The sequence below is a fragment of the Nostoc sp. genome (genome assembly GCF_036917675.1).
Taxonomy (GTDB): Bacteria; Cyanobacteriota; Cyanobacteriia; order Cyanobacteriales; family Nostocaceae; genus Nostoc.
In genome coordinates, this window is the sequence record NZ_JBALCT010000051.1 from 1 (window position 1) to 115,343 (window position 115,343).

Consider the following 115,343-nt stretch of genomic DNA (forward strand, 5'->3'; position numbering starts at 1 on the left):
GCAAACTGAGAACATCGGGAGCCGTGTACACAGAAATGCGTATGCACGGATCTAACTGAGAGGTGCGGGGAATAATATCCCCCATCGACTCAACCCACCCTTTATCGGGCTTCTAGAGAGCTTACATCATACTGCTAAGATCAGTATGATGTGGGAGTATGTCACTTGATGGACTGCAACAATTGGAGGCTGTGATGGTGGAAGGGTTACAACGAAAACGGGTAGTAGTTGTAGGTGCTGGTTGGGCTGGTTTAGGAGCAACCTACCATTTGGCAAAGCAAGGTTATGATGTGACACTTCTAGAAGCAGGACCCTATCCCGGTGGATTGGTGGCAGGTTGGCAAACAGCCGCCGGAAAATCTGTTGAAGCTGGCATTCATGGCTTCTGGTATCCTTACAAAAATATTTTTTCCCTAATCAATGAATTAGAAATTAATCCTTTTACTACTTGGACTCGTTCTTCGCAATATTCGCCAGCAGGTTTGGAAGTTGAATCACCGATTTTTCAAGACTTACCGCGACTCCCCTCCCCACTAGGAACTTTTCTCTACACTCAGTTTAAACGGCTGCCACTAATTGACCGCCTCAGCGCCCTGCCTTTACTTTATGCTGTCGTTGATTTTGACAATTCTGATGCAGCTTGGCGGCGCTATGACTTTGTAACTGCTCGTGAATTGTTCAAAGACTTTAATGTTTCTGCACGGCTTTACCGCGAGGCTTTTGAACCAATGTTATTGGTGGGCTTATTTGCCCCTGGTGAACAATGTTCAGCCGCAGCAACTTTAGGGATGCTTTACTTTTTTATTCTGGCTCATCAACCGGATTTTGATGTAGTTTGGTGTCGGGGAACTGTTGGAGAAAAGATATTTCGTCCTTGGGTGGAACGCATCGAAAAAGCTGGTGTGCGAGTGCTACCCAAGCGACGGGTTACAGACTTAATTGTTGATAATAATCATCGAGCCAAGGGTGTAGTTTGCGGTGATGAAGTAATTGAAGCAGATGCCGTGATTTTTGCAGTTGGGATCACGGGGATGAAGAAAATTGTCTCAACTAGCCCTAGTTTACAAAGCCGTGAAGAATTCCGTAATTTGAGCAATTTAGGAGCAATTGATGTTTTAGCAACGCGGCTATGGTTCGATCGCAAAATTAATATTCCCCGTCCTTCCAATGCTTGCTTTGGGTTCGACACAACTACAGGTTGGACGTTTTTTGATTTGAATGCTTTACATGATGAATATCGGGATGAGCCGGGAACGGTGATTGAAGCTGATTTTTATCACGCGAATCAGTTTCTCAGTTTGAGTGATGAGGAGATTTTAACAATAGTTCAGGGTTATTTAGCAACTTGTGTACCAGCGTTTCGAGAGGCAAAGGTAATTGATAGCAGTGTAATTCGTTTATCTCAGGCAGTGACTCACTTTGCACCTGGTAGCTATCGTTATATGTTACCCGCTAAGACAAGTTTTGAGAATGTGTTTATGAGTGGGGATTGGATTGTGAACCGTCATGGTTCTTGGTCACAGGAAAAGGCTTATGTTACTGGTTTGGAGGCGGCGAATTTGGTGGTATCTTATTTGGAAGAAGGTCAGCCATCTGAGATTTTAGCTGTAGAAGAGGATGAACTGCATATACAAGTGGCGCGATCGCTCAACCAAACCTGGCGCGACTTGAGCAAATCTATCCTGCCTGACTTTTGGTTGCCATAATCTGTATGATACAACAGCTGTCATCCCTACTGTATGTATATTTATCGCAATAAGAGTCAATTATTAATTGTAATCTAAATTCGGTAAGCTAAAGAAAGCGATCGCGATACCATCCTTATAACGTAAATCAAATTACATAAGCTTATGGAGCCAGACTCTTTACAAACCGAGGTGATTCTGACGCATCCGCGTGAGTCTCTCGGCAGAGTACAACTTGATTGGACACCCCAACCCGGAAACTATCTCGATTTTGAAGGTAAAACCTACGCGGTTTTAGAGCGCCGCCACAAATACCAACTTAAAGCAGGACGTTACCGTTTGCATAATATTGCTATTTACGTGCAGTCTGCTAAACGACCATCTGAGAAAAGTTTGGTAGCGGGACGTTGGGTAATCGGTGATGCTACCTGCTGCTACAATGCTCATTCAGAAATTATTCGTTGTGCAGTCAACCCAGATGGCCCTTGCAAATCTTGCCGCTTTTATGAAAAGAGAGGCGATTAATCGCGTCTGTTATCTACCCGCACTAAAAACTTCTCCCACAGTTAAGCGGGTACCATTAACAAAATCCCATCCCGACTGGGGACGTTTACCAGCTAGCTGAACTTCTCGCAACAGCAACAAACCTTCCCCAGTTTGGACGATCGCCCCAATTCCTTTGGTAATACTCACTACAACTCCGGGTTTGTCTGATATATTTGACAAATCAGGCAATTTATGGATTAATTCTGGTGGGAGATTGCGATCGCCTACAGAACCAAGGGGAGCAGAAGCGGTGATTTTCAGCAGGTTGTTACGAAAGGTAGCCGTGCAGTTAGGGTAAAAGCCTCTAATTTGATTGTGTAATTGGATAGCGCTTTTTGACCAATCCAAAGCATAATCTTGTTTTTTAATCAGAGGTGCATAAGTAGCTGCTAAATTATCTTGGGGAATTGGTTGAATTTCCTGACGTTCCAACTTCAACAGAGTTTCTACCAATAAATCCCCACCAAGAGCAGCTAGTCTGTCGGCTAAATCTTGGGCATTATCTAGTAATCCAATCGGTGTAGTGGCTATTTGGAGCATTGCCCCAGTATCCATCCCCACATCCATTAACATAGTTGTGATCCCCGTCTCCTTCTCACCGTTATACAAACACCACTGAATCGGCGCTGCACCCCGATATTTGGGTAAAATCGAGCCATGCACATTAATGCAGCTCAACTTTGGCATATTTAGGATTTTTGAGGATAAAATCTGTCCGTAGGCGACAACAACAAACACGTCTGCGTCTAATTGTTTGAGTTGGGTTAAAGTTTCAGTGTCTTTTTTCACCCGTTCGGGTTGCCATACTGGTAAATTGTGAGCAGTAGCGATCGCTTTTACAGGTGAAGGGATCAGTTTATTTCCGCGTTCCCGGCGTTTATCTGGTTGAGTAACAACTGCCAACACCTCAAATTCTGAATGATTCAATAACTTTTCCAACGTGGGCACAGCAAACTCAGGTGTACCAAAAAATACAATTTTCATTAATAATTAGTTGTTGATCGTTAGTCATTAGTTAATGGTAAATAATATCGGCTGTTTGGTGGTACAATATTTTCGTATTGGTGAAACTGAAGGCTGCAAGATTTAAGTTAATAGTTAAGTTGACAAGTGTAACAGGTAGTATAAGCTGCATCTGCCTTTAGTTAGCCTTATCGTTTAGTGGTGTCTCGTTACGAGCCGCTAGAGCATCTACCGAGTAAATTTTGTTGTGTTACTGAATTATTTCCCCCAAATTGGCCTTAAATGCAGTTAGGTTTCTAAAACACTATTGCATCTTCTAGCTATTTTTGTAGTTGAGATTGCAATTTATAACTTTAGGTTGCTGACAGCAGTATTTTCTGAGTATAATTTATTATGCGTCCGCTTTCTGAGCTTATTCACGTAACGCCTCACATTTCCCATTATCGGGGTTTGCGCTGTTATATTTAGTGTGTAACCTGGCTTCTTTGTTGCGTACTAGCGATCGCTAGTACGATCCCCAATAACTGGGTCATCTCACTCTAGGTTGCTAGCTTCATGAGCCACAAGTTATACCTTGAATATCCCTCGACTAATACCTGTTTTTGGTGTGGTTGGGTATAGCAACAGCAACATTATACATCGTGTAGTAATTATTGGGTTGTCAGTATAATTACTATACTCGCATATTTTTGAGAAAAATATTCAGTACCTGAGTAAGAAAAGGTGTAGACAATGATACTTAATTTTTGTAAAGCTCTGCAAACTTTGAAGAAAATATCTAGTCATTGCTTTTAATTTCTTGTTATACATATAATTACTGGCTGCCCCATTGCTGCATCGGTATTGCTTCAGACATAGCAACCGCCCCTTCTAGAGAGTCTACAAATGCTTAAACCCCTTTTGCTGTCAGGATGGTTCCGCGCGCAACCATTTTTCAATTATGTTGTCGTTGTGATACTTCTTACACCCTTGCTAGCGGCATCGGGTCACTCAATCCCCGTCAGATCCGAAGTAGCTAAAGTAACTTCGATTACTGAAGGATCTGACTCTGTATCAAAGGAAGTAGCTGTAGTTGGGGAACCTGAGATAGCTGAAATATTAAAAACAGATCAAATCGACTTGTTAACAGAAAAAGTTAACTCTGTGCCAACACAAAATACTGCTGTCCAGGAACCGCAAGTATTACCAACGGATAAAATTGAGTCTTTGGATCAAGCAAATAGTTCTGTGTCAAAGAGCGATTTAACTGTTCCTAATTCTTTGGTAACAGTTGAACTCGCACCATTAGCAGATGTTCCTGTTAGTCAACTTAATTTAATCCGAAAACTCAAAGCTGCTAATGTCAAGTCTTTGAGAGAACAAGAAAATTCTCTTACTAGAGAAAAGTCTTTTAGTGAATCATTGACAGCAACTCAAGTAGCACCAACTCTTAGAGAATCACAACCAACCACGACGACGGAAATACATGTTACTGAACCACGTGATCAACCCCAAGCAGAACAAATAGATCCCATAGGTAGTCCTCATCCTATTCCTTGGAAATGGATCACAGCGACTCAAGAGGCTATTGGTTCCAAGGGTGGTTCGGGAGTGCGTCACTACCGCAGTATACCGGTGGTTTCTCCAGATGGTAAATATGCCGTTTATAGCCGGGTGCAACTAGAAGTAAAACCCCAAATGTATAACAGCCGTGTCACCAGCATTCTGTTTGTCCAAGATATGCAAACCAAGAGGTTGTGGGTGATGGCTTCAACTACTGCTGTTAGCGATCCTTTATTAAATACTAAAGCTGCAAAGGCGGCGTTGTCAGGAGAAACTGATACGAACGGTCAGATTGGGGTATTAGTTCCAGTTAGCTGGTCGGAAAAAGGCGATCGCTTCTTAGCACGCAAGTTTGAAGGTATATTTAATACAGGTGATTCGACAGATAGTGCAGTGATTTGGGATCGGCAAAAAAATCACGCTAACACAGTTGCTCCTGCCCATCAGGAAGATCATGAGCAAATTGCCGTATTGTTAGGTTGGAGTAAAAGCCAACCGGATCATGTGCTATTTCGTGCGGGTGAATTGGGCCAGGAAAACTGGCCACTAATGCAAGTTGCTAATGATGGTAAGACTATCACTACAACAAACGACGATCAGCCGATTACTTTTGGTAAAAAGGTTACGGAAGTTTGGGCAGGCCCACAAGTCGCCTACCGATAGATAATTCATAGAAAAATTTATATACTCCCGTTGTCTTCACTACTGACAACGGGATTTTTTATTATGTCGTAAATATTTTTGGCATTCCTGAGTCATTCCTGAGTTTAGATAGCCTAAGAATAAGTGTAAAAGCGCAGATATGACAACAGCGATCGCACTTTATATACCTGTGCTAAACCATGTTCCCAAGCCTCATAAATTGGCGAAGGTATTGGACTTAATCAGTATTTAGTGGTAGTGTAGTTTTCTAAAAGTCCCCAAACCCAAGCCTTTTGCTCAAAAATAACTCTGGTGATGTTTCGCCCAATTTTTCATCTTGCCTTCCCCGTCCGAGACTTAGAAGAATCTAAGAACTTTTATGTCACCACCTTTGGTGCTAAGGTCGGTCGTGTCCGTGACAAGTGGCTCGACATATTTCTGTTTGAAGCTCAGATTACTTTGCATGAAGCACCCTCTGAGATTTTACCGATGAGAGAACATGGCGTGCGTCACTTCGGTGCGGTTTTGGCGTGGAGTGATTGGGAGACGCTTGCAAATCGCCTTGATGAAATGAGGGTTCAGTTCAAGGTAAAGCCAAATGTTTCTGGTGTCGGTACCGACGCAGAGCAAGCGAAGATGCTATTAAGCGATCCGAATGGAAATGCGATCGAAGTAAAGGCATACAGAAATCTATCTGTCGCCTTGGAAATAAAATGATTTGCAAGAGTATTCAGCCACCAAGGTCTAACTCAACCTAACAAGGAAGGATGATTCAAGGAATTAGTCATATCACATTCATCGTCAAAGACTTGGAGAAAATGACAAAATTCCTTGTATCCATATTTGATGCCGAGGAAATTTATTCTAGTGGTGAGCAAACTTTCTCCATTTCAAAAGAAAAATTCTTCCTGATAAACGGCTTATGGATTGCCATCATGCAAGGGGATTCTTTACCAGAGAAAACTTATAACCATCTAGCTTTTAAAATAACCGAAGAAGACTACGAACTTTATGCTGCCAGAGTTAGGAGTCTTGAGTTAGATGTGAAGGAAGGTCGAAGTCGTGTAGAAGGAGAAGGGCATTCCTTATATTTTTACGACTACGACAATCATTTATTTGAGTTACATACAGGAACTCTAAATCAACGATTACAAAGGTATCTGAGAAACAATGGGACTTACAAAAAATAAAACATTTCCTAAAAGATAATGATTATCATTAATTACACATTTAACTCCCTGATATCAAGTCATACAGAATTAAAATTAAAACTATAAAGACTTATTTATCACCCCTTTCCCACTCAGGTATGACACCTTTCACCCGGCGGATGGGCAAATTAGCAATTAAAGCTGTCGTTCGTTGGTTACTTTCTAAAGAGAACTCCAAGCCCTCTGTCTCAATTTCGACATAGCGACAGACTACATCTAGGATTTCTTTCCGCATTTTTTCCAACGTTTGAGGATCTAAATCAGCGCGATCGTGAGCAATCACCAATTGCAGGCGACGTTTAACTTGAGTTCGGCTGCTATCAGGACCGCGAGAAAAAAGTTTTTCTAGAAGTTCAATCATTACGAATAGGTCTGGGGCGGAGACTGGAAAATAAGTTAAACAATCTTTGTCCACAACAACCTTCGTAGACGGGCGAAGATGCTGTCTTGGGACGAGTCGATCTCCAGAAATTCGACACTTTCCCCTTCTAATCTACGAGCAATGTTCTCAAAGGCTATGGCAGCTAAAGAGGGATTTTCCGCTAACACTAAGGGTTCGCCGCGATTGGTAGATACAATAACACGCTCGTCGTCAGGGATTACCCCGATCAGGGGAATGGCGAGAAGTTCCTGAACATCTTGCACTGACATCATATCATTTGCTTTCACCATTGCGGGTCTGATGCGGTTAATTATTAAATGAACACGCTTGATACCTTGTGCTTCTAGTAACCCTACTACCCGGTCAGCATCACGAACTGAGGAAATTTCTGGCGTGCTGACAATTAGCGCTTCTTTTGCCGGACCGATCGCATTTTTAAACCCATTTTCAATACCGGCGGGGCTATCAATAATTACGTATTGATACTTTTGCGCTAGTGCATTCACCAATAACTTCATCTGTTCTGGTGTGACTGCATCTTTGGAGCGATTTTGGGCTGCCGGTAAGAGTACGAGATTGGGTTGGCGCTTATCTTTCACCAAGGCTTGTTCTAAGCGGCACTCTCTGGCCAAGACTTCCACCGCAGTATAGACGATGCGGTTTTCTAGCCCTAGCAGCAAATCCAAATTTCTCAGACCAAAATCCGCATCAACCAAGGCAACTTGACGCCCCATTTTGGCTAAAGCCATGCCCAGATTTGCTGAAACTGTGGTTTTACCCACTCCTCCTTTACCGGAGGTAATCACAATAATGCGAGTCATGATAGAAATGCGGTCAATGAGGGTTCAGGAAATATAAAACAGTAAATTGCAGTATAAAGTATGAAGTATCGGATCAAGTATGAAGAAATATCTGATCTTCCTGATTCAGGTGAGGTATGAATATTTTTTTGATAGCGATGTCTGACGACAAGCTGCTCCGTGTCTACGCTCGGTTGTGTGCAATACACTTCTCTAGGGGAAAGGAGTTAGGGATTAGAGTAGTGTATTCCATCTACATGAAAACCGCTATATTTCATCCTTCGTATTCTTCATCCTTTAAGTAAATATTCCGGGTTACTGATTGCTCTTAGTAAATTGGTTTCTGGAAAAATCACTAGCCCTAGCAATGCGAATCCCTTGGGGCGTAATATGTGCCACTTCTGGAGAAAATTGCATCGGTAACTTTTCTGGTGCCCTAGCTACAGCATCTGCGATCCGCAATTGGGTTGGTTCCATTTGCAAGGACATAATTAGACATTCACTATTGCCTCCAGCCCCAGCATGAGCGATTCCACGTAGACGCCCCCAGATGATAATATCTCCATCTGCAATTACAATACCACCTGGATTTACATCTCCCAATAGAATTACTGTCCCAGGATGACGAATTTCTACTCCAGAACGGACTGTCATTTCCAGATAGAGGGCATCTGCCTGGGGTATGGCTGTAGCTGTTGGCTCTGAAACCAGAGAACTTACTGGCTGTAGTTGTTCTACAGAATACCCGGATGTGACAGCTGCGATCGCAGTTTGCCGACGACTTGTGGAGACAGATATGAGCCGGAGTTCGACTTCACTCAAAGCTTCGCCAAGTTCTTGCAGTTGTCTGGCATCTACTAGGCGGTCTTGTGCCATCAGATGCACAGGGCTATTCGATATACGGAAGCGATCGCCTGCATTCAGACGCTGTTTTATTTGTTGCCAAATATCAGACCAACTGAGTTCTGAGGCAGATATTTGAGACTCTGGAGGCAAAATTAATAACAGTCGTCCCTCCTTACTCTTTAACTGGACTTGAGTATTGTCATTTAGGCGATGCCCTGGTAATGCTGACTGATCGGGATTTAAATCAGTCAGGATAAAATCTGATGCGGCATCAGGATTTGACTCTACATCTGAGTCAGCAGGATTTGACTCTACAGGAGCAAGGACAGTATTTGATTTTAAATAAAGGAGGACAGATTTTAACTCAGCATCCGGGAGGATAGAATCTGACTCTACATCAGAGACAGTAGGATTTACCTCTAGCTCAGAAAGGATAGAATTTGGTTCTGCATTAGGAAGTGCAGAATTTGACTCTAGATTGGGAGTCGCAGAATCAGAAGTCATGCAGTACTAGCCAAAAGACAAGGGACACTCCGAATAATAATTACCAATATCAGTTGCAAAATGCAACAATATCCTCAAACAAGAAAGTGCTGATACTAATTCTAGGTGAGGCTGTGCTTTATTCACGTAGGGGGAATTCATGAATTGCCCTTAGAGGATAGTCAACCTTTGATAAATTGTCCCCAAGGCATCAGCATCGCCGACATTACCTGGAAACAGCACCACAGGCAAATTCGGAAACTGGGGATGATCGGACGGCGTTAACACCATTGAACAACCAGCTAAAATTTGACCGAGTAAACGGGCTGAAGTTAAAGCTAGTCCAGTACTCAAAACATCGTTTGAGGTAATACCACCCTTGCTGATTAAGAATCCGATATCAGATGGTAAACCGCGCACAATATCCATCAATAAACTTGAAACTTTTGTCCCAAACTCCAATCGTGTGTTGACATTTTTAAAACTCAGTTCCTGACGGCTAGTATAAACCACTGGTGTTTTGCCAGCCTCATGTACCGCCCGTGTACTTTTCTGAATTTCATTTAGCAGTGCCGCAGATTGATTTGCCCCATCATCAAGTAATCGCGCTACATTCACTTCGATTCCCACTGTTCCTTCTACTTGCAACAGTGCCTCTAATTGCTGAGTAGTCTTTTTCACATGGGAACCAACAATCACTGCACCTGGTTTGCCTTGCCGCACGTACTGCGCCATCTTTTCGGGGGGAATGGGTTGGGGTGGTAAAGCTGCTAAAGCCGTTAAAATACTTGCTGCACTGCGAAACAGAAAGCGTTTCCCTTGACTTGCTGCTGCTAATATGTCTACTGCAAAGCGGTTAAGATCATCTTGAGTTTCGCCATCGACGACAGCGCACTGATTACCATTGAGTTTTAACAAGCGTTCCAAACTCCCAGCGCGAATATCGGCCAGGAGAAATCTTTCTACAGCTTCGGCACGAATTCGTCCTTGAGTCTTTTCTTCGACATACTTGGGTAAGTAACTGTGATGGTAGCTGAAGACTGAATCACGGGCAAATTCAGTTTCATGGACTGGGGTAGGTACACCAGCAATTATCAAGTAATGTACGCTGTCGCGGGTGATGCGTCCGCCCTCAAAAAATGCTGGTACGAGAAAATGAGCATCAAAGGGGCCAAGTTCTTGTGCGATCGCATCAGTTTCAATGGGATAATGTCCCCTCAAGGTAGAATCAGAACGGCTGACAATCAGAAAATCGTCAATTCCTTCAGCATCCAAGGCGATTTTCAGGTTTTGGCAAACTTCTGTGGTTACAGATGCGGCTGACTCTGGCGTTAAGGATCTAGTGTTAGTCAGTATAAAGAAAATTGGCGAATCATCCTGTAACCCACTGCGTAGAGTGTCCACATCCCAGTGCATTAGCAGCAAGCAGCTGTGGACTGTTTGAGAACCTGTAGGATCATCATCTAGGACAATTATTTTGGGTTTTTTGCTCATTTTAAATTTTAAAAGTTTTAGGCGAATAGAATAGAGCCTCCGGCACGCTGACGCGAACGCTACTACACAGGCAAAGTCCACCTCCGTGGACTAATACGCAATCAAGGGTTTTCTAACCTGCGGAGGCAGGTTTTGTCTGTATGTATAGCCGCGACTTCTAGTCGCCCAAGCGAGTAATAAATTAGACTTTACAAACATCCACTTAGCCCTTGTGTAATTTTCTGATTTCTGCTTGCACATCGATCGCAATTTGCAATGATTGATTTAGCAGTTGAGCATATTCGCCTGCTTGACTACTAAGTTGTAAAGCTTGCAGACTGGCTAAATTATTTACAAATAACTCTTGGTTATTAGCAAGCAATTTTTTATTATCTCGCAAAATTCGTTCCGTTTTCAGAGCGCGGACTAAATCTTCTCTAATCAGTTGCAGAGCGGCGGTGACTTGATCTCGGTCATGGATGCTGCTTTCTACGTTTCCTGATGCTGCCAATTGGTCATTAATATCTATGGCGCCAATCAGGTCATGATATTTATCAACTTCATCTAAAAGTATTGTCAGTCCTTCGGGACAGGTTAATTGTCGCCAGAGCGATCGCCCAACTAATATCGGGATTGGGACTAGAATTAGTAAGAGAATTCCGAGTCGAATTGAAGAACCAATAGTCGGCAGAATAATAAACGCATAAACAGAGCCAACAATTATTGGCGTTAGCGCCAGCGTCACCAGCATTTCATTGATAAAAAACCCTAATCGCTTTTTGCTATCTCGCATAACCGAGGGTCGAAAAACGTCTTCTGGATCGAACCCAGTCAAACGTCTCAGTTCCCCCTTGCTAATTTCCAAGCCTATTAAGTCCGGCTGCACGGCTGGATAACTCCTATGGAAGCCCAAGTTGCGTATTCATTTTAGTCGGGTTTGGTAGAGAAGCAATGGGTGGTTACGTATAGTTATGATAAAAAGCAGACTGTGCAACACGACTAATAAAGCTAAAAAGCATTCGCACTTATTTTCTGTTCTATTTTAGATACAATGTAGTACTATGTATGCGATCGCGCTTAAGCGCACGTCAATTTGAGTAACATGACCGCAAAACAACGATTAATAACTTTTGATGTTGCAACTGTTGAAGATGCATCCTCGCAGATGGGCGCAAAACTAACAAATTGAAAACAGTTATAGACTCTAAAGAAAGGCCAAGGTGAAGCAATTCAGTAAAAATCACTTGCGGTTCATGCTGAGTTAAGAGTATAACAGAAAACAGACTCAACTATTCATGAGGAATAATCATAATGAATCAATTAGCAAATGCAAAATTCAGTCTAAATGACTTTGAATTACGAGATGGCATTTATTTTCCTAGCGACTATGAACAGTTGAATAATACTCAACATAAAAAAAAGTGGGACGCAATTGGTAAAACATATTATGGTTCCCAAAAAGTTGAAAAGCTTGCAGAGACATCGCCCATTAAACAAGATTACACTCTGCTAACTGGCACGCCGGGAGGTACTTGGAATAAATTTCCGTTGAATAAATCTGTTGGTTCTATTTTAGAGATTGGTTCTGGTTATGGTCGCGTACCTTTACATCTCTCTAAAGCTAAAAATCTGAAATGTGAAAAATATTATGGAATTGATATTTCTGAGCCTTTGTTACGGCGGTTAATCAAAGTTAAACAAGAATATAATTTTTTCCCTGAAGCTGAATTTAACTTGATTTGCAATTCTGCTGAAATATTGCCTTTAGAAGATAATTCTATAGATTTGGTAATTTCTAACTGCGTCTTTATGCATATCCCAGATGCACAATTAAGGAATTTATTGGCTGATATCTCTCGAATGCTAAAACCTGGCGGAATTTTTGTTTTTAATCATTCCTTTCACAACAAATCTTGTCCTTCTCATATTATCCATAATTTTGTGAGAAAGCTGAACCCATTTGTGAGAAATCCAGTTTATCTCAAACAATATTCCGCCTCTGAAATAGAGGAAATGTTAGCTACTGCTGGGATGAAAACGAAGTGTCCACAATACATTGTCGAACCAACGCAAGAATATGCAATTTTGCCGGAAACTATTAAAGCAATTCCAGTACCATTTGCTAATGCTATTAACAGAAGTCTCAAGCCATCAGATGCTCTAAAAGAAACTTTAGCTTATGGTTTTAGTGCCTATAGCAGTCAACTGGAATAATTAAGAAACTCTCTTGTTGTCAAAATTAACTGAATACAAATAATTTACAGAAGCACAACAATGTTGTGCTTTTATTTTTGAATCTTGTACTATAGCGGTTCTCGGTTGAGTGAGGTACGAGATGTGAATAAAACATATTTTCCAATATGAATATCCTGTTTTTGGGATTTTTTTATTGTTTCTGAAATGATTTACCAACATATTGGAAATAAAGTTGGTAAATTAGGAATTAGTTGAGCTAATTCTTCCCTACGCAACTATGCCATTGGATTTATCGCCTCTTTGGATATCACTCAAAACTTCATTACTTGCTACATTTATCACTTTCTTCTTGGGTATCGCTGCTGCCTACTGGATGCTGGGATATCGTGGCAAAGGTAAATCGTTGATTGAGGGTATCTTTATTGCGCCCCTGATTTTGCCCCCCACCGTTGTCGGCTTCTTGTTGCTGCTATTTTTTGGGAAAAATGGCCCTGTAGGGAAACTTATGCAGTCTTTTGACTTCAGCATCGTTTTTACTTGGTATGGTGCTGCGATCGCAGCTACCGTAGTTTCTTTCCCTCTAATGTATAAAACTGCGCTGGGAGCTTTTGAACAAATAGATGGTAATCTGCTGCGAGTAGCTAGAACCCTTGGCGCAACCGAAGCCACAATCTTTTGGCGCATCAGTTTACCCCTAGCAATACCTGGTATTGTAGCCGCCACAATGCTCGCTTTTGCCCGTGCTTTGGGAGAATTCGGGGCGACATTGATGCTAGCTGGTAACATTCCCGGACAAACGCAGACAATCCCAATGGCAATTTATTTTGCTGTGGAAGCGGGAGCAATGAACGAGGCGTGGTTTTGGGCGATCGCAATTATGGTGATTTCTCTATCTGGAATTATTGCAGTCAACTTCTGGCAAGAATTGAGGGAAAGGAAGACGGGAGGCGGCGGTAGGGAGCAGGGAGCAGGGGGAAAAATTCTTTACACTCCGCACTCTAACTTGGAATCTGGTGGATTGATTGTCAATATTGAAAAAATACTTTCTAGCTTTCATTTAAAAGTTGCTTTCACTACTGATGAGCAACCCTTGGGATTGTTAGGGGGTTCTGGAGCAGGTAAGAGCATGATTTTGCGCTGCCTTGCGGGGATAGAAACGCCTACAATCGGGCGCATAGTTTTAAATGGCAGAGTCCTGTTTGACTCGGAACAAGGAATTAATTTACCCAGCCGCGATCGCCGCATCGGTTTTTTAGTGCAGAATTACGCCCTATTTCCGCACATGAGTGTGGCGCAAAATATCGCTTTTGGCTTGCCCAAAAAACTATCGGCTGGCAGTATTAGGGTGCAGGTAGAAGAACAATTATTAGCAATGCAGTTGCAAGGATTAGGCGATCGCTATCCGCACCAACTTTCTGGAGGCCAACAACAACGGGTAGCCTTGGCAAGAGCATTGGCAAGTCAACCGGAAGCATTGCTTTTAGATGAGCCGTTCTCGGCACTCGATACCCATCTGCGTAGTCAATTAGAGGAGCAAATGAAAGAAACTCTAGCTGGCTACCAAGGTGTGACTCTGTTTGTTACCCATAATATGGAAGAAGCTTATCGGATTTGCCCGAATCTGTTGGTATTGGAGCATGGTAGAGCCGTTCATTATGGTAACAAATATGATATTTTCGAGCATCCTGCTACTGTGAGTGTTGCCCAACTTACCGGATGCAAAAACTTCTCCCGTGCTGTTCTCCAGTCATCGCAACAGGTGGAGGCAACTGATTGGGGTTGTACTCTTCAAGTAATTGAATCAATCAAGAGCGAATTATCCCACGTCGGCATTCGTGCCCATCAGTTCATTTTTACCAACGATTCATCACAGCAAAATACCTTTCCCTGCTGGGTAGTAGGCACAAGTGAAACGCCCCATCGAATGACGTTGTTTCTCAAATTACATTCGGCTGGCAAGAATTCTCAAGATTACCATCTGCAAGCTGAAGTCTTCAAAGAAAAATGGGCGACTATGAAAGACCAACCTTTTCCTTGGTATGTGCGTCTAGATCCTCTGCGCTTGATTTTGATGGATTGACACTCCCCACCTTATGAGTACATTGAAGGTGGGGATTCTACATTCACAGTCAGAACTTGCCCTAGCAGATTTGCACCAACTAGCATAGAGGCTCCGACTCCTGTAGCGTTACTTTCCTTGTGTCCCAAGGTAGCTTTTGCAAGATTCAGAATATTTTTTGCAGCGTTAACATCTCTTTGCAACTCACATCCACAACTACATTTATGGGTGCGAGTTGAAAGAGATTTTTTAACAACTATCCCACAATCACTACATTTTTGAGATGTCATTCTAGGATTAACGGCAACAATAGTATTGTTAAATTTAACCGCGAAATATTCTAACCAATGACGGAAAAGACCCCAAGAGACATCGTTAATACTCTTGGCTAGACAGTGATTTTTTACCATGTTCTTAACGTTTAACTCTTCATAGGCTACTAAGGCGTTAGCCTTGCATACGCAGCGTCCCAGTCTCTTGGAATGCTCATTACGTTGCCTACTTACTCTTAAATGTTTTCGAGCATATCTCTGTCTTGCTATCCGTCGTTGATTTTTTCCTTTCTCCTTTTTATAGATTTGACGCCCGGCGTATTTAATTGACTTTTCAGCTTTTCTCAAAAATCTCGGATTTTCTTCATGATGTCCATTGGAATCGGAGTAAAAATGCTCTAATCCCACATCAAGACCGATCTCACCATTATCTACTCTTGATCCTAAAGTGACTTCTATATCCAGACAGAATTGGACGTAAAAGCCATCAGCACGTTTAACAATTCTGACTCGCTTAATCGACTTGACAGCATATGTATGAATATCCCATTTACCCAATAATTTGAGTTCACCAATAGCTTTTTTATCAGTAAAGGTAATTTGTCTTTTGGTCTGATGCAAAGACCATCCACAAGTCTTGTACTCAACTGAACGGTTATCATGCTGAAACCTGGGATAACCGCGAAATGCGCCACGGGGATACTCCCCGGTGGACACTTTCGCCTTTTTACCGACTTTGCCTTTTTTACAATTATCGTAAAACCTTGATATTGCTGTCCACGCCCTTTCAGTTGCAGACTGACAAGCCATTGAATTTAATTCTTCAACAAATACAAACTCTTTACGCAATGCTGTAGAGTAATTATTTAAAGCTATTTTGTTTATTTTCGATTCTCTTGGTGAGTCCATCCAGAAGCGAATAGCCTTATTCCTGATGAATTGAGTTGTACGAATAGCTTCTTCTATAGCAGCCGTCTGTTTTTTATTGACTACTGCTTTATACTCTAATACTAACACTGCCTTATCACCCCCTTGTTATTTTTGATATACTCTAACTGTAGAGTATTTTTTGGAGTAAATCAAGTGGTTAGACAAAGAAAAATGCAGTTCAATATTAGTGAAGAGGAATATCAAATTATCAAGGAATACTCCCAGAAAAAACAACTGTCTATGGCCGAAATTCTTAGAGATTATATTAAAACCCTCGCATCAATTAATAAGAAATAGCGATCTTCCTCATACATCTGTCCTCTGTCTTACCTGCGGTAAAAATCAATGTTCCTGATGCAATCGTCAATCGCCGCCTTACATCCCCACCGTGCAGACGGATGGGGTATTACGGCGTTTTGATAAACGCAGAGATATATATAAGAGGGAAGCGAATATTTGCGTCCTAACTCCCTTAAACAGGACTCACTTTAGCTCTGTAAAGCAGCTTCTCACCTTGAAGGTAGCCAGTGTAGCGCACCTTGACTATTTCACCTAGTTGTGCAGTTCCCTCCATTAATTGGTGCAGTTGGGGGTTATAAGGTAATTCTACTCCCACGGGTGCGATCGCTTCCACTCCCCACGCCTGTAAAAGTTTTTCTAGGGGTTTCTGTACCAACGGCACTATTTTGACTGCTGCTAGCTGGGGATTTTCTTGCGCTTTCTGTGCTGCTGTTGGCCATTGCAATAATAAAGACTCCAGCAGTTGCAAAGTTGACTGTTGATGTTCTTGTAGTAATATCTCTCGCTGCTGTTCTATTTGTTGCTGCGATCGCTGGTACTCTTTTCTTAAATCTGCAATTTCTTCTAATAATTCCTGAGTAGATGCTACTTTCTCTTGTAACAACTCTACGCTTGAAAAAGTTGCGATTAATTCATTCAATGACATCTGTAGCACTGGCGACAGCTTGAGCAGCACATCTACCCGCATCTGCTCTAGTTTTCCTTGTCGTAACCGCAAAAGTTGACGCTCTGAGACACCAGCAGCGCGACTCAGCGCTTTAAAACTAGAAATATCTACCTGTTGCATTAAATCTTGCAACTTTTGGGTATGGGGCATTGGGCATTGGGTATTGGGCATGGGGCATTGGGCAAAAAGGTGGCAGAAAACTAAGCGTCTGATATCCGTAGAAAGCTACAGAACGTCTTAGGGATTTCCAAGAAATAAATTATTCAATCTTGTGGGGTGGGCATCTTGCCCGCCTTTGGTTACTGGGCGGGCAAGATGCCCACCCTACAATAAATAATTGGATATTTTTTTATTTGGAAGTCCCTTACAGCAGGAATTGATAGAAGCCAAAGCGTTCTGTGAAGCAAACCCAGAATCGGCAATTTTAGCCCTACTCGCCTCGTCAATGCCGATATTTATATTTTTGACTGTTACTTTCGATGACATAATTTTCTCTTAATTAGGTTATATGTAATTGGGGGTTGAGTATTGGGCACAGTGAGTTAGGAGTTAGGAGTAGAGACGCGATTAATCGCGTCTGTACAGGAGTTAGGAGTTATTTCTCTCCCTCTGCTTACCCATGCCCCATGCCCCATGCCCACTCCCCATTCTCTATGCCAAGTGCATCTTCAAAACGCTCCGGGGTGCTTTACGGACTCTGGCTAAAACGGTTTCTTTGCCTAAACGCTGGCAAGCTTCATACCGATGGCAACCAGAAAAGCCATAATATTGTCCATCTACTTCTAGGACATCGATAGGTTCTTGCTGCCCAATCTCCGCAATCGATTCCATTAAAGCTTGCACTTTATTTGGATCGTTTACACGGGGTAACGGCCGTTTTATCTGATTTAATGGAATTTCTTGGACTCTAACCATAAGGAGTTTATCCAACTAGTTCTGTTTTCTGTCTCTAAATAAATCATAGTCGTTATGACTTTGTTTTGCAACTACTTTGGGCAAGACTGCTAATGATATCATTGGAGCACTCATGCGACAAAAAAACCGCGCTACAAAGCAATTGGAAAATCAGCTCCAACACCGCATTAAGGGGCAGAATCAGGTAGCCATGAAATTTTCGTTTTGGCGTTTTTCCCGCACTGTGCTGACAACATTTTGTCTATTGGGACTAACTGCTGCATCAGGTCCTGAGAGCAACATCCAGGATATGGAACTGAAAATTGGGATTGTGCAGCGATTTGGCTCACAACCCACAGCCAAGCTGCAACTCGAACCCACAAAAGGCGATCGCTTAAAGCTAAGATTTAAAGCGGGTAACAAGCAGCAAATCCTGTTTACCAAGAACGCTGTAAAGCTGGAAACTCTCATGCAAGCTTTACCCCAGTCAGCAGTTGAAGAAGTGGTAGTCTTAGGCACATATCGCACCTTTGAAACTGCGGAAGACAGTGCTAATAAATGGCGTTCTCAGGGAATGGAAGTGGAAATAGCCCAGCCAGAACGCTGGCAGGTTTGGGCAAAACGAGATGTTTACAGCACTCCTTTACTGCGACGCTTGCTCTTGCACAACATCCAAGCTTCTACCACAGAAAAAGTATATCTTGATACTAAAATTTTGAAGCAAGTGCCGCGAGTGAGTTGGGTGGTGGATGGTAAGCGCTACAGCCCGAATGATTTAGAAATTAGCACTGATAAAAATTTGATTCGGGTGAATAAAAGCGAAAAACCAGAAAATGCTCGTCTTTATGCTGGGCAACTGAACTTGCAGCCAAATGCTTATGGCACATACACTCTAGTTAACCAAGTACCCTTAGAAACTTATTTACGTGGGGTTTTGCCTTACGAAATAGGCACGGATGCACCAAAAGCGTCCCTGGAAGCTCAAGCAATTCTCGCCCGGACTTATGCCTTGAGAAATTTACGCCGGTTTGCCGCAGATAACTATCAGTTGTGTGCTGATACTCACTGCCAAGTTTATTATGGGTTAAATGGAGCGGCTGCTAAAACAGACCAAGCGATCGCCTCAACTAGAGGTAAGGTACTAACATATAAAAATGAACTAGTAGACGCGCTGTATTCTTCCACCACTGGTGGCGTCACCGCCTCCTTCAGCGATGTCTGGAATGGTGATGATCGTCCTTATCTGCGTCCTGTACTGGATGCTCCGACTAATTTTTGGAACTTGTCTAAGCAGAGTTTAGCAGATGAAAAGAACTTCCAGAAATTTATTAATATCCAACAAGGATTTAATGAAAGCAAGTGGGATATGTTTCGTTGGCACAAGGAAACCCCTTTAAAGGATATTATCAAAGACTTGCAGAAATTTTTGCAGGTGAAAAACAGTCCCGATGCCAAATTTAAGACAATTCAGGCTATGGCAGTAGTGAAGCGAAGCCAGAGTGGACGCATCCTTGATCTCGCGGTTAAAACTGATCACAGCACCTTTGTTCTCCACAAAGACGAAGTTCGTAGTGCCTTTGCTGCTCCTAAAAGTACGCTATTTTACATACAACCCCTGAACAAAGGCAAACCCGAACTGTGGGGATACGCTTTTATTGGTGGTGGATTAGGACATGGAGTTGGCTTGAGTCAAACTGGCGCTCAAAATTTAGCAAAATTAGGTTGGTCAAGTCCAAAAATTCTCCAATTCTACTATCCTGGTACTCAGATTGAAATTCTCAGCAAAGGGACTAGTACCGCAGGGCGGAATTCAAAATTCAAAATTCAAAATTCAAAATGAATACAGGGTAAGCGTTTTATTGATTTGGAATGGGTGGTTTATTTACGCCGTGCTGTACTAGACTTTAAGCATACTTAAATAACGCGATGTGCAACTTTCTCTCAAATCTAACCCCCAACCCCTTGCCTACTAGCGTTGGGGAGCAAGAATCAAAGCCTCTCAGGAGTGGGGGAGACGTTTAGAGAGGGGTCAGACTAAATCTATCGAACTCACGTTAAGCCACAACACTAGCAGAGAAAACGAAGTCATTTGCAGTCAGGTTAGTTGAGGTAATTCCCAACAATGAAGCCAACTCTGTATTGCCGGTTTTCACTAAGGTATCACTACCCTGTTGCAATAGTGTTAAAGCACTAAACTGAGTGACACCAATACCGCCCAGCCCGATTTTATCAATGCCAATTGTAAAATCAGTGACGATGTTCTTGCTAGCTGGCAGACTGGCATTAGCAATCCAGAATTGGTCAGCACCAGCACCACCATTCAGGCGATCGCTACCTCCTTGACCAGCAAATAGCACATCATCACCATCGCCACCAAACAATGAGTCATTGATATTGGAGAAGAGTTTATCATCACCAGAACCACCGTAGAGACGGTTCTTACTACCGCCACTAGTGAGGGTATCATTGCCTGAGCCACCGAATAATGATTGACGAGAACCTTCAATGACTGTGAGACTATCATTACCTGCGGCTCCAAACAAATTATTACTACCATTGGCTTCGACTACGGTAATAACGTCATTACCATTGCCACCATCAGCATTGGTATTTTCAGCCGGGCCGTTCTGACCAATTACAATTTGATCGTTACCATCTTTGCCGGATACTGAAGAGTTACTCCCAACCAATACGGTATCATCAGCGTTTCCAACCTGGATTGTATTACCTTCAGTACCCTCTACAAAATCTGCTCCGTCACCTGCAAAGAGTGTTTGTCCTGGCTGAACTGTAACATTATCGCTGTTGGTAGAACCGAAACTGTTCGTGAAAGTAGGCTGTACACCTGTGAGGTTAACAGGATTGCGGGGATCGTAACTAGTAGTATCGATATTTAGAGCATCCGGTAAGGCATTGGCAATATTCTCCCAAGGTACCAGCTTAAAGTTAGAGTTGACGTTTTCGCCATCGATTGTCTTGGCAGGTTCATTAGAGCCGTCTTGGGTGACAAATAAACCAAATGGGAAGTTAGACCCCAGTGGCACGTTAATTACATCTGCACCATCTGACTCTTGTACGCTCTCAATTGACCCATTGTTACCAATGGCAAAGTTACCCACATATTCGTTGTTGCCTTCACGAGTGTAGGCAACAAAGGTGCTGTCGCCTTGGCTGGATGCTAGCAGGTAGCCTGTGCCGTTTTTGCCGTAATAAATGGTCAACCCTTCGGCGTCATCGGTGAGGTGAGAACCACCCTCAAAACGAACGCGATCAATCAGCTTGCCTGTTATACCACCGTCCGGTTCTGCCTGGAATTTCCAGATGCCCACATCTTCTTGGGCTATGTAGAGAAAGCCGGTTTCTTGGTCAACCACCATACCCTCTGTTTGGGGAGAACGATCTGCTGCTGTGGATGAGGGGATAGTGAACTCCCGCACTAGTTCCGCTCCAATTTTGCCATTACCTTTGTCAATCAATTTGAACTGAGCTATATCTCCAGTTTGGCGACGACTGGTAAATACATAGTAATCATTAGTTATGGGGCTACGGTATAAGGTAACTCCGTAAGAACTGCGAGTTGATGCCGAATAGGGAGGTTCAAAAGGTGATGCTTGGAAGATAGTACCAATATTGCTATCGGTGATATTTTCCAAGTATTGTCCGGGGGTGGTGGGGTTGGGGTTAATTTTCAAGATTGCTAGTTGCTCATTTTGGCGATCGCTAGCTACGGCAATATCTATCGATTGATTGCCTAATTTAAAACCGTATTGCAGGTCAATATTGTTGTAGCAAATACCACCAGGATTAACTGTTTGCAACAAATTACCAGACAAGTCATAAACCCGCAGTCCAGCATTTTTGACTGAGGTCAGTACTAGGCTATCAGCAGCATTTGTGGCATTAACATAGATGGCAGGATCATCAGCATCTGCACGTTGAGATGTGGGGAGTGCCGGATCATCAAACAGATCGGGACGGGTTTCTACTGTGGGTGCAGCAGTGGGAACTAAGTCTGCACCCAAGGTGAGGATTTGGGTATATTGGGTGGTACCAAAGTTGTTATCACTCACCAGCACAATGGACTGACGACCATCTGCTAGTTTGGGGCCGAAGGTAATACCCTCAATGTTATCTACTCCTGTGGGGTGATTGGTGTCAGTAGGCAGATTTAGATCATTTAAATTCAACAGTAGACGTTTTTGAGCAGGTGCGATCGCTGCTAGTTGTTCAGCACTCAAACTGCTGAGTGAGTCAATGGAGCTAATGTCTGCTGCACCTTGTAGAGAAACTTCGTAGATTTTGATGGTGTCGCCTACACCTTGAGCAAAAGAGCGTTCCAACGCTAAGAAGGTTCCTCGGTTGTCGATGGCGAGTAAATCTGCCAAACCATTGTTACTGGAGCCTGTGCTAGGGTTGGGTGCTTGGGCGATCTCATCAGTAATATAGAGATATTCCTTTTCTGGCTGTCCAGTCACCAGATTGTATTGCAGAATCCGGGAACGGCTGCCACTGGTGAGTGAAGCGATTAATCCATCTTGGGACAGGGCGTTTTCAGTAGCGGTGAATAGGGTTTTTTGGTCAGGTGTAATGGTGAGGCTTTCAAATGCTAAGTTATTATAAACGCCTGATGTCTGCGTATCACCTGCATCAACAATACTATCGCCGTTGGTATCCTGAACTACTGGCAGGAACTTGCTGGGAACAGGTAGCGAGCGCACCTCTTGCCCTGTGGTCAGGGAAAACTCTTTAATAAAGGGATTGGTAACACGACCAGCAGTAGGATTGACTTCACCCTCTGAAGATATAAAGACTGTCCCATTATTGGTTAAAGCAATACCTTCAGGGTCGAGACTGTTTAGTGGAAAAAACTTGCCGTTGGTATCTTTTAGGGGTGTGACATTAGTAAAAATCACCCCGGAATCGGCGGTAGTGAAGGTATAAAAGCGGGCGGGGGCAACTTGGGAGCGATCGTCTGAGATCGCGTAGTAACGGTTGTTAACTGCATCGTAAGTGACACCAGAAAGTCCACCCACTGGAGTCTGTATCCCATTCACAGTTCACGCCACGCCAGCACGAATAAAGCCTGTGGGAAAAATACTCTGCGTCACAAATCCAACATTGGGAATAGTTTCACCCGGTTCCGTTGCGCCAGTTTGCACATCTGCTTCAGGGTTAGGATTCAAAGAAGCATTGAACTGGAAAAAGCGAATTGTATTAGTAGTTACCATGTTTAATTCTGAGATAGATTCTAGACGTTTTAAAAATTGAGAGTGGGCGTTTCTAGCAATTCGTCAGTTGTGGTCAGGTTGCCACCACGGTAAAATTCATTAATAACGATCTTGGGCATAAAAACTTCTTCGTTTAATTGTGTGAAGGTGCGATCGCACCTTCACTTTGTGTCAAAGTGATAAAAGGTATATGCTGAGAAACCAACAGGATTAGAAGTCTCTATAAAATTTGCCTTCCAAACTACTATTTTTAGTGGTTGTCATAAGACACTTACATATCTAACAGGACTTACACAAAAAGGCAGTGAAAGCCCTGATTTCCCGTAGGGGCAATTCATGAATTGTCCCTGAGCGCGTGTAGTTTTGCGTAAGTCCTATCTAATTTTTCGTATTAATTCTTAATTGATTGGGCAACCTAAACTTATCCCAGTCAGATTAAGAAATAGCTAGCTATAGGTTAAAACAAAAAATAATTGCAGATTTGCGAATGCTTTTGTGCCACAGTAATTATTCTCAGTCATATATCTTGAGCAAATGGCGTAGTCGGCAAAACTGAGAATAGCTATTTTTTCGATAGACCTACATATGTCTTTATCTGACTAAGTTTCAAGCTTTGCTACCCTCTTAATAAATTGGAAAAATTCTCAGCTAAAACACATCTAAAAACTTTCATATCTAAAATATTGTGTAGTAAGCTGCGATATTTTCATCCAACATCACGTTATAATCAATCTGCAATCAATACAAGACCTTTATAGAAATATAATCACGTTTAGAAGTGAATTTGATCGGAGTAATTTTGATGATCAACTAATCCAAGAAAAATTTCCAGACTATTTAATTTAAATGAAGTTTTGCAAATTGCAAATGGTACTAGCTTAGAGGCTCAAAGCATAGGAAACGCCAAAAAGCTAGTAATTGTCAAAAACTCAACTTCCCCATCACTTCTTTTACCTGTGGTAAAAATTAGTAATAGGGCGTTTCCTTTTTGATTCGCTTACCTACACTCCCTGCCTTGTCTACGACACGCTGCGCGAACGGCTGAGGAAGGGGAATTACGCGATACTGTTAAAAAATCAAGCAGGAACATTGGAAATTTTGTGTTCCTGCTCAACACGAAATTAGGCTTTTTATCAAAATCGCTTTAAGAAGTACACACGGCATCGGAAGGGTATATAACCCTAGATGCCCTGCTTCTATTTTGCCAACATTAGTCACTCTTGCAAGAGGTTTATTGTTGAGGGGACTAACTCTTAGTAGAGTTCTTCTTCTTTGTGAGTTTCGATTGTCACATTGGAGGTTGGGTAGGCAACACAAGTCAGCACATATCCGGCTTCTATTTGATCATCATCTAAAAATGACTGATCACCTTGATCAACAGTACCCGATACTAATTTACCTGCACAGGTCGAGCAAGCACCAGCGCGGCAAGAGTAAGGGAGGTCAAGACCAGCTTCTTCGGCAGCGTCTAGAATATAGGTATCGTCATCAACGTCAAGTGTTTCCTTCAGCCCCTCGGCCTCGTTGATTAGTGTGACTTTAAAAGTTGCCATTGAGTAATCCTCTCTTTTTCAAATGACAGTATAAGTTATCTTAAGGCAAAGGTAACGGCTATTCTGTGGGATTAGCCGCTCGTTAAAATTTGCTTCAATTCTGATACTACGAGAAAAATTAAACGATGTAACTGGAAATTGAACCCGATTAGTAATGAAATTTAGTTGCTTAATCCTGATAAGTTTTATTTATATTATTTCCTGCCCCAGCCAGGCTGTGATAAAAAAAAACTATCTTAGGGATGAAAAAACATGAATAGGATTAATGCCACCGATATTTTGTCGGACTTACGCAGAAAAGCTCCTCAACTTCCTTAAAAAGCAGAGATGTTTCATTCGATCAGGTAGAGATTTTGTCAATCTTATGAGCGAGAAATAAGCTTTGAGTTGGTAAGCCAAAAATTACCGCAACGAGTCCGTAAATTTAAGTGCGTTCTGTGCAACTCTTAGAGACGCTCCGCGATCGCTATGATAATTGTTGGATCAGATTTTTTAATCACCTGATTTTTTCGGGTTAGACGCTTGTAAATTAGCGCCTTTTAGGAAACTGGCAGAATGAAAAACAGAACTAGTGAAGATCATGTATAATCCAGAAGCAGCTTTGGAAAAAGCAAGAGTGCGTGTAGGTTTGGTAGGTACTGGGTATGCGGCCAAGTTTCGGGCTAAGGCATTTCTCGATGATCAGCGATCGCATTTAGTCGCAGTTGTTGGTCATTGTGCAGAAAAAACAGAAACCTTTGCCAAAGAATACCAGATTGAAGCCTTGAGTTCTTGGCAAGAGCTAGTAAAGCGGGAAGATATAGACCTAGTAGTGATTTGCACTATTAATCGAGATCATGGTGCGATCGCTCGTGCAGCCCTTACCAATGGCAAACACATAATTGTAGAGTATCCCATTTCATTAGATGTGGTCGAAGCTGAGGAACTGATCGCTTTAGCAAAAGCACAACAAAAACTCCTGCACGTTGAACACTTAGAACTTTTGGGTGGTTTGCATCAAGCCTTAAAGCAAAACTTAGCCAAAATTGGTGAGGTGTTTTATGTTCGCTACAGTACCATCAATCCCCAGAATCCTGCACCCCGCAAATGGACTTATAACCACGAGTTGTTCGGTTTTCCCTTAATTGGTGCCCTGTCTCGCCTACATCGTCTCACCGATTTGTTTGGTAAAGTATTTACAGTTAACTGTCACCAGCGATATTGGGAAATAGAACCGGAATATTACCAAACCTGTTTCTGCACTAGTGAACTGTGCTTTAACAGTGGACTTTTAGCCCAAGTAGTCTATGGCAAAGGTGAAAGTATTTGGCAATCAGAACGCAAGTTTGAAGTTCACGGTGAAAAAGGTGGTTTAATTTTTGATGGTGACACAGGAATTTTCATCCAGCCAGGGGAAACAACACCTATAGAGGTTGCCCCTCGCCAGGGTTTGTTCGCCAAAGACACGAGTATGGTGTTAGATCATCTTTTTGATGGCACTCCTTTGTACGTTACCCCAGAGGAAAGCTTGTATACCCTAAAAGTTGCTGATGCTGCACAAAGAGCTGCACAGACAGGGTTAACTATGTTTATGAAAGATACTTTAGGTGACAAAAGTTAATGAAAACTGAACTAATTGTGATTTTATCCCAGCGAGAATTAGACAAAATGCGTCAAGCTGGGCGTTTAGCAGCTAAACTTCTCCAGCATCTCGAACCGTTTGTGAAGCCAGGAGTTAGCACTCTTGAACTCAATGATGAAGCCGAACGTTGGACACAAGCGCATGGAGCAAAAAGCGCACCCCTTGGTTATAAGGGTTATCCTAAATCGATTTGCACTAGTGTAAATGAGGTAATCTGCCACGGCATTCCCAACGCCAAGCAAATCCTCAAGGAAGGTGACATCATTAATATTGATGTGACGCCGATTGTTGAAGGTTATCACGGTGATACATCCAAGACATTCTTTGTCGGCACTCCTTCCCCAAAAACGAGGAAGTTGGTAGAGGTGACAGAGAAGTGTCTCCGCCTGGGTATTGCTGAAGTTAAACCTGGGGGACGCATTGGCGACATTGGTGCAGCCATTCAAGAGTATGCTGAAGCACAAGGCTTTTCTGTGGTGCGAGATTTTGTTGGACACGGCATCAGTAACATTTTCCATACTGCACCGGATGTTCCTCATTATGGCACACGCGGTAAGGGCAAGCGCCTCAGACCAGGGATGGTTTTTACTATTGAGCCAATGATTAACGAAGGCACTTACGAAGTCGAGGTTCTGGGCGATAAGTGGACTGCTGTAACGCGCGATCGCCTACTTTCGGCTCAATGTGAGCATACCTTAGCTGTAACTGAAGATGGGGTTGAAATCCTTACCCTACCAGAAGGCGAGAATTACTGGGCTGGTTGATTTTTCTACTACTTGATTAACCTATGACTCAAACTCTTGCTGCGGAAAACGTCACACTTGAGCAACTAATATTGCTCTATGGATTAGAGTTAGTTGATTCGGAAGAATTATTGAGTCTAAACAGGTTGCTTATTCGGTAGAAGCAGGACTTGACCAAATTCTGGCATAGATGCTGGCTGCTCTCCAGTCACAAGATGTAGTATTTGGCATGATTGCAATTGCCAGTTTATTTGCTCCAAATCGCAAAATATTCAACATAGAGCATCGAGAACGTAGTTGCTATGATCAAACGCCTCCTTGTGGTAGAATCTCCCGGAAAAGTCAAAAAACTCAGTCAAATTCTGGGTTCAGATTGGAAAGTTCTCGCCAGTTGTGGTCACATCCGAGAACTCAGCAATGAAGGCGATGATTCTTTGGGCTTTGTCATGGACGGCAATAATGTCCGGTGCAATTATGTCCCGCGTGACCAACGAGCGAAAGAAACAATCCAGAAGCTCAAGTCTGCGGTGAGGCAGGTTGATGAAGTTATTTTAGCAACTGACCCAGATCGGGAAGGGGAAACGATCGCTTGGCATCTCAAAGAAACGCTGGGTTTAAGAGAACCGAAACGAGTAATTTATACTGAGATTACAGCATCTGCGGTGCAGAGTGCGATCGCTAATCCCAGAAAGTTAGACCAAAATTTGATCGGTGCTGGGCTGTGCCGAGATTGCCTAGATAAGTTGGTGGGTTATAAGGGTAGCCCTTTAGTTTGGGCATTAAATAACGGCGCTAAGAGTGTTGGCAGAGTCCAAAGCGCGACGTTGCACTTGATTTGTCAGCGAGAAAACGAAATTCTGGCTTTTGTCCCCCAAGATTACTGGAGTGTCTGGGTAGATTATGCTGAAGGATTCCGGGCTTTTTACAAAGGGACGGTCGATTCTGCAAAAGATGCACCAGACCAAGAAACTGAAACTCACGATGACGCGAAGGTAGGTAATAGTACAGAAACACCAGAGTCTAAACGCGTTCTTTCCGAAGCAGAGGCAACACGTTTAGTTGAAGAAGCACAGCGACATCCTCATCAGGTGATTCATTTTGAAGGAAAAATCGTTAACCGCCAGCCACCGCCACCATTTACAACTTCCAGCCTTCAGCAAGCAGCCGGTTCAAAGCTGAGGTTTGCTCCTGACAAAACTATGCTTGTCGCCCAAAAGCTCTATGAGGCAGGGCTGATAACATATATGCGAACAGACTCAGTGATGCTGAGTCCTGAATTTTGTGCCAGTGCCCGTAAATGGTTAGAGCAAAATGATCCGCAGAATGTACCGCAGCAAGTTGCCAAGCATCGTAGTAGCAAATCGGCTCAAGAAGCACATGAGGCGATTCGTCCAACGGATGTGTTCCGTCCCTCAGTTCAATTGCGCTCTGAACTTCCTGATGATCAGTTTAATCTGTATGTGATGATCTGGAAACGGTCAATTGCCTCTCAGTGTCGTGCTGCCCAATTGCGTAAAACTTTGGTGATTACTCAGTCTGGCTCTTTACTGTGGTCAGCTAGAGGGCAAGTGATTGAATTCTACGGTTATGCTCGGTACTGGAACAATCTCAGCAAAGATAGTGTTTTACCTTCATTACAACACAGACAAGCATTGAAACTGGAGAATGCTGGACATGAGCAGAAGCAGACGCAGCCACCACCCCGTTATAGTGAACCTAAATTAGTACAACTGATGGAACGTAAAGGAATTGGTCGCCCAAGTACTTATGCTCCTACTGTTGCTACTTTAAAAAAACGAAATTATGTCGAGTTGATAAAAGACCATCTCCAACCGACAGCGTTAGGGTTAGAAGTTGATGCGTTTTTGCTCAAAGCACTGCCGGATTTATTAGAGGCAGAATTCACAGCAAAAATGGAAGATGCCCTTGATGCAATCTCCGAAGGAAAAAACTCTTGGCAGGATTATTTAACTAGTTGGAATCAGAATTATTTTGTACCAGCGCTCTCCAAAGCTAAAACTATAGTTCCAAGTTCCTCAATAGGTAAAGCTAATGTGATAACTGAGCGCAAATATGAAACTTCCAAGACTCGATGCCCTGAATGCAAAAATTTTCTCGCCAAAATTCCGAGTACTAAGGTTAAAAAGAAATATTTCCTAAAATGCACAAAAGGCTGTGAAAATGTTGTGCTGTTTTGGAGCGACTTTAACAAAACTTGGCAGCCACCACAAACTAAAGCAGTCCAAGCTGAAAATCAACAAAAGCCTCCTGTGAAAACGACGGCATATCCCTGCCCAGTATGTAAGAAACCTCTAGAGGAGTACAGTTATATAAAAGATGGGCAGAGTAAGACAATGTTGCGATGTTGTGACCCGCGATCGCGTCAGGATACTAAACATAAAGATGTGGCTTATTTCAGTACGCAAAAAGGCTGGTGGAGTCCTAAGTTTGGGGAGTTAGGAGTTAGGAGTTAGGAGTTAGGAGTTAGGAGTTCTATTAAAATTCTCGTTTCCAGCCAGAGGCTGGAAATGCTGCTCATTGAGGCTCTGCCGCGAGTACGGGAGGCGGAGCCTCACATACGCATTCCCAGTCTCTGACTGGGAACGAGACAATCTCTAAGTTTGTAGACTGGCTTTCACGTAAAGTTGACACCGATGCTCCAGAGCAAACGCATCTACGCATCTAAATTTTGACCGAAGTGCGATTACAAATTTTTGTAGACTTCACCATCATTTCGCTTACCAATGCGAAAAACATCAATCAATTTGCTTTCTTCATCAATCGTGTAGAGAATTCTATATTCACCTTTAGAAACACGATAACCACCCTCATAGCCTTTCAAGGCTTTGCAATCTTGAGGTTGAGAATTGCCTTGAAGCGAAAGGATTTTAGATACAACCTGCTTATAAAATTTCGCTTGCAAATCCAGCAAATCTTTTTCAGCAGTCTTAGCAATTCTCAAACTGTAGCGTTCACTCATTTCCACGCTTGGTACTAATTGCGTCTAAGTTAGTAAACCCATCATTTTCCTCAATTGCACGACGAAGTGTTTCAGAATCAATGGCATCTTCAACAGCTTCAAGCAATTTCAAATCATCAAGACCGATAATTGCTACGGCAGCTTTACCATGACGCTGGATTACAATACGCTCACCCTTATACTCAGCACGATTAATCAGCTCTTGGAAGTTTGCACGAGCTTCTGTTGCACTTATTGCAGTCATAGAACTTCACAAAATTAAATAATTGATGCTAATCAAAATGTAAGTTTTGTACAAATTGCTAAAAATATACAAAATTTACGTTCTGTACTAATCTTACACAATGGATAGAACAATTTCCAGAGTAAAAACTAAAATAGGATTTACGCAAAACTACACGCGGTAGGGGCAATTCATGAATTTCCCCTACCTGAAAATTAGGGTTTTGGCTATTGTTTGCATAAGTCCTGTAAGTCCTGGGTCTGGGCTTAACTCTGATTTCTCACAAGTGAGAAAAAATCATGGGGGTCGGCTGTAAAATACAAGCGACCAATCCAAAAGTGTGCTAAATCTAACGAGAAAAACCTTTGCCTGGGCGTTTTGAGGGATTGGTATCTGCGACCTTATCAGCCGCGTCTTGAATATCTTTCCCTAATTGTTTTAGTGGCTCTTTTACTCCGTATTCGATTACATCTGACAAGGGCGCTCCCTCATATTCGCCATTAATTGAGATGCCTTGGATACGGACATCAGATTCACCGCTAATTCCTATGTCACCACTGATATGAGCCATTACCTGTAGGGCTTTATCTCCACCACCTGTCCAATTTAAATCAGTGGACGATATATCATTAATGCGTTCGTTTAATCCTTCAACTGCTTGGCGAAGCATAGATATTTCATCAACAAGTTTTGACAGAACTTGCAAAAATTCTTCGTTCATGGGCGTTATTTTCCTTTTAGTGTGTGTAATGCACCGGGGTTTGACCTGCATACCTCATTGAAAATAGATCATAGTATTTAAGTCAACACACTTGACTGACCTTAGCCGCAAGTTCAGCGATGTTCATCTGCTCGTAGTGTTCAAAGGGTTGGTGAATCCAGGGGTTGTTAGGCAGATAATCAACATAATAATCGGGGTTCTACCGATCCCCTTATGCAAAATCGGGTTGAAAATCCTTAAAAGCTTTACCCCGTAAGTATTTCAACCAAAATAATATGTTTAAGCTTGATAAGCCTTGCCTTATAAGACTTTCACCCTGATTGAGGTTTAATTACCATAAGGGGATCGGTAGAGCCGTAATTTATTTAAAATCTGTATAATTAGAAGCCCAGAGGGATGTCTCTGGGCTTTACACATTCTATTTAGACTGCAAGTTAAAAAGGCTGTAAATTGATAGGAGATATTTTTTTCAAACTTTCAGATTCTTGTGCAGCATTCCAAAGATCGTAGTTTTGCTGAAGATTTAACCAAAGTTCTGGAGTCGTTTGAAAAGCTATTGCTAAACGAAGCGCCATAGTGGGAGAAACACCAGCTTGCTCATTTACAATTTCTGAAACTGTTTTACGTGAGACATCTAAAATCTCAGCTAGCTGAGTATTGGTCATTTTTAAAGGTTCTAAATATTGACGCTTAATCAAAGCACCAGGATGTCTCGGCTTTCTTTTCGTTATCATAATCAAATTCCTAGTGATAATCTTCGTAATCAACAACGTAAGCATTACCATCTTCAAATTGAAAGGTTACACGCCAATTTCCAGATACTTTTACCGACCATTCATTTTTTCGATCACCTTTTAACTGGTGAAGCCTAGAACCTGGGTATCTCATGTCCTCAACTTGAGAAGATGCATGAAGTCTATCAAGAATATCTAGTAATTTTTCTGCGTGTTTAGGCTGAATACCGCTTCTATCATCAAGTTCAAAAAGTTTTTCCAGTCCTTTATGCTTAAACGTTTTGATCAATATCTAAATCGTAACCCTAAGGGTTACAGTTGTCAACTGTACATATATTACTCGGTTAGTTGTAATTTCTAATCAAAAACAAGATCGAATCTCGCGTTGCCTCAATTGGCAGCTTATATCTGAAAAAAATTACCCATCACGAATGCTTTCAAACACCTTCGGAGTCAAATCGTTGTAGGCTTTGGATCGCAGGGTCTAGTCTAACAATGAAAATAAATCGGCACGGACACGCCAAGGTTCTAACGCAGTCAGAGATGCAGAATAAGTTTGCCAATTTTGGCAAAATATAGTAATAAATCTGGTGAGCCAAAAAAGCTCACTCCATAACCTTTTTTAATTCTTAATTTTGAATTCTGCGTAGCGATACTAAGTGTTTATCAACACGGACTGACCTTAGTGGCAAGTTCGGCGAGGTTCATCTGCTCGTAGTGTTCAAAGGGTTGGTAAATCCAAGGGTTGTCAGCCAAGTAATCGACATAATAATCGGGTGTTATAACTGAACAGGCTTTATACCAAAGAACGGCGGTGCGGATTTCCTCTATGGGGAAATCAGTATTTCGCTTGAGCCAAGGTATAGTATATTGCAGTGTGATCCCAGAGTCTACTAAGTCATCCACTAAAAGAATGCGCGAACCTAGCTTTTCGGCAGTCATCGTCAGGTGGCGCGAGAAAATTAAATTACTTCTTTCTTGCTTGCTAGCACCTCTGTAAGATGAGGTTGCTAAAATTGCCAGTGGTTGCTGGTATATACGGGAAAGAATATCTCCAACTCGTAGTCCTCCTCTAGCAAGACAGATAATCTGGTTGAATTCCCAACTGGATTGATAAATCTGAATAGCCAGTTGTTCAATTTTTTGGTGATAATCTGACCAAGAAACATAAAGGTCTGACATAAGTCTAACTGGAGTGGTAGATAGCTAGTATTGAAGGCGATACGATCGCAAACTTATTATTTTAGTATGAGTGCAAGTTATTATGAACGATTCTGCTACTGATGGTGATGCCCAACGAGATCCTCTAAGTCAAAAACTCGACTTTAAAACAAAGCTGGCTTACGGTGCAGGGGATTTAGGCCCAGCAATTACTGCAAATATCTCAGTATTTTATCTGCTGTTTTTCTTTACCAATATCGCTGGTATCCCTGCGGGTTTAGCTGGCAGCATTTTGATGATTAGCAAAATCTGGGATGGCATAAATGATCCGCTTGTCGGGTTCCTGAGCGATAAAACGAAATCTCGTCGTTGGGGCCGTCGTCTGCCTTGGATGTTTTATGGAGCAATTCCCTTTGGAATTTTCTTTTTCTTGCAGTGGATTGTACCGCAATTTAGGGCAAATCAGAGTGATAATATTTGGCCGTTGTTCTTATACTACGTGGGGATTGGGGTGCTATCTCAGTCCTTTTTCACAGTTGTGAATTTGCCTTATACGGCAATGACTCCAGAACTAACTCAAGATTACGACGAACGCACCAGCCTTAACACCTTTCGATTTACATTTTCCATTGGTGGTAGCATTCTGTCGTTGATTTTAGCGCAAATTGTTTTTTCCCAAATTGCCGATCGCCAACAACGATATCTCGTTTTAGCAGCAATTTGTACTGTAATTTCGATTTTGGCATTATATTGGTGCATTTTTGGAGTCCGCGATCGCATCCGGGCTTTTGAGGCCAAACGCATTCAAGCCGAAGAACCTGCATCTATCCCCTTCTTGGAACAACTAAAAATTGTCTTTAGCAACCGACCTTTTCTATTTGTTATTGGTATATATCTTTTTTCTTGGCTAGGTGTGCAGATTACAGCCAGCATTATTCCCTATTTTGTAGTCAATTGTATGGGCCTTAAAGAATCAGATGTGCCCACACTGCTGATTGCAGTGCAAGGAACTGCCCTGCTGATGCTATTTGTCTGGGGGGCGCTGAGTAAAAAAATCGGCAAAAAACTTGTTTATTTTCTGGGAATGAGTTTATGGATCATAGCTGCTGCCGGACTATTTTTCTTACAACCTGGTCAAATAATTTTGATGTATGTGATGGCTGTGATGGCCGGTGTTGGTGTATCTACAGCTTATCTAATTCCCTGGTCGATGATTCCAGATGTGATTGAATTAGATGAACTCCAAACCGGACAACGCAGAGAAGGCATTTTTTATGGCTTTATGGTTTTGCTACAAAAATTTGGTTTAGCTTTCGGGCTGTTTTTGGTAGGAAATACTTTACAAGCATCGGGTTTCAAAGCATCTGTAGCCGGAAGTCCACTACCCATCCAACCGGAATCGGCACTGTTTGCTATTCGTATTGCCGTTGGCCCCATACCTACAGTTTGTTTGATTCTTGGCTTAGTTTTAACGTATTTTTACCCGATTACCCGCGAGATGCATGCAGAAATTATGCTGAAACTCAAAGAACGGCAAGAGAAAAAGGGGAGTTAAAATAATTCGTTAGGACTAGCCCTTTCAAGGTGTATTAATGTTCTGTGTTTTCTGGGCTAAAATCTTAGCAGTTGAGACATGGGGCTTGTTCTTAAGATAAGTTCGTTTTGGTTGAGCAATCTTTGGGCCTCTTGGGTGGCGGTGAAAAGCTCTCAGCTTGGCAAGACCTGCCTTCTGGTTTGAGAATTTGCGATAATTCCATGAAGGTTATGTTGTGGAAAATACCCCATTCTTCAGGGGGAATCGCAATCATCATCCCCCGGTAGGTATCACCAAAAATAGAGTTAGTCTAGCTTTTGCCCAAAAGTCTTAAGAATCTCTGACTAGAGGCGCAGAGAGTGTCAAGCAAATCTGATCATCAGATCAGTGCTAACTAGCGATTAAGGTGGGCACTGTTACCCACCCTAACACTCTAACTTGCTACTGCCTCAGCCGGGGCTGCCTCAACAGCAGCTACGGGTAAGTAAACACTAACTTTTTTACGAGTTTTGCCCTTTCTCTCAAAGGTTACAACTCCGTCAATTAAGGCAAACAGAGTATCATCGCTACCAATACCGACGTTGTTACCAGGGTGAAATTTGGTGCCACGCTGCCGCACGAGAATGTTTCCTGCACGTACAACTTGACCGCCATAACGCTTGACACCCAGACGCTGGGCATTAGAATCACGACCGTTACGTGTACTACCTGTTCCTTTCTTATGAGCCATGATTTCCTCTTGTTTATCTACTTCTTTTTATTATTCAGCAGCGATTTCAACTTCTTCGGCAGCAGTCTCATCTTTAACGGGGATTTCCTCCTCCGTTGCTCCTTGGGCAGCAAACACTGCACCGTTAAGGGTGATGGAGTCAATCATAAGTCTGGTAATTTCCTGACGATGCCCCCGCTTTTTGCGGGTTTTCTTTTTCGGCTTCATTTTGTATACCAGAACTTTACGACCCCTATAATGTCGCATTACAGTCCCTTCTACGGTCGCGCCTGTCACTAGTGGCTGTCCAATGGTGACTTCGCCATCGTGCTGCACGAGCAATACGGAGTCTATTGTAACTTTTTCATCTGGTTCGTTCGTAAGCAGTTCAATGTCATAAAACCGCCCTGGCTCTACTCGTATTTGTTTGCCGCCAGTTTCAATAATTGCGTAGGTCATGGAATTGTCCTTGAGGTTGCCGTACAGGTAGCTGGTTTTTATCTCCTGTAGAGAAGCTTCTGCCAGCTTTTGTAATATGTCTACCTGATCCGAGCAGGAATTAGACAGACAATCTAATATACTATTTTATTAACAGGTATGAAGTCAAGCTCTAACAGGATTTTTGGATTTGGCATTGGTGTCTTGTCAATGTTGTTCTGTCGTTCTGTCCAAACGACAACCACTACACCGTTCCTAAAAAGCCGATTCGGATCCAGCGTTCTTCGCCATAATCAAAACGCTCATCAGAGCTTTATCAGCATGGAATTGTCAAAAATTACGAGGACATCTGCAAAATCAATTCGATGTTTACGAATATTTTCAAGATTCTTTGTTTCGTCCCACTCAAACTGTATCAAAGCTTAATGAACAATATAGAAACATTTAAGCCCATTATCGCTTATTCCAGATGAATAACAAATCCTGCGATCGCACTTCTCATCGTGGAAGTGGTTAAGATTGTGAGTAGAAAAAGATGTTGGGTTTCCTAGCGCCAACTCAACCTACAAGATTAGCGATCGCATTTCCGCAATACAACTAAGAAGTGCAGGAACCTCTTCCCAGAAGCCTCCTTCCTCTACTGGATGAATGACTACTTTGATTTTCATCGCTTATCTAATTCATCACTGAGCCTAAATAAGCAACTAGAGCTGCTTGTCTACTTAATGCTAAAATCAATAATGCTATTGTTCATTCATCCACTCTGAACAAGAGTCACAGAAACTAAAATTCCAGGAAAAACCTGTCATTACTCCCCCACATCTACCACACTCTGTTAGAGGGTTAACACTATTGCACTCTGAGTTGCTACATATACCCTCAAATTCCCCAAGAATAATCAGAGTTTCTTGATAGCAGTCTGGGCATATGGTAAATGGGAAGTCTATTCCTTTATTTGTTCTATATTCTTTTTCTATTTCTTTGATAATATCCTTACGTTTACGCTTAAATTTTTTCAGCCTAAACTGAATATCTTGATTCCATTCTTGTCTTCTTGTTTGCTCAATTCGTTTCCATATTGAATCAATAGTATGTATCTTTTTCTGAAGTTCTAAACTTTCAGACGAAGCTTCAATATTTATCTGAAGCTCATTAACAAGAAATCTATCAATTAACTCCAAAAACTTTGAAATATTCGTCCATAAACCATATCTATTGGTAGAAAACTTATAATGCTCAAACTGATTTCTAATATCCTGAACAGTCCTAATGACTTCAAGCTCATCCTTAGAAAATATCACTTTAGGGCCAATCTCAAGCCTTTCTAACGCCTCATCTAGGTCAATTGTGTTAGGAGTCTTGCCAGAAGATATTTTTTGTTTTACTTCATTGACTCGCCCTTTAAAGATAAGTTCTGGTAAATGACGCGAAAGACGTTCTTTGAGAAGCAACAGAAAGCCAGAGAACAGATGCAACACACCATATTTGTAGCTACTTATAGTTATATCTGTAGCGCTTGAATACTCTCTAAGCACATGCGCTTCATCAAAAAGTTCATCTATTCCCTTAAGTATGAAGTCAACTCCATTATCAAGCAAGTTCAGTTCAAGTATAGTCTCAGATTCTTCGTTACTCATGGAAAATATTGTTATCCCAATCTCGGCTTTTCACAAATAATCTCGAAATTACGCCCTCAGCACCAAAAAGCTGCTTTATCAAATGCCCGATACAATTTGGCTCAAGCACTATTTTTACACAACAGGAAAAGCTATGTTAAAAAGTTTAGAACTCTATATTAAAAAACAATGACGTAGCAACGCTTGCTTAAGTAAACCTTGATATTCTTTATCCCCAAGCCGATAAGCACCAAATCTTTCCAAATTGGGATTCATCATTTGGCCATCAAAAAACACAAATTTCCTCTGGCGCAATCTTTCCACTAACTTAACCATCGCCACCTTCGAGCCTTCAGGAATGCGATAAAACATCGACTCGCCAATGAAAGCCCCACCAATGACAATCCCCAAAATTCCCCCAGCTAGTTCGTCACCTTGCCAAGTTTCAAAACTATAAGCGTAACCCTTCTGATAAAGTAGCCAGTAAATCTCTTGTAATTCCGGTGAAATCCAAGTTGTCTCTCTATCAGCACACCCAGCCACCACAGCCTCAAAATCACGGTTAATCGCCACAGTAAACCGTTCTTGATTGAGAACACGCTGCAAAGACTTAGGGTAACGAAACCGTTCATCCAAAGGAATAAAAGTCCGATCGCGACTTCCGTACCAACTCAGGCGATCGCGCTCATCAGCCATGAGAAAATAGCCTTGTGCATAGCCTTCAACAATAGCAGCGATATCATATTGCATAAATAAATATAAAAAAAACACTCTTAGAAACGCAATTTGATGCTAAAAGTCAACCTCAGCGTTCCTCTGCGTTTCCCTCCGCGTCCTTCTGGATTAAAAAAAATGACTCAACCAATTCCACCCATCACTTTACCACCACCTGAAAATCCCCAACTCGAAGGTGAATGGTTACGAGAGCGTTTACAACGTTGGCTAGATACCGAATTTATCCCCGAAGCAGTCAACCAAAATATTGCCCAACGAGCCGCACAGATTTTTGTGCGTCAACGGATGGAAGGAGAAAACGACCTTGGTTCTCTGGTAATTGCCATTGTCACAGAGATGCAGTCGTATGATTTTTCTAATAGTTTCTATGGAGAGTTTGCGATCGCCAACGCCGTCAGCGATCTACTCTTAGAAAGTCTGGGAATTGATAAATGTTGTGGTCAATAATTTTGTCATTTGTCATTTGTCCTTTGTCGTTTGCAAATGACTAATGACTAATGACCAATGACTACCAACTAGATTTAACAACTCCAGGTAAAAGACCTTCATGCGCCCATTCTCGCAGCACATTCCGAGACAGTCCAAAATCGCGGTAAACACCTCTAGGACGACCAGTTAACCAGCAACGGTTGCGATGGCGGGTGGGCGCACTATTTCGGGGTAGCTGTTGAATCTTCCGGTGGATTTCCAGTTTATCCAGAGGAGATGGTGCACTTCTGAACTCTTCCAGAAGCGCTTCTCGCTTATCAGCATACTTTTCTATCAACCTGCTGCGCTTTTTCTCGCGCTCAATCAAGCTCTTTTTTGCCATATACTCTGTAACTTATTTAAAGACACCATTCCCCATTCTACAGTCTCTTCATCAATTCTGGGGTTACTGGTGTCGCTTAACCTACAACCACTGGCTTATTAGCAGCAGGGCATAAATCGGCAAGCTCACAAGCAACACAGACGGGAGAGCGGGCTTTACAAATAGCACGACCGTGATAAATCAACCGAATTGACCAATTTTCCCAATCAGGCTGCGGTAATAAACCCATTAAATCTTGCTCAATCCGAACCGGGTCTGTATGCTCAGTTAAACCCAAACGTTGGCACAGGCGCTTAACGTGAGTATCTACCGTCACTCCAACATTAATGCCATAGCCATGACCAAGAACTACATTTGCTGTCTTCCGCGCCACACCTGGAAGCTTTAACAACTGTTCCATTTGGTTAGGGACAACAGAGTTAAACTCAGTGACAATCATCCGACAGGCGGCTTGAATGTTCTTGGCTTTATTGTGATAAAACCCAGTTGAACGCACCAAGCTTTCTAATTCTACCAAGTCAGCGATCGCTAAACTAGCAGCATCGGGAAACTTCTCAAATAAAGCTGGTGTCACCTTATTTACCCGCTCATCAGTACATTGAGCGGAGAGAATAGTTGCCACCAATAATTGTACTGGTGTTGAGTAGTTCAAAGAGCAAGTAGCATCTGGATAAAGACGCTTCAGACGAGCTAAAATTTCTAGCGATCGCTTCTTTAAAGGTAAAAGTTTCTTTTCCCTACTCCCCACTGCCGTACAGACGCGATTAATCGCGTCTCTCTCACTCCCTATTTTCACTGAAACAATCTTTGTACCCATTCCAATTCGCTAGTTAATTGGGTGGTTTCTTTAACTATCAGAAAAATTCCTAACCCTAAGAGTAACACCAAACCGGTTTGCATGACACCTTCTTGAATACGGGCAGGCACAGGCTTACCACGCAAACCTTCAATCAGCAGAAAAGCGAGTTGTCCGCCATCCAAAGCTGGTAAAGGCAAAATGTTGATGATAGCCAAGTTAATGCTGATAATTGCGGCAAAAGACAACAGATTTGCACTATTATCAGCAGCTAATTTTGCACCGATTTTGACAATATTAACTGGCCCAGAAACTTGCCCAGCAGTTTGTTGAAAATTGGTAATCAACTGTCCAAAACCGCTAAGTGTGCCAACAAATAATTGTTGAAATCTGTTAGCAGCAATGCCGAAAATTTCAAAAGGACTATTAGGACGGCGATAAACTGCTGTAGCATTTGGAGTGAGTGCCACACCAACTACACCTTTGCCATCGGCTCCCCGTTTTGGTGTTAATTTCAGGGTTTGTTGTTGGTTTTCACGCTGAATTTTCACTTCGATTTGCTGATTGGGATGAGTTTGAATTTCTTTTGTCAGCAAAGGAGTTGACTTATCAGAAGCGGGGAGTTCATGACCATTTACAGCCAGAATAATATCTCCTTCCCGAATTCCTGCTTGGTAGGCAACAGATTCTTGATTAACAGGCTGTACAAGGACACCAGCTTGATAGTTTAATTCCTTGGGAATGCCAACAATACCCAATTGCAGAGCCAGCACCAAATAGGCAAATATTAAATTTGCGATCACTCCGGCACTGATAACGATCGCCCGGTCTAAAATTGGACGATTACGCAGCAGATTTGGGTCATTGGGTGGAACATCGCTATCGGGATCATCATCGGGAAAGCCCACAAAGCCGCCCAAGGGAAAGGCGCGGACAGCATATTCGGTTTGTGAACCTTGGTACTTAAAAAGAACTGGGCCAAAACCCAAAGAAAAACGGTTAACCAGAATGCCTTGAGAACGGGCTGCAACAAAATGTCCCAACTCGTGTACCAAAATCAAAACAGCCAAGACTGCGATCGCTGCTAAAACTGACATAGAGTAAATTAGTGAAGATATTAAGCTATAGTTATCTCCATTCTAATTGGGCATTGGGCATTGGCCATTGGGCATTAGTAAAAGAACGTCGTGTGCAACTTTTACTCAAACCTAACTCCCCAACCCCCTTCACTATAAGGAAAAGGTGAAAATTCAAAGCCTCTCTTCTTTCTCTCCTTTTAGGAGAGAGGTCAGAATATTAACGAGCGTGGATTAAATAAAATGCAAAACTTCATCCTGTCTCTAGCTTCCCTCTCCAATATATCGGAGAGGGATTGAGGGTGAGGTAAGCCAGGGACATAAATTGTGACCAATGACAAATTACAAAACTTCACGCCCCAAATAAGGTTGCAGCGCTTCTGGTATCCTCACCGTCCCATCAGGTTGTTGATAATTCTCCAAAATTGCTGCCATCGTCCTTCCCACCGCCAAACCCGAACCATTCAGAGTATGTACGAACTGGGTACCTTTTTTCCCCGCCTCCTTGAAGCGAATATCAGCACGTCGCGCCTGGAAATCTATAGTATTGGAACAGCTGGAAATTTCGCGGTATTTGCCAGAAGAGGGCAACCAAACCTCTAAATCATAAGTTTTGGTAGAAGCAAATCCCAAATCTCCAGTACTTAAATTTACGACTCGGTAAGGCAACTGCAACGCCTGTAAAATTGCTTCTGCATTCCCCACCAATTTCTCCAGTTCATCAAAAGACGTACTGGGTTCGACAAATTTCACCATTTCCACCTTGTTGAACTGATGCAGGCGAATTAATCCCCGCATATCGCGCCCATAGCTACCAGCTTCGCGGCGAAAACAGGGCGTAAAAGCACAGTGGTAGATAGGCAAATCTTCAGCAGCGAGAATTTCACCCCGGTAGAGATTTGTAACTGGAACCTCAGCCGTAGGAATCAGCCACAAGTCGTCATCAGCGCATTTAAAGCTTTCTTCAGCAAACTTGGGTAACTGACCAGTCGCCGTCAAAGACTCGGTATTAACTAACAGAGGCGGACTAACTTCCACATACCCAGCTTGAGTATGGAGAGTCAGCATAAATTGAATTAATGCCCTTTCCAAAGCCGCGCCAGCACCTATTAATGTCACAAAGCGACTTTGGGCAACTTTTACAGCTCGCTCAACATTCAGAATACCTAGCTTTTCGCCAATTTCCCAGTGAGGGAGAATATTCGGATTTTGGGGAATGTACTCATCACCCCAACGGCGCACTTCTACGTTATCTTCCTCATTCTTTCCAAGGGGTGTAGAGTCGCTTGGTAAGTTGGGAAGTGCCAACACAAGTTGGGCAATTTCAGCTTTGAGTTCTTTTTCCTGGGGTTCCAGTTGGCTCAACGTAGCTTTGACAGAGTTACCTTCATCGCGCAAAGCTTGAATTTCTGGGTCTTGAGGATTGCTCCCAGATTTAATCTTTTGCCCGACAATTTTACCGATTTCGTTGCTACGGGCTTGGAGTTGACTGCGTGTTCCCTCAATTTCCCGTTGTTGCCGATCTAACTGTAATATCGGTTCAATGTCGTATTTACCACTACGACTATTCAATCGTTCTTGAACTAATTGCGGATTTTCCCGTATTTGCTTGATATCCAGCACAGATTTTTCTCAGTTTTTAGCCTATTATCTACCTGCTAACACATCAGCATATACTGATTTTGGCTTGCCATGACTGGAAAAACAAAGTTTATTGCAAAAATCAGTTTTAACCTATATCAAAATTTTACCCTAGCATCACTGCCAGGGCGACGAAAGCAGATAATGCATTTTAACCAATCATCAACTGGTAAAGAAGTGGGCAAGAATAAATCAAACTATGTTAGGGATTTCCAACAAATAAATTATCCAATCTTGTGGGGTGGGCATCTTGCCCGCCCATAGACAAAGGCGGGCAAGATCCCACCCCACAATAAGTAGTTGAGTATTTTTTATTTGTCAGTCCCTTACGCAATATAAATTTAACTATTTACTCTCCCCGACTCTGCGCTTATATTAAGGTTTGTTGATACGATTAAGTAGCCAAAGCGATGCCACAAGCCCTGCAAAGTGCGCTGAGACAGTGTTGGTGTTTGCCTGTACCACAAGCATATCTAGACCGCTAATAATCCGGGTAGGGTCAAAAAGTTGGGTAGTTATAGCTTGAGGAGATATGGATCTTGCTACCAGTGTACCAACGATCGCTTGCGCCCCCAAAAGAGTCACCAGCGTTCCTCCTAAATTCACCCACAGCCCTAAGCGTAATACTTGCACAGTCTCGCTTTTGCGAGGGCGGTTGCTGGGATTGGAGGATTCCAATTGCTTGCCAATTCTAGTGTAACGGTAAGCTAAATAAATGCCCCCACCCAAAACAACCAGTCCACAAATTGCTAAAAATACACCAAAGCCAGTCCCAGGATTATTACTAGGACTGCCAGTTCTTTGATTAAAGACGGCGAACAGCAGCACAATTATGCTAGAAACAACGCCTAGTACTAGCTGAATCCAGAAGCTAATCCAACCTGTAAGACGAAAAGTTTGGGCAATTGCCCGGAGAGTTGAGGAAGATGATGGGGTATCGGGAGTTTGTGACATACTGTGAACCAATTTGCTGGGCGCTTTCAAAGGACACAAAAACACAGAGAGAAGTTCTGTTCGGTGTCAGCCGAACAGAACTTCGGGGGACACGGAAAGCGTTGTTGAGATGTATCGCACTTTGCGTCTCTCCCTTTCCTAGTCTTTGCGTCTTCTTTGATAAATTTACTATCACACTTGCCAAATAAGACAAGAGATTCTCTGGTTGAGGAAATCAGAAATGCTTACTGCTGAGGTGTGTCCATAGGCGTAGCAGCTTTAACCCAGACATATTCTTTAGCCTAAGCTTTTAGAATCTGCATTGAGAAAATTACTGTAAAACAAAGTGTTTATTAACTTTTGCAGACAAAATAGCATTTTACCTGTAAAATTTCTTCGATGGCATTTTATTGCTTAAGCAGTTCTAACCAGATCGGCATCACTTAACACCAAGGTAGTGACTTCGCCACCGTCTGTTCGCTTCTCACCACACCGTATCGAGCTTGGATAGGGGTAGACTATTTTGTGCCCCTAAAACTCGCAAACTCGTCCCACAACTTCACAGACGTGGGTAATTATTTGGTGTTTACGCTTTGGCAATTTAGTCTAAGTAGCTTTATATATATTACTGATTGAGCAGTACCACTGTATACTGACTACAAGGATTGTATACTTACCCTAAGGCATTTTTTTAGCCATTCACTAACCATGAAACTTGAGGATATATATCAATTCTTTGAGAATCCTCCGCCAACTTACCTTTGTCAGGAAGTAGCAGTTTGTTACATACTGTCTGTTTTGTTACAAAATGAATCCTACGGAACCGAGTTGATTGAGCAATTAGAAACTGAATATTCCACCTATAGGCTTTCGGATACCGTACTTTATAGTGCAATCAAATTTCTGGAAGACCAAAGGGCAATCAGTGGATATTGGAAGAAACTCGAAGGACGGGGACGCCCCAGGCGGATGTACCAAGTTTCTCCAGAATGGCAAGTTCAAGCGCAGGATTTAGCTTTGCTTTGGCAAGACTACATCAACGGGAGGACAAAGTAATACCATTTTGGATTTTGGATTTTAGATTTTGGATTTTAGATTTTAGATTGTGGAAGAGTCCCTGGTAATCGCAGTGGCGCTCCATTTGTCGCAATCATTGTTCAAATTGGTATAACGAATAGCAGGAATCGCGTGACTTATAGTCATGGGAGGTTCAAAATGAATAAGTCTCCTCCAGTCAAACACTAACAATTAGTTATGGATACTGCTATTCTGCCATCTACGTTCCTGCTAACCTTGTTGTTATCGGTTGGGCTGTTTTTCTTTATACGTGCCTCGACTAAAGACCGTACAGAAACAGCACAACTGATATCTGAGCAAGGTGAAGCTGCTTTAATGTCTCAATTAAAAGAGTATTTTAGATCGCGGTCTTACCGAGTGGTAGCGGTAGATCGAGAAAAAAACCAGGTGACTTTTGAAGGTAATGTTCGCCCCAGCTGGTTCTTAGCTATATTTCTAACTCTACTAGCAGCTACTGGTATTGTTTGTCTATCATTAGTAGTGTCCATGCTTTTCCCTAGCCTCAGTACCCTTGTTCTGGCTATGGTACTGCTGTCGCCTTTAAGCGGTCTGTTTTATTGGCAGAAATCTGGAAGACTTGAGAAGGTGTCGCTCAAAGTCGAAACAACTCAGAGCGAACAAACCTCCTCAAGTAAGATCACTGTAGTTGCCCATCGAGATGAACTCAGTGAGTTACAGAGGACTCTACAGCTAAAGCCTGGTGAATAATTTTTGATTTTTGTGACCATCTTTTAACTATGATATGCAGACTTCTGACCTGACCTACTCTTTAGGCAATGGAAAGTAGGAAGGAGGAAATCAATAATGCTGCTTTGTCAATTTTCCCCACAACTTGTGCCGTGGGGAAAAATTTAAATTTATTAACTTAAATTTGTTGACAGAGCTTGCTTAACAAGCTACGGCATAAGAGTGCAATTTCACTAGCGCTTTTGGACGCGCTTGGCTCTATACCTACTCCCTTCTGCATATCAAAATAGCATCAACCCATTCAATCTAGCGTGGTTTGAGAGAAGTTTACTTTCCAACTACCTGGACTAGATTTACTGGCAAATCAGCTCCAAACTAAAAAAAAATTAAATTTTGCATAAACTTAGCAATTTTGCCAGTTAATGGTAGTCAGGAGCTACATTCAATGCGTAAGATGACCATCTCTGGTTCACCGACTAGCTAAAGCTTGAGGTTCTTGACCTGGTGAAGGTTCTAACACCCTCAAGCTAGGAAACAAGAAATGGTTTTCCTCTACGTATTGAGCACCAAACAGTCCCTTTTCTGCCCAGAAATAACGATCTGTTGTGTGTTCATTTCGCTTTACAAGTAGCAACGCCGGTGGCAAAATACCTTCAGCTTGAATGAATCTTCTCGCTGCTGTCACAGGTTTTTCTTCGCCACTTTCGATGCTATATTGAGGCACATGCTCCAAAATTCGCCGTCCTTCCTGACGACGACGACTTTTCCTTTTGCGTCTCCTTGCCAATCTATTGTCCTCCTCTTTCAAGCTATAGATTGTAGTGTTAGCTACAAAATCCGTCGCCATTATATAGGTTCTAGTTCAAAATATCAATAGTTTTTTACCTTTTAATATAAGAAAGTTAATATCTTTGAAGATAGAGAAAACAAAATTAGTATTCAAATATAATCTCTTAGTACAAACCATCATGAAGAAGATTTTAGTTAAGCTTTATTAAATGAGTGAGGTAAAAATTAAGTATCCTCTCTTAATCATGCCTCAAAATCTGTAATCTTGAGCAAGAGCTAAAAAATGTTAATGTCTGCCAGTTCCGATTTTCTTGCTCTGTGTCGAGAGCAAATAGCGCTGCTAACCCAAGGGCTGGGAGCAACATTAAGTATTGTGTACCTAACACAAGAATTGGTAGAGACTCCTTCAGGTGATGCCAAACTGATTCCTGTGGTGATTTACCCAGAAACAGCATTATTACCGCCAGGAGAGGAGACTGCTGAAGTGACGGTACACAAGCAACTTCAAGTTGGAAATGTGTTTGTATTACCCAATCGTCAGAGAAGGTTATTAACAGCAGGGACAGAATCTGCAACTTCCTCACGCGAGTCTGAGATTCCAGATGCGTCTGGGCCCCATCTAAAAGAGGAATACTTATTTAGTGGCAACCAAATTGTTTTACCTCTGATTTATGAGGGTGTGATGATGGGGTTACTGGTGACAGGTAGGGAAGATCGCGCATGGAATGAACACGAGGAAAGTCAGATTCAACGGATAGCCCAAACATTAGCGATCGCTTGTATTTTAGATCAACGGCGAGCATGGTTTGAGCAGCAGTTACGTGAGCAACAAATTCTTCAAGAAAAACAGCGCGATTTGCTGGATAACTTGTTGCATCAGTTTCGTAACCCATTAACGGCGTTGCGGACTTTTGGCAAACTGCTATTGAAACGACTTCAACCAGCAGATCCGAACCGGGATGTGGCAAATAGTATTGTGCGGGAAAGCGATCGCCTCCAAGAATTGCTGCAACAATTTGATCAAGTAATCGACTTGACAGAGGCAGATTTAGCACCACTACATCTGGCAGAAAATGAAGTATTTGTAGAAGCAACTATCCAAAAATCCGCTAAACCACTGTTATTATTGCCGGGAACGGGAGATAAAGCAGTTGACTGCTCGCTAGCAGATATATTAGAACCATTATTAATATCAGCCAAAGCGATCGCCCAAGAGCGAAAGCTAAAACTAATAACTGAAATTCAACATAATTCACCCCTAGTATGTGCCAATATCAAAGCATTACGAGAGGTATTAACTAACATCATCGATAATGCTTTGAAATACACTCCTAGTGGTGGTAAAATTTTGATTCAGGCGGGATTAGAAAAAGCTAATTTTCAGGGAATTGTCATCAGTGACAACGGGCCAGGCATTCCACCCCAGGATTTAGAGCATCTTGGAGAACGGCATTATCGGGGTGTACAAGCGCAAACAGAAATCCCTGGTACAGGTTTGGGGTTAGCGATCGCTAAACAATTAATAGAGCAAATGCAGGGCGAAATCGAGGTTTTCAGCCCTGCAATCAACTCTAAGCTAACTTCACCCGATGCGCCGGGGACTACGTTTATTATTTGGTTGCCGGAAGTTAAAAATTAGTCTTAGTCATTAGTCATAATGGCTAATAACTGAAGTTAAGAGTTGGTTATTTGTCCCAGGACTATTTCGTTCTAAACATAAACCGCCCAGAACTTTAGTTCTGGGCTTATAGCTAAAGTCCGTCAAAACGGACTATAACCTTGTCTCAGTCGTCTAAAGACGACTTTCACTATTAAACTCAGAATTCATTCTGAGGCGGGCTAGATGAGAATGAAATAGCCCTGCATTTGTCTTTTATAAATACCAATGACCAATGACTATCTTAGTGAAACCAACAAGTTTTGATTGATTGTCATTTGTAAATCGGTATTTGGGTCAATGGCGATTAAGTCAACACTATTCCTACCTAAGATTAGACCAACCAATGCACCGATACCAGCGCCACCCAAGACTTCTTCTGTGGCAATGGCGCGATCGCCAGTGACAGCAGATATCGCAGTTGCTGCACCTGCACCCAATACAGTATCCTTGATAATTGCACTAGTACTAATACCCTTCTTAACGGTTTCAGTTTTGGTAATCACTTCAGAAGTAGCGTTAAGCTGATACTCTTGACCACTGGCCAAAACTAGTTTCTCGGCAACGAATTGAGAACCGCCTGTAGCAGGTTTGAGTTGACCAATAATCTGACTACCAGCAGGAATCACTATAGTTCCTTGTTGCGTAACCACGTTTTGGGATACTGTCAATGTCAAAGGCGCTGTTTCATCCTTTGTAACCAGAATTTTTTGTGCTTTGTCATACTTCACAGCAATAGCAGTCCCTTGGGGAATTGTGACTGATCCAGGTGTTGGGGTAGTAGACCCGACAGCCGCCACGACATAGGGCGAGTTAATTGCTGAAACTTGGTTAGAACTAACCAATGCTTGGTAAATAAAAGCTGCTACCTGGGCGCGAGTGGCAGTTGCGGTTGGATTCAGGAACTTCACATTTGGATAGTTGACCACAATTTGCTTTTCAGTTGCTGCGGCGATCGGGCTACGGGCATAGCTAGCGATATTAGAGGCATCGTTGAAATATTGCAGAGTGCTTTCGGTATTACCGATGGGACTATATGCCAAACCGTTAGCGAGGGAAACCAAAACCTGCTCGCGGGGAATAGCTTGGTTAGGCTCAAAGCGATTTCCAGGATAACCTGACAAGAAACCAATGGTATAAGCTTGCTCAATGGCGCTGGATGCCCAATAGTTGCTGGGTACATCAGTAAAATTGATTGCCTGCCGTTGCTGTGCTTTTTGGAAAGCTTTGTTGACCATCGCGGCAAATTGAGCGCGTGTCACCGGTTCTTCAGGGCGGAAGCTACCATCAGGAAATCCGGCAATTACACCTCGCTGTGACAATTGTTGAATAAATTGTGCTGCCCAATAGTTAGATGAAACATCAGAAAAAGTAGTTTGAGCCAAAGATGGCGAAGCTGTAATCAAAGGCGCTACAGTACCCACTGTGACGGTCAAAGCCATGAGTGCAGCTGTTCGAGATTGCCAACGATTTAAAGTAAACATTATTTTTTATTCCAGTACAATTACTTTTTTTGGTGTTACTTAACTAGACATTTACTGAGGTGTTAAGTTCCCAATTATTTCCGCTTATTGTAAAAAGCATTACTTTAGACGTACAGACATGAGCAAAAAATATCTCTCAAAGGAAGGAGGCATGTAGGCGAGAATAAAACAAAGTATATTAAGTAATATAAATAGTGTTGAAATTATTTTGTAGTGAAGGTTTCAGCTTTCAAGTGAGGACTAAATTCCTCAGATAAACCTTTGATTATTTACGCCCTTTGACTTAGGCGATAGAAGTAGTATAGCCACCGTATTATCTCTTAGCACAATTAAATAAGTATTCTAATAAATATGGATACTGGGGGAGACGATATAGAGTATAGAATAGTTGCTGTTAAATAGAATTTTTCGGGTTAAAAATGAAAGCGATCGCACACTATATTTAAAGTGGCGATCGCCGATCAGGGGTGATTAAAGTCACCACTTGCTGATGTCGGGCAGTTAATTGCTGAGGTTTGACACGATGTAGGGCGAGTTAATTGCTGAAGCTTGATTAGAACTAACCAACGCCTGGTAAATAAAAGCTGCTACCTGGGCGCGTGTAGCAGTTGCAGTTGGATTTAGTAACTTGACATTCGGATAGTTGACCACAATTTGCTTCTGGGTTGCTGCGGCGATCGGGGTACGGGCATAGCTAGGGATATTAGAGGCATCGTTGAAATATTGCAGAGTGCTTTCGGTATTGCCGCCAGCAGCATATTTCAGACCGTTAGCGAGGGAAACCAAAACCTGATCGCGGGGAATAGTTTGGTTAGGCTCAAAGCGATTATGAGGATAACCTGATAAGAAATCAATGGTATAAGCTTGCTGAATGGCACTGAATCCCCAATAGTTGCTGGGTACATCAGTAAAATTGATTGCCTGCCGTTGCTGTGCTTTTTGGAAAGCTTTGTTGACCATCGCGGCAAATTGAGCGCGTGTCACCGGTTCTTCAGGGCGGAAGCTACCATCAGGAAATCCGACAATTACACCTCGCTGTGACAATTGTTGAATAAATGGTGCTGCCCAATAGTTAGATGAAACATCAGAAAAAGTAGTTGGAGTCGTTTGAGCCGTTTCAGCAGAAGATTGCGGGGAGCATCCCACTTTGATGAGTTTCTCTTGCAAACTATAACTCACTGGATCACAAACAAAAGCTGTCAACTTAGGCTTTACATAAGTTCGCGTTGGCGGATTTTGTTTATCTACCTGCGTCCAATCGTCAGATGTTTTTTCTAGAGTGGGATGCTTACTTAAATACTCCGAGTCTGCAACAATATCGTGAGGACCCTTAACACTTATCTTAGAACTATTGAGGTAGATATTATAATCATAAATAACGTTTTGATTTTTTATGTTACTATTAATCTCCTTGCCAGGATACGCATAGAGAATGTTATTTAGAATCTTGACATCATCTGATGCATTAGCATATATTTGCGCGCCTTTAATTTCTGGACTCTGATTATTTAAAACCGCAGTGTTATTTACAATATCAACATGAGCGCTAAAAAATGCATGAATACCTGAACCACCATTATAAAATGTCAGATTGTTTTTTACTAAAGTACGTCCTGTATATGCACCCAATTGGGGGTTATTACCATTTTTGGAACTATCGATAATAATGCCATTACCATCTGTGATCCTTCCGACTGCAATCCAAGGGATGTACATCCGATTGTTGTAAGTCTTGTTGTTGGTAATAAACATCTTGTATCCCTGATTGTTGTCAGAATTCCAATTGCTCAACATCGAAATACCACTATTACCATAGACTGAGTACCAGGCATTATCGAACACCACATTATGATCTACTGTCACATAGTCCGATTGAATCACTGAGATACCTCCTCCTCCACAGTCATGCACTTTGTTGTTCAGAATACGGATGTGATGAACATGACCATTGGTTCGTCCCTCAATGCTTATGCAGTTTCCGTTCGTCAGTGGGTTTGCTTTGTTAGTCTTCTGACTCCTCGCATAATCAAGGGTTACATTGGCATTGTTCCCGACGACTTCCAGCCCGTTTATCTCGATATATGAAGCTCCATTTGAAACCAGGATACCGTGCCATGTATTGTGCTGAATTTTTGGGAAATGGCCAGGATATGCTTTATAACTAATCCATGCTTTGGCATTTCCAGAACGTTTAATATTTACTACACTCCCAGCTTTGGGTAAATTTGTGTATACTCCGTTCATAATCAATACTGTGTCGCCAGGGTTAGTCATATCTGCTGCCTTTTGAATTGTCCGAAAGGCGGATGAAGCAGAAACTCCACTATTTTTGTCGTTTCCAGTACCACTAACATAGTATGTTTTCGGAGTCGTATTAGTGCTGATTAGCTCGCGGCTGGTAGTGGATACCTGACGGACGTTTTCAACTAAAGATGGTTTTATCCTTTCTCCCCCAGCCAAAAGACTTAACGCCACGGGAATTGCCAGATATGCACTGAAACTTAAACCTTGTATTACCACAAGAAAATACTCCTTTATCGCTACTCTTCAATCAAAATATCAGGATATTCAGGAATTTTGAATACTTTTTTAGATAGAGACTACAATAGAGCCGACTTTCCTATCTGCCCCCATAGCACAATTAAATAAGTATTCCCATAAATATCGATATCGAGTCAGACGATACAGAAATAGAATAGTTGCTGGAAAATAGAATTTTTTGGGTTAAAAATGAAGGCGATCGCACACTATAGTTAAAGTGGCGATCGCCGATCATGGGTGATTAAAGTCACGATTTGAATTGAGTTAAATTTAGTAGCGGGATTGTGGTACTAAATTCAAGTTAGAATTCAGTGTGATCTTTAAATCCTGTGCAGGTCTGAGGACAAAGGCATTTCCTTGTTTTTTCCGTAACAGCACACTCGCACCCGCACCCGCAGCCGCACCGATAACAGGTTTTAAATCGTCAATTCTGTGGTTGCCAGTAATTAGTGAACCTAAAAGACCAGCACCCCCACCAATAGCTGCGTCAGTTAAAACCTGATTTGTACTGGGACCCTGTGAAACTCTTTCAGTTGTGGTGTATGTCCGGGAAGTTGCATTAATCGACTGACGCTGACCATTGGAAAATTCTAATTCTTGAGCTACAAACCGCACGCCTTTTCCTTTGTTATCATCTGTATCTCTTGAATAACTATTATCTAAGTCAACAGATTCTAGCTGTCCAATTACTTTAGTACCAGCAGGAATCAAGACATTTCTATTTCTGTCGAGAATGTTGTTGGCTATTCTCAAGGTTAGAGATTTAGTTTCTCCAGGAGCTATCGTAATTGTTTCTTTTTCGTAGGTGACAGGAAAAGAAACCCCAGAAGGAATGGTCGTGTTTCCGTATTGCCCAATTCTGTCTTGCCCAATTCTATATTGTGCATTAGCAGGAGCCAAGCTAAATAGGGGGCTAATGACGCTTGTAGTAACGGTCATTGCCATAAGTGCAGCAGTTCCAAATTTCCATTGATGTAGGCGACTCATAAGAGGGTTATCCTTTGTGTATGTGATGTATATAATGACGGGGATTCACTGAGTTTGTTTCTGATTGTTTTTGAACCTGTCTATAGGCGTATTCCGAAGGTAAAGGTGCTTATACGACGTGGAGTATTTATTGCAGCTACGCCTATCGGATATCTCGCTGCTCAGAATTTGTATCCTGTTAATGTGCGTCAGCAAATAGAGGGTGAGATCCTGACGTGACGCAAAATAAGTCTAATAGTTTCCAGAGTTGTTTCATTGTTTACGTTCACATATCTACACCACTGAATAGAGGCGAATGGGCTGACTGCAAACTCTTGCTTCTATTCTAGATTTATTTGCTAGGACTTGGGAAATATTTTCGGTTTCTTAACGAATGATTTACCTGTGGGACTGAAAGATCAACTATCTGCTATATGTGTATTTAAGATTGCTGCTGGCGCTGTTTAATCTCTGCGATCGGTAATAGCAAGGTGTCTTCTATTTGCTCTCGTACTTCACGGTTGACATAACAATCGCTATTTAGGCAATCTACCAACAATAAATTAGCATGGTAATACTTGTTAAGTAATCCTTTCTGGTGCTTGCTAAACTGCCAATCACTATCAATACTACGATAGCTCATTATTACTGCTCTTAATTGCTGAGTCCAGTTTTGACCGTTTGTTTTCCACCATTGTTTATGGATATCGAAATCTGTTTTTGTTTCAGGTAGTTGGTTTATGAGTGGTAGCAATGCTGATTTTAGACCAGAAATAAGACTGTAAGTTAATTTACTAATATAATCATCTTTTTTTTGCTTAAAATTAAAACAAAGTTGAAGTTTAGGACTAAGTACCAGATTACACTCAAAATAATCTCTAGTATCGTCGCTATGAATGGCTTTCCAGATTCCAGGGTAAGAGATAAGACAAAAATCAAGGTCGATTCCTATACAGCTATTACCAAGAGAAAGATTACCTCCCAGTATAAAAGCAAAGTAAAACTCGCGAATAACTGCTAACTGGTAAGGAACGTTAACTGAAAGAGATTTTTTACTTATCCACTTTAGAAACTGCTCCAATTTCTCATCATTAGCTAAAAGCGAATCGACTTGATCTTTCATCAATAACAATACACGATCCGCATTTGGCGACATTCCAACCGCAAGTAAAAAGACTTCCCGCCAGCGTTTCTCAGTGATGTGGCTAACAAGATTTTGCAACGCTTCCTCTGATGATTGTCTTACAACCACAAATTCTCTAGCTGTGAAATACTCATGAAATGTCAGGTGGGAAAATGAGTAAATCCCTTTTGCCCTTGCTACAACTAGTCCATGATGATGTTCAATTGAACGCAAAACTTGCCCACTGTCAACTTGCAATGCTTCTGCGTCAGTATTAGCATCAGGTAAATTGCGGATGTATTCTGTAATGTATTGTTCTGCTACTTTCTGCTTGAAGAAATAGTCACTCCCCTCAAAGCTAGTCAACGCCATTTTGCTGAGTAAATCTTCTTTGCGTTGGACTGATAGCTTTTTGTAAATCTGGTCGCGTTGAATTCCCCGCTTGGCATCCCATTTTTTCAATAACGCATCCAGTCCTTCTTTATATAACTCAGAACGATTTGCAGGAAAATCCCCTGACTCTTCAAATGCTAAACAAAGTAACGTCAGCAGCAGCGGACTTGCAGCAAGTTGTTTGATACGGTTATTTTCTTCGAGACGTTTGATAAAAATCTCTGGTTTTACAGCTTTATCCTTAAACCAGTTATTGGTAAAGTTGAAAATTTGGTCATCGTCAAAATCAGCAACTTCCACCTCTGTGAACTTCTCAAAGATATACTCTCGTGCTGCAATCCGGCAGGTCATGACAAACTGATTTTTTGGAAAACGATCAGAAAACTCACGAATTTCTTTTAATACACGGTTACTATCCTCTTCTCTAACCTCATCCAACCCATCGAGTAACACTAATGCCTTGCCATAAGTTATTACATCTCGGATAGAAGAGATAGGATTTATAGATTCTTCGGTGATGTATTCTAGCAATCGGGGTTCGTTTGCAGCTTCCGCAAAATTTTTGAGGGTGACAAAAATCGGTACACGTTCAGCCTGAAATTCACCTCCAATACACTGAATTGCTAAATACTTCAAAAACGTGGTTTTACCTGCCCCTGGCTTACCCAAAATGATCAACTTGGAATATTTTTCTACAGCCTTTAGTCCTGGTACTCGTTGTTGAGTAATTCTGCCCAGTCCAAAGCGGTCAAAATCTTCGCTAGTACACTGTTGCAATAATTCATTAATTCCTAACCGTTGTAGCTCAGTGATTTTCTCTAATATATTGACGCTGGTGTAAATGTCATTCAATCCAATGGGTTGACTCATCGCTGGCCCCCGCATTGTGCCGCAACGTTCTTGAATGAGGGATTTTATCTTTTCGCGCACCTCTTGCACGATCGCATCAATATCAATGCTGTTGTCTTGATTTACCTCTGGTTCACTAACTGGTTCAGCAACTATTTCTTCCCACTCTAGGTCTAGCCTGTCGCAAATCTGGACAAAGAAATTGCGGTCAACAGGTTTACCTGTAAAGAATTTTCCGATCGGCTGTCGAGTAATTCCTAAATCTTCAGCTAATGCCTTTTGAGTTAAGGAACAGCGGATCAAAGCTTTTTTTGCTTTTTGGATACCTTCTGGAGAACTGCAAAGCGATCGCCCGGACATAAGCTAACCACTACACTTTTGCTGATTTTAACTGCCAATTTGGCAATTCATCCCCATCGCATACATAAGTCACTCATATCATAAGCCTGTATTTAAGCCTACAACAACCACCCGCCTGTAAAGCTAGGAATGTAGTAATTCAAGCGATTTGGGGTACTTCAATGTTATCCAAGAAATTTCCTTTTAGAGATGAAGTGTTAGCTACTGTAATGCTGATTACGGTGATTGGTTCTCTCACACTTGCAGTTATCGACGAGAAGAGTCGCCCTCAATTTCTAGATTTAACAAAATTTACTATAGGTACATATATTGAATTTTTGATACCTCGGTCTAGGTCAAGCGATCGCGATGTCTAGGACGGGCTACGCCTACGCAACTAGCCAAACTCGAATTATATCTTGGCAATTAGAAGTCGCACAACCATAAAAACGAAACCCGCCAGCGCGGGTTTTAATTTTCAAGAGATTTTACGAGTCACCTTGAAAGGTTTAGTCCTACAAATTTTTGATGCGATCGCAGCAATCAATGCTGCCTTTGTGTTTCATCAACGTGGCCGAATTTTTTCCGAGATATCAGGTATATCCCTAGCAGGAATAAACCCGCGACTGTTGCAGGTTCGGGTACGGTTTTGATTTTGGCATAAATAGCTGTTGTAGTTGTGGCTCCTTCAAGAGCCTTAATACTTATCTGGCTAACATCTGGATTAAAGCCAGTTAGCTCAAGCGTGTATTTATTGCCTTCAAAGGTAAAACTGTGATTACTCAAATTTGTGTCTATAAATACAAAGTCTGCACTTTTTTCAGGATCTGTTGCTTCATTAAGTGTATTTTCTAGATGGAACTTGAAGTCAAACACTTCGCTGATTTCAGTGGGAAGGCTGAAGGATACATTGATATTTAAAGGTACAAATTCAACGCTTGTACCTAGAAATACCGTTCCATTAAAGTAAGTTAAATCAGCTATTTTGAATGCAGAGTTAATGTCAGTTGAAAATGAACTTCCATTAAAGGTTAGTTTATTTGAGCCTGTTATTCTACATCCACTAGGAGTATTTGGACTTGCTGGACACACATTATAATCACCCCAATTAAATGTGTTGCTTCCGACACCTGTATATATGGGATCAGTATCTATACTTCCTGGAGTAGGTTCTCCCCATGTAGCACTAGAGATACCAGAAAAAGTGAGAGCATTTGCTTGATTAGAGAAACCAAATCCTGCGATCGCACTCACAAAAAAACTAGATATAGCAGTAGCAAAAACCAAACTTAGTTTCATAACTTAGGTTTCAATTCTCATCCTGGAGCTTCTCTCAATTAGATTTCCAGTCTACGTTAGTAAATTTACGGAAAATACGCCAATATTTTATTGTACTTTTTATAATATATATACAAAAATATCTTGATGAAGAATTTATATTTATGAATCTGACTTTATGGGTTTTTCAAATATTTCACTACTTTATAATTGGTAAAACAGTAATTGCGACGCCGAATAGCCCGTCTTAGACATCGCTACCTTAGTTGGTTACCTGATTAATTGTCAAGTTGATATCAAGTTACTCCTTTCTGGTTACGTTATAACTTTGACAAAATCTTTGGCAACAACTGACTAGGAACTTTAGATAAAGCCAGATTTTGTCCCTCTATCCCTAATTCATTATGAAAAGCACGAATAGTTTTCACCACATAAGTGAAGGTTGTTTGATAAGCCTCTGGTTGTTTACTTAATCCGTTTAAGGCTTGCAAATGGTTATCTAATGCTACTTCTAAGTGTTCAGAACGTGTTGCTTTGTCGCCATTAAAAGACTTATCTATTACTAGCTGATAATGGGCTAGTCCCAGATTATTATAAGAGGCAAACAAATCAAAACTTAAAGGAATACCGCTAAGTGAGTGAGCCAAGGCTATAGCTTCTTCATAAGCGCTGATACATAGTTGCAGATACTTTTGCCGTGCCTCTTTAGTTGTCTGAGATAGGTTTGCTAGATGCCAGTAGGCAGTACCCAGATTATTTTGTGTAGCAGCACAGGCACTGGGAACATTAGCTGGAGTGCGATACTTAAGAGCTTCGCTATAAACATCTATCGCTAGCTGGAGATTTTGGGCAGGTTGTTCGTATTGTGCCAGATTCCAACAGGCAGTACCGATATTATTTTGAATCATGCCATATTTGAGCGGCTCCTCTTCGGGGTTGTAGTGTAGAAGTGCTTCGTTGTAAGCTGCGATCGCTTTCTTGAAATGCACAATCGGTTGATTGTATTGCCCTAGATGCCAGTAAGCAGTACCCAAATTATTCTGGCAAGCCGCATACTTTAATGAGTCCATATCGGCTGTACGATAGCTGAGTGCTTCACTGTAAGCTAAAACTGCTTGCTGCCAATTTTCAGATGGTTGAGAAAAACGAGCTAAATCACCATAAGCTGCCCCCAAATTATTTTGCACACGAGCGTAAGTTTCCGAATGTGTCTGAGGCGAAATCATCTTTAATGCCAACTGATAAAATTCTATTGCCTGCTCTATATAAGTTTGTCCCTCCTCAGAATTCGGTGGTGTGCGGTATAGCATCCAGTAGAGTGTACCCAAATCATTTAAGATATCTGGGAGTTGCGGTGAGCTTTCGTCATAGCTAATTGCCTCCTCATAGGCAATAATTGCCACCATCAGGTTTTCTAAAGTTGACTCTCTTTGCTCAATGCGAAGGCGGTATAAGCTGCCCAAGCGATGATAAGCTTCTGCCAGTACCTCCCCTGGAACTTGCTTTTGGTGTAATTCTTCAATCTCCAACAAAATCTGCTGCGGTTGTAAATAATTCTCTGTATCTTGAGCAATACTTGTGTTGATTGTTGCGATTACTAGCTCCGTTAACTCCCTACTAATATGAGATAAAGACGACAGCGATTGATTATTACTCCCACTAGCAGACCTATTAGTAGATTCCTGCTGTTGTGGCGCAGTCTTCAATAAATCGACTGTTGACGGCGAAGCTTCCTGAGTTTCGTGTACTTGTGTTTCTGCCAGAAAATCGGAATTATTTTCAAACTTTAACTCGCTGGCTGCGGTTCTGAGTTCTGCTTGGGTAACTGATTCATCTAGAATCGACTGCTCAACATTCCCTAAATCCAAGCTTCCAGAACGTGAAAAACGTTCTGGATAGCCCGAATTCTGAGTCGCTGGTGTGGGTTCTCCGGCAAACGCAAATAGGCCAGTACGGCAACGCCAAAACTGTGGTGCTGATTGCTTGATAGCAGATAGCCAAGGACGCGGTATCCACAGCAGCAAGTTAGATTCTAGAAATCGGCTAGATTCTTGTGTAGAGAAATATTGTTCGCTTAAGCGGAGGTAGTGCAAAAATAACCGTTGTGTTGCCACTGGTTGCTTAGTTAGCTGCTCCACGCCGACAATTTGAAATGCTGGTATTGGAAAAGGTCTTCCTGGAGTATCTTTTGAAGCTCCAACAATTGGCGGTGGATAATTTGCCAACCATTGATTTATCTGAACGATGGGATTGGGATCGTTTAAATTCAAACGCAACGTCACTAATCGCGGATAAGCTGGAGTGCTATTTTCCTGGGAATTTGATGACTGATATAGCACTTGTCCAACAGGATAAGCCAATGTAGAATGCAAACGGGCTGCTACTTGGTTTCTTAAGTGTAAATCATCACATACAGCTAAAAAAAGTTGTCGTCGTAAGCCAAGACTTAGGGCAAGTTTCAGGCGCTGGTATACTTGCCGATTCCAAGCAAAATTATCGTTGTGTGCAGTATCATTCACGCTCATGGCGGCTAAAGAGCCAAAACACAGTAGATATAACCTTTCTGGGCGCATCAAAGTGGGCTAAACTCATAATAAAAATGATTTTTAAGTGGATGTTATGCGGCTTAGGATAAATTGAGCCTTCAGGTCTATAAAAATAAAAAAGTATATAATTATACTTTAATCGCTAACTCAATTTTAGCAAAAAATAAAAAAGCAGGCCCCTCTTAAAATCGGAACCTGAAAAACTAAACTATAAAAGATAAAATTTTATTAAGATGTTTTATGCTCAACTAATCTTAGAAACAAAGAAGGCGACTAGAATCAAGCCAGCAACCATAGCTGTAGCGGCGATTCCTAAGAAAAGATAAGTTCGTTTTTGCCCTTCCGTGGGAGGTTCTGCTTGATAAATCTTTGGTTCCCGGGCAAAATTATTTAAAAGGCCGCCTTCTTCATTGGTATAGGGCATGAATTAATTCCTTTATCTTTATCGTTCATTTAATGTTACATAAATGCTAAATCCGCTCTGAAACTGCTAGACAAATCGTTACATTTAGGGATTGGGCATTGGGCATTGGGCATTGGGCATTGGGCATTGGGCATTGGGCATTGGGCATTGGGCATTGGGCATTGGGCATTGGGCATTGGGCATTGGGCATTAGGCATTGCCCCATTTCCTAACTAGTAATTGTCCCAGTCAGAGGAGAACTAGGACTGGCGTAATCTTTGATGGGCATCCTACCAGCAAGGTATGCTAGACGGCCGGCGACTGTTGCTAAATTCATGGCACGAGCCATTGCTGCTGGGTTTGGAGAAAGAGCGATCGCACTATTAATCAACAAGGCATCTGCTCCCAATTCCATTGCTTGGGCGGCTTCTGAGGGTGAACCAATACCAGCATCTACCACCACTGGCACACCTGCATTTTCGATGATGATTTGGATGTTAGCAGTTGTTTTCAGCCCTTGTCCAGATCCAATTGGCGATGCCAAAGGCATGACTGTCGCACAACCTACATCTTCTAAGCGCTTGGCTAACATGGGGTCAGCGTTGATATAGGGCAATACTGCAAAGCCTTCTTTAACTAGTTGTTCTGCTGCTTGCAGCGTCCCAATCGGGTCTGGGAGTAAATACTTAAGGTCAGGTATTACTTCTAACTTTACGAAGTTATTATCTTCCTGTCCTAACAATTTCGCCATTTCTCGCCCCAAACGCGCTACCCGAATCGCCTCTTCAGCAGTTTGACAACCTGCGGTATTGGGTAACATCCAAATTTTCGTCCAATCTAAGGCTTCAGCTAAACCTTCATGTCCAGGAGCTTTGGTTTGTACCCGTCGTACTGCTACGGTGACAATCTGGCAATCGCTGGCGGCGATGCTTTGCTGCATTTCCTCAATGCTGCGATACTTACCAGTTCCAGTCATCAAGCGTGATTGGAAAGTTTTGCCAGCAATAATCAGTGGGGAGTGTTGGGGAGATATAGCAGGATGATGCCCGTTGGAGAAATTGGCAGAGTGAGTCAGCATTGGGATGGAGGTAGATGGCTTGGACTGGAAGCGTGAATAGTGAAAATCAGCAAGTAGGGGGTCAGATTTTTGTTGCAAGATTAAATCGGCAATCAATGCGGCTGTTACGGGTGCAAGTAGAATCCCATTGCGGTAATGACCAGTAGCAAGGGTTAAATTTTGACAATGGCTTGTGCCAAGGATGGGTAACTCATCAGGGGTGGCTGGACGAAATCCCCACCAGAATTCCTGGATGGGATAATTCTTTAGTTGGGGATATAGCCGGATGGCAGCTTGTAATAATGTTTGAATGCCTTCTGGGGTGTTGTCGGGGATGAAGCCAACGTCTTCGCTTGTTGCCCCAATAACGAGGCGATCGCGTCTTGGTACGATGTAAATATCTTGTCCGAACAAAACCCGCTTTAAGGGCAATTCTGGTACAAATTCTGGTATCCGCACACTCAGCATTTGTCCTTTTCTGGGGCGGACGGGTAGTGGTAATAACTCATTTGACCAAGCACCTGAAGCTAAAACATAGTGCGCGGCGCGAATTATTCCAGCATTGGTTTGTACGCCAACCACTTGTCCTTGCTGCTGTAAAAACGCTTCTGCTGTAATAGCGTCTTTGAGTTCAACACCAACAGACTCAGCCGCCGTCCACAATACATGAGCTAGAGCCTTATTATCAACTTGCGCGTCTTCAGGATACCACCAGCCACCAACTACCTCTGCTCCCAATCCTGGCTGATATTGATGAATTGCCTCTTTGTTTAACCAGTAAGCCGGGGATGAGGGGGGAGTGGGAGGAGTTTTTCCAATGTCCAATGCGCCATACCCCATGCCCCTCTCTTCTTCAAAGACGGGTGCGAGGATACCGCAAGGCCGATACCCAGTATTTAAGCCAGTTATTTCTTCTAATTTGCGCGTCCAGTCGGGATATAAAGCACGCGATCGCCAACACAAGGAACGCATTGCCCCATTTGGGATGTTTTCCGCATCTGGTGCCAACATTCCGGCGGCGGCGTGGGTAGCGGCAGCCTGGAAGTCACGACAAATCACGGTAACACCTGTCCCGCGCAGTTTTAGTTCAATGGCGATCGCTAAACCAATAACGCCGCCACCAATAATTACAATCTCACTAGTCATTAGTCATTGGTCATTAGTCATTAGTCATTAGTACATAACTTATAACTTATAACTCGTAACTAAAAACGGATCTATCGTTACCACAAGGCGCGAATTGGTTCGTTGCCTTGATTTGTATTGCTGGATGGCGTGTCTGTTCCTGAGGTATCTGTACTGCCATCTGTTGTACTGTCAGCAGGTGATGTTGAGTCATCGCTAGGATTCTGGGCAACGCTACTTCTCTTGTCAAGTCTTGGGGCTACAATACTGCGTCTGGTCTGGTTTGTTTGAGTTGTTTCATTTCCTTCAGTTGCAGTTTCATCATTCTTGCTGCCAGCACTGCTATTAACATTGATATTCGCTGGCAGGACTTGTGATTTTTTGTCACCGGGAGCGTTAGCGCTTTGTACGCCCATTGGAAAGTTGATGCCCAGTAATGTACCAAGCAGAATGGCCAAACCTCCAGCCATTAAAATTAAGGGTGTCCATCTACCCATCTTGTCTTAACTCCTTTTTAACCTTTTGGTGTCCACACTATTCGAGAACCTTGTCCCCAAAATCCATCAAACTTTGTCACTTTCACATCGCCTAAAACTAGAGTTTGATAGGCTAAACGTATGTCTGTTGTAGGAGAATGGGGAGGAAGCGAATGCGCTTAGGCGAACGCCGTGCTCGATCACGCCAATTCGCTGCTGATACTTTGCTCTGCTACATAAACTCTTGACATCCTTAGACATCCTTAGTTTATTTGACGTTTCATCGGGTGGAGTCGGCTCCAGAACCCTCCGCGCCCAGACAGGGTAAAGCAAAGCTGTGTTTAATCTCTAGTGTCCTAGTTTCTTTACCTTAACCGTACAGATACCGCAACTGCCAATGCCGCGAAAGATTATTACCTTAGCACCGTCATTGTAGAGGTGAATACCATTTTGCAGCAAAACTTTTCCAAGATTGCTTCTCTGTCCGCACTCAATTGTTTTACCTTGATCTAGTATTTTAGGCATTTTTAAATTGCCAAACTGGCAATTTGTTGTATATTGACACATTGCCTCGAAAGTTGTATAGTCGGTCCCAGTTTTATGACCACAAATTCCTCGCCTCAACTTTGGCTCTATGACACTACACTACGGGATGGCACTCAGCGCGAGGGGCTATCAGTATCGATAGAAGATAAGTTACGCATTGCCAAGAGACTCGATCAACTAGGAATTCCCTTCATTGAAGGCGGTTGGCCTGGTGCTAATCCCAAGGATGTACAATTTTTCTGGCAACTCCAAGAAAATCCGCTAAAACAAGCTGAAATTGTGGCTTTCTGTTCGACTCGCCGCCCCAACACCACTGCCGCAACTGAACCGATGCTACAGGATATTTTGGCTGCGGGAACTCGCTGGGTAACGATTTTTGGCAAGTCTTGGGATTTACACGTTACAACCGGACTCAAAACGACATTAGAAGAAAATTTGGCGATGATTAGGGACACAATTGAGTATCTCCGTTCTCAAGGGCGTCGGATTATCTACGATGCCGAACATTGGTTTGATGGCTATAAGCACAATCGAGATTATGCTTTACAGACATTAGAGGCGGCGATCGCATCTGGTGCTGAATGGCTAGTCCTCTGTGATACCAATGGCGGCACTTTACCCCACGAAATTAGCCAAATTGTGCAAGATGTGGTAAGGGTGACTGGGGAATGGGGCATGGGGCATGGGGCATGGGGCATGGGCAAAGAATCTACCCGATCACCAATGACGCCAATTGCTTCAACGGAGGGAACCTCCGCAACGCACTGGCTCCCCAATGCCCAATCCCCAATGCCCCAAATTGGAATTCATACTCATAACGATTCGGAAATGGCGGTTGCTAACGCAATAGCTGCCGTGATGGCAGGGGCAAAGATGGTACAGGGGACAATTAATGGTTACGGTGAACGTTGCGGTAATGCTAACCTCTGTTCGTTAATTCCCAATTTACAACTGAAGGCGGGTTACAGTTGTATCACAGAAGACCAGCTCACACAACTTACAGAAGCTAGTCGTTTTGTCAGTGAGGTGGTCAACCTTGCACCAGATGAACACGCCCCCTTTGTGGGACGTTCAGCTTTTGCCCACAAGGGCGGTATTCATGTATCAGCCGTAGAACGTAATCCCCTAACTTACGAACACATTCAGCCGGAACAAGTCGGGAATTCTCGCCGCATTGTGATTTCGGAACAGTCTGGACTCAGCAATGTTTTAGCCAAAGCCCGTAGTTTTGGCATTGAACTCGATCAACAAAAGGCAGAGGCCAGGGAAATTCTCCAGCGTCTCAAAGATTTGGAGAGTGAAGGATTTCAATTTGAAGCAGCAGAGGCAAGTTTTGTATTGTTGATGCACGAAGCTTTGGGAGATCGTCAGCAGTTTTTTGAAGTCAAAGGTTTCCAAGTCCACTGTGACTTGATTGAGGGGAAGGAAACTAGCAATGCCCTAGCTACAGTCAAAGTCGCTGTTGAGGGGAAAAATATTTTGGAGGCGGCGGAAGGTAACGGTCCGGTGGCAGCTTTGGATGCGGCTTTACGCAAGGCTTTGGTGAACTTTTATCCCCAAATAGCAAGCTTTGATTTGACAGATTACAAAGTGCGGATTCTCAACGGACATACGGGCACTGCGGCAAAAACCCGTGTGTTGGTGGAATCAGGCAATGGCCATCAACGCTGGACGACGGTAGGAGTTTCTACCAATATTTTGGCGGCTTCCTATCAAGCGGTGGTGGAAGGATTGGAATACGGTTTGTTGTTGCAATCCCAAGGGTCAGCAGCTTTGAAAGCTTCTGGTTGACAAAAATCACTATGTAGTGTAATGAAATTTTAGGCTTTTCGTTGAGATGGGAGGCGATCGCCTCCCATCATCGTGCAACACTTTTGTGCGATCGTGGCTCAAGGTCAATTAGCGTTACAAATATTTTTTAGCAGCCAGAAAACTGAATATAGGATATTTAAACAATTACTTTTACCTTTTACCTTTTGCCTGACTAGTACGGCACGGCATAAATAAACCACCCATTCCAAATCAATGAAACCCTTACGCTGTATACCTGTTTGAATTTTGAATGCGTGAATTTTGAATTCACGGCGGTACTAGCGCCCAGTGCTGATATGGTTAAGTTAGTGGCTTCTGTGCCATGAATGCAAAAATAACAACCCAATTGCCAATCCCATACTGGCAATTATTGTTACTCCTATACCTAAAATGCGTAGGCGCAGCCCAACCCAGGCATCGCTAATATTTAGGTGCATATCTAGAAATCTAATGCTGCGACAAAAACTTCATCCTATGCAAGGTTTAGGAGAACTTTTCCCAGGATTGGGCAACTAATTGGCTCAACCAGCGACGTTGTTGCTGATCCAGCAGTGGATCATCTGCTAGCAACTGAGCGGTTAATTCTTCCAAAGATTGACCCTGAGCGCGGACAATTTTAATTACTCCAGCGATCGCACTGGCAACTAGTTCTTCATCAATCGGCTTTTGTCGCAGGGCAACAATTTCTTGGGGACTGTCTGGAATGGGATAATTCATGGCGTGGGTTTACAGAAATACAAAATGAACAATAACTTTGACAAACTCTTAAAATTTCTTCACTGAATCTTTACGAAACTAATAGGGCGGAGTTTACCTTACTTTGTGCCTTCATAAAATCTGTCTTAGTGAGTAGATTGAACGGAGATGTCAGCAAACGATGAGAGAAATTCTTTATTTAGAAGTTCCAACTTCGGATATAGCAACTGTGCGTAGCTGGTTACAAACAGATTTTGAACCCGGAAATGGAGAAAAAGTGCTTACCTCGGAAGGCTTTCGCCTCAAAATCCCCACAGCAACTCCAACTGCTACCGGGGCTATTTCCGAAAACTTGCCTGCGGAACTTTCGGTATTTGTCTGGTGGGTGCAACGAACTACCTATCTGAAAGTGTTTCGTTGGGCAGAACAAGCCTTTCCCAGTGAAGGACAAATTCTGCAACGCCTAACCAAAGAAATCAGAAGCCGTTTTCCGCATCATTACCCAGAACCGCCAGCGATTGATTTATCCCAGCAATCGATTTTTGCAGCACTAGGCTCTGTTTACCCCCTCACGGTCAAATATTTTCAGAAAATGCCCAACGGTGAATATGACCTAACGCGTGCCTATTGGTGGGAACAACGATGGCGCGAAGGGGTACGGAATCCGCAGCAGCCGCGTCAAGTTCTGTTTTCGCAGGGGAGCAGGGGGGAAACAACCAATGCCCCATGCCCTATGCCCCATGCCCAGTACGACATCATTTATATCGGTGGCGCACTAGGCGCGATTCATGCAGCACTGATGGCAAAACTGGGATATAAAGTTCTGCTAGTGGAACGAATGCCCTTTGGGCGGATGAACCGAGAATGGAATATTTCCCGCGATGAGATTCAAAGTTTAGTTAACCTGGGTTTAGTCACCCCCGCTGAGTTAGAAACCATCATTGCCAGGGAATACAAAGACGGATTCAATAAGTTTTTTGATGCTAATAATCCAGCCAAACTGCGATCGCCCGTCCTCCACACACCCACAGTCCTAAATTTAGGCTTAGATTCCGAAAAATGGCTCCAAATGTGTGGGCAAAAACTGCAAGCGGCAGGCGGTGATATTTGGGATGAAACAGAGTTTATCCGTGCAGATATTGATGTATCACAAGTACTTCTGAAAGTCAAGCACTTACCCAGTCAAAGCGAGAAGCAAGTAAGTGGACGACTGCTAATAGATGCAATGGGAACTGCATCCCCCATCGCTTGGCAATTAAATGGTGGTCGAGCTTTTGATAGTGTATGTCCGACAGTGGGAGCGGCGATTGAGAGCGGATTTGAGCCTGGGGTGTGGGATTCCCAATATGGAGACGTTCTTTACAGTCATGGGGATATTTCGCGGGGAAGGCAGCTGATTTGGGAACTGTTTCCGGGAGCAGATGATGAACTGACGATTTATTTATTTCATTACCACGAAGTCAATGCTGAAAATCCCGGTTCCTTGCTGGAGATGTACGAGGACTTTTTCACGATTTTGCCAGAGTATCGCAGGTGCGATATGGACAAATTGGTGTGGAAGAAGCCGACATTTGGGTATATACCGGGGCATTTTAGTGTGGGGAGTAGCGATCGCACAGTTGCCTTTGATCGATTGATTGCGATCGGTGATGCCGCATCACTCCAGTCTCCCCTGGTTTTCACCGGTTTTGGTTCTCTAGTTCGCAACTTAGAGCGCTTAACAACACTGTTGGATACTGCTCTCAAACATGACTTGTTGAGTTTCCGACACTTGAACCAAATTCGCGCCTACCAAAGTAACGTTTCAGTAACTTGGCTATTTTCCAAAGGCATGATGGTGCCCACAGGGAAATTTTTACCACCGCAACGGATTAACTCTATGCTCAACACCTTTTTTGGGCTGTTAGCAGACGAACCGGTAGAAGTGGCAGATAACTTCATCAAAGATCGGTGTGATTGGTTAACCTTTAACCGCCTAGCACTCAAAGCAGCTAGTAAAAATCCTGCCTTGCTTTTATGGATTTGGGAACTTGCTGGGCCTAGGGATTTACTCAGATGGCTTGGTAGTTATTTCAACTTCGGTCGTCATGCCCTGGTTAGTGCTTTGCTGAGTCCTTGGTTTGGACGCTTCTTAAATCGGGTAGGTTTTTGGGTGGAACCCCGGAATCCGGGATTATGGCTGTGGTTATTGACGATTAATTATGCGATCGCCACAGGCAAACCGCGATCGCGCGCTCAAGTAGCAAAAGCCAACCCAGAAGCCATAATTCCGAAGTCAGAAGCAAGGATTCTTAATTAGTCATTAGTCATTAGTCATTAGTCATTGGGCATTGATCACTTGACTCTAAACTCTTGTACAGACGCGATTCATCGCGTCTCTCCTATTGACCCAAGGGGCGAAAATTTGGCAGTTCCACCGATGCCAATGACTTACGCCCCTTGGGTGGACGCTGGGGATAAACCACCGGTGAAGGTGAATTCGCATCATTGGTGTTATCACCTGATAACTCTGGGGACAAATCAGTAGCCGATAGTTCTAACTGTGTCAATTGTGAAACATCTGACCAGTAATCTTCAGTTTCTTCAACAGGTGTCTCGGTGTGAGGTGAAGTATAGGAAACTGGTAAATTATCGGCTGGTGAAAGCATAGAATCTGTCGTCCAAGAAGTTGAGGTAGTAGGGGGATTAATTTCTGCTTCCAATTGCTCCTCCTGTGGATTTTCTAGTTCTTCATCGTCTTCTAAGATTGTTGCTAAAGTATCCCAGATAGGCGGATTACTATTCACATCCGTTTTCGCAGTAGGTGGTGGTGGTGATGCAGATGCAGGCTGGGAGGTGAAAAACATTTGGATTAGACTATCTAATTGCTGATCTAAGTTTGATGAACCCAAAGGTGAAACAACTTCCGGTGTATCTGGGGAATCATCAATTTCTGGCGAGGCGCTGGGTTGTGCTGGCGTTGGCGTGTCCTTCTTAACTGTCCAGTTCCAAGAAGATGATGCTGTCGGAGTGGCTTCATTTCTTTGAAATGGGAGTGGTGTTGAGGGTTCGCCCCAAGAATTATCTAGATTATCAGTCAAGGATTCTGGTTCTGTTGACCAAGGTTGAATTGGCTGTGCGTTAGGAAACAAAGACCGAGCTTTTTTAGAGAATCTTCCTTGTCCACTGGTTATGTCTTTGGGATGTTTTGCAGTATCTTCTAGGGAGTCATAGCTAGGAACCGATGTATCTAGACATTTTTCCAGAGCCGCTTTGAATTGCAGCGTCTGGCGTTGTTGTCGCATAAGTCTAGTACGTAACTCCCGACAACCATTTTCTGATTGCAATAGCTGCTGAGACTGTTCGTTATTGTGAGTGTGTAGCAACGTACATTCTCGCTCTAACTGGGCAAGGCGTTGTTGGCTAATTTGTAGCTGTGCTTTATAACTATCAATAAAAAGTTCCTGGCGTTGAACAGTTTGTACAGCAGTTTCTAATTGTTGAAATAGGGATTTTATCTGTTCTTGAGCCGCAGCCAATTCCTGAGTATGTTGGTTGAGCATCGACTCACTAACGCTAGAACGCGTTTTCTGCCACTGCAAAACCTTTTCAGACTCAGCTAGATTGTCTTTTAGCTGCTCCACTTGTTCATACAAGTTATTGTTAGCCGCACGCAATTCTTCGTTCAATGCCAGCAGGTTCTGAAATTCCGAGTCAATAAGTGCTTGTTTGCCGCTTTCCGGCTCTGCAACCCAGTCCTGCTGGGTGGTGTCTTGTGAAAATTGTGTATCTTCAGCTGGCATGAGGAGTGGCAGTTTTCTAACTGCCATATTGTCATTAGGCACAACTGAGTAAAACGGGCAACTCGCCTGTTCTGATTGTGGCGAATTAGCAGAATTTAGGGATTCGATCACAGCCCCCTTGTTTGAGGTGTCAGCTTCATTCATCACTCTTGACTCACCTGCTTAAAAATATTCAGCAGTGCTGGCATTAGCATTGCTTATCAACTATGTCTAATCAGGGTTTGCTCTAAAAGCTAAGTTTAACTCTCTCCAAGCACCAGCAATTAATTATCAATTGGTGTTCCCCATTTTGGATTTAGACTGATGCCGTTATAACACTATGATCCTCTTCTCCGTCAAGAAGAGGCGAAAGGTTAACTCGGGCTACCTTTGGGGAGAGAGGAGAAACCCGATACTTAAAAACTAAACTGTATTGGCTGATGAAGTTTTTCTAGATCAAAAAACTGCATAATTATATAGTTTATTATTTATAATCGCATCTGTCTGAAGATTGTAATTAAAAATGTCTTCTCCAATACGTTTTTATACTGACTCATTTATTACTTAGGATCGATACAAGTACAAGTATCTACTATTCATAATTCTGTAATCTTGAGCGATCGCTATTTAATGTCAGCAAACAACTAAGAGCTTTTGTCAGAACTGCAATGTTAGGAAATTCTGCCAACTACGAATAAATACGCATAAAAAATTGTTGAAGAAGTAATAATATATCTAAGTGAATTAATAAAACTTTCTTAAAGAGTAATCTCAACTTAGTACAGGCTTTTTTCTCGGCAAATACAGTCCTAGTAAGCAATTCCAGCCTTAGTTAATCAGAAGCTTTTTCTATGAGCTTGCCTTCAATCCGTGAAGTTTGTTTAATGACTGCAAGAAGGTTGTTTAAAGTATACTTGACTACTTGCTAATAATTTTTATATTGTATATTAAAATACAATTTTAAGACTTTAATTAAGTATTAACACTGTTAGAATTTTAATTATTTTATTAAATAATAATAGGTATAGCCGGGTTTTCTACTAGGAACAAAGTAATTATAAAGACCATGATTACTGGCGATTGATCAGCTAATGTACTTTTAATTTGCATAACCAGGGCGCTCATGTTGCCCACCCCACAAGATTTTTACTTCTAGGTAATATGCAAGTTAAACGTCCAACAGATGATCATTGTGGCGCGAAATAAAGCGTTGTGGCAGTTAGGCTTGTCTAAAAAATCCAAATTTTAAATAGGGGTGCTAAAAATGACTGACATACTTTCAATGGATGCAAAAATCAAGCAAGAAGCTGCTCAATTACCGCTATTTGTAGAAAATTGTGACAGCTTTTGGAACAAAGAAATCAGACCGTTATTTACAAATGAGTCTCTATCTTTCAAGGTGAAAACTCTTAACGGAAAGTATGTCAACTACGTCAACTTGGATAATGGAGCGACAACTACTCCCTTTGCAAGCCTTAAGCAGCATGTAGACGAGATGCTTGACACCTATGGCAGCGTGCATCGAGGTTCTGGGCAAAAGTCCATCGTCACTACACGAGAATATGATGCCAGCCGCAACATTATTCGGGACTTTGTGGGGTCATCTTCAGACAACTATGTAATCTTTGCGAAAAATACAACAGAAGCAATTAATGGAGCGGCGACACTTTGGGCAAAAAAACCTGGGAAAATCTTAGTTTCTGATATTGAGCATTCATCCAATCTGCTGCCTTGGGTTACTAAAGACGAAGTTGTGCAGTACAGAACCCAGCCGGATGGAAGTGTCAGTATCACAGAAATTGAAGATATTTTCAAGGCACACCAAAATCGCCCTAAAGCCGAGCAAATTAAGTTAGTAACTATTACAGGTGCTTCGACAATTACAGGTTACAAACCCCCGATTTACGAAATTGCAGCTTTAGCACATCGGTATGGAGCCAAGATGTTTGCTGACGTGTGTCAGTTAATTCAGCATGAACGAGTCGATATGCATGCAGATGATCACCCATGTCATTTAGATTTTGTGGCTTTCTCTGGACACAAGATGTATGCCCCTTATGGAACAGGGGTTTTGTTGGGGCCGAAGGAATTTTTTGATAGCTCCTACCCTTATCAAATCGGGGGTGGAAACCTGCCTTATATCACCAGAAATCTAGAGATCAAGCGTTTTTATACAGAACGCGCCCATGATCCTGGAACACCAAACGCAATGGGTGCGATCGCTATTGCCAAGGCGATTGAAATTATCGAAGCTTTAGGACGCGATCACATTGCTCAGTATGAACACTCTTTAGTTGAATTCACATATACACGGCTTGGGCTGATTCCTGGCGTCAAATTACATATCCCAGGAGATAATTTAGCCCATGTTATTCCCTTTGATATTGATGGGTTTGATGGACGCTTAGTGGCAGAGATTCTGGCACAAGAATACGGCATTGGGGTTCGGGCTGGGGCTTTCTGCACTTATGAATATATTCGCAAACTTAAGAATATTTCAGACGAGCAAGACTGCGAGATTGCTCAGGAAGTAGACAGAGGAATTACGCGCAACATTCCTAGTATTATCCGAGCCAGCTTTGCTGTGTATAATACATTGGAAGATTGCGATCGCTTTATAAGTGCGATCGCTCAAATAGCTAAAAACGGATTTGACCACTATTTGCCCAACTACACACAAGATCAGACAACTGGTGTTTGGACAGTCATAGACAGCTAGTTTTTTTAGGGCATTGGGCATTGGGCATGGGGCATTGCTAATTAATTCTTCTCCCTCATCTCCCTCTGCTCCCCTGCTCCTTCATCAAGCCTTATACTTTGTATATTAATTAACGTGGATTCGACGGCTTATGTTGTAATCGCTTAATTAGCGTAAATATTGAAACTTCTAGAGAGGTTTTACTACGCAAAACCGCCCCTCTCCGACTCCCAGAGGGACAGACTTGAACTTTCGTTCAAGGTAGGGAGAGGTTTATCGAACTCACGTTAATTACGAATTACGAATTAAAAGGGGGTAATAGCTTGAGCGATGAAAACCTCTTTAACCAGGAGGATTATCTAAAAGCACGGGTTGATGAGTGCATCTGGCAAAAAAGTACAGATGCAGGTATTTCGCGCCAACGCTTTCTGCAAATACTAGCCACTATGGTAGGCGGAAGTGCGATCGGAGCGTTAGCTAAACCTGCGTCTGCTCATAGTCAGACAGGTGTTAAAACCAAGGGCAGTAAAATACTTAAGCCATTGCCACCAGGGTATATCTCTCATAGCAAAGGCACATTAGAGATGAACTGGGAAACGATGTATGGGCGTGGTTATTTAGTACCAAATGATTGGTTCTATGTTCATAACCGGAGTACGCCTCCCCCTTTTGACCCGTCTACATGGCGTTTGCAGATTCACGGAACTGGCGTTTCTGCCCCCTGCGAGTTCACTTACGATGAAATCATCGCTATGCCGTCCATCTCAGTCACTTGTGCTATTGAGTGTGCTGCTAATGGTCGGCGCTTCTTTGAAGAAGCTTATAACACAACACTCTCTGGAACACGGTGGAGGCTTGGGGCGATTGGTGTAGCTGAGTGGACTGGTGTACCACTTGGTATGTTATTAGAGCGAGCTGGACTGAAATCCACAGCAAAAGATGTACTCGTTGAGGGTGCAGATTTGGATTCGCTGGACTCAAAAGAGACAAATAAATCCAAGTTCAGTAGTGTAGTTCCGATTAGCAAGGCATTAGCAGATAACTCGCTCCTCGTCTATGCAATGAACGGAGAACCATTACCTCCAGATCATGGTCAGCCATGCCGTGCCTTATTCCCTGGTTGGGGAGGAAACGCCAACGTTAAATGGATTGAGCGGATTGAGGTTTCCCAAACGCCGATATATACCCAGTGGGTGATGGAGCAAATGGTGTTGGTTGGTGCAGACTACCCAGCGATCGCACCGTATAAAGGTAAGCTGATTACCTATCAAAATGTTAAGAGCGCTTTTGAGTTGGCTTGGCCAGCGACACTTTCTGCTGGAACCCACTTATTGCGTGGACGTTCTTGGTCTGGGAAAGGAAACATTGACCGTGTGGAAGTCAGCTTGGATGGCGGCAGAACTTGGCAATTTGCACGACTGAGAGAACCAAATTTTCCATTTGCGTGGGTACGTTGGGACATTGAATGGAACCCAGTTCCTGGCGAGTATTTTCTCCAAGCTAGTGCTACTGACAATTTAGGTAACACACAACCGACTAAAGTTCCGTGGAATGATTCTGGATTGCTCTACGGAGGTGTTGTTAGCCATCCAGTGACAGTACAAGGTTAATCACACCAAATCAGTTCTCTAGAAAAAGACCTATAGCAGTCCTAAATCAATTATGAAAATCTCTATTTCTGATCTCTCCGTGTTCTCTGCGTCTCTGTGGTTCGATTAAAAAACTATTTTTCACAACCCCTGCACGGATTGCTATATTTATGATTGATTTTAGCTGGTTGATTTTAGTGACTGGGGGTTTAATATCTGGAGTTATAGCTGGACTTTTAGGAATAGGTGGCGGTATTATCACAATTCCTCTTTTAGTCACACTAGGTTATACTCCCGTTCAGGCGATCGCTACTAGTAGCCTTGCTATTGTGATTACTTCAATTTCTGGAAGTTTGCAGAATTGGTGGATGGGCTATCTTGACTTTAAACGAGTAATTTATTTAGGAATTCCAGCTTTCTTAACTACTGGAATAGGTGTATATTTCGCCAATAAAATTCCATCCTATATAATACTTTTTACATTTGGCATCATCCTACTTGCTAATATCTATTTGATTGAGCTTCGCAAGCAACTGGCCTTTAAGGAAATAGAGAATACAGCCCCAATATTTAACCCATTAGTTTCTAAAATTGGTACTGGGGGAGCAGCAGGAATTTTGGCAGGTTTATTTGGTTTAGGTGGCGGTACGATTATGGTGCCACTGCAAATGTTGCTACTAAAAGAAGATATTAAAGTAGCAATTCAGACTAGTTTGGGTGTGATTGTCATCACTGCTTTAGCTGCCTGCACAGGACATACATTAGAGGGAAATATTTTGTTTGTTCAAGGTATAGTTTTGGGATGTGGTGGTCTTTTAGGCGTTCAAATGAGTACTCGCACATTACCAAAACTACCAGATTATACTGTGAGTTTAGTGCTTCGTATTTTCTTAGGAATACTATCAATTTATATTTTTTGGGAAGCTTGGATAAATTATCAACAAATAGTTACTAATTCGTAATATAGGAATCCGGTTTGATTTCAGCAAGCCCTACGTAGGGGAGCCAGTGCGTTGCGGTGAGGGGGTCGCAGTCTTGGCGCTTGGCGTCGATTGCGAACCCCCGAACCCGAAGGGAGGTTCCCTCCGTTGTAGCAACTGGCGTTGTGTTAGCAAGGAGAGTACGGCACCAAACCCTTGATAATAGTGCGTTACGAACTTCGTTCTAACACACCCTACATACTACATACCAAATTTTGTCCAAAAATTAAATCGGATTGTTATATGAGTCTTTAGCTATTACACTATTTTAGCCTTGCCACGCCACTACAAGATAGCCAAAGTCTAAATTTTCAAAGGGGTTTCAGCCTTAATTTGACACGTATGCACAGCTATAGGACTCATATTTGATTTTTGAAATACACGTAGGGTGCGTTACGCTACGCTAACGCACCATCCAAAGCTTCTGGTGCGTTACGACGTTCCGTCTAACACACCCTACAAATACTTAAATTTTTTCATAAATCAAATCGGATTCCTATAGCTGTACGCCCATACTGTGTAGTAAATTTAGAGTTTTTCTAAAATCTATTTTTTTCAAAAGAGGTGAGCTATGAGTATTTTTAAAGTTGAAGTTGTCAAAATCAACAGCATTAATCCTCATCCTAATGCTGATAGGCTAGATATTGCCTCTATTGAAGGTATGGGATATCAAGTAATTATAGTCAAAGGTAACTTTCAGTCTGGTGATTTAGCTTTTTACTTTCCTATTGATAGTGTTATTCCAGAAAACTTTTTAGATCAGTTTGGTATTCGTAACTACTACTCGAAAAAACTGCGTGCTGCCAAACTTCGCGGAATTTTTTCTGAGGGTTTGCTTATTCCCGTTGGTAATAACTTTATGGGAAATGTCGGAGACGACTACACGGAATATTTTGGTGTAACAAAGTACGAATATCCAATTCCTCAAGGGATGAGCGGGGAAGTGGAAAGTTTTATTGGATATTACAAATTCCCCAGTCCAGAAAACCTGAAACGTTACAAAAACATCCTAATTGAAGGTGAAGAAGTTGTTGTAACAGAGAAGTTGCACGGAACTAACTTCACTGTTTTAGTTGATGCTGATGGCACAACTAAAATTGGCAGCCATAATTACTTCTGGAAAAACAGCGAAGTAAACAAAACATTAGTTTATATTCGTGCTTACAACGAAAACGAAGCTTTCCAGAAACTTCCGCCAGGAACTCAGATTTTTGGCGAAATCTACGGCGTACAAGATATCAAATACGGCTTGAATAATGGCAATATTGGAATTGCTATATTTGCTGTGCGTCGCGGCAGTTATTTTTTCAATTACAGCGATTTTGTGGCTTTTTGCGAAGAATTTGCTTTGCCGAAAGTACCTGCGCTTTATATCGGTGCTTACACTTGGGAAGCGGTGTCTCAGTTCAATAATGCCAATAGTGTAGTCAGTCCCAATTGCATCATGGAAGGCGTTGTTGTGCAACCAGTCATTGAGAAAATGCATCCAGAAATAGGTAGAGTAGTCTTAAAATTGATTAGCGATCGCTATCTGCTCCGTAAAGATGGAACTGAACTCCATTAGGTTCAACTCGAGTTAAGGTGGCGATACCCTAACTGAGCTTACGAATTACGAATTACGAATTATTCGATCAAGGTAGCCATCGGGGATGAAATCCGGCTAAGGGGAGTTGTTCTGGTCTAATTTCAACTGTCGCAGCATCAGCGATGGGTAACAAAGGCATTAACCACAGACTACTGGTAGCGATCGTATCTCCATCATCAGTTTTCAAAGTGTTTGCGGGTAATGATGCTGGGGGGTTTGTCTGCGGTACTACTTGATCAAATAACAAGCCCAAACCATCGGCAGATAAACTCATTTGCACATTCCGTTGAGCGGGCGGCAGTACTAACAGTGGTTTCTGTTGCCCGGTTTTCAGATCAATTGCCACCACATAAGGCTGTTCTATATATTGTTCCTTGGATATTAGCTGTGTCAGCAAGCAGTAGAGGGTGGGTGAGGCGATGTCAAATTGGCAGCTGAGAATTGACCCTGTAGTTTTTAAAAGTTGTTTCTGCACACCTTGGTTTGTCACCAAAAATAAATCTCGCGTGTAATCTGTATTAAACTTTACCATCGCTGCTTGAGAGCCATCTTTGGAGAAAGCCTGTACCAAACCAAACTGCGGCAGAAAATCTAGGGGTTTACTGGCATCACCTTGCAGTGGTAAAATCGCTGCTCCCTGTCCTTGGGCAACTGCTACGGCTTTACTATCTGGCGTGATCATAAAGTCTCCTCCAGGTTGGCTTTTCAGGCGTTTCGGTGCGGGTTTTTCTCCTGAACCGTCGCTGGTTGCTGGCATAAACCATAGTCCAAAGTCGCCGGGATTAGTTTTGTTTCCCCTCTGGATGACAATAGTTTGCCCATCAGGTGATAAGTCAAATTTCAGGTTTTGATAATCTTTACTATCTAAAGTCAGATCAACTTTGCCTCCTGGTTCTACTTCTTTTGCAGATTTACCAGAAACGCCTGTTGTCACTGTGTATAGTTGGGCTGAAAGTAAGTCTTGGTTGTTTGCGGCGCGAGCAGAAAATAAAATTTTCTCCCCATCAGGAAATGATTCAAAGTCAATTACTATCAGGTCTTTGGGGGTAAGTACTCTTTTTTGCTCTTGGGTCAAGTTGTAAAGAACTAACCGTCCCTGTTCTTGTTGATCGGTTCCAATGTAAAGGATGACGCGATCGCGTGTGCGGAAGCTACCAACAAAGGGCTGGATCACCCGATTTTTGCCTTCTTGCTGGGCAAACTTATCTTTGGCTCCCTGTAACTGCACTTTATAATTCGTGCCATAGGGTGCTGGTGTCACCAGTGTATAAACCATCCGCCGACCTGCCCAACTGAATTTCCCTGCTAGAGGTGGCTCGATTTTTAAGTTATCCTCTACGCTTTTTATTTCCATTGGGCGGCTGAAGGTGACGGTAAAGGAGTTATCTTCTGCCCCAATTTGTTGATTTTGCCAGGTAAATTCCCGGACACGAGCTGTTACCACATCACCTTGCAATATCATCAACCCAATTAGCACACTCAGCAGTAGCATCAGTGCGATCGCGATACGATCAAGTGGTTGGATAAATGCTTTAGATTTAATCATTGGTTATTGGGCATTGGGCAATTCAATTTTGGATTTTGGATTTTAAATTTTGGATTAAATTTCAATCTAAAATCCAAAATCTAAAATTCTTGCTCCCCCACTCAGCACTCAGCACTCAAAACTCAGCACTGATGAGGGGCATTGGTCATCAACAAATGACAAATGACTAATAACTATAGGGATTCTGTGGTTGAGGAATCTTTTTGAGAGAGGTAGCGGCAATGGTAAGTTGGCGTTTACCTGACAAATTCTCTGTCACCATTTTTCCTTCGACTTCCAGCCAGGTATCAGGGGAATAAGGTTCTTGATTGTTTGGGAGTTTGACTGGTAATCCCACAGGGTAAGCATCTGCTGCACAGCAAGTTAAGACAAATCGTGCTAAGAACAAATATTCTTTTCCTATATCCGATGGGTGGATGACAAATCCCTGCACCTTGACTTTTTGACCTGTGTATGTATCTGGTTCTGGATAGACGTTGACGGTGCGTACCCAGTCTACAAGCGATCGCTCCTCTGGACGAACAGTAGCCCGAAAGGCTTGGGGTTTGACTCGTGTGCTTCCTAATAAATCAGCCGTCACACCCCTTTGGAGTGCTTTGTCACTAGCAAAAACTTGTGGTGTAATGATAAAACCTAGAATCGCTGTGGTCAACAACAAAGCACTGCCCCAACCAGGGGGAAATAAACTAATATGCGGGGAGTTTGACGTCACATCACGGCGACGCCGTTGCCAAAGTTCCTGCATCTTGAAGAAACCAATAATGATCAAGCAGATACCAGTCACGACCACGAACCAAATGTAATTTGGGTGAATCAACAGGTTCAGCTTGTTAGTTAGCCAATATCTCAACATCAAAACGCCCCAAGCTGTAATTGCTATAGCATCCAGCCAAGGGAGTAACAGATTTGGGATTTTAGATTTGGGATTTTTATTATTCATTAATCAAGAGTCATTAGTCATTAGTCATTGGTCATTGGTGATTAACAAATGACTAATTTTTTAAAGGACGTGCAAGTTCAGGAAAAGGGTGAACACAAATGTTAATTGTGCTGCTAAAGCAAATAAGTAAAAAACTGTTTTCGGTTTAAAAATGGATAACAGCAAACCAATACCTTTGATGTCAATCATTGGCCCAAACACCAGGAATGCCAACAATGAACCACTGCTAAAGGTTGAAGCAAAAGATAGAGCAAAGAAAGAATCAACTGTAGAACAAATTGACACCACTACTGCTAATATCAGCATGACCACAATTGAGGTAATTGGCCCAGCACCCAAACTGAGAATCCATTCACGGGGAGCTAGGATTTGAATAGCAGCAGCGATCGCACTTCCTATAACCATGATTCCGCCCAGTTCTCGGAATTCTTGGATGCTATTATCTACAACTAGGCGCAGTTTATCTGCAAGCGGCTTATTAGAAGTAGAGTTGGAGGTAGGTGGTATCAAATTAGCATCTATCCGCAGAGGTATACCCGCTTTTCCCCCTAAGATATAAGTCCCGGATTGCAAGATATTTGGTACTGTTGCTTCCTGTTGTACTTCGTAATGTTTACCACGGCGTTTGGTTTCAGGCTGCGCGGGTGGATTAAACTTCATATAACGAGCGATCGCAGGTTGGAGTATAGGATTTAAGTCCTTTTGAAAACTGAAAACATACCCGATAATTGTGGCAATTACTAGGGAAAATACGACTCGTAAGACCACTATTTCCGGCTGATCTCGAAATGCTGTCCAAGTTGACCAAATTACAATTGGGTTAATTGTTGGTGCTGCTAGCAAAAAACCAATTGCGACTGGTGTAGGTACTCCCTGAATCAGGAACCGCCGCGCTACCGGTACATTCCCGCACTCACACACCGGAAATAAAAAGCCGATCATACTGCCAACTAAAGCACCCAGCAGTGGATTTTTGGGCATTTTTTCTACTAATTTGCGCTCATCAACAAAAAACAGCAGCAAACTGGAGAATAAAACCCCAAGAAGCAAAAAAGGCATCGCCTCGACTAGCAGACTTAGAAATAGCGTAAAACCATTGTTCAATTGATTCATGGGCGTCGCAGTCAAAAGCGGTTTTGAGTTTTAGGGTTCTGCCTAGTCATTCATTCTATCGAAATGGGGATCAAAAGCAGTTCGGGAAAATTAAACATTATTTAAGTAGCAAGTTGTCTTACCTTGCTAGTAGCGCTTAAGCGTTGGAAACCTTTGATTCAGCCAAGATCGTAATTTTTACCTGAGTGCATTTACTGAGGATGACCATTTCTAAGATTGTCTAAGTTCAGGAATTGTTCCGCTCTAGAGGGCAAGTAGCTGCATAGATGATTTGGAATTACCTATGTTTATACTTACAGTAATTTGCTGGATAAGATATTAGCTCGGCTGTACTTTCATCAAGTATTCACAGTTATTCGACATTTGGCGGCGCGAATAGCCCGTCGTAGACATCGCTCTTGGTTGCTACCATCATTGATTTTGGCTAATTCTGGCAAAAATGGAGCTGAGCTTTAGTTGATTTTTTACTATAACAACTCTAAAAAGGCAAGACTAAATTTTAGCAAACAATCTAAAAATCACCATCAGGCTAGAAACCTGGATGGTAGTCACTACAACGGAGAAGTCGCACGATGAGCCAGCACGCTCTTCTGGCTTGGTGCTAGCTTCTCCCAATGTAAGAAGGGGAAACGTTAACGGCGAACAAACGTCTGGGAAAATCCCATGAGCGACTGGTATCAGGTTTCGCAATTTATTACCAAATAGTTTGAATAGTTGTTAATGCTTGAATTTGCAAATCACGGGTAACTAGGGGAAGACCTAAACAAAAAGCAGTAGCTGCTATGATCCTATCTGGCATATCAGGAACAGTTGCTCTGTTAATTTGTCTCGTTGCGCCCGAAATATTACGATCTAAGGGTGCTAATACAATACCCACATTAGGGTCATCCAGAGCATTTAAAATTCGTGTTAATACCTCTTCTGCAAAGCGTCCCTTCTCAACCAAATAAGAAATTTCAACCACTGAAATAGCTGAAACATAAATAGGATTGCCATCGTTGACTGCTTGTTCCAAAGCTGTTAAGGCAGTTTTTGATAGTCTCTCTAACTCAAAAATATACCAAATTAAAGCGTGTGTATCTGCAACTACTGATGTCATCAAACAATATCCCTAGGAAAATTCCCCCACATTTCTTGACGAGCTTCAGTAATGTCTTCTTCAGTAATATCCACTGCTAAATCAGCACATAACCCTCTGACGCTACGTAAGGGAGTTTTAGGAGTATTTTTTTGATACAAAAATTCTGCAAAATTCAATAACTCTTGCTGCTTATCTATAGGTAGCTGGCGCAATTTTTCCAAAACTGCTTGCTCAATATTCATATATTTATCACCTTGTCTACACGTCAATCACAACCCCGACTTATTAAATAAGTCGGGGATATGGTGTTCGCTGTTATTTACGTTTTGGTGGAATTCCCCAAATCTTGATTTGTTGATCAAATCCACCACTGGCAAGAATTTTACCATTTGGACTAAAAGCGATCGCACTTACCCAGTCTGTATGTCCACTCAGTGTATTTACTAACTCACCTGTAGTTAAATTCCACAACTTAATCCCATCTCTACCAGCACTAGCAAGGGTTTGTCCATCGGGGTTGATAGCGATCGCATTCACCCAGTTATTATGTCCTGTAAAGGTGCGGACTAATTCTCCAGTATTAATATTCCACAGTTTGACTGTGCGATCGCGGCTAGCACTAACTAATGTTTGTCCATCTGGTGTAAAGATAACAGCGCTAACAACATTAGAATGAGCGACAAATTCACTAATTAATTTACCAGTACTCAAATTCCACAGCTTGATTACACCTTTATTATCACCACTAGCCAAGGTCTGTCCATCAGGGCTAATGGCTAGGGTATAAATCAAATTATCAAATTGTACTAAAGTCCCTAGAGGGCGCTGCTGTAGCAAATCCCATAGACGAATCCCATCCAAACCTCCACTGATGAGAACTTTACTATCAGGAGACACCACTAAAGATAATACATTACTGGTATGTCCGACAAAAGAACGGCTAAATTTTAAATTTTTCAGGTTCCAGAGGTTAATCGTGTTGTCATCACCACAGCTAGCTAGGGTTTGCCCATCTGGCGAAATCACTAAAGATTCTACGGCTGCTTTGTGTGCTTTGGTAATATTCGCCAACTTTTTGCCGTTTGCTGGATTCCACAGGAGAATTATACCCTCGTTTTCTGCACCTCCACTCACAAGAATTTTACTATCTGGACTGAAAGCAAGGGATTTAACGGTTCCGTTATGTCCTTTGAGTGTGTAAAGTAGTTGGGCATTAGCAAAGCTGTTGGTAGTTTGGGAGTTTGGCGTTACTTCAATGGCCGCATAAGCTTCATGAATGTAAAACCCTTCCCAGATAGTCACTGGAAGGGCAACAGCTGCCATAAATGCCAGGATAATATATGGCCGCAGAAAATTACCCCCACCTCTTCCCTCACTACTCACTCTTTTTCCTCACTTTTATAGATCCGGTTAGCCCAATCAATTTTGTAGAGTTATTAAGTAATAACTCTGGACTTCTTAAAGAGGTGGTTTTTTCTTAGAAACGCTTAACATTGGTAAAGGCGGACTAGAAGAACGAGAGGGCAAATAATGTTGCGCTACAGGCTCCTCTGGTATAGGACGACGCTGCTGGAAACGCCACAACTTAAAGGCTAGCGCTATTCCTGTCGTTCCCAAACCAAAAGCCAACAACGACCAGCTATCATTAAATCCGCCAATCAGGGCATCCATAACGCCCATCGTAATCAATATAGTGATTAGTGGCTCTTTTCGGTAGGTTGACTTCAAAAAACGAGGTAATACAGCATTCATCACAGCTTGGTTGGTTCCAGTTCATCTTTAAGTGTATATTTACCAAGAATACCTCACCCGTAATTTGCCTTTCTCATCCAAGGCAGACACTAATTATGATTTTCTTTAGTAGGGGAGGAAGTTTACTCATTAATCGTCTTGCGTATACTGGTTTTATTAAATCCCCACGGAGGAATTTAAGAGGAAGTTTACTCATTAATCCTCTTGCGTGTACTAGTTGCAAGTCTTTGATATTTCAATCACTAATAGGTATTTCGATTCCTCTCTTGCTTACATTCTAAGACAATAATTTCCGAATAATTAAGTATAATTAAAGGATCTAGGGCGAAGTATTTCGCTATCAATTGTTAAAGTCAAAACCAACTGGTTGTTCCAGCCGGTTAAAACTCTTATAACTAGTAGCTTACAACTTTCACCATGTGCTTGTTGGTGGCATTACTTCAGACCCAGCCATGATAGCACCCCTTGATTGGTGACATATTCAATTACCAGCATCAAAGCGAAGCCAATCATTGCCGCTCGACCATTCAAGCGTTCAGAATATTCGTTAAAGCCAAACTTAGGCTCCTGTAGTTTAGGTGTAATCGTTGGTTGTGTTTGTGTCATTTTTAAGAAACCTTTTTTCGGCAAACGGGACTTGATATGAGACTTCGCAGCAGTTGTCGGGGAAGTGTGGGGATAAGCGGTAAACGTTAAAGGAATTGACTCCTTCTTTTCCTCTTAACCTTTACTCTAGATTTGGTAGCTGATGAGCTGATTGCAGTGCTTGAATGCCAAGATGACTTGAGAAATTCAGCAAAAGCTTCCTAGTAGGGAGCTATACAATCGCTCTTTTAAGAAATTGTTACTATTCTTTATATATTGCATAAATACTGGGGCAATAGTCAAGGGTAAGAGTTTGGGGCTACTCAGATTAAATTGAGAAACTTAGGACAGAGATTAGCTATCTCTAATACAGCTATCCCCTATAGAGAAATAGCAAGCTTGAGATTGGCAGACTACAGTTAAACAAAAAAATTATCAGAGGCGGTATATGGAAATCGGCGTTCCCAAGGAAAATAAGGATCAAGAATTTCGAGTAGGGTTAAGTCCTTCTAGTGTAAGAGTGTTGCGAGAAAATGGTCATAGGATCTTTGTCGAGACGCAAGCAGGTAATGGTGCTGGATTCTCAGATGACGACTACAGAAGTGCTGGAGCCGAGATTGTCCCCACATCAGAAGTGGCTTGGAATCGGGAATTGGTTGTTAAAGTCAAAGAGCCTCTGACATCTGAGTATAAATTTTTGCAGAAAGGGCAGATATTATTTACTTATTTACATTTAGCAGCCGATCGCAAATTGACAGAGCATTTAATTGATTGTGGCACAACTGCGATCGCCTACGAAACTGTAGAACAACCTGGTGTTAACAGACTACCTCTGCTCACCCCCATGAGCGTGATTGCCGGTCGGCTAGCAGTACAATTTGGGGCGAGATTCCTAGAACGTCAGCAAGGTGGTAGAGGTGTGCTTTTGGGCGGTGTACCTGGAGTCAAAGCAGGTAAAGTAGTAATTTTAGGTGGCGGCGTTGTCGGTACAGAAGCAGCTAAAATTGCCGTAGGCGTGGGTGCGATCGTCCAGATTTTAGATGTGAGTGTCGATCGCTTATCTTACCTAGAAACCCTGTTTGGTTCTAGAGTTGAATTGGTTTACAGCAACTCTGCTCATATTGAAACTGCCGTCAAAGAAGCCGATTTGCTCATCGGTGCAGTTTTAGTGTTAGGACGTAGGGCACCAATATTAGTATCGCGCGAATTGGTCAAACAAATGCGTCCTGGTTCTGTAATCGTTGATGTTGCAGTTGACCAAGGTGGTTGTATAGAAACCTTACACCCCACATCCCACACAAATCCGGTATATGTTGAAGAGGGTGTGGTGCATTATGGCGTTCCTAATATGCCAGGAGCAGTACCTTGGACAGCAACTCAGGCACTCAATAATAGTACATTACCTTATGTTGTCCAGTTGGCGAATTTGAGAATTATGGCACTGGAAGTTAACCCAGCACTAGCTAAGGGTGTGAACGTGCAGAATCATCGCTTAGTGCATCCTGCTGTACAAGAAGTATTCCCTGATTTGGTAAGTTAGATTTTAGTAAATTTAGATTACCAATAGTTCCTGCAAACCCCTCATCGCTTGCGATGAGGGTAAATTTGGTGCTAAATTCTACCAACTTTATGAACAACTACAAAAATGATTAAGATAGTTATAAAGTTCACGAAATAAAGGGCATTTTCGTTGAACTTCATCTGGTTGGATGTCTTGTAATAGTGCCGGGGTATGCAATCTTTTAGAATAATGTCATCCCTGTCTTTTCTACTAATTGCTCATCTACCCACTCCATCCCGTCTGGAGGATTTGCCATGAAGTCTTCTAAAGAGTAGATTTCGGGGATGGATACAATCTCGTTGTGTTTGGAAACTAACATTGCAAACCTCCACTTTGATTAGTTAAATACACAATGTATAGAGTAATAAAGGAAATTTTAGTAATATTCATTTTTCAAAGCATTACCAAACTACCTTGCGCTTCTTCTTCTAGTTCATAACCATTAGCCAGTTTTTCAATTGCTTGGTCAATCATTGCCAAACCTTGATCTACTTTTTCAACCAAACTTAGCTGTCCTCGGAGTTCGGCAGCACCAACGAAACCTTTAGCATACCAAGTCATGTGCTTGCGGGCTTGACGCACACCGCGATCGCCTTTATATTCCCATAAGGCTTGTAGATGATCTCTTGCACATTCCAAACGCCCAATTGGGGTTGGTGGTGGTAATATCTCCCCAGTTTTCAGGAAGTGATCAATTTCTCCCACCAAAAAGGGATAACCCAAAGTTCCACGGGAACACATTACACCATCAGCGCCAGTTTGCTCTAAACATCTCACCGCCGCTTCAACGGAGAAAATATCTCCATTCCCAATCACTGGGATAGAAAGCACTTCTTTCACACGGGTAATCCATTCCCAACGGGCATTCCCATTGTATCCTTGGGCGCGGGTGCGTCCGTGTACTGTGATCATTTTTGCCCCTGCATCTTCCATCCGCTTGGCGAAGTCGAGAATAGTAATTTCGTTGTCATTCCAGCCAATACGGGTTTTTACTGTCACAGGGACATCAACAGCTTTTACCACTTCTCGCACAATTGCCTCTGCCACTTCCGGTTGTCGCAACAACGAAGAACCACCACCATTTTTAGTGATTTTATTAACGGGACAACCCATATTAATATCAACAGTATCAGCACCTTCAGCAACTGCCTTTATTGCCGCTTCTGCCAGGAAATCGGGACGACAATCAAATAGTTGAACGCTAATTGGGCGTTCATTGGGGTCTACGTCCATAATTTTGGGTAACTGCTTGACATAATGCAACCCCGTAGCATTCACCATTTCGGTATACATCATCGAATCTGGTGCATAGCGACGCACGAGACGGCGAAACACCATATCCGTCACCCCAGATAGAGGTGACTGGAGAACCCGACTTTTTACCTCAAACGAGCCAATTTTTAAGGGTTGGGAGAGTCTAGCTTGGAGAATGGGAGAGAGCGAAATCATACAAAAAATTAAAAATTATGGGAATGGAAAATAGCAGAAATATTTAGGAGTATCTCCGATAAATGCTAATTGTAGTTTACGTATCCTAACTTGGAGGCTGTTTTTGCATTTCTTGCTGAATCTCTTCTAGACTCAAACCTAATTCTTTTGCTGTTTCTTCAAAACTCAATCCCAATCTCAACAACAAAGGTATCATTCTAAACTTTTCTTCACGCGCTCCTTCTTGTTTGCCCTCTTGCTTGCCCTCTTGCTTGCCCTCTTGTTTGCCTTCTTGCTTGCCTTCTTGATAAACTCGCGTCTGTTTCAAATCACTTAACCCAAACATACCTTCAATCTCCTCTCGACTCATCGTCGGAAACTTATAAACCAAAATTGTCTCTATTAATTCTAGTAACTTCCGCCGTTATGGTTCAATGTTAATTTCTTGCTGAGTTCTGTCTATTAACTGCCTAGCAGATGTAATTGCTGTGTCCTCTTCATCGACAACTAATTTCATCGTAGCAATTCCAACTGGCAATGATGCAGTTTCACCTAATTCATTAAGATAAATGCGACTGACGCGATTGCTAGTGAAAAATTCACTGTAATTCTTGATATCTGCTGTATCTAGACTGCGATTGGGATAGATAACTACTCCTCGCCAAGAATTTTTAGGTTTATTTTGGCGTAAGTATAAACAAATTTCGGAAATTAGGCGCGAATAAATTTCTGTATCGGTTTGAAACTGGACTTCGACAAAGTAAATCGGATTTTCTTCCCCTTGTGTTGGGAGAAAAACGCCATCTATGCGGAATGCAGTTTGCTTGATTTCAATTGAGGAAAATTTATAAGCCTCTGCCGTTTGGGGTGGATTACCTATTAATTCAAAAAAGATGCCAGGAACTTCTTGAAAAAGGCGATAAAAAATGCTGTCAGTTTTCACGCTTGATGTATTGCTGAGGTTTGATCTGTTGCGATTTTACCGGGAAATACTATTGATAAAAATTAGTAAGCCGACGGCAAATTAGCAGTCGGCCTGGCAAATTTATAATGGTTCAGTTGCAATTTAGCCGTGAGTTGCACCTTGAGGGGGACGCGAGACAACTTTTTTGGCTAAACCCAAAGTCTGCAAAACTAGGATGCTCCACCAAGTAACATCAATCTCCCACCAAGACAACCCAGATTTGGCCATGTGGGGATAAGTATGATGGTTGTTGTGCCATCCTTCTCCATAGGTGACGATGGATACCCACCAAAGATTACGAGCGCCATCATTGGCATCAAAGGTGCGATAACCCCACAGGTGTGATGCTGAATTCACAAACCAGGTTGAGTGCCAAAGCAAGACACACCTAACAAACACTCCGTAGAACACAAAAGACCATCCTCCTAAGGCATATAGCAGCAGCCCGAAGGGTATTTGCAACAGTAAGAAGTAGCGATCTAGCCAGCAATAAAAGGGTTGTCTTGCTAGATCAGGGGCATATTTTTTATAGGTGTCATAGTCAAAGAACTCTGGACGGGGGTAGAAAATCCACAGTATATGGCTCCACCAAAATCCTCTTTGGGCAGAGTATGGATCTAGGTCAATATCTTCTGTGTGGGCGTGATGTTGGCGGTGTCCACCTACCCAAAAAATTGGCCCGCCTTGGAGAGCTAGCGCTCCAATGAGGGCGATCGCATACTCTAACCACTTAGGAACTTGGAAACTCCGATGGCTCAGTAGTCGGTGATATCCCAGACAAATACCAATGCTCCCGAATAACCAGTGGAGAAACACTAGCAAACCTAATGCTGGCCAGGAGAAAAACCAAGGAGCCAGAAGTGCTAAGGCATGAAATGTAGCAAAAAATACTACATTGGTCCAACTGAGTCGAGGTGATTTGCCTCTGTCAGGGGCGATGGTTTTGCCAACGCCTTTGGCGATCGCCCCAAAATTTGCGGTCATAAAAATTCCTGTTGATGGATGATAAAGCGATTTACTTTTTATCGGGCGTAATCCCACAGGGATTTACCCGTCTTGTAGACCAGTTCGTTAGAGTAGAGGAAAGCAAGTATCACTTACATTTGCTATGCTAGCAGAACTCTAATTTTCCTGCAAGTGCCACTTGCATTTTTCTATGTCGTCTCACCTCATTTCCACTCGTCAACGCCTGATTCAAGCTGCACTTGAGTTGTTTTCTGCTCAGGGAGTTAGCGCCACCACAACCCGCCAAATTGCTGAAAAAGCCGAAGTCAACGAAGTAACTCTATTTCGGAATTTTGGCAATAAACATGGGCTGCTTTTGGCTGTGCTGGAAGAGTCCGCAGCCTTCAAGGATTTAGGTGAGTCGCTGGTGCGACGAGCAACGCCTCCCGGCAATGTCTACCAAGCTCTTAAAGATTATGCAAGTGACAGCTTACATGCATTAGAACGAGTGCCAGAGTTTGTCCGATCTGTGGTAGGTGAAGCCGACCAATTCCCGGCAGAAAATCGCCGCGCACTAGGCAGGGGAGTAACAGAGGCAAACCGTTATGTAGCTCAGTATTTAGCTACTGTAATCCAGCAGGGACACTTAAATACCTATTTACCCGCAGAAAAATTAGCCAGTTTGCTGAATGGGATGATCTTGGGATATGCCGTAATTGAGTTTACCAGCGAATTTCACGAACTTTGGGAGGATCGGGATGATTTTCTGGAAAATTTGATGGAGTTGTTTTTACATGGAGCCATGTCATCTTCGGAGGAATCAGCAACCAACTGCTTACAAAAAGGGTTTATCACCACAGAAGTAGTTGATTTACCAGCTAGTTTGGTTCACCAAATTCTGCAACAAGCAAGGATTTTGGGAATACGAGATTATGCCTTAGCTTATCTGTTATTTGGGGCTGGGTTATCGGCCACAGAAATAATTAGCTTGGAGCGATCGCACCAAATCAACGAGACTCAAGGACACTTCCTACAAATCACAATCCCAGGATTTGTCCGTCAAGTACCTGTGAATCAGTGGATTTTGGGCAAACGCTATGGCTCGTATACTAATAATCCTCTAATCAAATTGCTGAAAAGCCGTAAAGATGCTCAAACAGCCATGTTTTTGAATGAAACAGGCAAACCGCTCTCAGAATCAGAGCTTCAGACACGTTGGCAAGTATGGAGTGAGGGACTGTTAACTCCCCAAGCACAAAGGCCAGCTATAGCCCAGGCACAACAAACCTGGCGCGTAGAAATGTTGATGCGGGGGATCAGCTTGGAAAACCTGAGTATTTTAACAGGTTGCGATCGCAGCCAATTACAACCTTATGCCCGCCGAGCCAGAGAAAAAGCCGCTCTAGAGCAAGCCACCCGTTTGGATCATAAACCAGGATAGGGGAGTGGGGATGAGGGAGATGGGTAGATAAGGGGAATAACGGGACTTAAACAAAACTGAAGAAGAAAAATAGTCAAGCGATCGCCCTATTTGTAACCAGATAAAGGAGCGATCATCAGCATGATGCAGTTAAACGATTAGGGTAAAACAACAGAGGTTTCTTTATCATTGTTGTTTGCACCATTCAAGAGTGTAGCTGTACTCTCGGATAAGGATTGGGTGTTGCTCAAACGGCGTGATAAATTTTTGCGTTGCTTGCCTCCCGCCTGGACATATTGCAAACTGTCTTTACCATAATGAGTAGCCACACTCATTAACATCTTTTCAGAATAGCCGCGCAATTCTTCTTCAGTGAGAGAAAGGCGACCTGTCATTTCATCCAGGGTAGAGAGTAAAGTGTTGTAGGTTGATAGCTGAGTTTGTAAAGTTAGGATGCGGCTGTCGTAGTCTGTCAAACTCAATCCGTTGCCAAATTCTAGCGTAGAGCTAATTGATCGCATTCCTGCAATTCGACGTAGAGCTTTTTCGAGAGTGGGTGAACTGCGTTTTAGTCGTGCCATGAAATGCGCTCCTGAAGGAGGTTTAGGGGTTACTGCATTTACTCTAGCCAATGCAACCATAAACTTCTCTGAGAAATTATTCGGAAAAATTAAGGCAAATTGACATCGACTTGATTATTTTTAGTGAATTATACTTAAATTTTTATTTTATTTGTAAAAAAAGCTACTTAATATTAGCAATAAATACCTCGAAGTCGTGTTGAAGTACTTGAAAGTCGTGTTGGAGTACTTGAAAGTCGTGTTGGAGTACTTGAAAGTTATGTTGGAGTACTTGAAAGTTATGTTGGAGTACTTGAAAGTTATGTTGGAGTGCTTCAAAGTCATGTCGAGGTACTTGAAAGTCGTGTTGGAATGCTTCAAAGTCATGTCAAGGTACTTTGAAATCGTCTTGGAGTACTTGAAACTTGTGTTGGAGTACTTCCAAGTCATGTTGAGATACTTTTAAATCGTGTCGGAGTATTAGAGGATGGTTTTCTTCGGCTCAACTGGACTTACAGCGAAGGCGATCGCGCAATATCAACTTATGACCCAAAGCTGGTAAAATACCCAAGGCTTGATGCCGCCATCACAAGCACGAGAAATCAATACTTTTCGCCATCTATTCTACGTAATGGCTCAAAAGTGGAATAGGCAATTTAAACTGGTTCTACCTCAGCCAATGCCTCATGGCTCTTGTAAAAGTTTCCTCGTCAGCACTTGGCACGGGTCTATAAATTAAGTGCCAGCTTCTTTAGTGTAGAAAAATGTTGTTCTCGCAATCCGGGGGGCTTGAAAGGGTTGTGGTTGCAGCACATTTAGAGGAGGATTGATCCTAAAGCTTCTTTTCACTGCCCGTGAATACCCGTGTGATCGCTAATTTCAATTTCAACCCAGAATCGCTGGCGTTAACCGAACCAGTTCCACTAACTTTGCACCCAGCTGAAGTTTACCTTAACAGTCTTGGTGAGGGTTTAAGGCGGACAATGCGAGAGGCGTTGAATGTGATCGCTCAACTGGGGGTAAATATAGCCTAGCTGACACCAGGGACAAGATAGCCTGAAACTATTACTGTATAAGCTTTTAAGCTATCGCTTTTAGATGAATCATCCAAGCCTAGTCTGCAATTTACTCCGTCTACCGGACTACCAACGGGCATTTAATAACCGCCAGAGCAAGCAAAGTCTAATCTTTAACCGTTTTTAGTATATTTTCAACACTAACACGCAGGGCAATCCTCTGATACTTTCTTGCATCGTAGGGCATACCTGTGTGCATGACTTGAGAGTTATCCCAAAACACAATATCTCCTCTTTGCCAAATATGGGCATAAACTGGCGTGCAGGAAAGAATTGCCGCAAACAATTCCTGCCAATACTGTTTGGCCACTTCTGGTTGGTCTTCTAGCCCCTTGAGAATTGAAGTGTCTGAACCCAAATATAATCCTTTGCGCCCAGTTACTTTGTGAGTTGAGACAATTGGATGTAATTTTCGAGGAATCTCCACCCCTGGTTGTTGGGGGATAAATGACAGGTGATACATCCACAGTTGCTCTAATTGCTGCCGATGTTGATGATCGAGATTGTTATAGGCTTCCACCATGTCGAGAAACTCAGTGGTGTGAGGCTGTCCATCTGTTCCTTCGTCCGGGATTTCTACACCATAAAGCATCACGATATAGAGGGTATTCATATCCAGTCCCTCTGTTTTGGGGAGATGGTCTTTGTCGTGATGCCATTGCCAAGCAAATTTGCCCACGACCTCACTAGAAAGCCCCTTGGGATTACCTAAAATGGAGACTCCAGGACTTTGTAAGTCTGGAGCAATTTCGGGATCTAGAGGCTTGGGGCGACGACCGATGGTTGAGTCACCGAATGTCTGGATGGCAAAGTCCTTTAACTGGGATGCCGTCAGTTTTTGCTTTCTGACAACAATAACCCCATGTTCCCAGAGAGATTGCTTCAATTCCTGAACTTGTTGGTCTGTAATATCTCCAAGATTACAATCTTGTAGAACTTCCTTGCCCAGTCTTAAATGCTGCTTTCCGGTCAACAATTTATTCACCCTATAGCAATCCTATTTGATACGTGAGAAAACACTGATAAAATCCCCAGCAGTTAATGGCTCCATCTACTACCTCTTAAGCGCGGCATCATATTGTACTATTACCACATGGTTTCTGTTCCAAATTTCGCAATTAAAGAAGAAAATCTTCATTTAGCTTATTATTTAAACTCCTAATTTAGGCTGCATTCCACTTTTGGGCTAAAAGGTGGAACACACCCCTTGAACGGGTTATTTTCGATGGTTCGCGCACCTTGCTTGTCTAAAATAACCCGCTATCATGATGGCAATTAAAATAAACGCCCTTAAAAATATTTTGTAAATGCCAACAAATAACCGAAAGCTGGTAAAACGAGAAAAATCTGGCATACTGACGGTAACGCTACCCCTTGTTCCGTCGAATTTTGTCATTTGTCCTGTACACCTATACAAATCTTTGCTAACTGTGCGATCACTCCTTTGATGAAACCGCGATTGCCTCTTCTACATTAGAAAAGCAATATAGGAGTCCTATTTGATTGCGTGAAAAAAACTCACTAGATATTTTTTAGTACATAGTTACGAATTAATCCAGTCAGAACTCAAATACCAACTTATGACTCATTGTTGGGAAAACGGAAAAAAGTGAACCTGCTGTTTCCAGGCGCAAGTCTCCTCTTCAACGTAGGTATGGGGATGCGCGATGGCACGGAGTGCCCACCAAGGGCTATCGCCTGACTATTCATTCACTACTCATTCATGAAAAGCTGTAATCTCCATCTGGTAGGGATTTCCGCTTTTCTTCGTGCCATTTAGCGTTGATAGCCTGCTATGACGAACTTGATATAAATCTTTCTGAAGAGGGACGGACTTACTTAAACCTCACGAGAAGATGGAAAAAGTGAGTTTGCTTGTGATAACCGATAAAACCTGTAGTCTGGAGTTAATAATAATGACCGATGTGACAAATATAGCGACTAAGCTTGCTGATCTAAAGCTTTTTCAGAATGTTCTGTTGGAAACTGAGCAAAAGTTAATAGCACAGACGGACGACAATACGATTTGCGAGCGGCTCGAAGGAATGATTAAGAGTGATCGCGAAAATCTCGGCATCATCGAAGCAGCTATTTCTAGATACGGCAACGCAGCAGAACCTCGTGACATTACTCAACAACATGCCCAGAAGGTAAGCCAAATGATGAGCGGCTCCGAGCTAACTCTGTATGACAAGTACTTACAGCTTGAGTTGCTAAAGCATCAACAGACAATGACCGGCCTGGTTCTACACAAGGTTGCCCAGTCCTTGAATGATGACCTTCAAGATGTGATGGAACCGCTCAACCGAGTTAATTTTGAAAATCGCGCTCACCAAGAGATTCTTAAAGGCGTTCTTTACTTCGTTGGAACGCGAGAGATAGCCGGTAAGGAACCTGACATGGGTATCTGGGCTAGCATTGAACAGGGAATTGCAGCCCTTAAGGGTGCTGTAAGCAGCGCGGTAAGCTAGCAATGAGTAGTAGAGGGCGCCTCATTCATGGCAGCGTAATAGATTCATCTGATTTATGCTACATTGAAGCATACTTTTCAAGAGTGAATTATCTCTAACTCAAAACAATTATCCCAATTAAGGGGATCTCAAATTTACCGACTGAAACCTTTATAATTACGTTTCATAGTAAGCATCATTGTAACAGTAGTTACAGTGATGCTTATTGATCAAGATAGAACTTAAATCCCAACAAATAACCGAATGTTGGTAAAACAAGAAAAATCTGGCAGCCCTAGCGGTAACGCTAACTTTTGTTGCGTCGAGTTTCGTCATTTGTCTGCCCTGGATACCTTAGCCGCTCCCCAATCACCGAAAGTTGGTAAAACAGAAAAAACTGAGCCTGCTGTATCCAGACGCAAGTCGCCAAATCAGCGTAGATATAAAGGTGTGCGATCGCTCCTTTGATGAAACCGCGATTGCCTCCTCCACATTAGAAAAGCGATCGCTCTCTCAAGTCGATTGATTTCATTTTGAGGTGCATCGCTCTCTCAAGTCGATTGATTTCATTCTGAGGTGCATCGCTCTCTCAAGTCGATTGATTTCATTCTGACCCGCGATCGCCTTTTGACCTACTTCCCAAAATACGATCATCCCCTTGACAAAAAGAGCGATGCCTCCCCACATTAGGAAAGCGATCGCTCTCTCAAGTGGATCAATATTCATTTTGAAGTGCTTTTCTCGCTAATTCCATATCTTTTGCCCCATACCCCATTCCCAATGCCCAATTCCCTAGTCAATTCAACGGCTCCATAATGGCTCTTAAACCATTTTTAGAGAGTGTTTTGAGCATTTCTTTAGCGTTATACTCACTGCTAAATACTCCTGCTTGCATAACTCTTTCACCTTGCCAAACTGTGGGAAACGCACCAGGAGCAAGCGATCGCACTAAATCTTTATCTTTATCAGTCAAGAGTGTAACTACCACGCGATAACGTACACGGATCTGTGTCGCAGAGTTCCCGCCATCAGGCATAGTTGCAGAACTTGTTGGCATATTGCGAGTATTATCAATGGGGATATTTTGATCAGGAAGTGGTAAAAGTGCTTCAGCATTTGGGGAAGCAGCTTCTAGTATTGGTAATGGCTGCTGTGTTTGCTCCCTGATACTTGGGGCTGGTGGCTGTGCAACTGAATTGGATGGATACTCAGGAGCCGTAAACTCAATTGTATTGGGATTGATCCGCACATAATTCAACTGTGGCGGATTAGGTGGCTCTGCGGGACTGGAAGTTGCAACTCTTGAAGTGTCAGTTGGTAGTTGTCTAGCTGATAAGCTACTAGGAGTAGGAAAACCGACAACTTTAGAGGTGGCTTGCTGTTGATTGGATATGGGTACGGAAAGTGGCATATTAGCTGGGAATAATGGCAGCAGCTGACTGTTTAATTGTCCAGGAACAGGATTATTTGCTGAAATGCTATTGCTGGTTTGCCCGTTGGTAGTTTTAGAGACTTCGGGAGCCGAGAAGGTGATTTCCCCAGTTGGTGGTATTTTTGGTAACACATTGTTGGGGATAGGGGCGGGTTGAGAAGTTGGGGCTGCTAGTGCTGTTGTACCGTTGATATCTACCTTACCAGTGATGCGATCGCTCACAAGGTTATTACCAGCAGCAGAAATCATCTGTTTAGCAGCGCTGGCGTTAATGTCGTAGCGGCCGTTATTTTGAAATTGATTACCCCCAGGTTCGGATGCACTACCCAAATCTGGCATTGCTTGAGCGATCGCAACTAAACCATCTTCTTTATTATTTTGAATAGAATTATTCCGCAAAATCGGACGAGCATTTGCTTGCACTACAATTCCGGTTCTATTGTTCTGAATTTGATTGCCGATGATTACAGGAGCGGCATCTTGGGCAATATTGATGCCAAAACCCGTTTGGTGAAAGACATTTTCTTTGACTTGAGGATGGGAGTTACCGGCAATTGTGATGCCATTGGCTCCATTGCGATCGAAGTAATTCTTGCTAATGGTGGGTGCAGCGTTACCACTGACAGAAATCCCATCTTGGGTACTGCCAGTAAATGTATTTTCCGCGACTACCAGATTGCTAGATTCAATCCATAAACCGTAACCACGGGGGTTGGAGTTCGTCACCGTCACCCCAGTGAGCAAGGCTTGATTTGCTCCAACAATTGTGACATTTTGACCGGCAAAGCTCCGGCTCAGGTAATCACCACCTCCCTGAATGATAATATCCTTACCTTGATTGCTAGGGTTGCCTTGAATTGAAATATCCGGTTTCAGCATTAAGGGGAATATCTCGCCCGTCTCGGCGCTATAAGTACCCGTACAGAGCATGATTACAGTATTGGCGTTAGCTAATCGCAACGCTTGAGTAATCGTTTTCACAGGAGCGGATTCGCTGCCATTGCCTGCTTTGTCATCACCAACACTTGGGTTAACAAACAGCACATTAACCTGAGAATTTCTTTTCTCACCCAGAGGTGTTGAATTTGCTGTCAATGGAATCTGAGCGATGCCTTCTCTACGAGAGTTTTTGCCAACGGCGAGCTGCGCTAACGCGCTACCCAGGCTAGTACCCAGGAACGCCATACTTGCCGCTCCCATACCTACGGTAAGTGATAATACTGAAAAACGAAAAAATAAAAGCCTTGCTGATTCCAAAAACTTCAGTTTTGCAAGCTGAACATCTACTTTACGGTACTTAAGAAACACACGAGGGGGAATCATATTTAACACAACTCCTTATAAATAAGAATATATTCTTATACTCTTAGAAAGTATTATGTCGATAATATTACTCACATATTGACAAATTGGCGATACTTAATACAGAGTAACCTGAGTTCTATGTAAAAAAAGCCTGAAAATTAGACACAGTAAATTTTATAGCAATATTAGGATCGCGTAAGATGATGTCAATAATCTTCTATAAATGACACCGAACTCAGGTTTGTTAATTCCATTTTTACAACTCATTTAGTATTGCTATAGTTCAATGGATTCAACTGGAACGCTATCAATAATTTCTCGTATCCCCTACCGCTAGCACAACTGGTATGCCATTTATTTGGAGTGCTGTTTGTTTAAAAGAGGGTTGAGTCAACTTAGAAAATGTTGTTTTGGGTAAAAAGAAAAATTCGTAACCGCGTTTGAGATCGCTGGCACTTTTAAATACTTTTGATAATGGCTCACCATCTTTTACAGACAAACACTCTGCAATCGATACTGCTCGTTGAGTTAAGCTATTGTCTCAAAAATCACACTCTAGATACGGGTTCTTCTCTAATATCTTCATTTACACCCATGTCACTCACACCTATGACGACAAACATCATCAAACCTCTTACACCATTTTTCAAAGCATGGGGGCATGGCGGCGGGAATTGTCTCTTTAATTGGAGGTTACTTTGACGTGAAAGCTAGTCTGAGAAAGCATTATACCCTTTTTTGCTCCCCTCTTCTGTCTAAATCCCCTTAGATGAGATTACACTTGTATCAAGTTAGGTTAATCACTTATAATTCCTGCTATAACCCTGGCAAAGCTACGCTTTTACTCCCCTAAGAGCTTGTTATTAGGGGCTGGGGTGTTTTTTTTGCTCCTTCCTATGTCTCCGTATGGGAATGCATTCATGTGGGCTGCTGACTCAATGTGTGACTGGAGGCAGAGCCTCTAATCAGCCATTTCTAGCTTTGCATGGGAACGAGAGAAAGCGAGTCCAATTGTGGGAGATTTAGTTTTCCCAGTTAAGAGTTCCCTTTCATGATGGCAATTAGCCGAACTCGATATTACACGTAAACCAAGCAGATAAGGTAATAAAAATGCTGAAAAATAAGAATCTACTGGTAGCAGCTATTATCTGCTTGTGTTTGAGCAATGCTAGTACTGCTTTTGGTAAAGATGTTGGCGTTTTTTTATCAAAAGTTGATGACTCCGCACAGCCCGCAGTTCCTCAGAAGAAAAACGCAGCTGCTCATTTTAAGCAAGGAACCAATCTCTACAAACAAGGAAATTTAAAAGGAGCAGAGGCGGCTTTTAGGAAAGCAATTGAATTGCAACCGAACTTTGCACAAGCTTATATTGCTTTGGCAAATACTCTCGACGATCAAGGCAAACCACAAGAAGCGATCGCACTTTACAAAAAAGCCATTAGCCTCGATCCTAAAGACTCTGAAGCATACTTTAATTTGGGTTTGACTTTCACAAGACTGAATCAGTTAGAAGCGGCGATTGCCCAATATAAGCAAGCTCTCAGCCTTGAACCTAACTATGCAGACGCTCACTATAACTTAGGAAATGTTCTGTACGCTCAAGGCAAGCTAACAGAAGCAGTCACCGAATATAGAACAGCGATTCGCCTGAAACCCAATTATGCACAGACTTACCTGCATCTGGGAAATGCTCTGTACGATCAAGGTAAGGTAGCAGAAGCTCTTATCCAGTACAAAAAATCCATTAGCTTTGATCCCAACTATGCAGATGCTCACTATTACTTAGGTAACGCCTTGTACGCTCAACGAAAGCCAGCAGAAGCAATCGCGGAATATACAATAGCCATTCGCCTCGAACCGAAAAATCCCGCAGGTTATAATGCTTTGGGAAATGCTTTTTACGCTCAAGGCAAACTAGAAGAAGCGATCGCCCAGTACAAAAAAGCCATTAGCTTCGTTCCCAACGATGCAGATGCTCACTATAATTTAGCAAGCGCTTTTTACGCTCAAGGCAAGCTAGCAGAAGCAATCGCCGACTATAACGAAGCGATTCGCCTTGATCCCAAACATGCACAAGCTTACGCAGGTTTGGGAAATGCGATGGACGATCAAGGTAAACCACAAGAGGCGATCGCACATTACAAAAAAGCCATTAGCCTTGTACCAAATGATGCATTCACTTACTATAATTTGGGAATCACTTTGGGAAGACAACAACAGCCACAAGAAGCGATCGTTAATCTCAAAAAAGCTAGAGAGTTATTCCAAGCTGCCCAAAACAAGGAGATGGTTGAGCAAGTTGATCAGTTAATCCAAAAAATTAATCCGCAAACAAATTGAATAAAGGGTATGGGGCATTGGGCAAAACAGTTCCGAGTTCCTCTTTTCCGAGTTCCAAGTAAAGAAGTGAGATTCCCCACTCAGCACTCAGCACTCAAAACTCAGCACTGATGAGGGGCATTGGGGGAAGCAGAACTATTGATAAATGACAAATGGCCATGATTCAAAAAAGGGGCAAAGTCTACCTCGTGGGTGCTGGACCTGGAGATGTGGCATACCTAACAGTAAAAGCTTACAATCTCTTAGCTGCTGCTCAGGTGTTAGTCTACGATGCCCTGGTAGATGCTCAATTATTGCAGTGCGTACCACCTGATTGCTTGAAGTTGGATGTCGGGAAACGCGGTGGTAAACCCAGTACAACGCAAGCACAGATTAACAAGTTACTGGTAAAGCATTGCCATCAAGGAAAACAAGTTGTACGGCTCAAATCAGGCGATCCGTTAATTTTTGGGCGTTGCGCTTCCGAAATTGAAGCGTTGAAAGCATCTGGTTGTGATTTTGAACTAGTACCAGGAATTTCCTCAGCCCTTGCAGCACCTTTGTTAGCAGGAATTCCCCTCACAGATCCGGTGTTGAGTCGCACTTTTGCAGTGCTTACAGCTCATGAACCAGAGGTTTTAGACTGGGAGGCACTGTCACGCTTAGAGACACTGGTAATTTTGATGGGAGGGCGACATCTGCCAGAGATTGTACATCAACTGGTGGGGCACGGGCGATCGCACTTAACACCCATTGCCATCATCCGTTGGGCAGGAACTCCTGATCAACAAATTTGGACAGCGCAACTGGGTAATATTCTGGAACAAACCACCGAATTATCCCTTTCTCCATCGGTAATTGTGATTGGCGAAGTTGTTGGGCTACGCAAGTACTTACAACCTGAGAATATATATTTAGACGATTTAGACGAAATTATCACGCATTCCCAGGCGGAACCTACGAACGAGAGTATTCCCACACCCCAACTTATGTTAAGTAACTTCCCCTCATCACCTCTTCCCCTGACTGGCAAAACAATCCTGGTGACACGTTCAGTGGGACAATCGAGCCAATTTAGCGATCGCCTGATCGCATCAGGTGCAACAGTCATCGAAATGCCTACTTTAGAAATCGGCCCGCCCTCCAACTGGGAAGCATTAGATAATGCGATCGCTCATTTATCTGACTTCGACTGGTTAATTCTCACTTCTACCAATGGTATAGACTACTTTTTTGAAAGGCTAATCGCCCAAGGTAAAGATACCCGTGCCCTAGCAAGTGTCAAAATTGCCGTTGTTGGCGAGAAAACAGCCTATAGTCTCAAACAACACTCTCTCCAACCAGATTTTATTCCCCCTAACTTTGTTGCCGATTCTTTAGTGGAAAATTTCCCAGATCAACTGGATGGTAAAAAGATTTTATTTCCCAGAGTTGAAAGCGGCGGAAGAGAAGTTTTGGTTAAGGAATTAACTGCCAAGGGAGCAAAGGTGATAGAAGTTGCCGCATATCAATCTTGTTGTCCTAGTGCTATTCCACCTGTGGCAGAGTTAGCTCTCCAAAACCGCAAGGTAGATGTGATTACCTTTGCCAGTTCTAAAACTGTACAATTTTTCTGTCAACTTACTAACAACATATTTCCCAGCAACTCTGATGTTAGCCAATTCTTAGAAGGAGTTTGTATTGCCTCTATCGGTCCCCAAACCTCCAAAACTTGTCATGTTTTATTCGGACGTGTGGATATAGAAGCTGAAGAATATACTTTAGATGGTTTAACCCAAGCACTGATAACATGGGCAAGCAATTCTTAGATGAGGGGCAAAGGGACAGAAGGATGGAGGAGAATAATTAATAACAAATGACAAATAACAAATGAAAAATAACAAATGAAAAATAACAAATGAAAAATGACAAATGACTAAACGCATAATCGGCTTAACCGGAGGTATTGCTACAGGCAAAACCACTGTCACCAATTATTTAGCTAGCGCTTATAACCTAGCGATTTTGGATGCAGATATTTATGCTAGAGAGGCAGTATCTTTAGGTTCGCCTATTCTGGGTGCGATCGCTCAACGTTACGGCGAACAAATTTTACTCCCAGATGGTAGCCTCAATCGCCAAAAACTAGGCGAAATTATCTTTAATCGTCAAGATGAACGCAACTGGATAGAGAATTTAATTCATCCTGATGTGCGCGATCGCTTCCTCAAAGCAATTGCCCAATCCTCTTCACAAATACTGGTGTTAGTAGTGCCTCTATTATTTGAAGCCGGAATGACTGATTTGGTTACAGAAATCTGGGTAGTGCGTTGTTCCCAAGAGCAACAGCTACAAAGGTTGATACAACGAAACCATTTAAATAGAGAACAAGCACGAGCTAGGATCAACAGCCAATTATCTATCGAAGAAAAAGTGGCTCATGCAGATGTCATTTTAGATAACTCCTCCACCCTAGAAGTATTGCTAGAGCACGTAGATGTAGCTCTAAAAACCAGAAGTAGGGAATAGCTCCTATTTATTTTAAAAAATACTCCTATCTGACCAAATATTATTCAATAATTCGGTGGTTTTACAGTTGAAGCTGTGCTTAATAGTACTGTAAATTTAAGTGAATAGTAAAGCTATTAAGCTGAAAAACATCTAATTTGGATAACCGAATTAAACACAACTCTTGTGGGGTCAATACGGTTCGGTTAACGTATTTATTCCTCGAAGATCCCCCCAACCCACGCCAGTCGCTCCCCTTAAAAAGGGGGGCTTCTAAACCTCTTTTACCCCCTTTTTTAGGGGATCGCCGCAGGCGGGGGGATCTTAACTGAACCGTATTGCTTGTGGGGTGGTCATCTTGCCGCCCTAATTATGCAAGTTAAATGTGGAACAGCTTATCACCTCTGGTGTGGTATCAGATACTCAAGATTGAAGGTAATCAAGTAATTAATAGTATTAGTAACAGGGAATTTTTACCTGATGCATATAGCATTATTAATAACATCAATAGTTTATTTCACAGAAGACAAAATTTAGTATAAGTTCAACATTAATATCTCATAATTATGTTTTAAAAACCAGAACTTTCACTTATTAGTTCGATTTTTAAATTGTTGTTAAGTACCTTATTTTCAATCAGAACAGGTATGAATTTGAGCTTTAGTTTTTTAAAGAAAATAGTTCTGGTTAACTCTCCAGCAACCGAATTAAAAAAGAACTATAAAATACACGATTACAGCCAACAAGTTTGGGGAAGTGACTATGTATTTGAGCGTCTCAATGAAGGAACGAGCGGCTACATGACTGGAATCGGGAAAGGCATCAAACCCGGCGATCGCATTATTTTACTAAAAGGCAGTGAATCTTATCAATATCAAGTTGAAGAAATTGATTACTACTCCGATCCATCTGATATGTGGATGGCTTTACTCAAGCAAGTACTTGTTGAGTAAATATTAAAATCAACCAGTTACTTAAATTCGATATGTGAAGATTCTCCTTCTCTTACTAGACAAATAAAAGAAGTGATATAGCGTTTCCTAATAAGAATGAGGTTAAGCTGTAGCTCATGCACCTGGGAACCGCTATATACAGCGTTTTTCAAGTAAACTAGGTACACAGGTAGGGGCACAATAATGTTTATTGGTGTCAACTTAACGTAAAAACCTCCCTAGAACAAGCTTTACAGCAGAATTCAGAATTAAGGAGTCAGAATTCAGAAGCAAAACAGGCTTGATGTCTGGCTTTGAGACTTAGCTTGTGTACAACACCCAACTTGAAATCTGCTGTATCTCGTTCCCAGTCGGAGACTGGGAATGCCTATGTGAGGCTCCGCCTCAAGACTTGCGGCAGAGCCGCAACGAGTAGCATTTCCAGCCACAGGCTGGAAACGAGGTTTTGTTTTAAAGGGGTTTGAGCTTAAGTTGACACCTATGAACAATGTTGTGCCCTTACAATAATCTCTACCTCACCAAGTTGCAATCTGCTGTATCTATTTTAAGTTGATCAAAAAATGAGCTATTAAAGTATTCCTTTCGTAGGATAGCAAGTAAATATGCAAGAGATTTGGGTTATCTTTATCAAGGTGCATCACTGAACCATCAACTGCTAAGTGGTGATGATCTATCCAACGCTCCTGTGAATCTAGTAAAAAACTAAAGTAGGGGCTGACATCTGGATGATTTTTCGTTAATTCATCGTAGCTTTGATAAAAAGGAGGTATCCCAATTCCCATCGGCATATATAAGCCTTTAGGATACTCTTCTACAGGCAATTGAGGAAGCGTTTTCAGATTAATCCCACTAATGAATAATCTATTTTGTTCACTAGTTTTAGTATCTGTGAATACTAACTCAATTTCCTGCAAATTTTGTTCAATACCAATCGGTTTAATGTTTCTTAAAATGGCTTTGTCAAATTTGCCTATTCTCCAGTATTGATTTCCCCAAGGCTTATTTTGATCGTAAAATCCTGGTGATCGAAAACTTGCAAATTTAACTTCATTGTTAGCGTCGTAAAAATCTCTCCATTTTGTAATATTGGTCGCTAGCGTAGTTCTAACTTTTCGACTTTGCTCTCCCGATACAATTATCTTTTCATCAAGGGGAAACTGAGCAGCAACTTCTTTTTCATCAATTACGTTTCTCAGAAGACTAGTCTTTACTATTGTGCCACTTGGATCTTGCCAGTGTTCTAATCTCCACCAATGCTGCCAATAAGAAATTTTATTAATATTTTCAAAAATATTTTTGTAATGTCCCATCGGGAAGGTAAACCAACTTTGATAATAAAGGGATTTATTACCATCCTCTTTAGTGAAAAGTAAAATCTCCCAATATCCTGCATTTAAGCAATTATTAGCCAAAGCGACCTCTACAAGGTTTTGCTTTTCAAAACCGTCTCCTCCAACAATTTCTATATTTTTTGAATTAGCAGGAAAACTAACCTGTTGTCTGTTCCACTCGCGGTCTGTCAAAGCGATTATTTCTAAACCTTGATCTTTTTTAACCCATTCGGGTGCTTTAGGAACTAATAGCTCTAAATCAACATTTTTTATAACTATTCGTGCTGTTTGTTTGTCTGTTGGCTCAAGCACAAAATCGAAATGTGTATTATCTCTCTTAATAATTGTTAATTTCCGATTAGAATATCTTTGAAAATTTTTGCCTAAAGGCGCGGGATTTGCTGGATAATCAACATTAGATAATTCTTGTAGTTTTATACTCATCTGATTATCAAATTTATATCTGGATTTAAACCAGAAACCACTCAGTCCCAGTAAACCAAGGCATAGGATGAGGGTACTAAATAAAATTTGTTTCTTTGTGACTCTGAAATTAGGGTTGCCAAATCGGGAAATGCCTGCACTTGTTTCCTTCACAGAGGTATTTTTCATGGAAAAGTTTCTTTTTATGAGAATGCTGACCAACAGCATAACCTTTGTGTGAAAGTAATTCCTGATTTCTATTAGCAAAGCTCACATTAATAAATATAGGACTTACGCACAAGTTACGGAATAACGAACCACAGAGGCGCAGAGGACACAGAGAAATCAGAGTTTGAAAGATATTTTGCGTAAGTCCTAAAATAGTTATCTGGAATTAAAGGGTTTAAGTAAAGAACTTCATAAAGTGAGCTACTTGCTTTAATTGGATAAAGTCGAGCTAAACTGTCGAAGAAACTCAATATTCAAATCTAGCTTTTTTCCTAACCATAGGGAATGAACTGCGTGATCTGCCACAGCATCGCCTGTCTCAGGGTGGACAAGAATATCCAATCCCTCACGATTGAGCATTAACCAAGGAACGACTTTATCAAACTGATTTGGTAAGAAAGCAACTTGATACATCCCTTGTGGGTGAGGCCCGATGGGCTTGTCAAACCAGCGTCCGAGTTGCAGGTCAAACCTAGCACCCAATCCTTCACGTACACGCGCAGCTACATCCCGACTTGCGGTATCGAAGTAAACATGAGCGTGAAAACCAGTGATCTTGATAATATCTTCTTTCATAAATCCACTTTTCGCTCTCAACTCTAATTTTAGATAGCAGACTTTTTCTTTCTCACTCAAAAGAACAAAGCAACTCTACTCTAACCTGAGTTATTTAGAAAAACTGGGCTTACCGATTTGGCTGGATTTGTCTAGTGTTTATAGCGATCGCTAGCCAAATAATTTTTGAAGAATAATACAGAAGCTAAAATTCAGAATCAAAACGATTGTGAATTTTGAATTTGGAGCGTACCCCTTCTCTAAGCAAGCTACTTGCAGCGTCTCGTAGAAAAGCGACGTGACAGCGATCGCTCCTTTTGCTGAAATAATCTAAATTTCGTAGCACCAAATTTCTTCTTCTCGCAACACAATTCGATGCAGGGAGAGACGATTAATCAAGCCTTCTTGCTCAAACTGCCCAAGAACACGAGTGATAGTGACACGAGTTGAACCGAGCATTTCCGCCAGGTCTTCATGAGTCAAACGCATATCTATTAAACGTCCCTTCTCAACTTCCGAACCAAATTTTTTGGATAACCATGCCAATAGCTTGATGAGCATAGTATCGACTTTTTTATGACTACGAATGATCATCAATTCTTGAGACTGTTGGATATGGGCAAGTAGAATTTCTGTTAGTTGAGTCCACTCCTCTAAAGGTAAAACTGTCGCTTCCACTTTAGTTAGGCATTCCATCTGATAAGGTTCTAATTTTGACAAAGCCTTGCCAACGACATCTCCAGGACCCCACAATCCCAGAGCGACGGTTGTACCATCTTCCAGATAGGTAAAAGTCCTAACAAAACCCGTTTCAATCTTCCAAAGTCCATTTTTATGCTCTGGCAAAAATGACCTACGGGCAAAAATATGCTTAGTATTATTACTAGTTGAGCTAGATAAGCTTGTGTACAAAGACACCATACTATATAAGACTATTCTCCGATAAATTAACCGTAGTATTATATTTATATCAGGTTCTAAGAACCTATGGGTATTTTAAAGAGGGGAGTTAGGAGAGACGCGATTAATCGCGTCTGTACAGGAGTTAGGAGAGACGCGATTAATCGCGTCTGTACAGGAGTTAAGAGTTATTATTTCCCCCATGCCCCATTCTCTAAATTCCCGCACCATCAAGAAAATCTTCAATCATCCCATCAGAATTTTCGCTCTTAGGTTTGTCGGTTGGTTCGTCGCCAAGCTCAGTTGGGGACAAACTTGATTGATCTTCCAACTGCTCGAACTGTTTCTCTAGAGCCTTGACGCGTTCAAATAAAGCGCGGATTACTTCAGCTTCTACGTCGCGTACTTTATCATGATCCAGAACATTTGTAACCGAGTTGTTCTGACGAGTCACGCGCCCTGGAATCCCGACTACAGTGGTGTTACTGGGTACATCTCGCAGCACCACAGAACCGGCTCCAATACGGACGCGATCGCCAATTTGAATATTTCCTAAAACCTTCGCACCCGTTCCCACAACTACATGAGAGCCTAAAGTAGGATGGCGTTTGCCGCTTTCTTTCCCCGTCCCGCCAAGGGTGACGCCTTGATAAATTAGGGCATAGTCCCCCACGATCGCTGTCTCACCAATCACTACTCCCATCCCGTGGTCAATAAATACTCCCTGACCAATTAATGCCCCAGGATGGATTTCAATTCCGGTTAAAAACCGACTAATATGAGAGATAAATCGAGGTATAAAGGGAATCCCCATTTTATGCAGCCAGTGTGCCAATCGATGAAACACTAGGGCATGAAGTCCAGGGTAACAGAACAATACTTCTAGCCAGTTACGGGCTGCTGGGTCACGCTCAAAAATGGTTCGCAAATCAGTTAGTAGCATACTCTGTTAGGATTTTTGTTGGTACGTAAGGCTCTGAAAACAGAAGCTCAGGATAATTTCCACAAAAACATTAAGTCATTCATGGGAATTGTGTAAGATAATAATCTACGGTAAATCGATAGGATATAGTGTTTTTGTGGGTAGTAAATGGGATGCTATCACATCCAACACTTTGAGAAAAATTAATTTCTCATAAACCGCGATCAATACCCCAATTCACCGTAGTATGTTGATTACAGTCTTGAATAGCCAAAATTACGCTCTTTTGGATCTGTCTTCCAAAGTGGAATACGCGCTGCTAGCACTCTTAGAACTGGCAAGCCACTATGGAAAAAAAGTTCCCCTGACCATGAGCGAGATTACCGCCAAGCAACCTATACCTGAGCGCTACCTGGAACAAATTTTGACCAACCTCCGGCGTGCTGGTGTAGTGCAAAGTCAACGCGGCTCTAAAGGAGGTTTCGTTTTAGTTCGTGAACCTTGGCAGATTACAATACTTGAAATTGTCACTTTGGTCGAAGGCGAGCGGAAAGAGAAAGATACTTCTGACTCTTGCACTTTGGAAAAGACTCTGGTTTATGAAGTTTGGGATCAAGCTAACGCTGCCTCAATTGAAGTTTTGGGTCGCTATACGCTCCAAGACTTGTGCCAGGAAAGGGAAACTCGCGCACAGCAAAGCCCGATGTATTATATTTAGTCACCAAGGAGTACTGATATGCGGATAGCGAAAGATATCACAGAGTTAATCGGACGAACTCCTTTAGTTCAATTAAACAAGATTCCCCAAGCTTCGGGAGCGGTTGCTCAGATTGTGGTGAAGCTAGAAAGCATGAACCCAGCATCTTCTGTAAAAGACCGGATTGGTGCGAGTATGGTAGAAGCGGCCGAAGAAGCAGGCTTGATTCACCCCGGAAAAACTGTTTTAGTAGAGCCGACTTCTGGGAACACAGGAATTGCCCTGGCGATGGTGGCGGCGGCTAAGGGTTATCATCTTATTCTAACGATGCCTGACACAATGAGCCAGGAAAGACGATTAATGCTCAAAGCTTATGGCGCTCAAGTAGAGTTAACGCCAGGGGTAGAAGGGATGCGAGGAGCGATCGGTCGTGCAGAGCAGATTTTAGCTCAAACGCCCAATGCTTATATGTTGCAGCAGTTCCGCAACCTTGCTAACCCGAAAGTTCACGCCGAAACCACAGCAGAAGAAATTTGGGATGATACCGATGGACAGGTGGATATTCTCGTGGCGGGAGTCGGTACTGGTGGGACGATTACCGGAGTTGCAGAAGTTATTAAAGGGCGGAAGCCGAGTTTTCAAGCGATCGCAGTTGAACCAAGCAACAGCCCGGTATTAACAGGTGGTAAATCAGGACCTCACAAAATTCAGGGTATTGGCGCGGGATTTGTCCCAGCAATTTACCGTCCAGAACTGGTAGATGAAGTGATTCAGGTAGCAGATGAGGAGGCGATCGCTTACAGCCGTCGCCTAGCAAAAGAAGAAGGATTACTATCGGGGATTTCTACTGGCGCTGCTTTATACGCGGCTATTCAAGTGGCACAACGGCCAGAAAATGCCGGTCGCCTAATCGTCATGATCCAGCCTAGCTTCGGCGAACGCTACCTCAGCACCTCACTGTTCAAAGACCCAGAGGAGAATGAGTGGTTGAGTAAAGTTTGATTCCGCATAGCAATTTGAGATTTTAGGGACTGACAAAAAATAAATTATCGCGTAGGGTGTGTTAACGCGACAGCGTAACGCACTATTATCTGTTAGGCGGTGCGTTAGGCTTAACGCCGTAACGTACCCTATGACTATATGGTTGGATATTTTTTAATTGGCAGTCCCTTAGAGGATGAATGAACAAGTATTTTTGGTAACATCAAAGCATTAAGAACCTAACCCCCCTAGCCCCCCTAGCCCCCCTCTTCCCTACCAGCGTTGGGGGGTTTCAAAGCCTCTCAGGAGTGGGGGAGAGGAATGCAAGCGGGGTTTCTAGTATACTTTACGACTTGTTGATTCATCCTCTTATATCATGTCCGCTTGATTACTTATAAAACCCCAAGAACCCCACCCCGGCAAAGCTACACTTTGTCTCGCCTCCCGAAGAGCGGGGAGGGGTTCTTTTATTATGGGTAATTTGGCGGACATGATATTAAAGGATGTTTGAAACAAGGGGCAAAATCCCCTTGTTAAAGGTAGGCAATCAAAATCTCAAATTGGCTTTGTTATTTACTAGAATTTTCGCCAATTTCATCGGCACTTTCATTATTTTTCACCAAAACCATCAAACAGAAGCAACTAGCAGCTAGCTTGATTAAGCTCAAAGCTTCACTTTTTAATATAATAAAAGCGCCTAATCCGATCAGAACAAAAGGCACAATATTATTAACGTAGCGAGTCAATATATCAGCTATGACTCTGTTGTTAGTTAATTTGTATGCAGCGTAGCACCAAACTCCTAACAAGAGATAAAATATTCCGAGAATTACCAAAAAAGTCTCTAAGTTGCTGCTAGCAAATAAAGGCACGTAGACACTAATATTATCGCTACCATTGGCAATTGTAACGGCTGCCACACTATAAGCTTGGGGAGAAAAAAAACTAGTAATTGTTGATGCTTCAGTTTCTTCTGTTGTAGTTATAACTTCTTTTGATGAATCTTCTTCCCGATTCACTAAGCTACTGATACCTATGGACATTGGGAGTAAACCAAGTAATCCAATCCAGCTTTTTGATAAAACTAATCCACCGAATAAACCAGTAAGACTAAGGATTAATAGAATCGTAAAACCTAGAAACTGACCAGCAACTATATGCCGGGGGCGAAAGTTAGCATTTATTTGAGAAAAAAACAACAATAGAATGACAATATCATCAATATTGGTGGCAATGAATGCAATTGCCCCTGTAGTAATTGCAGTAAGTAACTCGTTCATATTTTATTTTATACAAGAAAAGTTCCTGGATATTTTTATCACTAAAACTTGGTTTATTGTTTAAGTAATTACTTTGTCATTTTAAAGTTTAGTGATACCAGAAGGTTAAAATAATTCGTAATTGAATTAGTTAGTAATTTCGACCCCAACTTTCTTCTAGACCACCAAGAAATATAATTTTGAGGGGGGACTTAAATCCAATAATTACGAATTACGAATTAGTTAATTTGGTATGGTGATAAATCGTAGGTTCTAAAAATCCAGCATGAATAAGTTAGGGACAGCCTTCAGTGAAGGGATAATTGCCTTCATAGCCACTAACATAGATGACATCATAATGTTGTTAATATTTTTTTCACAGGTAAATGTTAATTTTCGCCCCCGGCATATCTTACTCGGTCAATATCTGGGTTTTGCAGTCATTATCATCGCTAGCTTACCAGGATTTTTTGGTGGATTGGTCGTGCAGCGAGAATGGATAGGATTGCTAGGACTGCTACCAATAGTAATTGGTCTTCAACAATTAATATATAGAAAAGAAGAAACGACAACAGTTCAGACAGTCAGCAATGATTTTAGTCAGTCCACACCTACTAACCCCGTATTATCTTTTATTTTGAGTGTTTTGCACCCCCAAATCTATAAAGTTGCAGCAGTAACGATCGCTAATGGTGGTGACAATATTAGTATATATATTCCGTTATTCGCTGGTCATGATCTTACCAGCTTGGGAGTAATTTTAAGTATATTTTTTGTCATGGTAGGGGTTTGGTGTGCGATCGCTTATTTTTTAAGTCGCCAACCTACCATTGCTTATATTTTAAGTCGCTACGGTCAAGCTGCCGTACCTTTTGTGTTAATTGGCTTGGGTCTATTCATTATGTATGAGCGAGGTACATTCACTCTACTGCCTTGGATGAGAAGTTAATCTATGTTGGATGTTGAATGCTGGATTTGGGATTGAACAATGAAAACCCCAATCTGAAATCTAAAATTTGTCATAGAAATACGCACAAAATTGTTGGTGTTCGATCTTCAGAGAAAAACTTTTTGTTTAGCAATGCTCATCGAGGTGTTGACCGTGCCAATTGCCAAATTGCGATATCTTCTCTACGAGACGCTACGCGTAGCTTGCTTAAGAGAAGGGGTACGGTGAGCTACGCTAACGCAACTTCCACTTTTGGTTCACTGATTTGGAGCGGGTAGGGTTTATCTTTATTTAAAGAGAGATATTAAATCCGACAAACTATACGAAAAAGTAGCTATGGCAAGCGGTGAAGTATTTGATACCAAAGCAAAATCCCTATCTGTGCCAAAAGTAAACCTGCTGACCATGTTTCGCCTGGGTTTATTTCAAATGGGGTTGAGCATGATGTCCATTTTGACTCTGGGTGTACTCAACAGAGTCATGATTCAAGAAATAGCAATTCCGGCGACGCTGGTATCAGTAGTTCTAGCACTGCCCTTATTTGTTGCTCCTTCCCGTGTGTGGTTCGGCCAGATTTCGGATGCCAAGCCGTTATGGGGATACCACCGCACAGCTTATGTTTGGGTGGGAGCGGCAATATTTGCGATCGCAGCCTTTTTAGCTGTACAAGTAATGTGGCAGCTTAATAATGCCGCAAGTAGTGCAGGTGGTTGGGCATGGACAACCCAAACAATCGGCTGGACAGCGCTTCTATCGCTGATATTCGCTATATACGGTCTAGGAATTTCTGCTAGCGGCACTGCCTTTGCTGCTTTGTTGGTGGATATATCTGAAGAAGATAACCGTTCCAAAGTAGTCGGTGTGGTTTGGTCGATGCTGATGGTGGGGATTATTATTGGGGCGATTATTAGTGCAAGTTTGCTGAAACAATTAACACCAGAAGCAACAACAGCAACCTTGGAGGCGGCGATCAATAGGCTGTTTATCATCGTTCCAGCAATTGTATTTGGTTTGGCGATCGCCGCGACATTGGGTGTAGAAAAAAAGTACTCTCAATATTTAAGCCGTTCCACACTGGTAAACCGGGAAGACAGCATAACTCTGGGCAAGGCTTGGGAAATCTTGACAGCTAGTCCGCAAACAGGTATATTTTTCACCTTTTTACTGGTGATGACTCTCTGCTTGTTTATGCAAGACCCAATTTTGGAACCTTACGCGGGTCAGGTATTTAAAATGCCTTTGGCTGAAAGTACTAAACTGAACGTTTTTTATGGAATAGGTATATTGATTGCCTATGGTGTGAGTGGTTTTTTGATTGTGCCACGTTTAGGTAAGCAAAGAACTGCAAGACTAGGATGCATATTAGTGGCATTTTGTACAGCATTACTTGCGATATCAGGCTTCACAGCTAATCCAGCTTTCCTGAAGCTAAGTTTAATTTTCTTCGGTTTAGCCACTGGTGTCTTAACTACAGCAGCAGTTAGCTTAATGTTGGATCTCACCGCCGCAGAAGCCGCAGGTACATTTATTGGGGCTTGGGGGTTAGCGCAGTCTGTCTCTAGAGGCGTGGCAGTGGTTTTAGGTGGTACTTTATTGGATGTAGGTCGTAAGCTATTACCCAATTTAGTTTTAGCTTATGGACTGGTATTTGCTTTAGAAGCTGTGGGAATGATCGTGTCAATTTGGTTTCTCAACCGGGTGAATGTAGCGGATTTTCAAACAAATACCAAGCTTGCGATCGCTTCGGTTTTAGAAAGCGATTTAGATTAAACTAGAAACTTAACTCAACCCGAATCTACCTAATCTTGGCTCAGAAAAGCCTTTGCGCGAGAATTAACCAATGAATGATTTTTGGACAACAATTCTTGATTTTGCCCAAGCTACCACTACCAGAGTCGGCAAGCAGCTAATACAAGATTTTGGGCAAGTACAGGCTTTGCAAAAAGCTGATGGTAGTTTGGTGACGCAAGCAGATAAATGGGCAGATCAGGAAATTCGGGATGCCATCGCTTCTAGTTTCTCTGGTTACGGCATTTTGAGCGAAGAAAGCGAACAGTCATTTCCCGGTACTGAGTGGTGCTGGGTAATTGATCCTCTGGACGGTACAACCAACTTCACACGCGGCATTCCCATCTGGACAATATCTCTGGGTTTATTGTATAAAGGTACACCCATATTTGGTTATGTTTACGCACCAATATTGAATCAAGCTTTTCATGGTTTCTGGGCAGGTTCATCTGGATTAACACCGCCAACAGGAGCATTTCTCAATCACCACCCCATCCACACCAGTGTAGATAATCCCAGCAACAATCACTTTTTTAACCTCTGTTCCCGTAGCACCGCAGTCATCCAAAACGGCTTTCCCTGCAAAATTCGGATGTTGGGTGTGGCTAGCTATAACTTTTTGATGGTTGCCACTGGGGCTACTCTCGGTGGTATTGAGGCGACACCAAAAGTTTGGGACTTAGCGGGGGCTTGGGTAATTGTCCAAGCAGCTGGCGGTGTTTGGCGATCGCTCAAGTCAGAACCGTTTCCGTTATCATCAGGAGAAGATTATAGCGATCGCTCTTTTCCCACCCTTGTTGTCAGTCGTCCAGAATTAGTTCCGGTATTTCAACCTTTTCTGGATGACTATACAGAACTCAACTGTGACATGACTCCGACGTGAAGGTACGGAGATTCTAAGAATCACTTCAAAGATTTTTTAGTTACTCCCTTACGGGATTTCTACTTTGACCTAGACCGGAGGCGGAGCGTCTCCGGCTTTGCTGAGATATCTCAGTACAAGAGCAAACCGTCTGCATAGGCGTTTTGGATTCCCGACTGTCCATCGGTACTAATTAGTATCTTAACATATTCGTGGCAAATCCAATGCTGGTAAATATAAAGCATTGCGTGAAGCACGGGGTTTTAAACCCAACTTTTCGATAAATAAAGCTAGGATAATCGGAGCATTCTGATAATTTAAGTAGGATTGTAGCTTCTATTACACTGCTTAATATAGTATAAATAATTTTTATGCTGTCTAATCTAGATTTAATTCGAGAGTTTGTGCAAAACTCTATCCAGAAAAAAGAAATTTTGTTGTCAAATCATTCTTTGACAGCGCAAACAGTGTATGGTATCAACCAACTAACAGCGAAATCTGAAGGTATAATTGCCACCGCCCAACTATCTAACACCCTATCTGAATTCTTGATTTCTCCAAAATCATCCCAGTGGGAATTGATAAATGAGGCATTAGCACAATCTAGTTATCTTCTCAAAGGAGAAGTAGATAGTCGGGGTTTCTATCAGTATCAATACTGCGAAATTCCCAAAGGCTATGAGATGCACTGTACTAAATCTGTACTTCTATGGCGAGCTTGGTGGAAATATCGCAAGTATGCTTCGAGACTAGGAATTCCCTTGGAACTTTTGATTAGAAAACGAGAATCATGGTATCCAATTAGAGATTTAATTATTAGCGACGGACTTCTTTATATCAAAACATTAGGAAGCGAGATAGCACTTGACTCAGATGACTTGGTTACTTGGTTAAACAAAATTGACGCCTGAAAGTGAGTAATCGTTGAAAAATGCTGAGTTTTTTTCGCTTACTTTGAGACTATGACTGTAAGTGGTTTTTAATAAACTGTTTGATCTTCTTTACGCCATGCTGGATCAACAATACAAATAAATACCAGAGGTTCGATGCCAGAGTTAGAAATAAATTGACGCGTATTAGGAGGAATATACACAGCGTCTCCCGGCTGAACTATCTGGGTTTGATCATCAATGTGTATTTCTCCCGTGCCAGTGAGAATATAATAGACTTCTGAGGTAGCGAGCGAGTGGGGTTGAGAGGTTTTTCCTGCTGGCAGTGTTGCATGAGCCAAACTATAGCGCAATGACAGAGGTTGCTTATCTGGATGTAGCAGTTCTCGCAGGATGGTGCTATCTCCGGCGATGAATTCTGGACAGTCTTGAAGTTTTTGAACTAGCATCAATCAATTTTTGGTTTGAGGTTTTGAATCTCACTATAGAAGTATAAGCCCATAAGCAATGCTCTGCCTCTATCATCTGTTGTATCCAAACGAAAACTGCTACAGCAGAATTCAGAATTAAGGAGTCAGAATTCAGAATTGAATTCTGAATGAAAAACTGGGTGAATCATGGTAAGCGAGCAAGCGACTTCAGTCGTGCAGGAGAAAAAAAGAATTAAAGAGCTTGAAACCCCTGACTTCAGACATGGGGTATTCTGACGCCTCGGCGGAGCTTTCCTTGCTCCGCTCCTGAATTCTGACTTCTGACTCCTTTTGATAAAACTCTTATTTCACAAGCATTCTAAAGATGAGCGATTTAGATCAAGACAAAACACTCATTGACAGAATATTGACTATGACTAGGTTTTAGTATTTTGCGAAATATTAAGTCGCACATCGGGTTATATTGCTTTCTCAAACACTGTTTAACTCTGTGTTATTGGAAAATTGCCCCATCAGGCATAATTGCCCCAGCTAAGTTAGCACCAATTAGTTTAACCAGAAGGCGATCGCCAGAGCGAATCCGCGCTCCTGTCAAATCGGCTCCTCGCAAGTCTGTTCCACTGAGATCCGCTCCAATCAAATTAGCACCACGTAAATTCGCCTCCCTGAGATCCGCTAAAAGTAGGTTTGCCCGAAATAAATTTGCTTCAGATAAATTCGCCCCTCTGAGGTTGACTTTGTGCATAAAAGTATCGCTGAGATTAGCACCACTCAAATTGGCATAACTCAGATTTCTGCCAGATAAGTCTTTATTGCTCAAATTGGCCCGACTATAGTCTTTGCCACTCAAGTCTGAATTTGGCTTTGCTGATTGCTGGGTTGTTTGAGATGGTTTTTCTTCTTGAGGTGGCGGTGAGTTGAGTGTGGTTTGATGTTTGGTTTTTAGAGAGCGCAATTTTTCACGAGCTTCATTTATGGCTTTCAGCTTGTCTTGTGCTTTCTGCTGTAAACGGAGATTGTCTTTGGGAATGCGATCGGGATGCCAAACAAAAACTAAATCTTTGTAAGCCTGGTTCACTTCCTCAAGTGTTGCCCCAGGCTCTAATTCCAAAACTCTATAGTACTGCTCCAGATCGCTCATACGATATTTTGGTGGACAATCAACTTAATTATCAGTGATGGAGCCGTCTTTTCGCTGGATCTTTTGTCACTTTTCCTGCTCAAGAACTGCTGCCTTATCTTCCTATCTCCCCATTTCTCCATCGAGCGATCGCTCTCAAATATGCTCCAACTGGAATTTGATAGACTTCAATAAAAATCCAAACAATAATTGCTAAATGTGATAAAAAAGTTAATATCGTCCAAATATATGGCATCCAGGTAATGGGTTCCTTGAGATTAGCAGGAAAATAGTAAGCTACTATGCCAATTAGAGTAGTGGGAAGAATTATAAAAACTGCTGCTGCTAGTCCATAACCCCAACCTAATTCCACACCTTCCAACTGGCCTTCTGTCCAACTAAAACCATTCCAACGCCAACTTAAGGGTGGTTGCCTAGAAGGCATCTTGATTTGCTCTAATTCTAGGTTGACTGTAAAAATCTCGTGGC

Annotated in this window: 102 protein-coding genes and 6 pseudogenes (1 of these 108 running past the window's edge); 38 read left to right on the plus strand and 70 right to left on the minus strand. The window is 42.3% G+C overall.

Going from position 1 to position 115,343, the window contains the following annotated elements; all coding sequences use genetic code 11:
- Positions 1-194 precede the first annotated feature (194 nt).
- Together V7K31_RS18005 and V7K31_RS18010 are read left to right on the plus strand one after the other, a co-directional pair.
- The gene (locus V7K31_RS18005; RefSeq protein ID WP_335096087.1) at positions 195-1,706 is read left to right on the plus strand and encodes a hydroxysqualene dehydroxylase; all 1,512 of its coding nucleotides are present in this window, start codon (positions 195-197) and stop codon (positions 1,704-1,706) included.
- Positions 1,707-1,850: 144 nt separating this feature from the next.
- Entirely contained in the window at positions 1,851-2,210 is a 360-nt protein-coding gene (locus tag V7K31_RS18010) for a DUF6464 family protein (RefSeq protein WP_335095777.1), read from the plus strand.
- Positions 2,211-2,219: 9 nt separating this feature from the next.
- On the opposite strand, the gene fmt is transcribed toward V7K31_RS18010, so the two are convergent.
- Positions 2,220-3,215 carry a methionyl-tRNA formyltransferase gene (gene fmt, locus V7K31_RS18015; RefSeq protein ID WP_335095779.1) on the minus strand — a complete coding sequence of 332 codons (996 nt, stop codon included), beginning with the start codon at positions 3,213-3,215 and terminating at the stop codon, positions 2,220-2,222.
- An 864-nt stretch (positions 3,216-4,079) separates the two neighbouring features.
- Between fmt and V7K31_RS18020 the strand changes: the two genes are divergently transcribed.
- The 3 genes from V7K31_RS18020 to fosX all read left to right on the plus strand — a co-directional run bounded on the left by V7K31_RS18020 (position 4,080) and on the right by fosX (position 6,568).
- On the plus strand, positions 4,080-5,399 hold the full coding sequence (locus tag V7K31_RS18020) for a hypothetical protein (RefSeq protein WP_335095781.1): 1,320 nt from the start codon (positions 4,080-4,082) through the stop codon (positions 5,397-5,399).
- A gap of 294 nt (positions 5,400-5,693) precedes the next feature.
- A complete protein-coding gene (locus V7K31_RS18025; RefSeq protein ID WP_335095782.1) occupies positions 5,694-6,095 on the plus strand; it encodes a VOC family protein in 402 nt (133 codons plus the stop codon).
- A 50-nt stretch (positions 6,096-6,145) separates the two neighbouring features.
- Positions 6,146-6,568: a FosX/FosE/FosI family fosfomycin resistance hydrolase gene (gene fosX, locus V7K31_RS18030; protein WP_334935570.1), complete on the plus strand. Its 423-nt coding sequence runs from the start codon at positions 6,146-6,148 to the stop codon at positions 6,566-6,568.
- Between the two features lie 91 nt (positions 6,569-6,659).
- Here the strand turns inward: fosX and minE are convergent, their stop codons facing one another.
- The 5 genes from minE to V7K31_RS18055 form a co-directional block, all read right to left on the minus strand.
- A complete protein-coding gene (gene minE, locus V7K31_RS18035) occupies positions 6,660-6,950 on the minus strand; it encodes a cell division topological specificity factor MinE (protein ID WP_334824546.1) in 291 nt (96 codons plus the stop codon).
- 35 nt (positions 6,951-6,985) lie between these two features.
- The gene (minD, locus tag V7K31_RS18040) at positions 6,986-7,792 is read right to left on the minus strand and encodes a septum site-determining protein MinD (RefSeq protein WP_334824548.1); all 807 of its coding nucleotides are present in this window, start codon (positions 7,790-7,792) and stop codon (positions 6,986-6,988) included.
- Between the two features lie 294 nt (positions 7,793-8,086).
- Positions 8,087-9,121, minus strand: a complete 1,035-nt coding sequence (gene minC / locus V7K31_RS18045; RefSeq protein WP_335095784.1) for a septum site-determining protein MinC — start codon at positions 9,119-9,121, stop codon at positions 8,087-8,089.
- 150 nt (positions 9,122-9,271) lie between these two features.
- A complete protein-coding gene (locus V7K31_RS18050; RefSeq protein ID WP_335095785.1) occupies positions 9,272-10,594 on the minus strand; it encodes a four-carbon acid sugar kinase family protein in 1,323 nt (440 codons plus the stop codon).
- A gap of 202 nt (positions 10,595-10,796) precedes the next feature.
- On the minus strand, positions 10,797-11,459 hold the full coding sequence (locus tag V7K31_RS18055; RefSeq protein ID WP_335095786.1) for a hypothetical protein: 663 nt from the start codon (positions 11,457-11,459) through the stop codon (positions 10,797-10,799).
- A gap of 425 nt (positions 11,460-11,884) precedes the next feature.
- On the opposite strand from V7K31_RS18055, the gene V7K31_RS18060 reads away from it, so the two are divergent.
- Complete coding sequence (locus V7K31_RS18060) at positions 11,885-12,787, plus strand: class I SAM-dependent methyltransferase (protein WP_335095788.1); 903 nt, start codon at positions 11,885-11,887, stop codon at positions 12,785-12,787.
- A 259-nt stretch (positions 12,788-13,046) separates the two neighbouring features.
- On the plus strand, positions 13,047-14,849 hold the full coding sequence (gene modB, locus V7K31_RS18065; RefSeq protein WP_335095790.1) for a molybdate ABC transporter permease subunit: 1,803 nt from the start codon (positions 13,047-13,049) through the stop codon (positions 14,847-14,849).
- 11 nt (positions 14,850-14,860) lie between these two features.
- On the opposite strand, the gene V7K31_RS18070 is transcribed toward modB, so the two are convergent.
- The 4 genes from V7K31_RS18070 to V7K31_RS18085 form a co-directional block, all read right to left on the minus strand.
- Positions 14,861-16,117: an RNA-guided endonuclease InsQ/TnpB family protein gene (locus tag V7K31_RS18070; RefSeq protein WP_335095792.1), complete on the minus strand. Its 1,257-nt coding sequence runs from the start codon at positions 16,115-16,117 to the stop codon at positions 14,861-14,863.
- Positions 16,118-16,502: 385 nt separating this feature from the next.
- Positions 16,503-17,168, minus strand: a complete 666-nt coding sequence (gene grpE, locus V7K31_RS18075) for a nucleotide exchange factor GrpE (RefSeq protein WP_335095794.1) — start codon at positions 17,166-17,168, stop codon at positions 16,503-16,505.
- 153 nt (positions 17,169-17,321) lie between these two features.
- The gene (locus tag V7K31_RS18080) at positions 17,322-17,483 is read right to left on the minus strand and encodes a hypothetical protein (RefSeq protein WP_335095796.1); all 162 of its coding nucleotides are present in this window, start codon (positions 17,481-17,483) and stop codon (positions 17,322-17,324) included.
- A gap of 165 nt (positions 17,484-17,648) precedes the next feature.
- Complete coding sequence (locus V7K31_RS18085) at positions 17,649-17,912, minus strand: ParB N-terminal domain-containing protein (protein WP_094329374.1); 264 nt, start codon at positions 17,910-17,912, stop codon at positions 17,649-17,651.
- Positions 17,913-18,024: 112 nt separating this feature from the next.
- On the opposite strand from V7K31_RS18085, the gene V7K31_RS18090 reads away from it, so the two are divergent.
- Complete coding sequence (locus V7K31_RS18090) at positions 18,025-19,731, plus strand: SpoIID/LytB domain-containing protein (protein ID WP_335095798.1); 1,707 nt, start codon at positions 18,025-18,027, stop codon at positions 19,729-19,731.
- Positions 19,732-19,945: 214 nt separating this feature from the next.
- Here V7K31_RS18090 and V7K31_RS18095 read toward each other — a convergent pair whose 3' ends face one another.
- From V7K31_RS18095 to V7K31_RS18105, 3 genes are all read right to left on the minus strand, one after another.
- A complete protein-coding gene (locus V7K31_RS18095; RefSeq protein ID WP_335095799.1) occupies positions 19,946-22,945 on the minus strand; it encodes a phytase in 3,000 nt (999 codons plus the stop codon).
- A gap of 3 nt (positions 22,946-22,948) precedes the next feature.
- Positions 22,949-23,119, minus strand: coding sequence for a hypothetical protein (locus V7K31_RS18100; RefSeq protein WP_335095801.1), 171 nt, complete (start codon positions 23,117-23,119; stop codon positions 22,949-22,951).
- Positions 23,120-24,372: 1,253 nt separating this feature from the next.
- Positions 24,373-24,672 carry a ferredoxin gene (locus V7K31_RS18105; RefSeq protein ID WP_334824526.1) on the minus strand — a complete coding sequence of 100 codons (300 nt, stop codon included), beginning with the start codon at positions 24,670-24,672 and terminating at the stop codon, positions 24,373-24,375.
- 580 nt (positions 24,673-25,252) lie between these two features.
- Here V7K31_RS18105 and V7K31_RS18110 point away from each other — a divergent pair.
- The 3 genes from V7K31_RS18110 to topA all read left to right on the plus strand — a co-directional run bounded on the left by V7K31_RS18110 (position 25,253) and on the right by topA (position 29,510).
- Positions 25,253-26,272, plus strand: coding sequence for a Gfo/Idh/MocA family protein (locus tag V7K31_RS18110; protein WP_335096088.1), 1,020 nt, complete (start codon positions 25,253-25,255; stop codon positions 26,270-26,272).
- Positions 26,272-27,057: a type I methionyl aminopeptidase gene (gene map, locus V7K31_RS18115; protein WP_335095802.1), complete on the plus strand. Its 786-nt coding sequence runs from the start codon at positions 26,272-26,274 to the stop codon at positions 27,055-27,057. Before V7K31_RS18110 ends, map begins: the two co-directional genes overlap by 1 nt.
- A gap of 281 nt (positions 27,058-27,338) precedes the next feature.
- Complete coding sequence (gene topA / locus V7K31_RS18120; protein WP_335095803.1) at positions 27,339-29,510, plus strand: type I DNA topoisomerase; 2,172 nt, start codon at positions 27,339-27,341, stop codon at positions 29,508-29,510.
- 230 nt (positions 29,511-29,740) lie between these two features.
- Here the strand turns inward: topA and V7K31_RS18125 are convergent, their stop codons facing one another.
- The 7 genes and pseudogenes from V7K31_RS18125 to V7K31_RS18155 all read right to left on the minus strand — a co-directional run bounded on the left by V7K31_RS18125 (position 29,741) and on the right by V7K31_RS18155 (position 32,876).
- On the minus strand, positions 29,741-30,016 hold the full coding sequence (locus V7K31_RS18125) for a type II toxin-antitoxin system RelE family toxin (protein WP_335095804.1): 276 nt from the start codon (positions 30,014-30,016) through the stop codon (positions 29,741-29,743).
- The gene (locus tag V7K31_RS18130; protein ID WP_334860944.1) at positions 30,009-30,260 is read right to left on the minus strand and encodes a type II toxin-antitoxin system Phd/YefM family antitoxin; all 252 of its coding nucleotides are present in this window, start codon (positions 30,258-30,260) and stop codon (positions 30,009-30,011) included. Before V7K31_RS18130 ends, V7K31_RS18125 begins: the two co-directional genes overlap by 8 nt.
- A 328-nt stretch (positions 30,261-30,588) precedes the next feature.
- Entirely contained in the window at positions 30,589-30,960 is a 372-nt protein-coding gene (locus V7K31_RS18135; RefSeq protein ID WP_335095805.1) for a hypothetical protein, read from the minus strand.
- A gap of 82 nt (positions 30,961-31,042) precedes the next feature.
- Positions 31,043-31,156, minus strand: a pseudogene (locus V7K31_RS18140) (phosphoribosyltransferase); the annotation flags it as partial.
- A gap of 238 nt (positions 31,157-31,394) precedes the next feature.
- A complete protein-coding gene (locus V7K31_RS18145) occupies positions 31,395-31,694 on the minus strand; it encodes a HigA family addiction module antitoxin (protein WP_190893843.1) in 300 nt (99 codons plus the stop codon).
- A gap of 10 nt (positions 31,695-31,704) precedes the next feature.
- A complete protein-coding gene (locus V7K31_RS18150; RefSeq protein WP_094328751.1) occupies positions 31,705-31,983 on the minus strand; it encodes a type II toxin-antitoxin system RelE/ParE family toxin in 279 nt (92 codons plus the stop codon).
- Between the two features lie 377 nt (positions 31,984-32,360).
- A complete protein-coding gene (locus V7K31_RS18155; RefSeq protein WP_335095807.1) occupies positions 32,361-32,876 on the minus strand; it encodes a phosphoribosyltransferase in 516 nt (171 codons plus the stop codon).
- Positions 32,877-32,958: 82 nt separating this feature from the next.
- Between V7K31_RS18155 and V7K31_RS18160 the strand changes: the two genes are divergently transcribed.
- A complete protein-coding gene (locus V7K31_RS18160; protein ID WP_335095808.1) occupies positions 32,959-34,410 on the plus strand; it encodes an MFS transporter in 1,452 nt (483 codons plus the stop codon).
- Positions 34,411-34,822: 412 nt separating this feature from the next.
- Here the strand turns inward: V7K31_RS18160 and rpmA are convergent, their stop codons facing one another.
- From rpmA to aat, 4 genes are all read right to left on the minus strand, one after another.
- Positions 34,823-35,119 (minus strand): 50S ribosomal protein L27, encoded by a 297-nt coding sequence (gene rpmA / locus V7K31_RS18165; protein ID WP_179068071.1) that lies wholly within the window; start codon positions 35,117-35,119, stop codon positions 34,823-34,825.
- 30 nt (positions 35,120-35,149) lie between these two features.
- Positions 35,150-35,557, minus strand: coding sequence for a 50S ribosomal protein L21 (rplU, locus tag V7K31_RS18170; RefSeq protein WP_335095810.1), 408 nt, complete (start codon positions 35,555-35,557; stop codon positions 35,150-35,152).
- Positions 35,558-36,279: 722 nt separating this feature from the next.
- On the minus strand, positions 36,280-37,173 hold the full coding sequence (locus V7K31_RS18175) for a hypothetical protein (RefSeq protein WP_335095812.1): 894 nt from the start codon (positions 37,171-37,173) through the stop codon (positions 36,280-36,282).
- Between the two features lie 153 nt (positions 37,174-37,326).
- Positions 37,327-37,902, minus strand: a complete 576-nt coding sequence (gene aat, locus V7K31_RS18180) for a leucyl/phenylalanyl-tRNA--protein transferase (protein ID WP_335095813.1) — start codon at positions 37,900-37,902, stop codon at positions 37,327-37,329.
- 102 nt (positions 37,903-38,004) lie between these two features.
- Here aat and V7K31_RS18185 point away from each other — a divergent pair, with 102 nt between their 5' ends.
- The gene (locus tag V7K31_RS18185) at positions 38,005-38,334 is read left to right on the plus strand and encodes a hypothetical protein (protein WP_292760139.1); all 330 of its coding nucleotides are present in this window, start codon (positions 38,005-38,007) and stop codon (positions 38,332-38,334) included.
- Between the two features lie 61 nt (positions 38,335-38,395).
- Here V7K31_RS18185 and rpsN read toward each other — a convergent pair whose 3' ends face one another.
- From rpsN to V7K31_RS18210, 5 genes are all read right to left on the minus strand, one after another.
- Complete coding sequence (gene rpsN, locus V7K31_RS18190) at positions 38,396-38,698, minus strand: 30S ribosomal protein S14 (RefSeq protein WP_335095814.1); 303 nt, start codon at positions 38,696-38,698, stop codon at positions 38,396-38,398.
- A gap of 76 nt (positions 38,699-38,774) precedes the next feature.
- On the minus strand, positions 38,775-39,515 hold the full coding sequence (gene nth / locus V7K31_RS18195; protein ID WP_335095815.1) for an endonuclease III: 741 nt from the start codon (positions 39,513-39,515) through the stop codon (positions 38,775-38,777).
- The gene (gene rseP / locus V7K31_RS18200) at positions 39,491-40,591 is read right to left on the minus strand and encodes an RIP metalloprotease RseP (protein WP_335095817.1); all 1,101 of its coding nucleotides are present in this window, start codon (positions 40,589-40,591) and stop codon (positions 39,491-39,493) included. The genes nth and rseP overlap by 25 nt, the downstream gene beginning before the upstream one ends.
- A gap of 321 nt (positions 40,592-40,912) precedes the next feature.
- Entirely contained in the window at positions 40,913-42,193 is a 1,281-nt protein-coding gene (serS, locus tag V7K31_RS18205; protein ID WP_335095819.1) for a serine--tRNA ligase, read from the minus strand.
- 393 nt (positions 42,194-42,586) lie between these two features.
- Positions 42,587-43,165 (minus strand): DUF3611 family protein, encoded by a 579-nt coding sequence (locus V7K31_RS18210; protein ID WP_335095821.1) that lies wholly within the window; start codon positions 43,163-43,165, stop codon positions 42,587-42,589.
- 687 nt (positions 43,166-43,852) lie between these two features.
- Here V7K31_RS18210 and V7K31_RS18215 point away from each other — a divergent pair.
- Complete coding sequence (locus V7K31_RS18215; protein WP_334947895.1) at positions 43,853-44,200, plus strand: PadR family transcriptional regulator; 348 nt, start codon at positions 43,853-43,855, stop codon at positions 44,198-44,200.
- Positions 44,201-44,398: 198 nt separating this feature from the next.
- A complete protein-coding gene (locus tag V7K31_RS18220; RefSeq protein ID WP_334824305.1) occupies positions 44,399-44,929 on the plus strand; it encodes a cofactor assembly of complex C subunit B in 531 nt (176 codons plus the stop codon).
- Positions 44,930-45,377: 448 nt separating this feature from the next.
- Here the strand turns inward: V7K31_RS18220 and V7K31_RS18225 are convergent, their stop codons facing one another.
- Positions 45,378-45,695: a DUF3155 domain-containing protein gene (locus V7K31_RS18225; protein ID WP_334996806.1), complete on the minus strand. Its 318-nt coding sequence runs from the start codon at positions 45,693-45,695 to the stop codon at positions 45,378-45,380.
- A gap of 285 nt (positions 45,696-45,980) precedes the next feature.
- Between V7K31_RS18225 and V7K31_RS18230 the strand changes: the two genes are divergently transcribed.
- Positions 45,981-47,336, plus strand: a complete 1,356-nt coding sequence (locus V7K31_RS18230; protein ID WP_335095823.1) for a GAF domain-containing sensor histidine kinase — start codon at positions 45,981-45,983, stop codon at positions 47,334-47,336.
- Between the two features lie 257 nt (positions 47,337-47,593).
- Here V7K31_RS18230 and V7K31_RS18235 read toward each other — a convergent pair whose 3' ends face one another.
- From V7K31_RS18235 to V7K31_RS18250, 4 genes and pseudogenes are all read right to left on the minus strand, one after another.
- Entirely contained in the window at positions 47,594-48,838 is a 1,245-nt protein-coding gene (locus V7K31_RS18235) for an S-layer homology domain-containing protein (RefSeq protein WP_335095825.1), read from the minus strand.
- Between the two features lie 516 nt (positions 48,839-49,354).
- Positions 49,355-49,936 (minus strand): annotated as a pseudogene (locus V7K31_RS18240) (S-layer homology domain-containing protein); the annotation flags it as partial.
- Between the two features lie 1,713 nt (positions 49,937-51,649).
- Positions 51,650-52,366, minus strand: coding sequence for a conjugal transfer protein TrbI (locus tag V7K31_RS18245; RefSeq protein ID WP_335095826.1), 717 nt, complete (start codon positions 52,364-52,366; stop codon positions 51,650-51,652).
- Between the two features lie 421 nt (positions 52,367-52,787).
- A complete protein-coding gene (locus V7K31_RS18250) occupies positions 52,788-55,070 on the minus strand; it encodes an NACHT domain-containing NTPase (protein ID WP_335095827.1) in 2,283 nt (760 codons plus the stop codon).
- A gap of 161 nt (positions 55,071-55,231) precedes the next feature.
- Between V7K31_RS18250 and V7K31_RS18255 the strand changes: the two genes are divergently transcribed.
- Positions 55,232-55,426, plus strand: coding sequence for a hypothetical protein (locus V7K31_RS18255; protein ID WP_335095828.1), 195 nt, complete (start codon positions 55,232-55,234; stop codon positions 55,424-55,426).
- A 166-nt stretch (positions 55,427-55,592) separates the two neighbouring features.
- Here V7K31_RS18255 and V7K31_RS18260 read toward each other — a convergent pair whose 3' ends face one another.
- From V7K31_RS18260 to V7K31_RS18295, 8 genes and pseudogenes are all read right to left on the minus strand, one after another.
- Complete coding sequence (locus V7K31_RS18260) at positions 55,593-56,348, minus strand: choice-of-anchor K domain-containing protein (protein WP_335095829.1); 756 nt, start codon at positions 56,346-56,348, stop codon at positions 55,593-55,595.
- 299 nt (positions 56,349-56,647) lie between these two features.
- A complete protein-coding gene (locus V7K31_RS18265; RefSeq protein ID WP_335095830.1) occupies positions 56,648-58,852 on the minus strand; it encodes a tetratricopeptide repeat protein in 2,205 nt (734 codons plus the stop codon).
- A 265-nt stretch (positions 58,853-59,117) separates the two neighbouring features.
- On the minus strand, positions 59,118-59,297 hold the full coding sequence (psb34, locus tag V7K31_RS18270; RefSeq protein WP_335095831.1) for a photosystem II assembly protein Psb34: 180 nt from the start codon (positions 59,295-59,297) through the stop codon (positions 59,118-59,120).
- Between the two features lie 46 nt (positions 59,298-59,343).
- Positions 59,344-59,502, minus strand: coding sequence for a hypothetical protein (locus V7K31_RS18275; RefSeq protein ID WP_335095834.1), 159 nt, complete (start codon positions 59,500-59,502; stop codon positions 59,344-59,346).
- 3 nt (positions 59,503-59,505) lie between these two features.
- Positions 59,506-61,479, minus strand: a complete 1,974-nt coding sequence (gene thiO, locus V7K31_RS18280; RefSeq protein WP_335095836.1) for a glycine oxidase ThiO — start codon at positions 61,477-61,479, stop codon at positions 59,506-59,508.
- Between the two features lie 77 nt (positions 61,480-61,556).
- Complete coding sequence (locus V7K31_RS18285; RefSeq protein ID WP_335095838.1) at positions 61,557-61,955, minus strand: hypothetical protein; 399 nt, start codon at positions 61,953-61,955, stop codon at positions 61,557-61,559.
- A 17-nt stretch (positions 61,956-61,972) separates the two neighbouring features.
- Positions 61,973-62,166, minus strand: a pseudogene (locus V7K31_RS18290) (2Fe-2S iron-sulfur cluster-binding protein); the annotation flags it as partial.
- Positions 62,167-62,300: 134 nt separating this feature from the next.
- Positions 62,301-62,459, minus strand: a pseudogene (locus V7K31_RS18295) (2Fe-2S iron-sulfur cluster-binding protein); the annotation flags it as partial.
- 75 nt (positions 62,460-62,534) lie between these two features.
- Between V7K31_RS18295 and cimA the strand changes: the two are divergent.
- Positions 62,535-64,271, plus strand: coding sequence for a citramalate synthase (gene cimA / locus V7K31_RS18300; RefSeq protein WP_335095841.1), 1,737 nt, complete (start codon positions 62,535-62,537; stop codon positions 64,269-64,271).
- Positions 64,272-64,775: 504 nt separating this feature from the next.
- Here the strand turns inward: cimA and V7K31_RS18305 are convergent.
- A complete protein-coding gene (locus V7K31_RS18305) occupies positions 64,776-65,009 on the minus strand; it encodes a hypothetical protein (RefSeq protein ID WP_292824491.1) in 234 nt (77 codons plus the stop codon).
- A 160-nt stretch (positions 65,010-65,169) separates the two neighbouring features.
- Here V7K31_RS18305 and V7K31_RS18310 point away from each other — a divergent pair, with 160 nt between their 5' ends.
- Positions 65,170-67,287 carry an NAD(P)/FAD-dependent oxidoreductase gene (locus V7K31_RS18310; protein WP_335095843.1) on the plus strand — a complete coding sequence of 706 codons (2,118 nt, stop codon included), beginning with the start codon at positions 65,170-65,172 and terminating at the stop codon, positions 67,285-67,287.
- Between the two features lie 82 nt (positions 67,288-67,369).
- On the opposite strand, the gene V7K31_RS18315 is transcribed toward V7K31_RS18310, so the two are convergent.
- The gene (locus V7K31_RS18315; protein ID WP_335095844.1) at positions 67,370-68,914 is read right to left on the minus strand and encodes a hypothetical protein; all 1,545 of its coding nucleotides are present in this window, start codon (positions 68,912-68,914) and stop codon (positions 67,370-67,372) included.
- A gap of 1,099 nt (positions 68,915-70,013) precedes the next feature.
- Between V7K31_RS18315 and V7K31_RS18320 the strand changes: the two genes are divergently transcribed.
- The 4 genes from V7K31_RS18320 (at position 70,014) to V7K31_RS18335 (ending at position 75,580) form a co-directional block, all read left to right on the plus strand.
- A complete protein-coding gene (locus V7K31_RS18320; RefSeq protein WP_335095845.1) occupies positions 70,014-71,468 on the plus strand; it encodes an aminotransferase class V-fold PLP-dependent enzyme in 1,455 nt (484 codons plus the stop codon).
- Positions 71,469-71,770: 302 nt separating this feature from the next.
- Positions 71,771-73,057 (plus strand): sulfite oxidase, encoded by a 1,287-nt coding sequence (locus V7K31_RS18325; RefSeq protein ID WP_335095848.1) that lies wholly within the window; start codon positions 71,771-71,773, stop codon positions 73,055-73,057.
- A 149-nt stretch (positions 73,058-73,206) separates the two neighbouring features.
- Positions 73,207-73,998, plus strand: coding sequence for a sulfite exporter TauE/SafE family protein (locus V7K31_RS18330; RefSeq protein WP_335095850.1), 792 nt, complete (start codon positions 73,207-73,209; stop codon positions 73,996-73,998).
- Positions 73,999-74,587: 589 nt separating this feature from the next.
- Positions 74,588-75,580 (plus strand): RNA ligase (ATP), encoded by a 993-nt coding sequence (locus tag V7K31_RS18335; protein ID WP_335095851.1) that lies wholly within the window; start codon positions 74,588-74,590, stop codon positions 75,578-75,580.
- Positions 75,581-75,647: 67 nt separating this feature from the next.
- Here the strand turns inward: V7K31_RS18335 and V7K31_RS18340 are convergent, their stop codons facing one another.
- The 9 genes from V7K31_RS18340 to V7K31_RS18380 form a co-directional block, all read right to left on the minus strand.
- Positions 75,648-77,147, minus strand: a complete 1,500-nt coding sequence (locus tag V7K31_RS18340) for an Ig-like domain-containing protein (protein ID WP_335095853.1) — start codon at positions 77,145-77,147, stop codon at positions 75,648-75,650.
- Between the two features lie 166 nt (positions 77,148-77,313).
- Positions 77,314-78,087 carry a TIGR03943 family putative permease subunit gene (locus V7K31_RS18345; protein ID WP_335095854.1) on the minus strand — a complete coding sequence of 258 codons (774 nt, stop codon included), beginning with the start codon at positions 78,085-78,087 and terminating at the stop codon, positions 77,314-77,316.
- A gap of 60 nt (positions 78,088-78,147) precedes the next feature.
- Positions 78,148-79,200 carry a permease gene (locus V7K31_RS18350; RefSeq protein ID WP_335095856.1) on the minus strand — a complete coding sequence of 351 codons (1,053 nt, stop codon included), beginning with the start codon at positions 79,198-79,200 and terminating at the stop codon, positions 78,148-78,150.
- A gap of 492 nt (positions 79,201-79,692) precedes the next feature.
- Complete coding sequence (locus V7K31_RS18355; protein WP_335095858.1) at positions 79,693-79,890, minus strand: hypothetical protein; 198 nt, start codon at positions 79,888-79,890, stop codon at positions 79,693-79,695.
- Between the two features lie 4 nt (positions 79,891-79,894).
- Positions 79,895-80,299 (minus strand): type II toxin-antitoxin system VapC family toxin, encoded by a 405-nt coding sequence (locus V7K31_RS18360; protein ID WP_335095860.1) that lies wholly within the window; start codon positions 80,297-80,299, stop codon positions 79,895-79,897.
- On the minus strand, positions 80,299-80,523 hold the full coding sequence (locus tag V7K31_RS18365) for a DUF2281 domain-containing protein (protein ID WP_334829854.1): 225 nt from the start codon (positions 80,521-80,523) through the stop codon (positions 80,299-80,301). The genes V7K31_RS18360 and V7K31_RS18365 overlap by 1 nt, the downstream gene beginning before the upstream one ends.
- 73 nt (positions 80,524-80,596) lie before the next feature.
- Positions 80,597-81,604: a WD40 repeat domain-containing protein gene (locus V7K31_RS18370; protein ID WP_335096090.1), complete on the minus strand. Its 1,008-nt coding sequence runs from the start codon at positions 81,602-81,604 to the stop codon at positions 80,597-80,599.
- Between the two features lie 135 nt (positions 81,605-81,739).
- Positions 81,740-82,033: a hypothetical protein gene (locus tag V7K31_RS18375; protein WP_335095861.1), complete on the minus strand. Its 294-nt coding sequence runs from the start codon at positions 82,031-82,033 to the stop codon at positions 81,740-81,742.
- A 435-nt stretch (positions 82,034-82,468) separates the two neighbouring features.
- Positions 82,469-82,639 (minus strand): chlorophyll a/b-binding protein, encoded by a 171-nt coding sequence (locus V7K31_RS18380; protein ID WP_334829850.1) that lies wholly within the window; start codon positions 82,637-82,639, stop codon positions 82,469-82,471.
- Between the two features lie 427 nt (positions 82,640-83,066).
- Here V7K31_RS18380 and ald point away from each other — a divergent pair, with 427 nt between their 5' ends.
- Positions 83,067-84,158, plus strand: coding sequence for an alanine dehydrogenase (gene ald / locus V7K31_RS18385; protein WP_335095863.1), 1,092 nt, complete (start codon positions 83,067-83,069; stop codon positions 84,156-84,158).
- A gap of 202 nt (positions 84,159-84,360) precedes the next feature.
- On the opposite strand, the gene V7K31_RS18390 is transcribed toward ald, so the two are convergent.
- From V7K31_RS18390 to V7K31_RS18405, 4 genes and pseudogenes are all read right to left on the minus strand, one after another.
- Positions 84,361-84,498 carry a hypothetical protein gene (locus V7K31_RS18390; protein WP_335095865.1) on the minus strand — a complete coding sequence of 46 codons (138 nt, stop codon included), beginning with the start codon at positions 84,496-84,498 and terminating at the stop codon, positions 84,361-84,363.
- Between the two features lie 74 nt (positions 84,499-84,572).
- Positions 84,573-85,628: a tRNA dihydrouridine synthase DusB gene (dusB, locus tag V7K31_RS18395; RefSeq protein WP_335095866.1), complete on the minus strand. Its 1,056-nt coding sequence runs from the start codon at positions 85,626-85,628 to the stop codon at positions 84,573-84,575.
- An 85-nt stretch (positions 85,629-85,713) separates the two neighbouring features.
- Positions 85,714-86,550: pseudogene (locus V7K31_RS18400) on the minus strand (Rpn family recombination-promoting nuclease/putative transposase).
- 123 nt (positions 86,551-86,673) lie between these two features.
- Positions 86,674-87,555, minus strand: a complete 882-nt coding sequence (locus V7K31_RS18405; RefSeq protein ID WP_335095869.1) for an acyl-CoA desaturase — start codon at positions 87,553-87,555, stop codon at positions 86,674-86,676.
- Between the two features lie 172 nt (positions 87,556-87,727).
- Here V7K31_RS18405 and V7K31_RS18410 point away from each other — a divergent pair, with 172 nt between their 5' ends.
- Positions 87,728-88,957, plus strand: coding sequence for a TetR family transcriptional regulator (locus tag V7K31_RS18410; RefSeq protein ID WP_335095870.1), 1,230 nt, complete (start codon positions 87,728-87,730; stop codon positions 88,955-88,957).
- 137 nt (positions 88,958-89,094) lie between these two features.
- Here the strand turns inward: V7K31_RS18410 and V7K31_RS18415 are convergent, their stop codons facing one another.
- Complete coding sequence (locus V7K31_RS18415) at positions 89,095-89,517, minus strand: hypothetical protein (RefSeq protein WP_335095871.1); 423 nt, start codon at positions 89,515-89,517, stop codon at positions 89,095-89,097.
- Positions 89,518-90,350: 833 nt separating this feature from the next.
- On the opposite strand from V7K31_RS18415, the gene V7K31_RS18420 reads away from it, so the two are divergent.
- Positions 90,351-90,530 (plus strand): hypothetical protein, encoded by a 180-nt coding sequence (locus V7K31_RS18420; RefSeq protein WP_442941311.1) that lies wholly within the window; start codon positions 90,351-90,353, stop codon positions 90,528-90,530.
- Positions 90,531-90,678: 148 nt separating this feature from the next.
- On the opposite strand, the gene V7K31_RS18425 is transcribed toward V7K31_RS18420, so the two are convergent.
- Positions 90,679-91,557: a TauD/TfdA dioxygenase family protein gene (locus tag V7K31_RS18425; protein ID WP_335095873.1), complete on the minus strand. Its 879-nt coding sequence runs from the start codon at positions 91,555-91,557 to the stop codon at positions 90,679-90,681.
- 931 nt (positions 91,558-92,488) lie between these two features.
- Here V7K31_RS18425 and V7K31_RS18430 point away from each other — a divergent pair.
- Both V7K31_RS18430 and V7K31_RS18435 read left to right on the plus strand, forming a co-directional pair.
- Positions 92,489-93,043 carry a hemerythrin HHE cation-binding protein gene (locus tag V7K31_RS18430; RefSeq protein WP_335095874.1) on the plus strand — a complete coding sequence of 185 codons (555 nt, stop codon included), beginning with the start codon at positions 92,489-92,491 and terminating at the stop codon, positions 93,041-93,043.
- Between the two features lie 243 nt (positions 93,044-93,286).
- Positions 93,287-93,490: a hypothetical protein gene (locus V7K31_RS18435; RefSeq protein ID WP_335095876.1), complete on the plus strand. Its 204-nt coding sequence runs from the start codon at positions 93,287-93,289 to the stop codon at positions 93,488-93,490.
- Between the two features lie 60 nt (positions 93,491-93,550).
- Here the strand turns inward: V7K31_RS18435 and V7K31_RS18440 are convergent, their stop codons facing one another.
- The 3 genes and pseudogenes from V7K31_RS18440 to V7K31_RS18450 all read right to left on the minus strand — a co-directional run.
- Entirely contained in the window at positions 93,551-93,748 is a 198-nt protein-coding gene (locus V7K31_RS18440) for a hypothetical protein (protein WP_335095877.1), read from the minus strand.
- 70 nt (positions 93,749-93,818) lie between these two features.
- Positions 93,819-95,777 (minus strand): DUF1565 domain-containing protein, encoded by a 1,959-nt coding sequence (locus tag V7K31_RS18445; protein WP_335095879.1) that lies wholly within the window; start codon positions 95,775-95,777, stop codon positions 93,819-93,821.
- A 289-nt stretch (positions 95,778-96,066) separates the two neighbouring features.
- Positions 96,067-96,282 (minus strand): annotated as a pseudogene (locus tag V7K31_RS18450) (IS4/Tn5 family transposase DNA-binding protein); the annotation flags it as partial.
- Positions 96,283-96,869: 587 nt separating this feature from the next.
- Here V7K31_RS18450 and V7K31_RS18455 point away from each other — a divergent pair.
- The 4 genes from V7K31_RS18455 to V7K31_RS18470 all read left to right on the plus strand — a co-directional run bounded on the left by V7K31_RS18455 (position 96,870) and on the right by V7K31_RS18470 (position 101,518).
- Positions 96,870-98,099: a tetratricopeptide repeat protein gene (locus tag V7K31_RS18455; RefSeq protein ID WP_335095883.1), complete on the plus strand. Its 1,230-nt coding sequence runs from the start codon at positions 96,870-96,872 to the stop codon at positions 98,097-98,099.
- A gap of 158 nt (positions 98,100-98,257) precedes the next feature.
- Entirely contained in the window at positions 98,258-99,886 is a 1,629-nt protein-coding gene (gene cobA, locus V7K31_RS18460; RefSeq protein ID WP_335095885.1) for a uroporphyrinogen-III C-methyltransferase, read from the plus strand.
- Between the two features lie 103 nt (positions 99,887-99,989).
- Positions 99,990-100,586, plus strand: coding sequence for a dephospho-CoA kinase (gene coaE, locus V7K31_RS18465; protein WP_335095886.1), 597 nt, complete (start codon positions 99,990-99,992; stop codon positions 100,584-100,586).
- Between the two features lie 626 nt (positions 100,587-101,212).
- Positions 101,213-101,518, plus strand: a complete 306-nt coding sequence (locus V7K31_RS18470; RefSeq protein ID WP_335095889.1) for a hypothetical protein — start codon at positions 101,213-101,215, stop codon at positions 101,516-101,518.
- Between the two features lie 539 nt (positions 101,519-102,057).
- Here V7K31_RS18470 and V7K31_RS18475 read toward each other — a convergent pair.
- The 4 genes from V7K31_RS18475 to cysE all read right to left on the minus strand — a co-directional run bounded on the left by V7K31_RS18475 (position 102,058) and on the right by cysE (position 105,898).
- The gene (locus V7K31_RS18475) at positions 102,058-103,461 is read right to left on the minus strand and encodes a hypothetical protein (protein ID WP_335095890.1); all 1,404 of its coding nucleotides are present in this window, start codon (positions 103,459-103,461) and stop codon (positions 102,058-102,060) included.
- 249 nt (positions 103,462-103,710) lie between these two features.
- A complete protein-coding gene (locus tag V7K31_RS18480; protein ID WP_335095893.1) occupies positions 103,711-104,076 on the minus strand; it encodes a DOPA 4,5-dioxygenase family protein in 366 nt (121 codons plus the stop codon).
- 309 nt (positions 104,077-104,385) lie between these two features.
- Positions 104,386-104,976, minus strand: coding sequence for a Crp/Fnr family transcriptional regulator (locus tag V7K31_RS18485; protein WP_335095896.1), 591 nt, complete (start codon positions 104,974-104,976; stop codon positions 104,386-104,388).
- Between the two features lie 193 nt (positions 104,977-105,169).
- Entirely contained in the window at positions 105,170-105,898 is a 729-nt protein-coding gene (cysE, locus tag V7K31_RS18490; RefSeq protein WP_335095898.1) for a serine O-acetyltransferase, read from the minus strand.
- Between the two features lie 226 nt (positions 105,899-106,124).
- Between cysE and V7K31_RS18495 the strand changes: the two genes are divergently transcribed.
- Both V7K31_RS18495 and cysK read left to right on the plus strand, forming a co-directional pair.
- Positions 106,125-106,595, plus strand: a complete 471-nt coding sequence (locus V7K31_RS18495; protein WP_335095900.1) for an RrF2 family transcriptional regulator — start codon at positions 106,125-106,127, stop codon at positions 106,593-106,595.
- A gap of 18 nt (positions 106,596-106,613) precedes the next feature.
- Positions 106,614-107,576 carry a cysteine synthase A gene (cysK, locus tag V7K31_RS18500; protein WP_335095903.1) on the plus strand — a complete coding sequence of 321 codons (963 nt, stop codon included), beginning with the start codon at positions 106,614-106,616 and terminating at the stop codon, positions 107,574-107,576.
- A 548-nt stretch (positions 107,577-108,124) separates the two neighbouring features.
- Here the strand turns inward: cysK and V7K31_RS18505 are convergent.
- Positions 108,125-108,835 (minus strand): cadmium resistance transporter, encoded by a 711-nt coding sequence (locus tag V7K31_RS18505; RefSeq protein WP_335095905.1) that lies wholly within the window; start codon positions 108,833-108,835, stop codon positions 108,125-108,127.
- 265 nt (positions 108,836-109,100) lie between these two features.
- Between V7K31_RS18505 and V7K31_RS18510 the strand changes: the two genes are divergently transcribed.
- The 4 genes from V7K31_RS18510 to V7K31_RS18525 all read left to right on the plus strand — a co-directional run bounded on the left by V7K31_RS18510 (position 109,101) and on the right by V7K31_RS18525 (position 113,324).
- Complete coding sequence (locus V7K31_RS18510; RefSeq protein WP_335095907.1) at positions 109,101-109,763, plus strand: cadmium resistance transporter; 663 nt, start codon at positions 109,101-109,103, stop codon at positions 109,761-109,763.
- A 336-nt stretch (positions 109,764-110,099) separates the two neighbouring features.
- On the plus strand, positions 110,100-111,533 hold the full coding sequence (locus tag V7K31_RS18515; protein WP_335095910.1) for a BCD family MFS transporter: 1,434 nt from the start codon (positions 110,100-110,102) through the stop codon (positions 111,531-111,533).
- A gap of 70 nt (positions 111,534-111,603) precedes the next feature.
- Complete coding sequence (locus tag V7K31_RS18520; RefSeq protein ID WP_335095911.1) at positions 111,604-112,434, plus strand: inositol monophosphatase family protein; 831 nt, start codon at positions 111,604-111,606, stop codon at positions 112,432-112,434.
- Between the two features lie 350 nt (positions 112,435-112,784).
- A complete protein-coding gene (locus V7K31_RS18525; protein WP_335095913.1) occupies positions 112,785-113,324 on the plus strand; it encodes a hypothetical protein in 540 nt (179 codons plus the stop codon).
- Between the two features lie 68 nt (positions 113,325-113,392).
- On the opposite strand, the gene V7K31_RS18530 is transcribed toward V7K31_RS18525, so the two are convergent.
- The 3 genes from V7K31_RS18530 to V7K31_RS18540 all read right to left on the minus strand — a co-directional run.
- Entirely contained in the window at positions 113,393-113,752 is a 360-nt protein-coding gene (locus tag V7K31_RS18530) for a cupin domain-containing protein (RefSeq protein WP_335095915.1), read from the minus strand.
- Between the two features lie 475 nt (positions 113,753-114,227).
- Positions 114,228-114,875, minus strand: a complete 648-nt coding sequence (locus V7K31_RS18535; RefSeq protein WP_335095917.1) for a pentapeptide repeat-containing protein — start codon at positions 114,873-114,875, stop codon at positions 114,228-114,230.
- A 94-nt stretch (positions 114,876-114,969) separates the two neighbouring features.
- Positions 114,970-115,343: the 3' portion of a hypothetical protein gene (locus tag V7K31_RS18540; RefSeq protein WP_335095920.1), read on the minus strand. It continues 121 nt past the right edge of the window; only the last 374 of its 495 coding nucleotides appear in the window; the start codon falls outside the window, past its right edge — the gene reads right to left on this strand; the stop codon is at positions 114,970-114,972.

Bases quoted from the DNA above. Each gene is read 5' to 3' on its own strand.
- V7K31_RS18005 (WP_335096087.1), top strand. From the start codon at position 195: ATGGTGGAAGGGTTACAACGAAAACGGGTAGTAGTTGTAGGTGCTGGT.
- V7K31_RS18010 (WP_335095777.1), top strand. From the start codon at position 1,851: ATGGAGCCAGACTCTTTACAAACCGAGGTGATTCTGACGCATCCGCGT.
- fmt (WP_335095779.1), bottom strand. From the start codon at position 3,215: ATGAAAATTGTATTTTTTGGTACACCTGAGTTTGCTGTGCCCACGTTG.
- V7K31_RS18020 (WP_335095781.1), top strand. From the start codon at position 4,080: ATGCTTAAACCCCTTTTGCTGTCAGGATGGTTCCGCGCGCAACCATTT.
- V7K31_RS18025 (WP_335095782.1), top strand. From the start codon at position 5,694: ATGTTTCGCCCAATTTTTCATCTTGCCTTCCCCGTCCGAGACTTAGAA.
- fosX (WP_334935570.1), top strand. From the start codon at position 6,146: ATGATTCAAGGAATTAGTCATATCACATTCATCGTCAAAGACTTGGAG.
- minE (WP_334824546.1), bottom strand. From the start codon at position 6,950: ATGATTGAACTTCTAGAAAAACTTTTTTCTCGCGGTCCTGATAGCAGC.
- minD (WP_334824548.1), bottom strand. From the start codon at position 7,792: ATGACTCGCATTATTGTGATTACCTCCGGTAAAGGAGGAGTGGGTAAA.
- minC (WP_335095784.1), bottom strand. From the start codon at position 9,121: ATGACTTCTGATTCTGCGACTCCCAATCTAGAGTCAAATTCTGCACTT.
- V7K31_RS18050 (WP_335095785.1), bottom strand. From the start codon at position 10,594: ATGAGCAAAAAACCCAAAATAATTGTCCTAGATGATGATCCTACAGGT.
- V7K31_RS18060 (WP_335095788.1), top strand. From the start codon at position 11,885: ATGAATCAATTAGCAAATGCAAAATTCAGTCTAAATGACTTTGAATTA.
- modB (WP_335095790.1), top strand. From the start codon at position 13,047: ATGCCATTGGATTTATCGCCTCTTTGGATATCACTCAAAACTTCATTA.
- grpE (WP_335095794.1), bottom strand. From the start codon at position 17,168: ATGCCCAATACCCAATGCCCAATGCCCCATACCCAAAAGTTGCAAGAT.
- V7K31_RS18080 (WP_335095796.1), bottom strand. From the start codon at position 17,483: ATGTCATCGAAAGTAACAGTCAAAAATATAAATATCGGCATTGACGAG.
- V7K31_RS18085 (WP_094329374.1), bottom strand. From the start codon at position 17,912: ATGGTTAGAGTCCAAGAAATTCCATTAAATCAGATAAAACGGCCGTTA.
- V7K31_RS18090 (WP_335095798.1), top strand. From the start codon at position 18,025: ATGCGACAAAAAAACCGCGCTACAAAGCAATTGGAAAATCAGCTCCAA.
- V7K31_RS18100 (WP_335095801.1), bottom strand. From the start codon at position 23,119: ATGGTAACTACTAATACAATTCGCTTTTTCCAGTTCAATGCTTCTTTG.
- V7K31_RS18105 (WP_334824526.1), bottom strand. From the start codon at position 24,672: ATGGCAACTTTTAAAGTCACACTAATCAACGAGGCCGAGGGGCTGAAG.
- V7K31_RS18110 (WP_335096088.1), top strand. From the start codon at position 25,253: ATGTATAATCCAGAAGCAGCTTTGGAAAAAGCAAGAGTGCGTGTAGGT.
- map (WP_335095802.1), top strand. From the start codon at position 26,272: ATGAAAACTGAACTAATTGTGATTTTATCCCAGCGAGAATTAGACAAA.
- topA (WP_335095803.1), top strand. From the start codon at position 27,339: ATGATCAAACGCCTCCTTGTGGTAGAATCTCCCGGAAAAGTCAAAAAA.
- V7K31_RS18125 (WP_335095804.1), bottom strand. From the start codon at position 30,016: ATGAGTGAACGCTACAGTTTGAGAATTGCTAAGACTGCTGAAAAAGAT.
- V7K31_RS18130 (WP_334860944.1), bottom strand. From the start codon at position 30,260: ATGACTGCAATAAGTGCAACAGAAGCTCGTGCAAACTTCCAAGAGCTG.
- V7K31_RS18135 (WP_335095805.1), bottom strand. From the start codon at position 30,960: ATGAACGAAGAATTTTTGCAAGTTCTGTCAAAACTTGTTGATGAAATA.
- V7K31_RS18145 (WP_190893843.1), bottom strand. From the start codon at position 31,694: ATGATAACGAAAAGAAAGCCGAGACATCCTGGTGCTTTGATTAAGCGT.
- V7K31_RS18155 (WP_335095807.1), bottom strand. From the start codon at position 32,876: ATGTCAGACCTTTATGTTTCTTGGTCAGATTATCACCAAAAAATTGAA.
- V7K31_RS18160 (WP_335095808.1), top strand. From the start codon at position 32,959: ATGAACGATTCTGCTACTGATGGTGATGCCCAACGAGATCCTCTAAGT.
- rpmA (WP_179068071.1), bottom strand. From the start codon at position 35,119: ATGGCTCATAAGAAAGGAACAGGTAGTACACGTAACGGTCGTGATTCT.
- rplU (WP_335095810.1), bottom strand. From the start codon at position 35,557: ATGACCTACGCAATTATTGAAACTGGCGGCAAACAAATACGAGTAGAG.
- V7K31_RS18175 (WP_335095812.1), bottom strand. From the start codon at position 37,173: ATGAGTAACGAAGAATCTGAGACTATACTTGAACTGAACTTGCTTGAT.
- aat (WP_335095813.1), bottom strand. From the start codon at position 37,902: ATGCAATATGATATCGCTGCTATTGTTGAAGGCTATGCACAAGGCTAT.
- V7K31_RS18185 (WP_292760139.1), top strand. From the start codon at position 38,005: ATGACTCAACCAATTCCACCCATCACTTTACCACCACCTGAAAATCCC.
- rpsN (WP_335095814.1), bottom strand. From the start codon at position 38,698: ATGGCAAAAAAGAGCTTGATTGAGCGCGAGAAAAAGCGCAGCAGGTTG.
- nth (WP_335095815.1), bottom strand. From the start codon at position 39,515: ATGGGTACAAAGATTGTTTCAGTGAAAATAGGGAGTGAGAGAGACGCG.
- rseP (WP_335095817.1), bottom strand. From the start codon at position 40,591: ATGTCAGTTTTAGCAGCGATCGCAGTCTTGGCTGTTTTGATTTTGGTA.
- V7K31_RS18210 (WP_335095821.1), bottom strand. From the start codon at position 43,165: ATGTCACAAACTCCCGATACCCCATCATCTTCCTCAACTCTCCGGGCA.
- V7K31_RS18215 (WP_334947895.1), top strand. From the start codon at position 43,853: ATGAAACTTGAGGATATATATCAATTCTTTGAGAATCCTCCGCCAACT.
- V7K31_RS18220 (WP_334824305.1), top strand. From the start codon at position 44,399: ATGGATACTGCTATTCTGCCATCTACGTTCCTGCTAACCTTGTTGTTA.
- V7K31_RS18230 (WP_335095823.1), top strand. From the start codon at position 45,981: ATGTTAATGTCTGCCAGTTCCGATTTTCTTGCTCTGTGTCGAGAGCAA.
- V7K31_RS18235 (WP_335095825.1), bottom strand. From the start codon at position 48,838: ATGTTTACTTTAAATCGTTGGCAATCTCGAACAGCTGCACTCATGGCT.
- V7K31_RS18245 (WP_335095826.1), bottom strand. From the start codon at position 52,366: ATGAGTCGCCTACATCAATGGAAATTTGGAACTGCTGCACTTATGGCA.
- V7K31_RS18250 (WP_335095827.1), bottom strand. From the start codon at position 55,070: ATGTCCGGGCGATCGCTTTGCAGTTCTCCAGAAGGTATCCAAAAAGCA.
- V7K31_RS18255 (WP_335095828.1), top strand. From the start codon at position 55,232: ATGTTATCCAAGAAATTTCCTTTTAGAGATGAAGTGTTAGCTACTGTA.
- V7K31_RS18260 (WP_335095829.1), bottom strand. From the start codon at position 56,348: ATGAAACTAAGTTTGGTTTTTGCTACTGCTATATCTAGTTTTTTTGTG.
- V7K31_RS18265 (WP_335095830.1), bottom strand. From the start codon at position 58,852: ATGAGCGTGAATGATACTGCACACAACGATAATTTTGCTTGGAATCGG.
- psb34 (WP_335095831.1), bottom strand. From the start codon at position 59,297: ATGCCCTATACCAATGAAGAAGGCGGCCTTTTAAATAATTTTGCCCGG.
- V7K31_RS18275 (WP_335095834.1), bottom strand. From the start codon at position 59,502: ATGGGGCAATGCCTAATGCCCAATGCCCAATGCCCAATGCCCAATGCC.
- thiO (WP_335095836.1), bottom strand. From the start codon at position 61,479: ATGACTAGTGAGATTGTAATTATTGGTGGCGGCGTTATTGGTTTAGCG.
- V7K31_RS18285 (WP_335095838.1), bottom strand. From the start codon at position 61,955: ATGGGTAGATGGACACCCTTAATTTTAATGGCTGGAGGTTTGGCCATT.
- cimA (WP_335095841.1), top strand. From the start codon at position 62,535: ATGACCACAAATTCCTCGCCTCAACTTTGGCTCTATGACACTACACTA.
- V7K31_RS18305 (WP_292824491.1), bottom strand. From the start codon at position 65,009: ATGAATTATCCCATTCCAGACAGTCCCCAAGAAATTGTTGCCCTGCGA.
- V7K31_RS18310 (WP_335095843.1), top strand. From the start codon at position 65,170: ATGAGAGAAATTCTTTATTTAGAAGTTCCAACTTCGGATATAGCAACT.
- V7K31_RS18315 (WP_335095844.1), bottom strand. From the start codon at position 68,914: ATGAATGAAGCTGACACCTCAAACAAGGGGGCTGTGATCGAATCCCTA.
- V7K31_RS18320 (WP_335095845.1), top strand. From the start codon at position 70,014: ATGACTGACATACTTTCAATGGATGCAAAAATCAAGCAAGAAGCTGCT.
- V7K31_RS18330 (WP_335095850.1), top strand. From the start codon at position 73,207: ATGATTGATTTTAGCTGGTTGATTTTAGTGACTGGGGGTTTAATATCT.
- V7K31_RS18335 (WP_335095851.1), top strand. From the start codon at position 74,588: ATGAGTATTTTTAAAGTTGAAGTTGTCAAAATCAACAGCATTAATCCT.
- V7K31_RS18340 (WP_335095853.1), bottom strand. From the start codon at position 77,147: ATGATTAAATCTAAAGCATTTATCCAACCACTTGATCGTATCGCGATC.
- V7K31_RS18345 (WP_335095854.1), bottom strand. From the start codon at position 78,087: ATGAATAATAAAAATCCCAAATCTAAAATCCCAAATCTGTTACTCCCT.
- V7K31_RS18350 (WP_335095856.1), bottom strand. From the start codon at position 79,200: ATGAATCAATTGAACAATGGTTTTACGCTATTTCTAAGTCTGCTAGTC.
- V7K31_RS18360 (WP_335095860.1), bottom strand. From the start codon at position 80,299: ATGACATCAGTAGTTGCAGATACACACGCTTTAATTTGGTATATTTTT.
- V7K31_RS18365 (WP_334829854.1), bottom strand. From the start codon at position 80,523: ATGAATATTGAGCAAGCAGTTTTGGAAAAATTGCGCCAGCTACCTATA.
- V7K31_RS18370 (WP_335096090.1), bottom strand. From the start codon at position 81,604: ATGGCAGCTGTTGCCCTTCCAGTGACTATCTGGGAAGGGTTTTACATT.
- V7K31_RS18375 (WP_335095861.1), bottom strand. From the start codon at position 82,033: ATGAATGCTGTATTACCTCGTTTTTTGAAGTCAACCTACCGAAAAGAG.
- V7K31_RS18380 (WP_334829850.1), bottom strand. From the start codon at position 82,639: ATGACACAAACACAACCAACGATTACACCTAAACTACAGGAGCCTAAG.
- ald (WP_335095863.1), top strand. From the start codon at position 83,067: ATGGAAATCGGCGTTCCCAAGGAAAATAAGGATCAAGAATTTCGAGTA.
- V7K31_RS18390 (WP_335095865.1), bottom strand. From the start codon at position 84,498: ATGTTAGTTTCCAAACACAACGAGATTGTATCCATCCCCGAAATCTAC.
- dusB (WP_335095866.1), bottom strand. From the start codon at position 85,628: ATGATTTCGCTCTCTCCCATTCTCCAAGCTAGACTCTCCCAACCCTTA.
- V7K31_RS18405 (WP_335095869.1), bottom strand. From the start codon at position 87,555: ATGACCGCAAATTTTGGGGCGATCGCCAAAGGCGTTGGCAAAACCATC.
- V7K31_RS18410 (WP_335095870.1), top strand. From the start codon at position 87,728: ATGTCGTCTCACCTCATTTCCACTCGTCAACGCCTGATTCAAGCTGCA.
- V7K31_RS18415 (WP_335095871.1), bottom strand. From the start codon at position 89,517: ATGGCACGACTAAAACGCAGTTCACCCACTCTCGAAAAAGCTCTACGT.
- V7K31_RS18430 (WP_335095874.1), top strand. From the start codon at position 92,489: ATGACCGATGTGACAAATATAGCGACTAAGCTTGCTGATCTAAAGCTT.
- V7K31_RS18435 (WP_335095876.1), top strand. From the start codon at position 93,287: ATGTTGGTAAAACAAGAAAAATCTGGCAGCCCTAGCGGTAACGCTAAC.
- V7K31_RS18440 (WP_335095877.1), bottom strand. From the start codon at position 93,748: ATGAATATTGATCCACTTGAGAGAGCGATCGCTTTCCTAATGTGGGGA.
- V7K31_RS18445 (WP_335095879.1), bottom strand. From the start codon at position 95,777: ATGATTCCCCCTCGTGTGTTTCTTAAGTACCGTAAAGTAGATGTTCAG.
- V7K31_RS18455 (WP_335095883.1), top strand. From the start codon at position 96,870: ATGCTGAAAAATAAGAATCTACTGGTAGCAGCTATTATCTGCTTGTGT.
- cobA (WP_335095885.1), top strand. From the start codon at position 98,258: ATGATTCAAAAAAGGGGCAAAGTCTACCTCGTGGGTGCTGGACCTGGA.
- coaE (WP_335095886.1), top strand. From the start codon at position 99,990: ATGACTAAACGCATAATCGGCTTAACCGGAGGTATTGCTACAGGCAAA.
- V7K31_RS18470 (WP_335095889.1), top strand. From the start codon at position 101,213: ATGAATTTGAGCTTTAGTTTTTTAAAGAAAATAGTTCTGGTTAACTCT.
- V7K31_RS18475 (WP_335095890.1), bottom strand. From the start codon at position 103,461: ATGAAAAATACCTCTGTGAAGGAAACAAGTGCAGGCATTTCCCGATTT.
- V7K31_RS18480 (WP_335095893.1), bottom strand. From the start codon at position 104,076: ATGAAAGAAGATATTATCAAGATCACTGGTTTTCACGCTCATGTTTAC.
- V7K31_RS18485 (WP_335095896.1), bottom strand. From the start codon at position 104,976: ATGGTGTCTTTGTACACAAGCTTATCTAGCTCAACTAGTAATAATACT.
- cysE (WP_335095898.1), bottom strand. From the start codon at position 105,898: ATGCTACTAACTGATTTGCGAACCATTTTTGAGCGTGACCCAGCAGCC.
- V7K31_RS18495 (WP_335095900.1), top strand. From the start codon at position 106,125: ATGTTGATTACAGTCTTGAATAGCCAAAATTACGCTCTTTTGGATCTG.
- cysK (WP_335095903.1), top strand. From the start codon at position 106,614: ATGCGGATAGCGAAAGATATCACAGAGTTAATCGGACGAACTCCTTTA.
- V7K31_RS18505 (WP_335095905.1), bottom strand. From the start codon at position 108,835: ATGAACGAGTTACTTACTGCAATTACTACAGGGGCAATTGCATTCATT.
- V7K31_RS18510 (WP_335095907.1), top strand. From the start codon at position 109,101: ATGAATAAGTTAGGGACAGCCTTCAGTGAAGGGATAATTGCCTTCATA.
- V7K31_RS18515 (WP_335095910.1), top strand. From the start codon at position 110,100: ATGGCAAGCGGTGAAGTATTTGATACCAAAGCAAAATCCCTATCTGTG.
- V7K31_RS18520 (WP_335095911.1), top strand. From the start codon at position 111,604: ATGAATGATTTTTGGACAACAATTCTTGATTTTGCCCAAGCTACCACT.
- V7K31_RS18525 (WP_335095913.1), top strand. From the start codon at position 112,785: ATGCTGTCTAATCTAGATTTAATTCGAGAGTTTGTGCAAAACTCTATC.
- V7K31_RS18530 (WP_335095915.1), bottom strand. From the start codon at position 113,752: ATGCTAGTTCAAAAACTTCAAGACTGTCCAGAATTCATCGCCGGAGAT.
- V7K31_RS18535 (WP_335095917.1), bottom strand. From the start codon at position 114,875: ATGAGCGATCTGGAGCAGTACTATAGAGTTTTGGAATTAGAGCCTGGG.